The sequence below is a fragment of the Acrocarpospora sp. B8E8 genome (assembly GCF_039871605.1).
Taxonomy (GTDB): domain Bacteria; phylum Actinomycetota; class Actinomycetes; order Streptosporangiales; family Streptosporangiaceae; genus Acrocarpospora; species Acrocarpospora macrocephala.
This window is the reverse complement of the sequence record NZ_JBDPLV010000044.1, coordinates 1-96,491: the sequence shown is the minus strand read 5'-3', so window position 1 is coordinate 96,491 and position 96,491 is coordinate 1. Positions and strand designations below refer to the sequence as shown.

The 96,491-nt window shown below is 66.9% G+C and carries 89 protein-coding genes and 1 tRNA gene; 43 read left to right on the top strand and 47 right to left on the bottom strand.

The genetic code is table 11. The annotated features are described in order from the left end of the window. On the bottom strand, positions 1-1,165 hold a 1,165-nt coding region (locus ABGB08_RS34515; RefSeq protein WP_347599162.1), incomplete at its 3' end, for a histidinol-phosphate transaminase. Positions 1,166-1,331: 166 nt separating this feature from the next. Here ABGB08_RS34515 and ABGB08_RS34510 point away from each other — a divergent pair. The 4 genes from ABGB08_RS34510 (at position 1,332) to ABGB08_RS34495 (ending at position 7,107) form a co-directional block, all read left to right on the top strand. Then, positions 1,332-2,711, top strand: a complete 1,380-nt coding sequence (locus ABGB08_RS34510) for an aldehyde dehydrogenase family protein (RefSeq protein ID WP_347599159.1) — start codon at positions 1,332-1,334, stop codon at positions 2,709-2,711. Positions 2,712-2,798: 87 nt separating this feature from the next. Then, on the top strand, positions 2,799-4,568 hold the full coding sequence (locus ABGB08_RS34505; protein ID WP_347599157.1) for an AMP-binding protein: 1,770 nt from the start codon (positions 2,799-2,801) through the stop codon (positions 4,566-4,568). 365 nt (positions 4,569-4,933) lie between these two features. Then, on the top strand, positions 4,934-5,539 hold the full coding sequence (locus ABGB08_RS34500; protein WP_347599154.1) for a helix-turn-helix domain-containing protein: 606 nt from the start codon (positions 4,934-4,936) through the stop codon (positions 5,537-5,539). After that, entirely contained in the window at positions 5,536-7,107 is a 1,572-nt protein-coding gene (locus ABGB08_RS34495; protein WP_347599151.1) for an MDR family MFS transporter, read from the top strand. Before ABGB08_RS34500 ends, ABGB08_RS34495 begins: the two co-directional genes overlap by 4 nt. Here the strand turns inward: ABGB08_RS34495 and ABGB08_RS34490 are convergent. From ABGB08_RS34490 to ABGB08_RS34415, 16 genes are all read right to left on the bottom strand, one after another. Then, entirely contained in the window at positions 7,104-7,820 is a 717-nt protein-coding gene (locus ABGB08_RS34490) for an FCD domain-containing protein (protein WP_347599148.1), read from the bottom strand. The genes ABGB08_RS34495 and ABGB08_RS34490 overlap by 4 nt on opposite strands. 135 nt (positions 7,821-7,955) lie before the next feature. Further along, on the bottom strand, positions 7,956-9,062 hold the full coding sequence (locus ABGB08_RS34485) for a Gfo/Idh/MocA family oxidoreductase (RefSeq protein WP_347599145.1): 1,107 nt from the start codon (positions 9,060-9,062) through the stop codon (positions 7,956-7,958). 21 nt (positions 9,063-9,083) lie between these two features. After that, positions 9,084-9,899, bottom strand: coding sequence for a carbohydrate ABC transporter permease (locus tag ABGB08_RS34480; protein WP_347599142.1), 816 nt, complete (start codon positions 9,897-9,899; stop codon positions 9,084-9,086). After that, complete coding sequence (locus ABGB08_RS34475; protein ID WP_347599139.1) at positions 9,896-10,840, bottom strand: sugar ABC transporter permease; 945 nt, start codon at positions 10,838-10,840, stop codon at positions 9,896-9,898. The genes ABGB08_RS34480 and ABGB08_RS34475 overlap by 4 nt, the downstream gene beginning before the upstream one ends. Then, complete coding sequence (locus ABGB08_RS34470; protein WP_347599136.1) at positions 10,837-12,129, bottom strand: extracellular solute-binding protein; 1,293 nt, start codon at positions 12,127-12,129, stop codon at positions 10,837-10,839. The genes ABGB08_RS34475 and ABGB08_RS34470 overlap by 4 nt, the downstream gene beginning before the upstream one ends. Before the next feature lie 93 nt (positions 12,130-12,222). Continuing rightward, positions 12,223-13,716 carry an FGGY family carbohydrate kinase gene (locus ABGB08_RS34465; protein ID WP_347599133.1) on the bottom strand — a complete coding sequence of 498 codons (1,494 nt, stop codon included), beginning with the start codon at positions 13,714-13,716 and terminating at the stop codon, positions 12,223-12,225. 14 nt (positions 13,717-13,730) lie between these two features. Further along, positions 13,731-14,798, bottom strand: coding sequence for an alcohol dehydrogenase catalytic domain-containing protein (locus ABGB08_RS34460; RefSeq protein ID WP_347599130.1), 1,068 nt, complete (start codon positions 14,796-14,798; stop codon positions 13,731-13,733). A 99-nt stretch (positions 14,799-14,897) separates the two neighbouring features. Continuing rightward, positions 14,898-15,674: a hypothetical protein gene (locus ABGB08_RS34455; protein WP_347599127.1), complete on the bottom strand. Its 777-nt coding sequence runs from the start codon at positions 15,672-15,674 to the stop codon at positions 14,898-14,900. Positions 15,675-15,703: 29 nt separating this feature from the next. Next, entirely contained in the window at positions 15,704-16,711 is a 1,008-nt protein-coding gene (locus ABGB08_RS34450) for a zinc-binding dehydrogenase (protein ID WP_347599124.1), read from the bottom strand. 149 nt (positions 16,712-16,860) lie between these two features. Next, the gene (locus ABGB08_RS34445) at positions 16,861-17,820 is read right to left on the bottom strand and encodes an acetylxylan esterase (protein ID WP_347599121.1); all 960 of its coding nucleotides are present in this window, start codon (positions 17,818-17,820) and stop codon (positions 16,861-16,863) included. After that, the gene (locus ABGB08_RS34440) at positions 17,820-18,746 is read right to left on the bottom strand and encodes an amidohydrolase family protein (protein WP_347599119.1); all 927 of its coding nucleotides are present in this window, start codon (positions 18,744-18,746) and stop codon (positions 17,820-17,822) included. The genes ABGB08_RS34445 and ABGB08_RS34440 overlap by 1 nt, the downstream gene beginning before the upstream one ends. 18 nt (positions 18,747-18,764) lie before the next feature. Then, on the bottom strand, positions 18,765-19,430 hold the full coding sequence (locus ABGB08_RS34435; protein ID WP_347599116.1) for a type 1 glutamine amidotransferase domain-containing protein: 666 nt from the start codon (positions 19,428-19,430) through the stop codon (positions 18,765-18,767). Between the two features lie 9 nt (positions 19,431-19,439). Further along, complete coding sequence (locus tag ABGB08_RS34430) at positions 19,440-20,480, bottom strand: hypothetical protein (protein ID WP_347599114.1); 1,041 nt, start codon at positions 20,478-20,480, stop codon at positions 19,440-19,442. A 5-nt stretch (positions 20,481-20,485) separates the two neighbouring features. Next, positions 20,486-20,908, bottom strand: a complete 423-nt coding sequence (locus tag ABGB08_RS34425) for a DJ-1/PfpI family protein (RefSeq protein WP_347599112.1) — start codon at positions 20,906-20,908, stop codon at positions 20,486-20,488. Between the two features lie 17 nt (positions 20,909-20,925). Then, positions 20,926-21,354 (bottom strand): heme-binding protein, encoded by a 429-nt coding sequence (locus ABGB08_RS34420; RefSeq protein WP_347599110.1) that lies wholly within the window; start codon positions 21,352-21,354, stop codon positions 20,926-20,928. Between the two features lie 14 nt (positions 21,355-21,368). Beyond that, on the bottom strand, positions 21,369-22,112 hold the full coding sequence (locus ABGB08_RS34415) for an SDR family oxidoreductase (RefSeq protein WP_347599108.1): 744 nt from the start codon (positions 22,110-22,112) through the stop codon (positions 21,369-21,371). Between the two features lie 199 nt (positions 22,113-22,311). On the opposite strand from ABGB08_RS34415, the gene ABGB08_RS34410 reads away from it, so the two are divergent. From ABGB08_RS34410 to ABGB08_RS34400, 3 genes are read left to right on the top strand one after another with little or no spacing between them, the layout of a single operon-like run. Beyond that, positions 22,312-23,463 carry a C45 family peptidase gene (locus ABGB08_RS34410; protein ID WP_347599106.1) on the top strand — a complete coding sequence of 384 codons (1,152 nt, stop codon included), beginning with the start codon at positions 22,312-22,314 and terminating at the stop codon, positions 23,461-23,463. After that, a complete protein-coding gene (locus tag ABGB08_RS34405) occupies positions 23,460-24,134 on the top strand; it encodes a FadR/GntR family transcriptional regulator (protein ID WP_347599103.1) in 675 nt (224 codons plus the stop codon). Before ABGB08_RS34410 ends, ABGB08_RS34405 begins: the two co-directional genes overlap by 4 nt. Before the next feature lie 52 nt (positions 24,135-24,186). After that, positions 24,187-24,669 (top strand): nucleoside deaminase, encoded by a 483-nt coding sequence (locus tag ABGB08_RS34400; RefSeq protein ID WP_347599100.1) that lies wholly within the window; start codon positions 24,187-24,189, stop codon positions 24,667-24,669. Here the strand turns inward: ABGB08_RS34400 and ABGB08_RS34395 are convergent. Further along, entirely contained in the window at positions 24,666-24,875 is a 210-nt protein-coding gene (locus ABGB08_RS34395; RefSeq protein ID WP_347599097.1) for a hypothetical protein, read from the bottom strand. The genes ABGB08_RS34400 and ABGB08_RS34395 overlap by 4 nt on opposite strands. Before the next feature lie 147 nt (positions 24,876-25,022). Here ABGB08_RS34395 and ABGB08_RS34390 point away from each other — a divergent pair, with 147 nt between their 5' ends. From ABGB08_RS34390 to ABGB08_RS34375, 4 genes are all read left to right on the top strand, one after another. Beyond that, positions 25,023-25,553, top strand: a complete 531-nt coding sequence (locus tag ABGB08_RS34390) for a hypothetical protein (RefSeq protein ID WP_347599094.1) — start codon at positions 25,023-25,025, stop codon at positions 25,551-25,553. 11 nt (positions 25,554-25,564) lie between these two features. Beyond that, positions 25,565-25,894: a divalent-cation tolerance protein CutA gene (cutA, locus tag ABGB08_RS34385; RefSeq protein ID WP_347599091.1), complete on the top strand. Its 330-nt coding sequence runs from the start codon at positions 25,565-25,567 to the stop codon at positions 25,892-25,894. 266 nt (positions 25,895-26,160) lie between these two features. Next, positions 26,161-26,679: an RNA polymerase sigma factor gene (locus ABGB08_RS34380; protein ID WP_347599088.1), complete on the top strand. Its 519-nt coding sequence runs from the start codon at positions 26,161-26,163 to the stop codon at positions 26,677-26,679. Further along, positions 26,676-27,776 carry a CU044_5270 family protein gene (locus tag ABGB08_RS34375; RefSeq protein WP_347599085.1) on the top strand — a complete coding sequence of 367 codons (1,101 nt, stop codon included), beginning with the start codon at positions 26,676-26,678 and terminating at the stop codon, positions 27,774-27,776. Before ABGB08_RS34380 ends, ABGB08_RS34375 begins: the two co-directional genes overlap by 4 nt. A gap of 86 nt (positions 27,777-27,862) precedes the next feature. Here ABGB08_RS34375 and ABGB08_RS34370 read toward each other — a convergent pair. The 3 genes from ABGB08_RS34370 to ABGB08_RS34360 form a co-directional block, all read right to left on the bottom strand. After that, positions 27,863-27,937 (bottom strand) — tRNA-Cys (locus ABGB08_RS34370). A 132-nt stretch (positions 27,938-28,069) separates the two neighbouring features. After that, positions 28,070-28,846, bottom strand: a complete 777-nt coding sequence (locus ABGB08_RS34365) for an ABC transporter permease (protein ID WP_347599082.1) — start codon at positions 28,844-28,846, stop codon at positions 28,070-28,072. After that, positions 28,843-29,799 carry an ATP-binding cassette domain-containing protein gene (locus tag ABGB08_RS34360; RefSeq protein ID WP_347599079.1) on the bottom strand — a complete coding sequence of 319 codons (957 nt, stop codon included), beginning with the start codon at positions 29,797-29,799 and terminating at the stop codon, positions 28,843-28,845. Before ABGB08_RS34360 ends, ABGB08_RS34365 begins: the two co-directional genes overlap by 4 nt. Before the next feature lie 895 nt (positions 29,800-30,694). On the opposite strand from ABGB08_RS34360, the gene ABGB08_RS34355 reads away from it, so the two are divergent. Beyond that, a complete protein-coding gene (locus tag ABGB08_RS34355) occupies positions 30,695-30,829 on the top strand; it encodes a hypothetical protein (RefSeq protein ID WP_347599076.1) in 135 nt (44 codons plus the stop codon). On the opposite strand, the gene ABGB08_RS34350 is transcribed toward ABGB08_RS34355, so the two are convergent. Beyond that, positions 30,830-31,681 (bottom strand): DUF4097 family beta strand repeat-containing protein, encoded by an 852-nt coding sequence (locus ABGB08_RS34350; RefSeq protein ID WP_347599073.1) that lies wholly within the window; start codon positions 31,679-31,681, stop codon positions 30,830-30,832. It lies immediately after the preceding gene. Between the two features lie 48 nt (positions 31,682-31,729). Next, a complete protein-coding gene (locus ABGB08_RS34345) occupies positions 31,730-32,230 on the bottom strand; it encodes a hypothetical protein (protein WP_347599070.1) in 501 nt (166 codons plus the stop codon). Between the two features lie 186 nt (positions 32,231-32,416). On the opposite strand from ABGB08_RS34345, the gene ABGB08_RS34340 reads away from it, so the two are divergent. Both ABGB08_RS34340 and ABGB08_RS34335 read left to right on the top strand, forming a co-directional pair. Further along, on the top strand, positions 32,417-33,058 hold the full coding sequence (locus ABGB08_RS34340; protein WP_347599067.1) for a response regulator transcription factor: 642 nt from the start codon (positions 32,417-32,419) through the stop codon (positions 33,056-33,058). A gap of 22 nt (positions 33,059-33,080) precedes the next feature. Further along, the gene (locus ABGB08_RS34335; RefSeq protein ID WP_347599064.1) at positions 33,081-33,554 is read left to right on the top strand and encodes a pyridoxamine 5'-phosphate oxidase family protein; all 474 of its coding nucleotides are present in this window, start codon (positions 33,081-33,083) and stop codon (positions 33,552-33,554) included. A gap of 46 nt (positions 33,555-33,600) precedes the next feature. Here the strand turns inward: ABGB08_RS34335 and ABGB08_RS34330 are convergent, their stop codons facing one another. From ABGB08_RS34330 to ABGB08_RS34320, 3 genes are all read right to left on the bottom strand, one after another. Next, a complete protein-coding gene (locus ABGB08_RS34330; RefSeq protein WP_347599061.1) occupies positions 33,601-35,289 on the bottom strand; it encodes a GAF domain-containing protein in 1,689 nt (562 codons plus the stop codon). Positions 35,290-35,329: 40 nt separating this feature from the next. Next, a complete protein-coding gene (locus tag ABGB08_RS34325; protein WP_347599058.1) occupies positions 35,330-35,746 on the bottom strand; it encodes a universal stress protein in 417 nt (138 codons plus the stop codon). Positions 35,747-35,995: 249 nt separating this feature from the next. Next, entirely contained in the window at positions 35,996-37,420 is a 1,425-nt protein-coding gene (locus ABGB08_RS34320; protein WP_347599055.1) for a PASTA domain-containing protein, read from the bottom strand. Between the two features lie 442 nt (positions 37,421-37,862). Between ABGB08_RS34320 and ABGB08_RS34315 the strand changes: the two genes are divergently transcribed. Further along, positions 37,863-40,592 (top strand): LuxR C-terminal-related transcriptional regulator, encoded by a 2,730-nt coding sequence (locus ABGB08_RS34315; protein WP_347599052.1) that lies wholly within the window; start codon positions 37,863-37,865, stop codon positions 40,590-40,592. A 100-nt stretch (positions 40,593-40,692) separates the two neighbouring features. On the opposite strand, the gene ABGB08_RS34310 is transcribed toward ABGB08_RS34315, so the two are convergent. After that, complete coding sequence (locus ABGB08_RS34310) at positions 40,693-41,037, bottom strand: hypothetical protein (RefSeq protein ID WP_347599050.1); 345 nt, start codon at positions 41,035-41,037, stop codon at positions 40,693-40,695. A gap of 83 nt (positions 41,038-41,120) precedes the next feature. Next, positions 41,121-41,609, bottom strand: coding sequence for a hypothetical protein (locus ABGB08_RS34305; protein WP_347599047.1), 489 nt, complete (start codon positions 41,607-41,609; stop codon positions 41,121-41,123). A 319-nt stretch (positions 41,610-41,928) separates the two neighbouring features. Between ABGB08_RS34305 and ABGB08_RS34300 the strand changes: the two genes are divergently transcribed. Beyond that, positions 41,929-42,198 (top strand): hypothetical protein, encoded by a 270-nt coding sequence (locus ABGB08_RS34300; protein ID WP_347599044.1) that lies wholly within the window; start codon positions 41,929-41,931, stop codon positions 42,196-42,198. A 19-nt stretch (positions 42,199-42,217) separates the two neighbouring features. After that, on the top strand, positions 42,218-42,988 hold the full coding sequence (locus ABGB08_RS34295) for a DUF4386 domain-containing protein (protein WP_347599041.1): 771 nt from the start codon (positions 42,218-42,220) through the stop codon (positions 42,986-42,988). 131 nt (positions 42,989-43,119) lie between these two features. Here ABGB08_RS34295 and ABGB08_RS34290 read toward each other — a convergent pair whose 3' ends face one another. From ABGB08_RS34290 to ABGB08_RS34260, 7 genes are all read right to left on the bottom strand, one after another. Next, positions 43,120-44,376: a hypothetical protein gene (locus ABGB08_RS34290; RefSeq protein WP_347599038.1), complete on the bottom strand. Its 1,257-nt coding sequence runs from the start codon at positions 44,374-44,376 to the stop codon at positions 43,120-43,122. Beyond that, a complete protein-coding gene (locus ABGB08_RS34285) occupies positions 44,370-45,959 on the bottom strand; it encodes a hypothetical protein (RefSeq protein ID WP_347599035.1) in 1,590 nt (529 codons plus the stop codon). The genes ABGB08_RS34290 and ABGB08_RS34285 overlap by 7 nt, the downstream gene beginning before the upstream one ends. Before the next feature lie 57 nt (positions 45,960-46,016). Then, entirely contained in the window at positions 46,017-48,926 is a 2,910-nt protein-coding gene (locus ABGB08_RS34280) for a hypothetical protein (RefSeq protein WP_347599032.1), read from the bottom strand. After that, positions 48,923-49,714 (bottom strand): hypothetical protein, encoded by a 792-nt coding sequence (locus ABGB08_RS34275; protein ID WP_347599029.1) that lies wholly within the window; start codon positions 49,712-49,714, stop codon positions 48,923-48,925. Before ABGB08_RS34275 ends, ABGB08_RS34280 begins: the two co-directional genes overlap by 4 nt. Then, on the bottom strand, positions 49,711-51,648 hold the full coding sequence (locus tag ABGB08_RS34270) for an ATP-binding protein (RefSeq protein ID WP_347599026.1): 1,938 nt from the start codon (positions 51,646-51,648) through the stop codon (positions 49,711-49,713). Before ABGB08_RS34270 ends, ABGB08_RS34275 begins: the two co-directional genes overlap by 4 nt. Positions 51,649-51,704: 56 nt before the next feature. After that, positions 51,705-52,391 (bottom strand): hypothetical protein, encoded by a 687-nt coding sequence (locus tag ABGB08_RS34265; protein ID WP_347599023.1) that lies wholly within the window; start codon positions 52,389-52,391, stop codon positions 51,705-51,707. Between the two features lie 453 nt (positions 52,392-52,844). Then, complete coding sequence (locus tag ABGB08_RS34260) at positions 52,845-53,300, bottom strand: hypothetical protein (RefSeq protein ID WP_347599020.1); 456 nt, start codon at positions 53,298-53,300, stop codon at positions 52,845-52,847. Between the two features lie 133 nt (positions 53,301-53,433). Here ABGB08_RS34260 and ABGB08_RS34255 point away from each other — a divergent pair, with 133 nt between their 5' ends. Continuing rightward, positions 53,434-54,687, top strand: a complete 1,254-nt coding sequence (locus tag ABGB08_RS34255; RefSeq protein WP_347599017.1) for a M48 family metalloprotease — start codon at positions 53,434-53,436, stop codon at positions 54,685-54,687. Here ABGB08_RS34255 and ABGB08_RS34250 read toward each other — a convergent pair. Continuing rightward, a complete protein-coding gene (locus ABGB08_RS34250; RefSeq protein ID WP_347599014.1) occupies positions 54,677-55,009 on the bottom strand; it encodes a hypothetical protein in 333 nt (110 codons plus the stop codon). The genes ABGB08_RS34255 and ABGB08_RS34250 overlap by 11 nt on opposite strands. On the opposite strand from ABGB08_RS34250, the gene ABGB08_RS34245 reads away from it, so the two are divergent. From ABGB08_RS34245 to ABGB08_RS34220, 6 genes are all read left to right on the top strand, one after another. After that, a complete protein-coding gene (locus ABGB08_RS34245; protein WP_347599011.1) occupies positions 54,990-55,907 on the top strand; it encodes a hypothetical protein in 918 nt (305 codons plus the stop codon). The genes ABGB08_RS34250 and ABGB08_RS34245 overlap by 20 nt on opposite strands. Positions 55,908-56,365: 458 nt before the next feature. Next, on the top strand, positions 56,366-57,571 hold the full coding sequence (locus ABGB08_RS34240; RefSeq protein ID WP_347599008.1) for a zinc-dependent alcohol dehydrogenase: 1,206 nt from the start codon (positions 56,366-56,368) through the stop codon (positions 57,569-57,571). Between the two features lie 81 nt (positions 57,572-57,652). Beyond that, positions 57,653-58,711: a Vms1/Ankzf1 family peptidyl-tRNA hydrolase gene (locus ABGB08_RS34235; protein ID WP_347599005.1), complete on the top strand. Its 1,059-nt coding sequence runs from the start codon at positions 57,653-57,655 to the stop codon at positions 58,709-58,711. Positions 58,712-58,876: 165 nt separating this feature from the next. Next, positions 58,877-59,065 carry a hypothetical protein gene (locus ABGB08_RS34230; protein WP_347599002.1) on the top strand — a complete coding sequence of 63 codons (189 nt, stop codon included), beginning with the start codon at positions 58,877-58,879 and terminating at the stop codon, positions 59,063-59,065. Positions 59,066-59,084: 19 nt separating this feature from the next. Continuing rightward, complete coding sequence (locus tag ABGB08_RS34225) at positions 59,085-59,417, top strand: hypothetical protein (protein ID WP_347598999.1); 333 nt, start codon at positions 59,085-59,087, stop codon at positions 59,415-59,417. Between the two features lie 71 nt (positions 59,418-59,488). Continuing rightward, the gene (locus ABGB08_RS34220; RefSeq protein ID WP_347598996.1) at positions 59,489-60,406 is read left to right on the top strand and encodes an SMP-30/gluconolactonase/LRE family protein; all 918 of its coding nucleotides are present in this window, start codon (positions 59,489-59,491) and stop codon (positions 60,404-60,406) included. 2 nt (positions 60,407-60,408) lie between these two features. On the opposite strand, the gene ABGB08_RS34215 is transcribed toward ABGB08_RS34220, so the two are convergent. Then, complete coding sequence (locus ABGB08_RS34215; RefSeq protein WP_347598993.1) at positions 60,409-61,053, bottom strand: TetR/AcrR family transcriptional regulator; 645 nt, start codon at positions 61,051-61,053, stop codon at positions 60,409-60,411. 220 nt (positions 61,054-61,273) lie between these two features. On the opposite strand from ABGB08_RS34215, the gene ABGB08_RS34210 reads away from it, so the two are divergent. From ABGB08_RS34210 to ABGB08_RS34175, 8 genes are all read left to right on the top strand, one after another. Continuing rightward, complete coding sequence (locus ABGB08_RS34210; RefSeq protein ID WP_347598991.1) at positions 61,274-62,890, top strand: ABC transporter substrate-binding protein; 1,617 nt, start codon at positions 61,274-61,276, stop codon at positions 62,888-62,890. After that, positions 62,887-63,840 carry an ABC transporter permease gene (locus ABGB08_RS34205; RefSeq protein ID WP_347598988.1) on the top strand — a complete coding sequence of 318 codons (954 nt, stop codon included), beginning with the start codon at positions 62,887-62,889 and terminating at the stop codon, positions 63,838-63,840. The genes ABGB08_RS34210 and ABGB08_RS34205 overlap by 4 nt, the downstream gene beginning before the upstream one ends. Then, complete coding sequence (locus ABGB08_RS34200; RefSeq protein ID WP_347598986.1) at positions 63,837-64,658, top strand: ABC transporter permease; 822 nt, start codon at positions 63,837-63,839, stop codon at positions 64,656-64,658. The genes ABGB08_RS34205 and ABGB08_RS34200 overlap by 4 nt, the downstream gene beginning before the upstream one ends. Next, entirely contained in the window at positions 64,655-65,599 is a 945-nt protein-coding gene (locus ABGB08_RS34195; protein ID WP_347598983.1) for an ABC transporter ATP-binding protein, read from the top strand. Before ABGB08_RS34200 ends, ABGB08_RS34195 begins: the two co-directional genes overlap by 4 nt. Next, positions 65,596-66,348: an ATP-binding cassette domain-containing protein gene (locus tag ABGB08_RS34190; RefSeq protein WP_347598980.1), complete on the top strand. Its 753-nt coding sequence runs from the start codon at positions 65,596-65,598 to the stop codon at positions 66,346-66,348. Before ABGB08_RS34195 ends, ABGB08_RS34190 begins: the two co-directional genes overlap by 4 nt. Next, positions 66,345-67,334, top strand: coding sequence for a P1 family peptidase (locus ABGB08_RS34185; protein ID WP_347598977.1), 990 nt, complete (start codon positions 66,345-66,347; stop codon positions 67,332-67,334). The genes ABGB08_RS34190 and ABGB08_RS34185 overlap by 4 nt, the downstream gene beginning before the upstream one ends. A 17-nt stretch (positions 67,335-67,351) precedes the next feature. Beyond that, a complete protein-coding gene (locus ABGB08_RS34180; protein WP_347598974.1) occupies positions 67,352-70,378 on the top strand; it encodes an aminotransferase family protein in 3,027 nt (1,008 codons plus the stop codon). 140 nt (positions 70,379-70,518) lie between these two features. After that, on the top strand, positions 70,519-70,641 hold the full coding sequence (locus ABGB08_RS34175; RefSeq protein WP_347598971.1) for a hypothetical protein: 123 nt from the start codon (positions 70,519-70,521) through the stop codon (positions 70,639-70,641). Between the two features lie 175 nt (positions 70,642-70,816). Here the strand turns inward: ABGB08_RS34175 and ABGB08_RS34170 are convergent, their stop codons facing one another. Then, positions 70,817-71,680 carry a class II glutamine amidotransferase gene (locus ABGB08_RS34170; protein ID WP_347598968.1) on the bottom strand — a complete coding sequence of 288 codons (864 nt, stop codon included), beginning with the start codon at positions 71,678-71,680 and terminating at the stop codon, positions 70,817-70,819. Positions 71,681-72,018: 338 nt separating this feature from the next. Here ABGB08_RS34170 and ABGB08_RS34165 point away from each other — a divergent pair, with 338 nt between their 5' ends. Both ABGB08_RS34165 and ABGB08_RS34160 read left to right on the top strand, forming a co-directional pair. Beyond that, entirely contained in the window at positions 72,019-72,291 is a 273-nt protein-coding gene (locus ABGB08_RS34165) for a hypothetical protein (RefSeq protein WP_347598965.1), read from the top strand. Between the two features lie 21 nt (positions 72,292-72,312). Next, on the top strand, positions 72,313-74,397 hold the full coding sequence (locus ABGB08_RS34160; RefSeq protein WP_347598962.1) for a heavy metal translocating P-type ATPase: 2,085 nt from the start codon (positions 72,313-72,315) through the stop codon (positions 74,395-74,397). Here ABGB08_RS34160 and ABGB08_RS34155 read toward each other — a convergent pair. Continuing rightward, a complete protein-coding gene (locus ABGB08_RS34155; RefSeq protein WP_347598959.1) occupies positions 74,394-75,092 on the bottom strand; it encodes a DUF2071 domain-containing protein in 699 nt (232 codons plus the stop codon). The two genes, ABGB08_RS34160 and ABGB08_RS34155, sit on opposite strands and share 4 nt — an antisense overlap. Positions 75,093-75,237: 145 nt before the next feature. On the opposite strand from ABGB08_RS34155, the gene ABGB08_RS34150 reads away from it, so the two are divergent. Beyond that, on the top strand, positions 75,238-76,932 hold the full coding sequence (locus ABGB08_RS34150; protein ID WP_347598956.1) for a DUF4082 domain-containing protein: 1,695 nt from the start codon (positions 75,238-75,240) through the stop codon (positions 76,930-76,932). Here ABGB08_RS34150 and asnB read toward each other — a convergent pair whose 3' ends face one another. The 4 genes from asnB to ABGB08_RS34130 all read right to left on the bottom strand — a co-directional run bounded on the left by asnB (position 76,933) and on the right by ABGB08_RS34130 (position 82,076). Further along, on the bottom strand, positions 76,933-78,780 hold the full coding sequence (asnB, locus tag ABGB08_RS34145; protein WP_347598953.1) for an asparagine synthase (glutamine-hydrolyzing): 1,848 nt from the start codon (positions 78,778-78,780) through the stop codon (positions 76,933-76,935). A gap of 69 nt (positions 78,781-78,849) precedes the next feature. Next, the gene (locus ABGB08_RS34140; protein ID WP_347598950.1) at positions 78,850-79,746 is read right to left on the bottom strand and encodes a carbohydrate ABC transporter permease; all 897 of its coding nucleotides are present in this window, start codon (positions 79,744-79,746) and stop codon (positions 78,850-78,852) included. A 15-nt stretch (positions 79,747-79,761) separates the two neighbouring features. Then, the gene (locus ABGB08_RS34135; protein ID WP_347598947.1) at positions 79,762-80,658 is read right to left on the bottom strand and encodes a sugar ABC transporter permease; all 897 of its coding nucleotides are present in this window, start codon (positions 80,656-80,658) and stop codon (positions 79,762-79,764) included. Beyond that, entirely contained in the window at positions 80,655-82,076 is a 1,422-nt protein-coding gene (locus tag ABGB08_RS34130) for an extracellular solute-binding protein (protein WP_347598944.1), read from the bottom strand. Before ABGB08_RS34130 ends, ABGB08_RS34135 begins: the two co-directional genes overlap by 4 nt. Positions 82,077-82,310: 234 nt before the next feature. On the opposite strand from ABGB08_RS34130, the gene ABGB08_RS34125 reads away from it, so the two are divergent. The 3 genes from ABGB08_RS34125 (at position 82,311) to ABGB08_RS34115 (ending at position 86,009) form a co-directional block, all read left to right on the top strand. Next, positions 82,311-84,788, top strand: coding sequence for a glycoside hydrolase family 3 N-terminal domain-containing protein (locus tag ABGB08_RS34125; RefSeq protein ID WP_347598941.1), 2,478 nt, complete (start codon positions 82,311-82,313; stop codon positions 84,786-84,788). Next, the gene (locus tag ABGB08_RS34120; protein WP_347598938.1) at positions 84,775-85,788 is read left to right on the top strand and encodes a LacI family DNA-binding transcriptional regulator; all 1,014 of its coding nucleotides are present in this window, start codon (positions 84,775-84,777) and stop codon (positions 85,786-85,788) included. Before ABGB08_RS34125 ends, ABGB08_RS34120 begins: the two co-directional genes overlap by 14 nt. Positions 85,789-85,859: 71 nt before the next feature. Further along, positions 85,860-86,009: a hypothetical protein gene (locus ABGB08_RS34115; RefSeq protein WP_347598936.1), complete on the top strand. Its 150-nt coding sequence runs from the start codon at positions 85,860-85,862 to the stop codon at positions 86,007-86,009. Here ABGB08_RS34115 and ABGB08_RS34110 read toward each other — a convergent pair. Further along, the gene (locus ABGB08_RS34110) at positions 86,000-86,971 is read right to left on the bottom strand and encodes a WYL domain-containing protein (protein WP_347598933.1); all 972 of its coding nucleotides are present in this window, start codon (positions 86,969-86,971) and stop codon (positions 86,000-86,002) included. The two genes, ABGB08_RS34115 and ABGB08_RS34110, sit on opposite strands and share 10 nt — an antisense overlap. A gap of 78 nt (positions 86,972-87,049) precedes the next feature. On the opposite strand from ABGB08_RS34110, the gene ABGB08_RS34105 reads away from it, so the two are divergent. From ABGB08_RS34105 to ABGB08_RS34095, 3 genes are all read left to right on the top strand, one after another. Next, entirely contained in the window at positions 87,050-87,793 is a 744-nt protein-coding gene (locus tag ABGB08_RS34105; protein ID WP_347598930.1) for a 3-oxoacyl-ACP reductase family protein, read from the top strand. A 77-nt stretch (positions 87,794-87,870) separates the two neighbouring features. Beyond that, the gene (locus ABGB08_RS34100; protein WP_347598927.1) at positions 87,871-88,323 is read left to right on the top strand and encodes a hypothetical protein; all 453 of its coding nucleotides are present in this window, start codon (positions 87,871-87,873) and stop codon (positions 88,321-88,323) included. A 208-nt stretch (positions 88,324-88,531) separates the two neighbouring features. Continuing rightward, positions 88,532-91,177 carry an exo 1,3/1,4-beta-D-glucan glucohydrolase gene (locus tag ABGB08_RS34095; RefSeq protein WP_347598924.1) on the top strand — a complete coding sequence of 882 codons (2,646 nt, stop codon included), beginning with the start codon at positions 88,532-88,534 and terminating at the stop codon, positions 91,175-91,177. A gap of 161 nt (positions 91,178-91,338) precedes the next feature. Here the strand turns inward: ABGB08_RS34095 and ABGB08_RS34090 are convergent, their stop codons facing one another. Continuing rightward, a complete protein-coding gene (locus ABGB08_RS34090; RefSeq protein WP_347598921.1) occupies positions 91,339-91,977 on the bottom strand; it encodes a hypothetical protein in 639 nt (212 codons plus the stop codon). A 505-nt stretch (positions 91,978-92,482) separates the two neighbouring features. Next, positions 92,483-93,748: a hypothetical protein gene (locus tag ABGB08_RS34085; protein WP_347598918.1), complete on the bottom strand. Its 1,266-nt coding sequence runs from the start codon at positions 93,746-93,748 to the stop codon at positions 92,483-92,485. A 201-nt stretch (positions 93,749-93,949) separates the two neighbouring features. Between ABGB08_RS34085 and ABGB08_RS34080 the strand changes: the two genes are divergently transcribed. Together ABGB08_RS34080 and ABGB08_RS34075 are read left to right on the top strand one after the other, a co-directional pair. After that, positions 93,950-95,089 (top strand): Fic/DOC family N-terminal domain-containing protein, encoded by a 1,140-nt coding sequence (locus tag ABGB08_RS34080; protein ID WP_347598915.1) that lies wholly within the window; start codon positions 93,950-93,952, stop codon positions 95,087-95,089. Positions 95,090-95,284: 195 nt separating this feature from the next. Further along, complete coding sequence (locus ABGB08_RS34075; protein ID WP_347598912.1) at positions 95,285-95,632, top strand: hypothetical protein; 348 nt, start codon at positions 95,285-95,287, stop codon at positions 95,630-95,632. Positions 95,633-95,876: 244 nt separating this feature from the next. Here the strand turns inward: ABGB08_RS34075 and ABGB08_RS34070 are convergent, their stop codons facing one another. Continuing rightward, positions 95,877-96,290 (bottom strand): NUDIX hydrolase, encoded by a 414-nt coding sequence (locus ABGB08_RS34070; RefSeq protein WP_347598909.1) that lies wholly within the window; start codon positions 96,288-96,290, stop codon positions 95,877-95,879. Between the last annotated feature and the right edge of the window lie 201 nt (positions 96,291-96,491).

The following is a 96,491-nucleotide window of genomic DNA, read 5'->3' as shown; positions in this document are numbered from 1 at the left end:
GGAGGTCGGGGGTTTGGGGGGTGGGGAGGAGTTCGGCTTGGGGGTGGGAGGGAGCGCAGAGGTAGGTGTAGAGGCCGATGAGGAGGCGTTGGACGTCGGCGTGGGGGCGGACTACCAGGCGGAGGAATTGGCTAGTGGTGCCTAGTTTGTTGCCGCATTCTCTGACGAAGACGCCGTGTTCGGACATGAGGTAGTCGCGGAGGTCGCGGCCGTCTTTGCCGGGGGGGAGTTTGACCAGGACGAAGTTGCCTTGGGAGGGGAAGACGGTGAGGCCGGTCAGGGAGCGGAGTTGGCGGGTCATGGTTTCGCGGTCGTGGGCGAGCAGGCGGAGGCTGTGCTGGTATTCCTGCATGTGCTCTTTCAGCATGAAGACGATGACTTCGGCGAACGAGTTCAGGTTCCATTTCGGCACGGATTTACGGATTTTTCCGGCTATGGCGGGGTTTGAGATTAGGTAGCCGAAGCGGATGCCGTGCAGGCCGAAGTTCTTGCCCAGGCTTTTGAGGACGATCACGTTGGGGCGGATGGCGGCCTGGTCGGCGACGCTGGCGTAGGGTTCGGCGTCGACGAACTCGATGAAGGATTCGTCCACGATGACCAGGTCGAGGTCGGTGAGGCGGTCGAGCATGCGGATGACCTCGTGCCGGGCCAGGTAGCCGCCGTCGGGGTTGTTGGGGTTGCAGATGACGGCCACCTTCGACCCGCGATCCCGTACGAAACGGATATACGACTCGACGTCCAGCCGGAAGCCCTGAGTCTCCAGGAGTGGGTACATGTCGACGCGTTTGCCGGTTTCCAGGGGCTGGTCGGTCCAGCGGCCGAAGGTGGGGACGGGGATGGCGAGGCTTTCGCGGACCATCAGATGGTCGATCCAGGTGATCAACTCGGTGGAGCCGTTGCCCATGGCGACCGTGGCGGGGTTGAGGCCGAGCGTCGAGCAGAGCTCCTTGGTGATCGTGTCGGAGTCGCTCGGGTAGTACTTGAGCACGTCGACCAGGTTCCGGCTCAAGCCCTCGAACATGTCCTTGGTCGGGAAGTACGGGTTGCACGGGATGCAGAAATCCACCAGATCACGCCGATGGCCGGATGAACCGCGCTTCAGTGCGAAGTACGACGGGCTGTGTGCGCCATTTCGCAACAACGCCAGATCGACGGATCCGCTCAACTTGCTCCACCTCCTCAGGGCGGGCCCCTTGGCCCGTTCCGGTGATGCACTGAGGAGTACGCGCCACGCCGTACCAGAGTTCAACGGGGTACGGAGGCGTTCTTGACCGGTATTCCGATGGTGACTAGGTTCTATTGATTATCAGGAATAGAAGGTCGGGACCTGCGTGACGGAACGTTCGGAAGTGTTCATCGGTGGGCGTTGGGTCACGGGGACGGGTTCACAACTGATCGAGGTGCGCAATCCGGCGACGGGGGCGCGGGTGGGCCGGGCCGCGCTGGCCTCGCTGGCCGACATCGACGACGCGGTGGCGGCGGCGCGGGCCGGGTTCGAGTCCAGGACCTGGGCCGATGCCGCGCCGGGGCAGCGGGCGCGGGTGCTGCGGACCGCCGCCGACCTGCTGGAGAAACGGGCATCGGAGATCGCCCGGCTGATCACCTCCGAGCTTGGTTGCCCGATCGGGTTCAGCGACCGGGTGCACGTGCCCGATGCGATCAGGCATCTGCGGTATTACGCGGATGTGGCGGAGAACTTCCCGTACGACGAGCGGCGCACCGATGGCATTCACACCAGTTTGGTCACGCGGGAGCCGGTCGGGGTGGTGGCGGCGATCACGCCCTGGAACGGGCCACTCAGCATGCCCGCCCTGAAGATCGCCCCCGCCCTCGCGGCGGGCTGTTCGGTTGTGCTGAAGCCGCCGCCGGAGACGCCGCTCACTGCCTACCAGCTGGCCGAAGCGCTGACCGAGGCGGGCCTGCCGGAGGGTGCGCTCAGCGTGCTGCCCGGGAATCGAGGCGCGGGGGCGCATCTGGTCGAACATCCTCAGGTGGACAAGGTCGCCTTTATGGGGAGTGGCGCGGCCGGGCGTGCGGTGATGGCCGCCTGCGCGGACCGGATGGCGCGGCTGACGCTGGAGCTGAGCGGGACGTCGGCGGCGATCATTCTCGATGACGCGGATCTCGATCAGGTGGTTGCCGCGTTGCTGCCGGTGGCTTTGCTGGACAACGGGGCGGCGTGCATCGCGCAGACGCGGCTGCTCGTGCCCCGGGCGCGGGAGAACGCCCTGGTGGAGGCGGTGGCGGAGGCGCTGCGCGGGCAGCGGGCGGGGGATCCGATGGATCCGGCGACCACGGTCGGGCCGATGGTCGGCAGGCGGCAGCGGGACCGGGTGCGGAGCTACATCGAGCAGGGCGCGGACGCGGGGGCGCGGGTGGTGACCGGCGGTTCGCTGCCGGCACTGCCGGGGTGGTTCGTGGCTCCGACGCTGCTGGCCGATGTTCTCGGCGGGTTGGCCCGGGACGAGGTCTTCGGGCCGGTGCTCGTGGTCATCGCGTACGACAGCGAGGAGCAGGCCGTGGCGATCGCGAATGATTCGCGGCGGTCGGCGTCGGTGTGGAGCGCGGACGAGGGGCGCGCGCTGGCGGTCGCCCGGCGGGTTCGGAGCGAGATGGTGAGCGTGAACGGACGGCCGCAGGCCTTCGGCGGTTTCAAGGAAGATTTCGGCATATATCTGGAGAGTAAGTCGATCGCTCTTTCTGGTCGGTGAGTAATCCGTCTGATGAGCGTTGCGCCCACGACTGGGCGGGCAGTTCCGGGATCATCGGAAGCCTGGTCGGAGCGAAAGGGCGAGCTTGTGAGGCACTACCGTGACCTGCGGCCGACCTTCGGTGACCGGGAGGACTGGGCGCTTCCGACCGTTTTGCGATATCAGGCGGCGCATCGGCCGGACGCGGTGTGGCTCGACGTGCCAGAAGAGGGCCGGACCTGGACGTTCGGGCAGATGCTGGCCGCCGCCGAGACGGTGGCGCGCGCCATGCTCGCGGCCGGGGCGGTGCCAGGCGACCGGGTTGTGGTCGTGGCGGGGAACTCTTCCAGGTTCGTACGGACCTGGCTGGGTTGCGGGATGGCCGGACTGGTGGAGGTGCCGGTCAACACCGCATACGAGGAGGAGTTCCTCGCCCACCAGATACGGACGATCCGGGCCAGGTACGCCGTGGTCGACGACATCTACGCCGAACGATTTGTCCGAATAGCCACAGCGTCCACGGACATCGAGAAGTTCTGGGTGATCGATACCGGTAGCCGCGATCATGCCATTGAGGTCCTGTGCAGCGCGGGCTGGGAGGCCGTGCCCTGGGAGGACCTGGAGAACGATTCATCCACGGGGAAGACCCCCGAAGCCAGGGGGAAGATCCGCGAGACTACTGGGGAGATCCCCGAGGCCGTTGGGGAGATTTCCGAGGCCATGGAGAAGATCCCCCAGCCTCCGGGGGAGATCCCCGAGGCCCCGCCATCGAGCCCCTCCGACCTGCCGGTGGTCAACCCGCGTGACCTGGCCTCTGTCCTGTTCACCTCCGGCACAACCGGCCTGTCCAAAGGTGTGGCCATGCCACACGCCCAGATGTACTTCTTCGCTGACCTCTGCGTCTCCCTTACCCGATTGACCCCCCAGGACGCCTGGATGGCGGTCACTCCGTTCTTCTATGGAAACGCCCAGCTGATGGCGGCCTACCCAACCCTGGTAGCTGGCGCCAGATTCGTCCTGCGCAGCGGTTTCAGCGCACCCGACTGGATCGACCAGATCCGGGAAAGTCGCGTCACGGTGACCACCTTCGCCGGCGCGATGATGGACGGCATCTGGCGGCAACCCCCGCGCCCCGACGACGCCGACAACCCCCTGCGCTGCGTCTTCGCCGCAGGCGGCGCCCTGTCGATCCAGGAACCCATGCGCGAGCGGTACGGCATCGAGGCGTTCGTCGACGTCTTCGGCCTGACCGAGATCACGGCCCCGATCATGACGCCGTACGGAGAGGACCGCCCGCCGGGCGCGGTCGGCCTGCAGGCGGACGAATGGTTCGACGTCGCCCTGGTCGACCCCGAAACCGACGAGGAGGTCCCGGTCGGCGTGACCGGCGAGCTGATCGTCCGGCCGAAGGTCCCGTTCATCTGCAGCACCGGCTACTACAACATGCCCGACATCACCGTCGAAGCATGGCGCAACCTCTGGTTCCACACCGGCGACATGTTGCGCCGGGACACGGACGGCTGGTTCTATTTCGTCGACCGGATCAAGGACAAGCTGCGCCGAAGCGGCGAGGACATCAGCTCCTTCCAGGTGGAACTGGCGATCCTGGCGCACCCGGCCGTCGAGGAGTGCTGCGTGATCGCCGTACCCGGCGAAACGGGCGAAGACGAGGTGATGGCCTACCTGATCGTGCGGGAGGAGGTCACCCCCGAAGAAGTCTGGGAATGGTGCGACACCCGCATCCCCGACTTCGCCGTCCCGCGCTATCTCCGATTCGTCGCGGACCTCCCGAAAACACCGTCACAGCGCGTGCAACGCAACACCCTCCGCGCGGCCGGGGTCACCCCCGACACCCAGGACCGCACCTCGTCAGGCTGACATACGCGCCAATGCAGACAAGCCACCCGACCGCGAGGCGCCCCATGATCGAGCGCCGACGTGCGGGACCTGAGGCGGGATCCGCGGGTGGCTGTGCACAGCCCGTCGGTCGTGACCGATCTCCTCGTGCTCTGGGCCGGGACCGCCGCCAGCGCACCCTTGAAGATCGACGCGCCAAAGACCTCAGGCGGATGACCGGCAGTTTCCCGGTCGGTCATGTGCTGGTAGGAGGCAATCGATCCGGGGCGGCACGATCCGAGCGGCTGGCCGGGGAGTGCCGCGAAAATGCCGACAAACCACCCATACCACCACCGCAGATAGATCTTGCACTTGGGCAAACTTGCACTAATGCATAGAGTGCATGCATGCACGCATCATCGCCCGGGCTCAGAGAACGCCACCGGCTCAGGACGATCAAGGAGCTGAACAGGGCAGCAGTCGAGTTGGTGATGGAACACGGCCTTACGGCAGTGACCGTCGAAGCGATCGCCGACCGCGCGGGCGTATCAAGACGCACCTTCTTCAACTACTTCGCCACCAAAGAGGACGCCGTCCTGGGCACCCGCACCCCCACGGTCCCCGAGGACGCCCTGAACCGATTCCTCGACGGCGACGAGGACGACCAGTTCACCCGCACTATTCGCCTGATCGTGGCGATTCTCCGTTCGACGATCGCCGACAGCTCGTCCTACCGGGAGCGCGCGGCCCTGACCCACCGCTTCCCCGAGCTGCGCGAACGGCTGTTGCACCACGTCTCCGCGGCCGAACGCCTGGTCGAAACGATCCTCGACGACAAGCTGTCAGCCTCGGGAGCGGCCGCACGCGAATCCTCACGCGCCCTGCTGATGCTCGCCGGCACCGTCCTGCGATTCGTCTACGCACGCGATCCGGCCAGCGTCGAACCCGATCAAACCGCCGCCATCGAGTCGGCCATCGCCACATTCAAAAAGGTCCTGGAGGACATTTCATGACCCTGTCCGCCCCCACGGAGGCGCCCCCACAACAGAGCCCGACCCGCAGCCTCAAACTGCTGTTCGCCGGCCTGATGGTGACGATGCTGTTAGCGTCACTGAACCAGACCGTCCTGTCGACCGCCCTGCCGACCATCGTCGGCGAACTCCACGGCGTCGACCACATGACCTGGGTCATCACCGCGTACATCCTGGCCTCCACGATCATGATGCCCGTCTACGGAAAGATCAGCGACCTGTTCGGCCGGCGCCCCGTCCTGATCGCGGCGATCCTCGCGTTCGTGGCCGGATCCGTCACCGGCGGCCTGGCGGGCACGATCGAGTGGCTGATCGTGGGCCGCGTCCTCCAGGGACTCGGCGGCGGCGGGCTGATCATCCTCTCCCAGGCGGCCATCGCCGACGTCGTCCCCGCCCGCGATCGCGGCAAGTACATGGGCGTCATGGGCGCCGTCTTCGCCTTCGCGTCCGTGGCCGGGCCACTCCTCGGCGGCTGGTTCACCGAGGGTCCCGGCTGGCGATGGGCGTTCTGGATCAACATTCCGCTCGGAGCGCTGGCCATCGTCGCGGCGATGCTCTTCCTGCGCATCCCCCGGCGTACGGGCGCTGAACGGCCGCGGATCGACTACCTGGGCATGGCGCTGATCGCCGCCGCGACGACCGCGCTGGTGCTGGTCGGCACCTGGGGCGGCTCCCAGTACGACTGGAGTTCCCCCGAAATCATCGGGCTGAGCGTCTTCACGGTCGCCGTGGCCGTCCTGTTCGTGTTCGTGCAGTCCCGGGCGAAAGAACCCGTCATCCCGCTGACCTTGTTCAAGGACCGCAACTTCAACCTGGCGACCATCGCGGCCCTGTTCACCGGCGTGATCATGTTCGGGTCCATCGGATATATGCCCACCTACCTGCAGATGGTGACCGGCGCCAACGCCACGCACGCCGGTCTCCTGATGATCCCGATGATGGGCGGCCTGCTGCTGGCGTCGGTCACCTCAGGCCAGATCGTCTCCCGGACCGGAAAGTACAAGCTGTCCCCGATCATCGGCTCCCTCGTCATGGGCGCCGGCCTCGTCCTGCTGTCGACGCTCAAAGTCAGCACGCCCACCCCGGTCGCCTGTGTCTACCTGGGCGTGCTGGGCATCGGCGTCGGCATGACGATGCAGATCCTGGTCCTGATCGTGCAGAACTCGTTCCCCATCACCCAGGTGGGCACGGCGACGGCGGCCACCAACTACTTCCGGCAGACCGGCGCCACGCTCGGCTCCGCGGTCGTCGGCGCGGTGTTCGCGGCCCGCCTGACCTCGTTCCTCGCCGAGAGGTTACCGGCGAACAGTGGCACCGCGTCCGGTTCGAACTCCTTCACCCCCGCCCTGGTGAACGCGCTTCCCGTCGCGCTCCGGACCCCGATCATCAAGTCCTACAACGAGGCCCTGCTCCCGATCTTCCTGGTCATGGCCCCGCTCGCCATCCTCTCGGTGGCCGTCCTGTGCTTCGTGGTCGAGAAACCGTTGTCGACCACGATCGAGCGGGCTGACTCGCTCGCCGAGGGCCAGCTCATCCACGAGAACGGTTAGCCCCAGACGATGGGGGCGGCCAGGGCTTCGGGGTTCTTGTGTTCGGCCTGGCGGATGTAGTCGTCGATGTGTTCGGCCATCGCGGTGGCCGCGGCTTCGGGGGAGCGGTCGGCCAAGGCCTGGTAGATGCGGGTGTGGGCCTGGTGGACGGCGGAACGCCGTACCTCGATGGCGGAGTTGTCCAGGATCTGGAGCAGGGCGTCGATCAGGTAGTGGAACATGGCGTTGCCGGAGCCGCGGGCGATCAGTTCGTGGAAACGTTCGTTCTCGGCCAGGAAGACGTTCTGGTCGTCCAGGTGATCGCCCATGGTGTCGAGGCTGGACTTGAGCCCGGCGAGCTGCTCCGCGCTCAGCCGCTCGGCGGCCAGGTGTGCGATCATCGGCTCCAGGCTGGAGCGGGCCTCGTTGATCGTGCGGAACGGCGCGTGCTCGAACTGGAGCAGCAGGGTGAGCGTGGTGGCCAGGCTGGTCGCGTCGGGCTGCTGCACGACCGGCCCGCCGCCGGGACCCGGCTTGAGCGAGAGCACCCCCTGGAGTTCCAAGAACCGGAGGGATTCGCGCAGGGTCCCACGACCCACCTCGTACGTGTCGAGCATCACCTTCTCCGGCGGTAACCGGTCACCGACGGTGTTGCCCCGGCGGTTGATGTCCGCGACGATGCGCTGGGCCACCAGCATGGCCGTCTTCTGCGGACGCAATGAGCCCTGTGCCATATCTCAGGACCTCCGGGGGCATCGGCCCGCACGCTCGGTGTGATGATCCGGTAAGAATAGTCTTTCCCACGGGGAACCGGGCCGAGCATGCCGAAGCCGCCGGTAGGCCTCATTGCCCTCCGGCGGCTCCGAGTATCAGAAGCTGGATTCCAGCTCGATCGCCCGTCCACTTCGTGCGGACTCGTGCGCTTTGAGCATGATTTCCAACGCGTGCCTGGCCACATCGGCGCCCATCACCTCGGTCGCCGTACCCGCCACCAGATCGGCGAGATGATCGACCAGCAGCGCCCGCCGCAGCTTGTCCACCCGCTGCTGCGCGGGCTCCAGGTGCGCGAGATCCACATCGATCCACCCGCTCAGCCCGCCCACCGCGTCCAGCAGGAACAGGTCGATGGTCCGCCCGCCGTTCTGGTTGATGTTGTTGGGCAGGTTGAGGGTGCCGGCCCGCCCGAACACCTCCAGCCGGGGCCCCTTCGCGGCGTTCACGTTGAACGTCCCGTCCACCACCGCGAACGTCCCACCCCCGAAGTCGAGCATGATCAGCGTGTTGTCATCGGTGGTGACCGTGATCTCCTTGCCCGCGAAAGGCCCGGAACGCACCACCCGCGTCGGCTCGGTGATGCCCGAGAACGCGCTCACCCGCTTGGCCGGGCCGAGCAGGCCAAGCACCTCCGTGATGCCGTACACGCCGACGTCGAAGAGCGGCCCCGAGCCCTCCTGGTAGAACCAGGTCGGGTCGGTCGGCCAGTTCATCATCGACGCCGGGCCGCCGTGCGAGGCGCGGACCTTCGCGAACGCCACCTTCCCGATGCGGCCTTCGCGGATCAGCCGGGCGGCCTCGATCCTGGTCGGATAGAGCATGTTCGGCGGCGAGCAGACGACCTTCAGCCCGCCCTCCCGCGCCGCCTCGATGATGGCGTCGGCGTCGGCCATCGTCGTGGCCAGCGGCTTCTCCGTCGCGAGATGTTTGCCCGCCCGCAGGATTTGCAGCGACGTGGACCCGTGCGCCGGGATCGGCGTCAGGTTCAGCACCGCGTCAATGTCCGCACCGTCGAGCATCGCCTCCAGCGAGGAGTACGTCTCCGCCGCCCCGAACCGCTTCGCCGCGTCGATCACCCGCTCCTCAACGGGATCGGCCAGCGCCACCAGCTCAACCTTGTCCGCGATGTGGTGCAGGTTGGGCAGCACCCCGTAGTCGACGGTGGCGATCGCGCCCACGCCCAGCACGCCAAGCTTCAACACAATGAATCCTCTCTAGCGGGGTCAGCCCTTGACGGCGCCCGCGACCATGCCCTGCATCAGCCGCTTCTGGACCAGCAGGAAGAACACCACCACCGGAATCGTGAAGATCACGCTCGCCGCCATCACGCCGCCCCAGTCCGAGTAGTAGCTGGAGAAGTACTGCTGCAACGCGACCGGCAGCGTCTCCCGCTCCGACTGCTGCATGTAGGTGGCCGAGAACATCAGCTCATTCCAAGAGGTGATAAATCCGTAGATGGAACTGGCCGCGAGCCCAGGCCAGACCAGCGGGAACACCACGAGCCGGACGGCCTTCAACCGGCTCGCGCCGTCCACCATCGCCGACTCCTCCAGCTCAACCGGGATGTCCAGGTAGAAACTCCGCAGCATGTACGTCGCGAGCCCCACCGTCAGCGCCAGATGGGACAGGATCAGCCCCTGATAGGTCCCCAGCAGATCGGTGTTGCGCAACACCACGAACAGCGGGATCACCAGCACGGTCTGCGGCAACATCTGGATCGACAGGATCACGATCAGCAGGTAACGCCTGAGCGGGATCTTGTACCGCGCCAGCGCGTACCCCGCCAGCAGCGCGATCACCCCGGTGATCAGCGTCGTCGCTCCGGCCACCAGCACCGAGTTGAGGAACTGCCGCGGCACCGGACCATCGAACAAATGCAGATACCGGTCAAAGATCGGCGAAGTAGGCAGGAACTCCGGCGTCTTCGTGAAGATGTCCGCGTCCGGCTTGAGGGACGTGACGACCATCCAGAAGAACGGGAACAGGCTCACCACGACAATGCCCAGCATCGCGCCGTAAAGGAGCACACGTTTCGTCACTTGTCCTCCTTCGACAGCCGCACATAGACCGCCGTGATCCCGGCAAGCAGCACGAAGGTGACCACCGCCATCGCCGCCGCCGCACCCTGATCGAGCACCGTGAACGCCTGCAACCAGGTCAGCAGCGACAACACCTCGGTGCTGTGGCTCGGCCCGCCCGGCGGCGTCGTCATCACCAGGAAGTGGTCGAACGACTGATAGGCGAAGATCGTCGACATCACCCCGAGGATGGTCAGCAGCGGCTTCATCATCGGCAGCCGGATCCGCAGCAGCAGCTGCATGAAGTTCGCCCCGTCCACCCGGGCCGCCTCCAGCACCTCACCGCGCGTCGCCCGCAACCCCGCCAGCATCGAGATCGCGATGAACGGCACCGAATGCCACACCACCGCGATGGTGATCGCCACCAGCGAGCTGACCCCGCTGTTGAACCAGGCGTAACCCTGGAACTGGTCGAAGCCCAGGCTGACCAGCAGCCAGTTGGCGATGCCGTACTGATCGTTGAAGATCCACTTCCAGACGATGCCGGACGCCACCCGGGGCATCGCCCACGGCAGCAGCACGATCACCGTCACGATCCTGGTCAGCCACGACCCCACGTCCAGCACCAGCGCGACCGCCAGGCTGATCAGCAGGGTGCAGCAGACGCAGACCACGGCGAAGATCGTCGTGCGGATCAGCGCGGCCACGAAGTACGGGTCCTCGAACAGCGCGGTGTAGTTGTCCAGGCCGTTGAACGGGCCCGAGATCAGATACTCGCCCTCGTGGAAGGAGAGCCAGATGGTTCGCACGATCGGGTAGCCGACCACCCCGACCACCACCGCGAGCAGCGGGGCGAGCAGCAGGCTGGGCAGGCCGAACCGGTCGAGGCGGAGGGAGCGCCGGGGGGGACGAGCGCGCTGGGGCGCGCCCGCCTCCCGGTTCTCCTGTGCGGTGAGGGTCATTGCTGACCGATCGCCGCGTCAATCTGGCCGGCCAGCTCCTGCATGGCCGCCTCGGCCGTCTTCTGACCATTCATGATCGACTGCATCGCGTTCACGATCGCACCGGTGCCCTCCACCTTGCCCCAGGTGGACACGGCCGGGATCGACCGGGTGTTCGGCGCCTGCTCGGCGTAGGCCTTGAGCAGCGGCGCGGAGAACGAGCCGGTGGTGCGCTCCTTCTCCAGGGCGTCCGTGGTGGCCGGCAGCAGGCCGATCTTGGTGGTGACCGGGACCAGGTTGTCGGTCCGCATCATGAAGTCCACGAAGCTCTTCGCGGTCGCCTTGTTCGTGCAGCCCTTGAAGATGGCCAGGTTGCTGCCCCCGGCGAAGGTGTCGTTGTTGCCGCCGGGGCCGCTGGGCATCGGCGCGGTGGCGAGCTGCGCCTCCATGCCCGGGTTCTGCGCGATGATCGTCTTCAGGTCCCAGCTGCCGCCCACCATCATGCCCACCTGGCCGAGCGCGAACGCCTTGGCCGCGTCGGCGCCCTGCCAGGTCACCGAGCCCTCCGGCGCCAGCTTGTGCTTGGTCAGCAGTTCGGCGTAGAAGGTGAAGGCCGCGATGGCCTCCGGCGAGTTGACCTTCGCGGTCCAGGCGCCGCCGGAGTTGGTGGCGATCTCGCCGCCCCAGTTCCAGATCATCGGCAGCCAGTACCACTGGTTCCCGCCGACGATGCCGAATCCGTTGACGCCCTCGTTGGCCTTCTGCACGGTCGTCGCCGCGGTCAGCACCTCATCCCAGGTCTTCGGCGCCGCGAGCCCCGCCGCGTCGAAGAGGTCCTTGCGGTAGATGAGGGCGCGCACCCCGGTGTCGTACGGCACCGCGTAGGAAACCCCGTCGAGCACGGTCGAGTCGATCATGCTCTGCGTGTAGGTGCCCTGCATCGACGCCGGATCCTGAGCGATCGGCTCCAGCGCCTTGAGACCCGCGAACTCCGGGCTCCAGGTGTTGCCGATCAGCGCCACGCACGGCACCGTGCCGCCCGCGATGCTGGTCAGATAGGTCTTGTGCGCGTCCGCGCCGAGGAAGCGCAGATTGACCTTGGTGCCCGGGTGGGCGGTCTCGTAGTCCTTGGCGAGCTGGATGACCACCGGCTGCTGGGTGGCGCCGATCGGGTCGCCCATCCAGACGTCGATGGCTCCGGTGACCTCGCCACCGGTCGCGGGGGCGGGGGTGTCCTCCCCGCAGGCGGACAGCAATAGCAGGCCCGCCGCGGCGGACGTCGCCGTCAGAATTCTCCATCGGTGTTGCATCTTCACTCCTGGCCTGGCGTTCTCGGTAGCGGTGTATGAGCGCCCCCGCGCGCTTTGCGTTGTGTGGGTTAGGTGCACGGCTTGGCGGCCGGGCTACCGGGGACGTCCACGTCCGGGAACCGGCCGTGACGACTTGTGGGGTTCCAGGTTGTTTCTGGCCATGACTTCGGCCAGCTGGAACTCCTCGTAGAGCGGTTGGTACCTCCGCACCAGATCCGGCTCGGCGGGCACGGTTCTGGTGGTTCGCACCCATCGGTCCATGAGGGCTGCCACGCCCTCGTCGCCGCTGGGGTCGATCGCGGTGGCCGCGATCATGGCCGTACCGAGCAGGCCTGCCTCGGTGGTCTCCGGCACGAGCAAGTCGCGCTGGAGCACGGCGGCCAGGATCCGCAGCCACATCCCGCTCCGGGCTCCGCCGCCGACGGCGACGAGTTCGGCCGGGTCACGGCGGTCGAGCTCGGTCGCGGAGATCGTGCGCAGCCACATGGCCGTGCCTTCCAGCACGGATCTGGCCAGGTCGGCCCGGGTGTGAGCGAGGGTGAGGCCGAGGAGGGCGCCTCGGGCCGACGGGCGGGGGGCGTCGCCGCGTTCGCCCATCAGGTGGGGGAGGAATTTCACGCCGCGCGCGCCTGGGGGGACTTCTTCGGCGGCGGTGGCGAGGGTGGGGGCGTCGTCGCCGATCAGGTCGGCCAGCCAGGTGAGGGCGGAGCCGGTCGCGGTGGTGGCGGCGAAGCAGAGGGGTTCTGTGAGGTTGGCGGCGGTTTGCGGGGAGGCGAATCCGCCGATGGCTCCCGCTGTGCCGAGATAGACACAAGCCCTTTGCGGGAGTACGGCGGCTGCGCCGAGAAGGGTCGCCATCCAGTCGCCGGTCCCGACGGCCACCGGGGTTCCGACGGCCAGACCGGTCAGGGTGGCCGCTTTGGGGGTGATCTCGCCCGCGAGGTCAAGCGGCTCATGAATCGGCGGCAGCTGTTGTACCGAAATTTCGGCATATGCGGCCACGGCGGGGGACCAGGCGTGCGGCTCGCGTGACGCATTCCTGGCGTCGGGCGAAATATGCACATTTGCGGGTGAGGGCTGGTGTGAGCTTGTGCGAGGTGATCTTGGCTCAGTGAAGCCGGTGCCTCCTGCGTCGTAGCGGTCGGTGGCGATTTGTCCGGTCAGGCGGTACCGGAGGAAGTCTTTGACCGGGAGGTACCAGCGGGTTCTGGCGGCGGCTTCCGGGTTCTCCGCCACCCACCAGCGCATTCGTTCGACGCAGGAGCCGTCGGCCAACGGGCGTTGGTCGGGCCAGAGCAGAGCGGGGCCGGTCACCGTGCCGTCCTCGCCGACGGGAACCAGGGTGTGCATGAAGCCGCAGACCGCCACCGCGCCGATCAGTTCGGCGGGGATGGGGCCGTTGAGCACATCGCGTACGCACTCGACCAAGGCCAGCCACCAGCGCTCGGGATCGGCTTCGGCGGCGACGACGTCAGGGTGGTCGATCACGGTCCGGCGGGCGGCTTGTCGCAGCAAATGCCCATCGGTGTCGAAGACGGCGGCCTTGGTCCCGCTGGAACCTTGGTCGACGGTGAGTAGGTATGACAACGGGATCACCTCCGTCAGGGTTGGATGAGGACTTTCATGGCGAGCGAGCGGTCCTTCTCGTCGGCGGCGACGAAGCCCTCGACGATGCGGTCCAGCGGGTAGCGATGCGTGATGAGCGCGTCGGCGGCGACCGTCCGGGAGGCCACGAGATCGAGCGCGGTCGCGTACTCCGAAACGCCCCGGAAGGTCCCGTAGCTGTTGGACCAGTGCAGCGAGACCTCTTTGACGTAGGCCAGATGCGGTTCGAGCCGCGGCGGCTCCGGATAGACGCCCAGCACGCAGACCTGCCCCCCGGGCGTGACCAGCTCCACCGACTGCTGGAGGGTGATCTCCGATATGGCCACCGCGTCCACGACCAGATCGGCGCCACGCCCTTGCGTGAACTCGGCCGTCGCCTTGGCCACGTCCTCGGTCCCGACCAGCGCCACCTCGTCGGCGGCCCCGGCCTTGATCGCCAGGTCGAGCGACTCCCGGCTCATCCCGGTGAGCAGCACTTTCAACCCATGCGACCGCGCGACCTGGCCCATGGTGAGCCCCATCGTGCCCGCGCCCAGAATCACCGCCGTGCTCCCCGGCGGGGTCTCCACCAGGTTGTACGTGTGCACGCCGCACGCGTAACAGTCCAGGATCGCCCCCGCCGCCAGCGAGACATGATCAGGCAGTGGATGCGCACGCTCGGCCGGACACAGGTCATACTCGGCGAAGCCTTCGCTGGTCACATGCGTGTCACCGACGTAACCCCGCCGCTGACACAGATGCGTACGCCCCGCCGCACACGCCGGACAAACCCCGCAATTAATCAGGTGCTTCGGCTCGACCGCCACCCGCTGCCCGACCGAGAGCCCGGTCACTCCGGCCCCGAGCGCAGCCACTTCACCGGCGAGCTCATGCCCGTCCCGTCCGGGCTTGTCCGCACTGTGCTGCCACGGCCCGAGCCCGCGAAAGGCCAGCACGTCGCTCCCGCAGATCCCGGCCGCACCGACCCGGATCAGCACCTCCCCGGGCCCCGGCTCGGGAATCGGCAGGGTTTCGACGCGAATGTCCCTGCTCCCATAGAAGACAGCGGCGTGCTGAGTAGACATCGGCCCTCCTATTAATGAGGAAAAGTCGTGATCTGGACAGCCGCAGCGGTGAGTCGTCTGGTCGGCGGCTATGCGGCTGGCTGTGGGACGGGTTTCTGATTAACCGAGCGGCGGGTTGAGGTGTTTTGCGGCGGACTTGACGCTCGCGCCGCCGTGGACGATCTCCACCAGCGCGGCCACCATGCGATCCGGGCGTTCGGCCTCGACGATGTTGCGCCCGTAGACGACGCCACGCGCTCCGGCCTCGACGGCGTCGGCCGCCATCTGGAGAGCGTGCACCGGGGTGGGCTTCATCGGACCCCCCAGAGCGAGCACCGGGACCAGGCAGCCCTCGACCACGCTGCGGAACTCGTCCACGGTGCCGACATACTGCGCCTTGACGAAGTCGGCGCCGGCCTCGGAGGACAGGCGCGCGCCGTTGGCGACGTTCGTCAGCGTGTGAGCTTCGACGTCCTTGAACGACACCGGGATCGGTTCGGCCATCACCGGCATTCCGTATTTGTCAGCTTCGGCGCAGAGTTCGCGGAGTTCGCCGAGTTTGGTGACCGACGGGTTGCCGGGGAAGACCTTGAGTTCGAGGGCGTCGGCGCCCCAGCGGACGGCTTGGCTCACGCCGTACTGGGCGGAGGGGATCTCGCTGTCCAGGGCCAGGATGAGGCCGGTGCCGCCGAGTTCGGCGGCGGCGGCGCGGGCCAGGCCGATGGTGGCGAGGATGGCGTCCACGCCGCCGTCGACGATGCGCCGGACTGCCGCGCGGCCGTTTTCCAGGCCGGGGGCGACGCCCTTGATCCCGGCGTCCATCGCGGCGATGACGGCCCGGCCGTCGGGGGCGAAGACGTGGTGCATCCGGCGGCGCGGCCAGCTGGTGTGGGTCATGACTTCCTCAGGTGGGGGAGAACGGGGTCTCAGAGCTCGGACACGACTAGGGATTTGAGACCCTTCTGCTGCTTTGTGGTCTCGAAGGCGTCGGCCACCGAGTCGAGCGAGAAGCGGTGGCTGATCAGGGGAGCGACGTCGACCAGGCCGAACTCCAGGAGGCGGAGCGCGGTGGCGAAGTCGTGCGGGATGAAGTCGTGGCTGCCGGTGATGGCGACCTGGTCGTAGTGGGGGACGTCGGGGTTGAGCTCGACGACGCCCTTGGGGTGGGTTCCGGCGAACAGGTTGACGGCGCCGTTGCGGGCGACCAGCTCGAACGCGGCGGAGATCACGGCGGGGGCACCCACGGTGACGATGACCACATCGGCGCCGCGCCCTTCGGTGAGGTTGAGTATGGCTTCCCGGTCGGAGCCCTCGATCGTGTCGTGGGCGCCCAGGCTCCGGGCGGTCTCCAGCCGTTCGGGCTTCAGGTCGGCGACGATCACGCGGGCTCCCCGGGAGCGCGCCACCTGGGTGTGCAGCAGCCCGATCGGTCCCGCTCCGATGACGAGAACGTTGCAGGTCAGCGGCATCGGCAGCTGCCGATGCGCGTTGACCACGCAGGCCAGCGGCTCGCAGAACGAGGCCGCCTCCAGGCTCAGGCCGTCCGGCACCTTCCGCAGCTGGGTCACCGGCAGCACGGTCGCCTCGGCGAACCCGGCGATGGGGAACTTCACCAGGTTCTCGCAGAAGTTGGCCGCGCCCCGGGTGCACTCGTGGCAGCGCCCGCAGACGCCGCGCCAGTCGAGCACCACCCGGTCGCCTTCGGCGAAGCCGCCGGTCGGGCCCTCGCCGAGTTCGCTGATCACGCCGGCGACCTCGTGGCCGGGGGTCCAGGGGGCTCGTTTGGCCGCGCCGGAACCGGTGTAGCTGCGGATGTCGCTGGGGCAGACGCCGGAGGCGTGGATGGCGACGACCGCCTCGCCGGTCCCGGCGCGAGGCTCTGACACATCCTCGATGCGCAGGTCGTTGTGCCCGTAGAGCAGTGCGGCCTTCACTCCAACTCCTTCTCTGCTAATCAGACTGTCTGCTTGTCTGGCAGGTTTGAATTCTGACTTCCGGCCCCAGAGCTGAACAAGGCTCTAGGCTGTATCTTATTTGTCACGTTTTGGTGTATTAAGCAGCTTTAAGCGGGGATTGAGAGTTTTTACCCAAAAAGCTGGCGCAGGACGTGGACCGTACGGAGCTGATCTTGCGGCCCGCCGCCCTCGTGGTTGTTGTACGGCCACTCGGTGATGTCCTTGTCCCCGCCGTACGCGTTGAAGGCCGCGTACACGGTGGAAGGAGGGCAGACCCCGTCCATCAGGGCCACCGAGAACGAACCCCGGCAGGTCGCGCGGGCCGCGAACGCGGTGGCGTCGAAGTAGTCGAGCGTGGCGAAGGCGGTCTCGTGTTTGGTGCGGTGGATGGAGCACCAGCGGACGATCTCGGCGTACGGCTCGCGGTCGGTGATGGCCGTGCCGCGGCGGAAGGCGCTCAGGAACGGGACGTGCGGGATGGCGCCCGCGATGTCGTCCCGGATTCCCGCTGTGACCAGGGACAACGCGCCGCCCTGGCTGCGGCCGGTGACGGCGATACGGGTGCCGTCCACGTCGGGATGGGCCTTGGCGGCGTCGACCGCGCGGATCGCGTCGACATAAAGGCGGCGGTAGTAGTAATCGTGTGGATCAGTGATGCCTCGGGTCATATATCCGGGCACGGCGGGTCCGGTCGCCGAGGGGTCGCCGGTGTCGCCCGCGCGCCAGCTGCTGCCCTGTCCTCGGGTGTCCATCACGAAGTGCCCGTATCCGGCGGAGGCGTACGCCAGGGACTCCAGTGGAATGCCGCGCCCGCTGCCATATCCGAGATATTCGACAACGGTGGGCACGGGTCCGGTGCGATTCCCCGGCAGGAGCAGCCAGCCCTTGATCGGGTCACCGCCATACCCGGCGAATGTCACATCGAAGGCGTCCACGGTCCGCAATTCGCCGTCGTATGGCGTGAATTCCGGGTTAAGGCTGCCGGTCTCCTTCAGCGTCTTCGCCCAGAACTCCTCGAAATCCGATGGTTCCGGATATGGATAGCGATAGGCCCTGAGTTGCTCCAATGGAAGATCGAACTGGGTCATCAGATCACCTCCTTGAACAGGCGCGCGGGATTGTCCACAGCTACGACCTGCATCGATGTCGGGCCGAGCACATCGTTCGCCTCGTCGAAGCAGGCGTGTACGGTGTCCGCGTCCACGAACGGGAAGTCGGAGCCGACCAGCAGGCGTTCGTCGCCGGTCAGGAGGGCGACCGAACCCAGCGCGTACGGCGTGGTGGCCAGCGCGAAGTCGTAGTAGAACGAGCGCATTGTCCGGTAGACGCCGTCGACCTTCGCCAGTTCCGGCAGGGGTTCGGCGATGGCCAGGCGTCCGGCCAGGAACGGCGCCGTGCCCCCGCAGTGCGAGAAGATCCAGCGGATCTGCGGGAACCTGTCCGGAACCCCGTTGAGCATGAGGTTGACGAGGGCGCGCGTGCTGTCGAAGACGTACTCGATCAGGGAAGGGCGCAGGTCGATCTTGGCGGCGGGGTAGTGCACAGGCAGGGTCGGGTGCACGTGCACGACGGAACCCCGCCGGTTGAGCTCGGCCAGCAGCGGGTCGAAGGCCGGATCGCCCAGGTATCGACCGGCGTAGTTCGTCAGCAACCCGATCCCGGCGAACGCCTTGCCGGAACCGACCCGATCCAGCTCCGCCAGCGCGTCCTCGACGGACGGCAGCGGCATCGCGACGAAAGCCAGGAACCGCCCGGGATGGGCGGCGACCGTCGCGGCCAGGTCGTCGTTGGTCTGGCGGCACAACTCCCTGGCCAGGCCGGCGTCGCCGAAGAAGAACCCCGGCGAGCCGGCCGACAGGATCGCCAGGTCGATGCCGACTCGGTCCATCATCGCCAGCGAGGCCCGCGCCGACCATTCGGGCAGCCCGATGCCAGGCTGCGCGCCGATCCCCAGCTCGGCCAGCCGATCACGATATTTCGGAAATATCGCGTGGTGATGGACGTCAACCTTCATGTCTGACCTTAACGTCCGTTAGTTTTCGAGAACCGCGTAGGCGCGGTAGTTGGCCGACCCGGGACCCGCGGCGCGGTTCTTCAGGATCGCGGTCGCGTTGTAGGCGGGGGAGGACGCGGGCGGGTCCGCCGCCGCCGGCAGCGCGCTGGCCTTGGCCGGATCCCGCGCCAGCAACGCGTCCTTGATCGCCGCGCAGAACTCCGGCAGGTCGTTGGGCAGCCGCGACGTGATCAGGTTGCCATCGATCACGACGGGTTCGTCCACATACCGCGCCCCCGCGTTGATCACATCGTCCTTGATGGTGATCACGCAGGTCGCGTCCCGGTCCTTGACGATGCCCGCCGTCGCCAGCAGCCACCCGGCGTGGCAGATCGCCGCGACCAGCAGCCCCTTCGCGTCGGCGTCCCGGACCAGCTTGACCATGTCCGGATTTCTGCGCAAATACTCCGGCGAGAACCCGCCCGGGATGATCACCGCGTCGACCGAGTCCAGATCGACGTCGGCCACCGTCAGATCGGCGCGGGCGGGATAGCCCAGTTTGCTGGCGTACACCTCGTCCACGGAGGGGCCGACCACCCGCACGTCCGCGCCTTCCTCGCGGAACCGGAGCACCGGATACCAGAGCTCCAGCTCCTGGTAGAGATTCTCGACGAGCACGATGACGCGTGCCTCGGTGAGCTGCACTCTCGCTCCTCAGACCTTGATCGAAAGAATGCGGCGCGGGTTGTCGACGAGGATCGCCTGGATCTGCTCGTCGGTGACGCCCTTGCCCTTGAGCCGCGGGATGAAATGGGTGAACAGGTAGCCCAGGTCGACCCGCTCGTTGGCGAGCTGCGGGTCCGACTCGGTCACGTCGGAGCGCGGGTTGTAGAACCAGCGGTCGTAGGAAAGCACGATCTGGCTGCCGAAACCATCCTCAAGCAGCCCGACCAGCGCGTTGGCCATCAGCTCGTCCAGCTCCTCGGCCGTCTCCACCCGCCACGGAATGCCGATGTGGTCGATCTGCACGTTCGCGCCCCGGTTAAGGATCTCGCGCAGCTGGTCGTCGTTGGGCTCCACGAACGCGTGCCCAATGATCACCTTCGCCGGGTCCGCGCCCTCCTCTTCGAGGATGTCGAGCTGCTCGATCCCCGGGTTGGTGACCCGGTAGTCCATCGGGTCGGTGTGCGTGTTCACCGCACATCCGACAATCCGCGACGCCCGCCCGGCCGCCCGGATCACCCGGTCCTCGACCTCGTGAATGCGCCGCCCGTTCGGCCCGATCGGGCTGGGCATCGGCGTCACGCTCTCCTGCCCGGTCGCGATCTTGATAGCCCCCGCCTTGTACGGCGTCTGCTGCCAGGCGAACACCATGCCCTCGGTCAGATCCTTGACGAAGAAGTCGGTCAGCTCCGCCACGGTCTGCCGCCGCCAGTAGTACGGCACGCCCATGCGCTCCGGGAAGAACCCCGTGATCGCGATCACGTTCAGTCCGGTACGGCGCGCCACCTCCGCCATCAACTCCGGATGCCGCCCCACCTCGGGCGGCGTCATGTCGACCAGCGTGCCGTACCCGTGGTCGGCCATGCCCTTGCTGACCTGCCCGGCGATGAACGCGACATTGTTCTCGTAGTCGAGCACGGTGCGGTGGTCGAGCTCGGCGCCCGGGTACCCGTAGAGCAGATGTTCGTGCGTGAGGATGATGCCGGACTTCTCCGGCGAGACATCACCGAGAACGGTCCTGAAGACTTCCATGGGGGCTACTCCTGTGTCAGCGTGCTGCGGATGGTGCCGAAGAAGGGGGCCAGGTCGTCGGTGCCATCGGCCCGGATGATCCGGTCGTTCTGGTCCGGCAGGGCGGTGTCGATCACCTCGGCTCCATTGCCGACCGCGGCGACCAGGCCGCCCGCCGCGTGCACGGCGGAGACCAGCGCGACCTGGTCGGCCGAGGCGAGCGGGCGCTCTCCGGCGGCCACGCCAGGAGCGACGATCAGCGCGATCTGGGCGGGATCCACGGTTTCGGTGTCGGGGATGACCGGGTAGCCGAGGATGCTTTCGGTGGCTTCGCCGACGATGTGCACGGTCGCCCCCTCCTCGCGGCTGCGCAGCACCGGGTACCAGAAGTCGAGCTCCTGGTAGCGCGGATAGGCGAGCACGACGACCTTTCGCTGAGCCAGCGACATGGACTCTCCTTGGATGGTTACTTGGGTGTTAGGGCGGTTAGTCCCGCTTGCGCGCAGGCGAGGTCGACTGAGGGAGCGGCGCCACTGACGCCCAGCGCGCCGACCAGCTGCCCGTCCACCCGGATCGGCAGGCCGCCGGCCAAGATCACGATCCGGCCGGCGAGCGCGGACGTGAGTCCCCAGTCGGCGGCGCCCGGTTTGGTAACTTCGCCCCACGCGTCGGTAGGGGCGTTGAACGCGGCGGCCGTGAAAGCCTTGTCGATCGCCAGCTGCAGGGCGACCGGGCTCGCGCCGTCCATCCGGCTCGCCACGATGATCTGGCCACTGCGATCCACCACGGCGACGCCCATTGTCTTGCCCAGCCGCCGCGCCTCCGCCTCGGCCGCGGCGGCGATCCGCCGGGCCAGGTCGAGGGAGACGGTGGCTTCGGTCAGCAGGTCGGTCATGGCAGGCTCCAGATTCAGGACGCGAGCAGGCCGCCGTCGACGACGACCGCCTGTCCGGTGAGGTAACGGGATCCGGGCGACACCAGAAACTCGATCACCGCGGCCACATCGTCGGGCTCGCCCTGCGCCCCGAGCGGGATCCGGGCTTCCAGCGCCTGCTGGGCGCCGTCACGCCCACCCACCCGCTGCCAGTACGGATCATTGAACGGCGTGTCGATCCACCCGGGACACACACACGTGACGGTCACCCCATCCGGGCCGAGCGCCACCGCGAGCGACCTGGTCAGCGCCACCAGCCCACCCTTCGAGGCGGCGTACGCGAACGACCCGCCGCCACCACGAAACGCGGCCGTGGACCCGGTCAGCACCACCCGGCCATGCGGCGAAGCCGCCAGCGCGGGCGCGGCGGCCTGAGCCATCAGGAACGGAGCGCGCAGGTTGAGGGCCATCGTGCGATCCCACTCGGCCACCGTGAAATCGGCCAGCTCCGTCTCCACCAGTAACCCGGCGCAGAACACGACCGCGTCCAGCCGCCCGTGCGCGGCCAGCGCGTCGGCGACCGCCTGGCCAGGCCCTTCCGGGGTCGACAGATCGCAGTACGACGACGTGCCCAGACCCGGATGCTCCGCTTTGACGACCTCGGCGGCCCCCGCAGCGTCGATGTCGGCCACGTGCACTCCGGCTCCGGCCGCGCGCAGCCGTGTCACGGTCGCGGCTCCGATGCCGCTGGCACCGCCGGCGATCAGCACGGATGTCACAATCACTCCAACCTGTCGGACTGCCTGACATCATGACCCTGCGTCTCGGCCATTTGCAAGGGTGTTCTGCCCGTAAATGTCGCTAGTTGACACTTTCAGAGCGCTCGTCCCAGAATCAACATGTCTGACAGCCAGGCATCCTGGACTCCTGCCTTCATGGCATGTCCACGGTAAGTGACCCAAGGGAGCGGCCTCTTCCATGCACCGCACGAGCGGCATCACGTTCCCTGTCGTCCGCGTCGCTGGCCCTCCCGCCGAGCGGGGCTCGCAGTACGGCACCCTGGCCCGCGACCGAATCCACCGCTCCATCGCGGCCTACGAGCGCGTCTTCCAGCACTACGCGGGCTGGGACTGGGCCACCGTACGGCGGCACGCCGCCCGTTTCACCAAGACCATCGACGACTTCGCCCCGGCCCTGATCGCCGAGATGCGCGGCATCGCCGCCGGCGCGGGCGTCGACCTGGAGGAGATCCTCGCGCTCAACACCCGCAGCGAGATCATGTTCGCCGCCGGGGACACCGGCATCCCGCACGAGTGCACGTCATTCGCCTTACAGCCGCACCGCACGACCACCGGTACGATGATCGTCGCCCAGAACTGGGACTGGCTGCTGCACGCTCAGGAGACCGCGACCGTGCTCGAAGTGACCCGCGACGACGGGCCCTCCTTCGTCACCCTGGTCGAGGCCGGGCTGCTGGCCAAGGTCGGGATGAACGAGGCCGGTCTCGGGCTCTGCACCAACACGCTGGTCAGCGATGGGGACGAGGGGCGGATCGGCGTGCCGTACCACGTGTTGCTGCGGACCGCGCTCGACAGCGAGTCGGCCCGGGACGCGGCCGAGGTCATCGCCTCCGCCGAACGCGCGCTGTCGGCCAACTACCTGCTCGCCGACGACACCGGCTTCGCCGTCGACCTGGAGACCGCGCCGCGTCCCGACGGCGTGCGCCGCCTTTCTCCCGGCAACGGCCAGATCACCCACGCCAACCACTTCCGCGCCACGGATCTGACCGGCGAGGACCTCTACGCCAAGCGCAAGCCGCACACCCTTGACCGGCTGCGCAACATCACCAGCGGCCTCAGCTCCTCGGGCGTGCTGTCCGTCGATGACATGAAGCAGGTCCTCGCCGACCACGTCGACCACCCGTCCAGCGTCTGCCAGCACCCCAACGAGGCACTTCACCCCCGCGAGCGCACCGCTACCATCGCGGGCATCATCATGGATGTCACGGATCGCACCATGCATCTCGCCGCGGGACGCCCCTGCGTGGCACGGTGGGAGACGGTCAAAGGCGCGGTCAGTCACCGCCAGCCCCCCACGCTTGGCACCTTCGAAAGGAACCGTCCGGAATGAAGGTCGTCCCGGTCGAGCACAAGAGCGCGGCCGAACACGTGCGCTCCCAGCTCATCGAGCTCATCGAGTCACGCCACTTCGCCGTCGACGACAGGCTGCCCTCCGAGGCGGACCTGGCTCAGTCCTTCGGCGTCAGCCGCTCGGTGATCCGGGAGGCGCTGCACAGTCTCAACGCGCTCGGCCTCACGAAGTCGTACGCGGGGAAGGGCACGTTCGTCGCCGCCACCCGGGTGCAGTCCCAGCTGCTCATCGGGCGTTACCTGCCCGCGCAGCTGAACGAGGTTCGCCGCCATCTGGAGGTTCCCGCCGCTCGGCTGGCCGCCGAGCGCCGTACCCAGGAGGACATCGACGGTCTGGCCGCCTTGGTTGAGGAGTTCGACAAGAGCGACGATCCCGCCGACCGCATCAAGATCGACGCGCTTTTCCACATCGCCATCGCCTCCGCCACCGGCAATCCTCTCTTCTCCCGCCTGGTGGAGGATCTCCGCGCTGTGCTTCAGGACCAGGCCCTGGCCGTCTCCGTCTCTCCCGGGCGTGCCGCCCAGGCCCGCGCCGAACATCGGGCTATCTTCGAGGCCATCCGCGACGGCGACGCCGAAATGGCCGATCTCGCCATGCGCCGCCACCTCGCCGCCGTCGTGGCGACCTCGACCAGCCTGACGGACGGATAACCTGGTATCTCTTGACGGAACCGAACCACCAGCCTGACGGACGGATAATCCGATGCCTTTCGACGAATCCGAACTCAGGCACCTGCGCCGCTGCGTCGAACTCGCCGCTGAGGCCATCGACGCGGGCGACGAGCCGTTCGGCTCGGTGCTGGCCGCCGGCGATGGAACCGCTCTCGCCGAGGAGCGCAATCGCGACCACACGGGCGGGGATCAGACCCTGCACCCCGAATTCCAGCTCGCACGATGGGCTGCCGCTCATCTCACAGCTGAGGAACGCGCCCTCGCGACCGTCTACACCTCGGGCGAGCACTGCCCGATGTGCTCGGCCGCTCACGCCTGGGTCGGCCTCGGCCGGATCGTGTATGTGGCGTCTTCGGCGCAACTGGTGGAATGGCTGGCCGAGCTCGGCGTCGGTCCTGCTCCGGTCAAGGCGTTGCCGATCCAGCAGGTCGCGCCGGGTATTCGGGTGGAGGGGCCGGTTGCCGAACTCACCGAAGAGATCCACGCCCTGCACCGGCGGTACCACTCTTCCTAGTGCAGTTCGATCCTGTCGTCGGTGATGTGGATCGCGCGGCCGATGGGGGCGGCCAGGATCAGGAGCACGAAGCAGGTCCAGAACAGCGGCCAGTTCGTCATGATCAATGCGATTCCGCCCGTGGTGAAGACGACGACCACCACGGTGACGAAGATCCATGAGATGGGGCGGCCGTGCGGGTCGCCGCGGCGAGGCCCGTTCGTCATGGCTGGTTCCTGCCCGGTGTGAGCTGGGGGTATCGCATGCCGTACCAAAGAATGCTTGGCGGCGGCGGCTTTACCGCCGTATCCCTCGCCTGAGCATTCCAAGTCGGGCGCAGGTCGCCGACAAGCTCGACCTCGGAAACTGGGCACATGACGGAATTCCTGGACGCCCTCCAAGGGGTCACCCCCGCGAAACGCGGCCCCGGCCTCGTGGGGAAGATCATTCTCGTGATCCTTTGGGTGGGCGTCTGCGTCGTGCCCCTCGCGCTGTCGGTGTCCGCGATCGAGCTGGCCACCGGCCGCGTCGGGATCCCTGGAACCCTGACGGTTGTCTCCTGCGAGTCCCTCGGCCAGGGGCGATATGACTGCAAGGGCAGCTTCCTTCCCGATTCCGGCGGCCCTGCCGTCCCCGTCGACGCCTCTCCCGATTCGGACGCGGGCGAGGTGATCCGGGCTCAGCTCACCCCTTCCGGCGACCGCGCGGTTCCCACCGGTGTCACGGGCTTGCTCGCCGCGCTCGCCGTTCCCGCCGTTGGGGTTGGCGGCCTCGGATTCCTGCCGTACGTGGTGCTCTACTGGACGGGCGTACGTCGGGGTAGGCGAACAGCGGTCATCATAGGATCGGTGATCACCGGCGCCGGCCTGCTCCTGGCAGTGGTGGGCGTGGTCGCCGCCTCATGAAGGGCTCGCGGATGGCCGAATACATCGAGGTGCGCGTAACGGCGGGGAGCGCGGAGGAGGCCGACCGGATCTGCGGGGCGGTGGTCGGGGGGCGGTTGGCCGCGTGTGCGCAGGTGGTCGGGCCGATTGTCTCGACGTACTGGTGGGAGGGGCAGGTGCAGCGCTCGGAGGAGTGGCTCTTGCTGCTGAAGACGAGAGCCGAACTCTTCGACGAACTCGCCAGATCGGTACGCGCGGAGCACTCCTACGACACCCCGGAAATCGTCGCGGTCGCCCTCGTGGACGGCATCCCGGATTACCTCACGTGGATCACCGAGGAAACGAGCCCGGTTCAGCGGTAAGGCGGCCGGAAGGTCGGGATCCCTCGCGCCGATCCTCCTCCGGCGGAAGCTTCTTGATCGGTCTCTTGTACCTGGCTGTCAGCGGCTCGCTCGGTGTCCCCAGCGCATACTCGGTGGCTGCCCGGAGTTCCCCCACTCGGCACGCTGAGCGGTTCGGGCCCTTGGGCACCTTCAGGTAGATCTTTTGAGGTTAACGGTAATACTTTGGTTTCTCCCGCCACTTCCCCATGTCAAATGACTATCCGGGACACGGAGGGGTTGGGGCGTTGACGAGCGATCGAGAACGGTTCACCACCATCTACGACGAATGTCGGCAACGCGTGTGGGCCTATGTGGTCAGTCGCGCGGGGCGGCAGGTGGCGGACGAGGTGGTGAGCGAGACGTTCGCCATCGCCTGGCGGAAGTTCGACCAGGTTCCGCAGCACGCGTTGCCGTGGCTGCTCGGCGTGGCCCGCAACGTGCTGCGCGACAACATCCGGGCCGAGATCCGCCGCGAAGGGCTAGCGCGGGAGATGCGCGAATGGGTCTCCGGCGATGTGGCCGACCATGTGGCCGAGCGCCTCGGCGTCCTGAAGGCCATGGCCAGGCTCACGACAGACGACCGCGAAATCCTCATTCTGGTCGCCTGGCAGGGCCTGAGTCCGCGGGACGCCGCCCGGGTGCTCGGCTGCACGGTCACCACCTTCCGAGTCCGTCTGCACCGCGCCCGGAAACGCCTGGAGCAGGAACTCGAACCGATCACCCCCGCGATGTCCCGCGTCCAGCTCACGAAGGAGTGGTCGTGAACCCCCTCGACGAATTGCGCGCCGCGCGTCCCGCCCATCTCGGCGATGTTCCGGTCGACCCGCGGACCCGGCAAACCGAACTGTCGCACGCGTTCGCCCAAGCCCGGTCCGTACCGCGCAGGAACCTCAAGCCCATCTGGGGCCTCGGCCTGGCCGGCGCCGCGGCGGCCGCCACGGCCGTGGCCGTCTTCAGCTCCGGAATCGGGGCCGGTACGGTGCCGCGGGCCCCCTCCACGATCCAGGCCGAAGCGCCACCGGTCGAGATCTCCGCCAAGCAGCTCCTGCTGGTGGCCGCGACCAGCGCCGAGAGCCAGCCCGCCCCGACCGGGAAGTACTGGCACATCAAGACCCAGTCGCGGTCGCTGCTCGGCGTCGAGGGTGGGTACGCCATGGCCAGCGAAAGCCAGGGCGAGACCTGGACCACCGATGGGCGGCAGTGGTCCACGTCGCAGTCTCTCGGCCTCAAGCCCGCCACCGATGCCGACCGGGCCGCGTGGGAGGCGGCGGGTTCGCCGTCGACGATGACGATCGGCGGAGGCAAGCAGATAACGACCGCCGCGGGTAAGCCCTATTCCAGCCGCTACAACAACAAATACATCTACTGGCTGGGCCGCAACGTCACCCTCGCCGACCTGCGCGCCCTGCCGTCCGACGAGGCCGAACTCAAGGCTTCCATCCTCAAGTACTACGAAGGCCACGACACCGAGTCGAACCTTCCCATGTCCGAGGACGCGTGGCTGTTCCGCGTCGCGAGCGGTCTGGTCATCGACGGCCCGGTCAGCCCCCAGGTCCGCGCCGCCGCCTTCCGCATGCTCGCCGCCCTCCCCTCCGTCACCTCCCTCGGCCAGGTCACCGACAGCACCGGCCGTCCTGGTACGGCAATCGCCATCGAAACCGATTCCCAGATCAAGGTCGGCGATCCCAACAAGGGCGTCCTGCAGGAACGCGTGATCATCGACGAGAAGTCCGGACGGGCACTGGCTCGCGAGATCGTCGTGATCAAGCCAGGCGGTTTCCAGGCTGGACTGAAGGCCGGGACCATCGCCAACGCGTACACGATCATCGAGTCCGACTGGACCGACACCCGCACGTCGTAACAGGCCATCGAAGCGTGCCGCGTGGCGCTGTCCACGCGGCACACGTCGTCATGAAGCTGCCGTCACGAGGCTGTCGTGATGAGGCTTGGAGGCCGTGACCGGAATCGAACCGGTGCGCACCGCTTTGCAGGCGGTTCCCTAAGCCACTCGGGCACACGGCCAGGCGGATGGGCGGACGACATCTTGCGCGGTGACCGCTGACCGGCTACCGGGAGCGATCGCGGATGCACGCCATCCGCCACCACGATTCCCGTGCCGGCGGACGACGTCTTGCTCGGTGATCAGCTGATCGGCTACCGGGAGGGGTCGCGGTTATACGCCTTTCGGGCCCACAGATATCCAGCGAGGGCGAGGCCGGCACACCACGCGACCGCGGTACCGGCGCTGTCTGCTGTCGGCGTGCCCATGAGCAGTCCGCGAAGCGTGTCGATGATGGGCGTGAAGGGCTGATACTCCGCGAACCACGCCGCTCCGCTCGCCATCGAGTCCGGCGGAACGAACGCGCTACTGAGGAACGGCAGGAACTGCAGGGGTAACGCGGAGGTGTTGGCTCCGGCGGCGCTGCCGGTCACCAGACCGATGGCGACACCAATCCAGGTGAACGCGAGCGTGAGTAACGCGAGGAGCCCGGCCGCGCCCAGCCACTCCATCGGCCCGGCGGCCGGCCGGAAACCGATCAGCATCGCCACCCCGATGATGAGCGCGAGGCTGACCATCGTCCGGATCATGCTCCCGATGACCTGGCCGGTCAGCACCGACGCGCGCGAGATGGCCATGATCCGGAACCGGGCGATGATGCCTTCCGTCATGTCCGTGGACAGATTGACGGCTGTGGAAGCCGCCCCGCTCCCCACCGCCATCACCAGGATTCCGGGAGCGAGATAGTCGATGTAGGCGGAAGTGGTGAGCGAGGATCCCATCACGCCCCCGAACACATACACGAAGAGCAGCATCATGAATACCGGCGTCATTACCTGACTGATGGCCATCAGCGGGTAGCGCATCATGTGCCGGAAATCGCGTCGCGTCATCGTCACCGAATCGGCCACGGCGTGGGAGAGCGTACTCATCGGGAATTTCCTTCCTTTGCTGGGGCGTGGCGATCGGTGAGCGCGAAGAACACGTCGTCGAGATCGGGGGTGTGGATGGTCAACGCGTCGACCTCGATGGATTGTTCGTCCAACCGGCCGAGCAGGGTTTTCAGCGATCGGATGCCGCCGTCACTGGGAACGTTGAGAGTGAGGGCATCGTCGTCGCGAGAGGATCCGCGCAGGGCCAGGGCGGCCGATTCGAGCCCGATTTCGTCGGCGAATTGCAGGCGGATGTGACCGCCGGGGATACGACGCTTGAGTTCGGTGGCAGTGCCTTGGGCGACGAGTCTCCCGTGATTCAGGAGCGCGATCCGATCGGCGAGCCGGTCGGCCTCCTCCAAGTACTGCGTGGTCAGGAAGATGGTGACCCCGCTGGTCGCGAGATCACGAATGATCTGCCACATCGTGCGGCGGCTGCGCGGATCCAGCCCCGTGGTCGGCTCATCGAGGAAGATCAGCCGCGGCGACCCGACGAGGGTCATCGCCAGATCGAGACGCCGCCGCATTCCCCCCGAGTAAGTCGCGACCGGTTTCTTCGCCGCCTCGACGAGATCGAATTGCTCAAGCAATTCACCCACCCGTCGCTGGCCCTTTCTCCGACCCAAATGATGCAGGTCCGCCATCAGCACCAGGTTCTCTTCCCCGGTAAGCAGATTGTCGACCGCCGAGAACTGCCCCGTGACTCCGATCGCCGCACGCACAGCCCCCGGCTCCCGAGCCAGATCATGCCCCGCGACCCGAACTTCCCCACCATCGGCCCCGATGTAGGTAGTCAGAATCTGAACAGTGGTCGTTTTACCGGCACCATTCGGCCCCAGCAACGAAAAGATCTCGCCTTCCGGAACATACAAATCAACACCATCGAGAACAACCTTGTCCCGGTACGCCTTCCGCAACCCGGTCACCTCGATCGCCATGGACGACTTGCTCATGTTTCACCTTTTCTCTTTCTCTCAACATCTCGTGGGAGTCGTACAACCCATTCAGGCCCAGCCACCTCCCTGCACCACATGCGTGCCGCCCAGACCGCACAGAGCTGTGCGGCTCAGGCAGACCACGTGACTTGGGCAGCTCGCGCCGGCCGGGAGTCTGTGCGGGCCTGGGGCAGGTCGCGAGGTCGAGTAGCTCGCCGCAGGTCAGGGGAGCGTGCGAGTCGGGCAGCTCACGCCACTCGCGCGAGTTGAACATCTATGGCGAGTCGCGCTGCTCACGCAGGGTCGTGCAAGATCAGGCCAGACCGTTCGGGTCAGGCAACTCATGCAGTTCGCACGGGTCGAACACCTCATGCACCGCTTGCAGGTCGCGCAGCTCACGTAGGGCTATGTGGTCGTGGAAATCGTGCGGGTTACCACGCGGGGTTATGCGGGTTGTGCAGGTCGAGACGGGGAGCGCCGGTAAGACGCCTCGGACAGTTTTCGCAGATCGCCGAGATCCGTCAGGTCAAGCACGTCAGGTAGATCACTCCGGATCACGCACGTCGCACACGCCACGCGCCGGGAGGTCGTGCAAGTCAGGCAGCTAAGGACAGGCTTTCGCAGATCGCGCAGATCGCGCAGATCGCGCAGATCGCGCAGATCGCGCAGGTCGCGCAGGTCGCGCAGATCGTCAGTTCAGGCTCCGAGCGGCAGCTTTCGCGCATCGCATAGACCCGTAGGGTCAGGCTCCTAGCGACAGTTTCCCGGGTCGCGCAGACTCGTCGGTCAGGTGCCTCAGCCAGATCGGTATTTGCGCAGGTTGAGCAGTTCGTTGTCGGTGTGCGGATTCGGTAGGTCGCGTTGGTCAGGCAACTCCCGCAGCTTGGGTTGCCCTGTCATTCACGCAGGTCGCGTGGTCAGGCTGGTCGTGGTCGTGGTCGTGGTCGTGGTCGTGGTCGTGGTCGTGGTCGTGGTCGTGGATCGGGCGGGTCGTGTGGTTGGGCAGGTTGTGTGGTTGGGCAGGTTGTGTGGGCAGGTGGTTGTGTGATCAGGCGGGTTGGGTGCGGCTGATTACGATGTCGCCGTAGTTGGTGCGTGCGCTGACCTCGACGGTTTGTGTGGTTTGTTCGGGAGGTTCGCGCAGTTCGAGTGGGACGTGCACGTGGCCGTAGGAGGTGTCCAGGTTGAGCCAGGCGGCGATGCCGGATCGGATGCCTACGTCGATTTGGCCGTAGGCGCTTTCCAGCACGATGGAGCCACGTTCTACCTGGCTGATCCGCGCGCTGCCTGACGAGGTCTTGGCCAGCAGACCTGCGAGGGCGCGTTCGACCGTGATGTCGCCGTGGGCGGTGTTCAGCCTGGCTTCGCCGGTCACCTCGCCCACGGTGATGGCACCGTTCGTGGTCCTGATCGCCGCGGTTCCGTCGATCTGGTGGACGCGGATCCTGCCATTGGCGGTGGTGAGGTCCGTGTGGCCCACGGACTTGCTGACCGTGATGTCACCGCTGGAGGCCTGCGACCGTAAATCGCCGGTCTGGTCGATGTTGATCTCCCCGTATGAGGTGGAGAACTTGCAGGCGCCGAGCCGGCCCCGCGTCTGGATGTCCGCGGTGGCCGTCGCATCGACCCGGGAATCCGTCGGCAGGTCCACCTTCACATCGACCGATCCGCCAGAGCCGAACAACGAGATGGACTTGCTCCTGGGCGCCTTCACCACCAGTTCCCCGTTGGCGAACTCGACCCTGGCCCGCTCGGCGCACTCCACGTCGGCGTCGTCGTTCTCGTTGCTCGGCACCACGTAGACGACCGTGTCAGCCCGATCGCTGGCGTCGATCCGGATCTGCCCCGCGCCGATATCGATGACGACGGAGATGGGTTCTGGGGTGTCAAAGGTCTGCATTGCGAAACCCTCCGATACGCGCGTGCGGTGGCGCGTGACTGCTGGTGGCTACTGGACCCATCCGGTGAAGCGTTGGCCGCGGGTGGACGGGGTGGGGCGGCGCTCGGGTTCGAGGGCGGAGGTGACGGCACGAACTAGCCAGGCGTTGACGGATAGACCGGCGCGGCCAGCCGCCTCCTCTATGCGTGGTTTGAGGTGTTCTGGAACTCGCAGCGAGATGCGTGACGTGCCGCCCTCGTCAGCCTCCGGAGCGGGTGGCGCAGGTGTTGACGGCGCCATCCTCGTGTCACCTTCGTGCAGGCCGGTTGGGGGTGGCGTCACCACGAAGGCCGGATCGCGCCCGCGTAGTCGCACTTCGACCGAGCCGGGCGCGAGGTCGCGGGTGATCTCGTCCGCGGCGAACGAGAGTGCCTCCAGCAGGGCTAGCGTGGCAGCCGACTCCAGCGCGGCGGCAAGACGCTCGCCAAGCACACGAGCATCCTCACCCCCGGCCGCGGCGGCGACCGCGAGTTCCCGGCGAAGGCTCTCCACATACGGTGCAAGTTCCATGACGTCACTATGACACCTTGATGGCGTCACTTCAAGTTCCCGGTGGCGATAAACTGACGTCATGATGGTGCTCGGAGATGATCGTGGGCGTGAGGTCGCTGACCGTGACGATAAGGGCCGGATACGGCCAGGTCGTGGGACCTTGGTCCCTACTCTCGATCTCGACGCTCGCCTAGGTTCGAAAACATGATTCGCGTGTTCCTTGTCGACGATCACGAGGTGGTCCGGCGCGGTGTGGCGGCGCTGCTCGACGCCCAGGACGACGTGGAGATCGTCGGCGAAGCGGGAACGGTCGAATCTGCGATTAGCCGAATCGCCACGATAAGTCCGGACGTAGTGGTGCTGGATGTGCGGCTGCCGGACGGCAACGGCGTCGACGTCTGCCGTGAGGTGCGGTCCAGGGATCCCGGAGTGGCCTGCCTGATGCTGACCTCGTATGCGGATGACGACGCGCTGTTCGACGCGGTCATGGCCGGCGCTTCCGGATACGTGCTCAAGCAGATTCACGGTTCGGACCTGGTCGGTGCGGTGCGCACGGTGGCGGGCGGCAATTCGCTGCTGGACCCGCAGACCACAGCCGCGATGTTGCAGCGCCTGCGCGATCAGGCCTCGCGGCGGGATCCGTTGGCCGCGCTGTCAGAGCAGGAACGGCACATTCTCGAACTGATCGGCGAAGGATTGACCAACAAGCAGATCGGCCAGCGACTCTTCCTGGCCGAGAAGACCGTGAAGAACTACGTGTCCAACCTGCTCGGCAAGCTCAGAATGGAGCGCCGCACCCAAGCCGCGGCCCTGGTGGCCCGGATTAAAGCGGAACGGCCCAAGTAATATGACATCTTCTCCACGCGACGTGACTTCTCTCCGGTATCCCGAACCTTCCCCCGATACCGGCGAACTCCCCGAGACCCGCGAGGCAACCGGTGAGGTGGATTCGGCAGGGCTGCGGGTGCTTTCCCCCGACGAATGTCTGCACTTGCTCACCCGGGTGCCCATCGGCCGCATCGTCTTCACCGACCGGGCGCTCCCGGCCGTGCAGCCCGTCAACTACCTCCTGGTCGACGACGACATCGTCATCCGCACGGCCACCGGCTCCAAACTGGCCGCCGCCACCCGCAACGCCGTGGTCGCCTTCGAAGTCGACGAATTCGACCCCCTCACCCGCACCGGCTGGTCCGTCACCGCCGTCGGCCGATCCCGCGCCGTCACAGAATTCGACGAACTCCAACGCCTCACCGCCCTCCCCCTCACCTCCTGGGCACCAGGCGACCACAACCACTTCATCGTGATCCGCGCCCAGCAACTCACCGGCCGCCAAATCATCTAAACGAACCCCCAGCCCGGCGAAGGTTCGCTCGGTCGTTCGTTTTGCCCTATCTGAAGGGGACCGTCCAGGTGAGTATGGTGCCGCCGTTCTTGGGAGTGGTGGTGGTGAATGAGCCGCCCAGTTGGGTGGCGCGGTCGTGGAGGTTGCGGAGGCCGCTGCGGCGGCCCTTCGGGGGGATGCCGGTGCCGTTGTCTTCGACGGTCAGGGTTACCTGGTTGTTGGGGGTGGTTTCGATGGTGACGTCCGCCCTGGTGGCTTTCGCATGCCGTACCACGTTGGAGAGGGCTTCTTGGAGGACGGCGAGGAGGTGGTCGGCGACGGGGATGGGGATGTCGTTGTCGAGGCGGCCGTTCATGCGGAGGCCGGGCATGAAGCCGAGGCGGGTGCGGGTGTTTTCGACCAGGGCGATGATCCGGGTCCTGAGGGTGGTTTCGTCGCCTGTCCGGGGGGCCTGGAAGGCGAAGATGGTGGAGCGGATCTGGCGGATCGTCTCGTCGAGTTCGTCGATGCCGTGCTGCAGGCGGGTGGCGGCTTCGGGATGATCGACCAGGCGGACGGTGCTCATCAGGGTCATCGCGACGGCGAACAGCCGCTGGATGACGACGTCGTGCAGGTCTTTGGCGATCCGGTCGCGGTCTTCCAGCAGGCCCAGGCGTTCGGCGTCCTGGCGGGCTTCGGCCAGTTCGAGGGCCAGCGCGGCCTGCCCGGCGAAGGCGTGCAACATGCGCACCATCGATGAGGTGAACGGGAACCGTCCCTGGCGTTTGCCCAGCGCGAGCACTCCGCGTACCGACTTGCCGACCCCGAGGGGTACGGCGGCCGCGGGGCCGATCGGTGGTTGGCCACCGATCTGGAGGCCCGCTTCGGCCAGGTCGTTGACCATGTACGGCTCCGCGCTCGTGTACGCGACGCCGGACAGGGACTCGGACAGTGGCACTTCGAAGCCGACAAGCTCCTCGATGCCGTCGGCGACCTTTATCCGCAGCTTGTCATCGCCGACCGGAAACAGGATGGCGGTGAGGTCGGCGCCGGACATTTCCCGAACCCGCCTGGCCACCTGGCGTAGCACGTCGTCCACGTCATCGCCCGACAGCAGGCTGGTGGTGACCTCGGTGGAGGCTTGCAGCCAGATCTCCCTGCGTCGGGTCTCCTCGTACAGCCGGGCGTTCTCGATGGCGACGCCGGCGGCGGTGGCGAGGGCGATGACGACCTCCTGGTCCTCTTCGTCGAACTCGGCGCCGCCACGCTTCTCGGTCAGGTAAAGGTTGCCGAACACCTCATCCCGCACCCGCAGCGGTACGCCGAGAAAGGACCCCATCGGCGGATGCCCGGGCGGAAAGCCGTAGGACTCGGGATGATCGGAGATCCGGGCCAGCCGCAGCGGCTCCGGCTCCTTGATGAGCAGGCCGAGCAGGCCGAGGCCGTGCGGCCAGTGCTCGATGCGGGCGATCTCGTCCTCGCTCAGGCCGACCGGGATGAACTCCACCAGCGTGTTCTCTTCGCCGACCAGCCCCAACGCACCGTAACTGGCGTCGACGAGAGTGGTGGCCGTCTCCACGATGCGGCGCAGCATCAGTTCCAGCTGGAGATCACTGCCCACCAGGACGACGGCCTCAAGCAGAGCATGCACCCGATCACGAGTGGACAGCACGGCGTCCAAGCGATTCTGGAGCTCAGCCAGCAGATCATCCAGGCGCATGCTGGGAAGTAGCGGATGCGACTTGCCCAGCGTCATACGAGCATTGTCCCACTTGGCCCTTTAGGTACGGCCACGGTCAGTCATTGTCCCGACCTTCTTTACGGCAACGGACCACCACGACCGGACAACTCGCCCGGTAAAGGACTCCGCCGCTCACCGAGCCCAGGGCCGCCGAGTTGGCGCTCTTGCCGTGTGCTCCGACGACGAGCAGGTCCGCACTGACCGACGCTTCGACGAGGACATCCACGGGATGTCCCCGCCGGACATCCGCCACTACGGTGATTTCCGGATATTTCGGCCGCCAGACATCAATCCGGCCAGCGGTGAAATCCCGCTTCAGCGCCCCCAGTTCCTCCAGGTCATAGCCGATCCAGGGCGCGCAGGCATGCTCCGGCTCCTGCCAGGCATGTACGGCACGCAACATCTGCTGGCCCAGCCGGGCCTGCTCGAACGCGTACTCCAGCGCGGGTTCGCAACCCGCTGTCTCATCCACCCCAACCACAACACCAACCTTGTGCGTGTCAGGACGTTCCTTGGAATCCGCCGCTCTCCGGGCGGGAGCAAGCTTGATCACGATTTCTCCTATCTACCTCCCATTCCAGTACGTAAATGCCACCCCAACCCAGGGCCATTGGTCCCTTATCGTGGGTCAGTTGGCCGTGCCGGCGACTCCCGTACGCCAGGGGACAGGCAACGGCGGCCCACTTACGGGGGCGTAAGCGGGCCGCCTGCCAGCCTGGGATCACGGACACGGATGGTCCGGCCTGATCGCGACCACGATCGAGACGTTCGATCCGGGCGCGACGCTCGTCCCCGGAGCCGGGGATTGCCTGCTGACCTGCCCGATCTCGTTGCACTGGTCGTCGATGACCGTGCCTTCGGAACCGAGGTTGAGACCCGCCGACGAGATGGCCTGGAGGGCGGAGTCCCGCAGGTCTCCGATGAGGTCGGGCACCTGGATGACCGCCGGCGGATCCGTGGGCGCCGGGGGAGCGCTGTGGATGTCGACGATGGTCGCCACCGTGGCCCTGCCGACCGAGATCAGCTCCACGTCCGCCAAGCCGGGGACGAGGGACGGGTGGGGAACGAATTCGGCGGGGTCGCCGGTGCCGAGAGCGCCGGCCTCGTTGCTTCCCCAGGTCCAGACGCTGCGGTTGTCGAGAAGCGCGGCGGTGGTGCCGCCCGCGCCCGCCTCGATCTGGGTGACGTGGGACAACGGGATCCGGACGGGCGTACGCCGTTCGGCTATGGTCCCGTCCCCGAGCTGCCCGACCATGTTGGAACCCCAGGCCCACACGCTGCGTTCGGGGTGCGCCACCGCGAATCCGGAACGTTCACCGGCCGAAATAGAGGTAACCCCGGTCAAGCCGGGCACCTTTGTCGGGATATATCGCGGCACGTTCCCGCCGAGGCCGAGCTGGCCGTTGGCGTTGTTGCCCCACGTCCAGACCGTGCCGTCCGAGCGTCGCGCCATCGAGTGCACGCCGTGGGCGGAGGCGGCGATCTGGGTGACGCCACTGATGCCGGACAGTTTGACCGGGGTCGGGCGGTTGACGGTGGTGCCGTCACCCAGTTCCGCGTACCCGTTGTGGCCCCAGGCCCAGACCGAGCCGTCGGATGCGAGCGCCAGGCTGTACCGGTAACCGGCCGAGACCTGGATGATGCCCGTCAATCCGGCCACCCGCTGCGGGATCGGGCGCCTGGTTTGCGTGCCGTCGCCCAGCTGGCGGTACTCGTTGTCGCCCCAGGCCCAGACCGTGCCGTCGAGCCCGAGCGCGAGGATGTGCTTGGCGCCGACCGAGAGCTGGCTGATCTCGCTGAGGCCCGGCACCGGCTCGGGGGTGGTGGTGTAGTCGGATTCGTACCGGTCGTCGCCGAAGCGCCGGTTGCCCCAGACGAACACGACGCCGTCTTTGCGCAGTCCGGCGGTGAAGTCGCTCCCGGCGGCGATCTGCCGGAGATGGCCGGGGCGGTGCCCGTTCGAGGGAAGCCTGCCGACCACAACGGGAGTGGGGCGATTATCGGTGGTGCCATCGCCGATCTGGCCGCGGTGGTTGAGGCCCCACGAGGTGAGGAAACCCTTGACCGGCACCGCCGCGACCGCGTTTCCGGCGGTCAGCGCGGACGTCAGCACGATGGCGAAAACCGCCAGACCTAGGCGTTTCATAATGAGCCGCCCCGGTTGGGGCGCCGCGTCCCGTCGGTACGCTGCCCCGGTCGCGGCCGCCTGCCATCCCGGCGACCGCCGGGCCTGGTGCTGGGCCCCCGCCGCCCGGCCTGCCCATCGGCGGGCTCACGCCGCCGATCGGGGTCCTCTCCCAAAGAACAGGTCGGTACGGCTACCGAAGGGGTCATATCTGTCGATGTCATTACTTTCCTTCCGTTCACCTTTCCCTCAAGGCGTTCCGGCCAGTTCCGGATCCAGTGGAACGGAGCGGAACAGGCCGGAACACGCGTCCCTGGCCACCACGCTGACGTGCGCATTTCCCCGAAGCCCTCGATGGAACATGAGGGATGCTCGGACCTCGGGCATGGTGTACGTCTTCGCCCCGCTGGAACCTCCGCGTACCGTGGAGCCACATGTTGACCTTGCCGACCGGGAGGTGGTCATGGCAGGCCCACTGCTTGAGACCAAACTCCACATCCCCAGGCGGCGACGCGGTCTGGTAGCCCGTCCCAGGCTGAGCGAGCGCCTGAACCGTGGGGCGGAGTCGGCGCTGACGCTCGTGTCGGCTCCGGCCGGGTTCGGCAAGACGACGCTGCTGACGGAGTGGCTGGCAGCCGCCTCCGCCGATGGGCGGTCCACGGCGTGGCTCTCGCTCGACCAGCGCGACAACGACCCCGCGCTGTTCTGGACCTACCTTGTCGCCGCGCTGAAGACGGCGGCACCCGGGGTTGGCGCGGATGCGCTCTCGCTCCTGGAGCCGCCGCAGCCGCCGATCGACGCGGTCCTCGCCACGCTGCTCAACGACCTCCACGCCATCTCCGGCGATGTCGTGCTGGTGCTCGACGACTATCACGTCATCGATGCGCGCGACGTCCAGGATGGGATGGTTTTCCTGCTGGAGCACCTGCCTCCGCAGCTACACCTGGTGATCGCCGGTCGCGCCGACCCGGCGGTGCCGCTGGCGCGGTTGCGAGGGCGGGGCGAGCTCGTCGAGATCCGCGCCGCCGATTTGCGCTTCACGCCCGAGGAGGCAGGGGCGTACCTCAACGGGGTGATGGGGCTGGTGCTGACGGCACGGGATGTCGCGGCGCTGGAGGGGCGCACCGAAGGGTGGATCGCCGCGCTCCAGCTGGCGGCGCTCTCGATGCAGGGGCGAGACGACACCGCCGCGTTCATCGACAGCTTTGCCGGGGATGACCGATATATCGTCGACTACCTGGCCGAGGAGGTCCTGCACCGCCAGCCCGAACATGTCCGGCATTTCCTGCTGCGGACCTCCATCCTGGACCGGCTGAGCGGCCCGCTCTGCGATGTCGTCACCGGCCAGGACGGCGGCAAGGCCAAGCTGGCGGCGCTGGAGCGGGGGAACCTGTTCCTGGTCCCCCTTGACGACCGCCGCCGGTGGTATCGCTATCACCAGCTTTTCGCTGACGTTCTGCAGGCACACCTGCTGGACGAGCAGCCCGAGGAGGTTCCTGACCTGCACCGGCGGGCAAGCGTGTGGTACGAGCAGAACGGCGATCCGTCCGAGGCGATCCGCCACGCGCTGGCCGCCGAGGATTTCGGGCGAGCGGCGGACCTGGTCGAGCTGGCGATTCCGGCCATGCGCAGGAACAGGCAGGAGGCCGCGGCGTACAGCTGGCTCCGAGTGCTTCCCGATGAGTTGGTGCGCGTGAGGCCCGTGCTCAGCGTTGGGTTTGCCGGGGTGTTGCTGGCTGTCGGCGAGCTTGAGGGTGTTGAGGGCCGACTGCGGGACGCCGAGCGGTGGATGGACACAACGACGGGTATCGGTAAGGGATCCCCAGCCCCATCGGCGGAGATGGTGGTCGTTGACGACGAGGAGTTTCGCCGCCTGCCGGGGACGATTGAGCTGTACCGTGCCGCACAGGCTCTGGCTCGGGGCGATGTGCTCGGCGCCGTGGGGCACGCTCGGCGGGCGCTCGATCTTGCCCCGGGGGAGGACCACCTCCTCAGGGCTGCGGCAGCGGGGCTCTTGGGGCTCGCGTTCTGGGCGAGCGGGGACCTCGAGCCGGCGCACCGGGCGTATGCCGAATGCATGGCGGGGCTGCGACGGGCCGGGCACGTCTCCGACACCCTCGGGTGCGCGATCGCGCTGGCGGATATACGGCTTGCGCAAGGTCGTCTCGGCGAGGCGATGCGCACCTACGAGCACGCATTGCAGCTCGCACCTGACCAAGGCGGGTCGGTTCTGCGGGGAACGGCGGACATGTGCGTAGGGATGAGCGAGATCCACCGCGAACGCGGCGACCTGCACGCCGCCACTCAGCACTTGCTGCGAGGCCAGGAGCTGGGTGAGCACACCGGGTTGCCGCAGAACCGGTATCGCCGGCGGGTCGCGATGGCTCGGATACGGCAGGCCGAAGGAGATCTGGGCGGCGCATTCGACCTGCTCAACGAGGCGGAACGCCGGTACATGAGTGACCTCTTCCCCAACGTGCGACCGATCCCGGCGATGAGGGCACGGCTGTACGTCGCGCGAGGGGAGTTGGGCGAAGCGCTCGGATGGGCACGTGAGCAAGGTCTATCCGTTCAGGACGACCTCAGCTACCTGCGCGAGTTCGAGCACATCACGCTAGCCAGGGTGCTCTTGGCCCAATACACGACAGAGCGCTCCACCCATGCGGCGACCCAACTCCTGGAGCGCCTGCTCCAAGCGGCGGAAGAGGGAGAGCGGACGGGAAGCGTCATCGAGATCCTCGTGCTGCAGGCGCTTGCCCACCAGACGCGAGGGGGCATCCCCGCCGCGCTCACCTCACTGCGACGCGCGCTGACATTGTCCGAGCCGGAAGGCTACGTCCGCGTCTTCGCGGATGAAGGCCCACCCATGGCCTCCCTGCTGAAGGCGGCCGCCAAACAGGGGATCGCCCCGAACTACGTCCGCCGACTCCTGGCAGCCACCGGCAAGACCGAGGACAGTACGCCCCGCAACCAGGGCTTGATCGAGCCCCTGAGCGAACGCGAACTGGACGTGCTCCGCCTGCTGGGAACCGACCTGAACGGCCCGGACATCGCCCGCCAGCTCATCGTGTCCCTGAACACCGTACGGACTCACACCAAGAACATCTACGCCAAGCTCGGCGTCAACAACCGCCGAGCAGCGGTCCGCCGAGCCGAGGAACTCGACCTGCTATCGCGAACCCGCGACCGCTAACCCCGGCAGCAGGCGAATCGAGATACCGAAGTCACGACGCGGGTCCGGTTACTCAGCGGTGAGTTCCATGAGCTGCTCGGCGGCGGTGGTGTTGCCCCGGTTACTCAGCGGTGAGTTCCATGAGCTGCTCGGCGGCGGTGGTGTTGCCCCGGTTGGCAAGGCGTCGCAGTTCATCCATGTTGCCCTGTTCAGTGGCGAGTTCGATCAACTGGTCGGCGGCGGTAGTGTTGCCGCGGTCGGCTAGGCGTCGGAGTTCGTCGATGTTGCCTTGTTCGGTGGCGAGTTCGATGAGTTGGTCGGTTGCGGTGGTGTTGCCGCGGTCGGCTAGGCGTCGGAGTTCGTCGATGTTGCCCTGTTCGGCGGCGAGTTCGATCAGCTCGTCAAGCGCCCCCTCTTCACCGTGCTTGGCCCGTTCTCGCAGGTCGGATAGATCAGATTCATTCATGACGTATGATCTTTCTACTGGCTTTGGTGGTGGAGCGTTCGGCCTGACGTGGTCGCGCGGGGGTGTCAATTCGCTGCCTGTCTTCAGCGTGGCAGTTTCCCCGATGCCTGAAGCTCATCGCGATGCGCATGCCATTCATCCCGGAGCGCGGGCAGCCTTTCGCTCAGGAAGTCGGCCAGCGCGACCATTTCCGCAAGTGGAGCGCGACGGTCCGGCGGGGCATCAGCCAGCAGCGCCAAGCCCTCGCGAAACAGCGCCGCATGCTCCTTATGGACGGCGGAGTCGAAGTTCTGCGGTTGCTGACTCACTGGATCCAGACTCACCCGGTCCACCCGCTCACCGGCGCCACGGGTTCGCCGCGCCATCCGATAGCTCTCCAGCAGCTTGACCGCGCCAGTGATGGCACTTCGGCTTGCCAGCAACGCCTCACCCAGCTCGTCGATCGTCTGCTGCGGTGGATCGCAGACGAACAGATAGCCGAGCAGGCGGCCGGCCATGGGCGGGAACCCGTACTGACGTGCATAGAAACGGCCGACGTGGTCGGCGAAGATCAGCTGCCCATCATGCGACACCTATCGAAGGTAGCATTTTTGACTGTAATAACACAAATTTGTGTCATCTGGGAATGTGCTGGCCGTCCGCCGACTTGGCTCGGATGCCCGCGACGGTAGAACCGGTCAGGGTCGGAGAAGGGTCAACCGATTTGGAGTTCGGCACGGGAGATCAAGATCTGCCGGGCAGGCCCTAGCCGCGGTGTCGTCTCGCGAGGTCGTGACGTGCTGGCGGTCCCGTGGGATCGGATCACCAGGTTAATCACCACATGTGGTGATGCCTCCTCATCACATCTCCTTCTACCTTGCAGTTCAGGTACGCAACAGCAGAAGGAGCGCGATGAGCGAAATATCGACCGGCCATCAGTACGACCCCGGACGGTACGAAATCCGCCTCAAGGGGCACCTCGATTCGCGATGGGCCGCCTGGTTTGACGGGCTGAGTCTTACCAACGAGAGCGACGGCACCACCGTCATCCATGGGCCGGTAGTCGACCAGGCCGCGTTGTATGGCTTGCTGCGGAAACTGCGCGACGTTGGCCTGCCGCTGATCTCGGTCACTCAGGTCGAATCCGACCAGCCCGATGTGCCCACCACCGAATCTCGATAACTCATAAAAGGAGATCGTCATGGCGATCATCGACCAAACCACAGCAGGGAAAGGAGTCCCGATGGACTCAGTGCGGAAGACCGCGTTCGTCGCGGGAGTGCTCTACTTGATTACCATTGTCGCCGCGATCCCTCCCGCATTCATGCTCTACAGCCCTGTGCTGGACAATCCGGACTACATCGTTGGTCCCGGCCCTGACTCTGGCGTGATCTTCGGTGGCTTCCTGGAGGTGATCGTGGCCCTTGCCTGTATCGGCACCGCGGTCGTGCTGTTTCCCGTGGTCAAACGGCAGAACGAAGCCGCCGCGCTGGGCTTTGTCGCCGCTCGTGTCCTTGAAGCCGGCATCATCTTTTCCGGCATCATCAGCCTCTTCGCAGTCGTGACCCTGCGGCAGGCCGGAGCTACCGGAGCAGATGCGGCCTCACTCATCACCACCGGCAACTCGCTCGTCGCGCTCCACAACTGGACGCTTCTTCTCGGACCCGGCATCATGCCAGCGGTGAATGCATTGTGTCTGGGCTACGTGTTGTACCGGTCCCGGCTCGTGCCACGCATCATTCCCCTGATGGGGCTCATCGGAGCCCCGCTGCTCTTCCTCTCCGCAACCGCGACGATGTTCGGCATCTACTCCCAAATCTCTGTGTGGTCGGGCATCGCGACCATCCCGATATTCCTTTGGGAGGCGTCGCTTGGCGTCTGGCTGGTCGTCAAAGGCTTTAAGCCCTCTCCCATCACGGCGGGAATGGTCGCCGCCGGCTCCCCGCCCGCCAATCGCGGCCTCGCTTTCTAACCGCTGAAAATACGGCCGGGCCCACTACGGACCCGGCCGTTGTCCGCGCAGGCTGATAGCCCCTGGTTAAGCGCCTCGGGCCTCGTTGGAATTCGCCTGCCTTGATTCGGCTGGTCAAACAGGGCGGATCGTCAGTCGCGGACGGTGACGTTGTCGCAGCCGTAGAACGTGAGCCCGGCGGCCCGGCCGACCACGCAGGCCGTTGTGTCGCCGACCGACAGGACGTCGTAGCGGTAGTGGGTGACCGCGTCCTTGTCGGCGTCCACGGTCCGCTCGTCGGGTTCGACCGACTTCTCGACGTGGATCTTCCCGTGCGCCTCGGGCGCCCCGGTCGACGCCAGAAGCTTGGCGGGCGGCCCGAATCGCAGGGTCGACGCGTCGATGCGGGTGGCGTCGAACGCGACCGGGTTGCCGTACTCACCGGCCGTGGTCGTCAGGACGGCGACCGGCACGACGCCGTTGCCGTTCAGGTTGACCTCGTTCTCGGCGCTGCCGGGCTTGATGTTGATCGTCACCGGGATCGCGCAGTCGACGGTCAGCCGCGTGGTCCTGGTGTCGTCGCTCGCGTCGGGGTCGATGACCGTCGCGCGCTTCGGCTTGATCGACGTGGTGAAGTCGATCGTCTTGGCGCCCGCCTGGTCGCAGGTCACGGTGTACTCGCGGGTCAGGGTCTGGGTGGCCCCGGCCGCGAGGCCGGTCTCGACGGTGGTTCCGGCGGAGGCGGTGAGGCCTTCGCCGACGGCCAGGTCCTGCCGGACCACGGCGGTGACCGGCCCGTCGGGGCCTGTGTTGGCGATGACCGAGGCCACCGTCACCGTCACCGGCTTGCCCATGACGGCGAACAGCGGCGCGACCGGGGTCACCGAGGTGACCGCGAGGTCGGCCTCCAGGCAGTCGGGGTCGGCGGGGTTGGCCAGGCAGAACTCCCTCAGCGGCGGCTTGAGGTCGACGGTCAGGACGTCCTGGCCGAGCGCGACGTCGGTGACCGTCATGGTGGAGAGCGCCGGCGAGAACGGCACGATGAAGCTGCCCGAGCCGCCGGTCCGCAGGCCGACGTGGTCACTTCCCTCCTGGTACGTCCAGAGCGGGCTCCACGTGTTGATCCGGTCGATGACCTGGCCGTCCACGTCGGTCAGGCCGAGCTTGAGGATGGGCGGGTCACCGATGTGAGTGTGGGCCCGCGACTTGGAGACCTTGACCCGCTCCACGGTCGCGGAGGTCCGGGAGGTGAACTTCACCCGGGCGACCACGGACTTGGTGGGATCGTCGAAATCGAGCTGCGGGATCGGGATCGCGGAGGGGTCGTTCGGCTCGCCCTCCGCGCGCAGGGGCACCAGGAAGATCAGTGCGGCCGCGGCGGCGATGACCCAGCGGGTTCGTGTCAGCATTTCGCGGCCTCGCAACCTTCGAAGACGTACTTGAAGCGGCGGATGTCGGCCTCGCGGGCTCGGCCGTTGTCGAACATCAGGTCGTCGGGCATGGGTTCGGATGTCCACCAGTCCTGGTCGCCGTACCAGTGCTCCTTCTCCCAGCTGCGGCAGGCGGCGGGGGTGCGCTGGAGCAGCGGGGCGTCGTCCTCGCAGTCGGCGTAGTCCTCGTAGACGTTGGGGTAGACCTCCTGCGCGAACGCCCCGCCCTCGGGGTACTCGTCGGAGAGGCCGAAGGGCTGGTGGGCCGTCTCGTGGGCGGCGATCCGGGGCTTGCCCGGGTCGACGAGCACGGAGAAGATCCGGTCGGAGCGCTGCGCGCAGTCCTGCTGGGCGCCGCGGTGGTGCAGGATCGCGGCCGCCTCGGCCCAGCCGTAGGCGTCGTCCCACAGGACCGGGAGCCCGTGGTCGCAGTCCTTGTCGCCGCTGGCGTCGCTCGCGTAGCCGGTGTTGTCGGGCAGCAGCCAGAAGTTGAACATGTCCTGCCGGGTCAGGTACTCTTTCAGGCCCCAGTACGACCGCTCGATCGTGGCCGCCACGTCGGCGATGAAGCGGGGGTCGGCCGGGCTGTCGTACTCGTCCTTGTCGGCGACGAAGACGATGTCGATGCGGCTGGACCGGGGGCCGGTGTAGCTGATCGGCACCGCGGGCTTGGGGAAGGTGAAGTTCGGGAACGGGTCGCCCACGGCCACTGTGTGCCAGGAGGAGAAGAGATTCACGCCGTTCTTGGCCAGGCGGCAGCCGTACGCGAAGGGGGCCATGTCGGCTCGTGGGGTGAAAGTCTCCGTGAGGGTGCCGACGCTGCGTCTCGACTGGAGCGGGTCTCCGGCCAGGCTGGCGGCGCTGGCCTGGAGGTTGACCCAGATCTCCAAATCGTCGGCGATGATCGTCGGCTGGAGTTCACCGTCGAGGGCGGTGGCGACGATCGTGACGGGCTCGCCCGGCTTCGGCCAGACGGGCGTGTGGGTGCACCGGATGTTCAGGCCGGGCGCGCTCGCTGGTTCCCTGGCGTCGAGTTCGAAGGTCAGCCTGACCCGCTCGTCGGCGGTGCCCGCCTGGACGATCGGCGTGCGGCAGCCCCCGAGGTACGGCTGGTCGGTCTGCCTGGGGTCGTGTACGGAACAGCCGGCGAGGTCGATGTACCCGTCGAAGAACCGGTCGGCGGTGGGGGAGGAGTCGTAGTGCTCGCCGCCGAAGCAGAGGCCGCCGTCCTCGTCGTGGACCTCGATCTTGATCGGGATGTGGCCGGGGGTGGTGAGCGTCGCCACGTCGATGGGCTTGGAGAACTCCCAGTCGGGCGCGATGTCGGGGTTTCCCTCAAGGTCGTCCTGCGACTCGCTGTCCTCGTTGTCGTGGTAGATGCCGTTGATCCAGACACGGTTGTAGAAGTCGGGGTCGCCGCAGTCGCCGCCCGCCAGGAGGGTGATGCGTTTGATCGTGACGGTCACGGTCACGATCGGGTCCGCGGCGGCGGGGGACTGGAGCAGCGTGAGCAGCCCCGCGCCCAGTACCGCGACCAGGAACACTCGTAAAAGGGTGTGCATGTGACGAACGGTAGGCATGTGTGCACGGAACGCGCGTGAGCATACCCCTGCTCAAATTCAGATCCTGCGCCCTTGGTTCCAGGTCCTGCGCTTGCTCGTGATCGGCCGCCGGGGCTTCTTCTTTGGCGTACGGACCGGCGTCGGATCCTCGGGCACGTCGCGCGGTACGTGCTGGCCGGTGGGGCACTGATAGACGAAGTGCCCCGGATTCTCGGCAAGCCGCTCGACCAGTCGCGAGCCCTCTCGCGTCAGCCGGTGAGAACGGTCGACTCCACTGCCGGAAGATTTGATCAGTCGCAGCTGGTGGAGTTCTATGAGCGAGTCGCGCACCTTCATCAGCGGTATACACGGGCACAGAACACCGATCAGCTGGTGGAAGGTCGACGCGTCCGACGCCAGCGCACCGAGGAGAAGCAGGGCGACCGGTGATGGTTTCGGCCCTCTGACAGCGGTAGGGCGCTCGTCGGCTGGAGTGGTGGCGGCTACCTGCTGTGAGGGCGTACGCGCGGAAGGCTTTTCGGACTCGGGGGCGAAAACGGCGAGTTCGCGGCCGTAGCCGATCACTAGCCGGCCTTCGGCGAAGGAGATGGATCTTATGGTGTCGGGCAGGTAGAGCGTGGTGGGCCCCTCGGCGGCCGGGAGTGTCCACAGTTTCACGGCATTGTCGGACACTGCCGCGAGCAGGGGAGCCTCCGAGAAGCGCAGAAGTGACACATCGGCGAAGTCGCCGTTGATCGTTTGCAGGAGGCGGCCGGTGTCGGCGTCCCAAATCCTGATATATCCGTCTGTGTTGGTCGCTGCCAGGAAATGGACGTCAGGCCCGTGGCCATACGCCAATCGGACCATTTCGTGCCCCCTGCCGATCCATCGCCGGATCCGGCCGCTGGTCAGGTCGAGGACGGCGCAGCCGTCGCGGCCGCCCAGGAACAGCAGCGGGCGCGCGCGGACCCGGCCGACGGCGATGGCGCTGACCTCCAGCTCGTCCGCGGCCGGGCAGGCCACCGACCGGCCGGTCGTGATCGCGGTCAGCCGCACGCGTCCGGCGGCGTCCAGGGCCACGGCGACGGGACGGCGGGAAGAACCGCCCGCCTCCAGCGCCACGATCGGGGCCGATCCTTCGTCGCCGCGCCAGATCCGGTGGCCGGTGGCGGTCAGCCGGGCGGTCAGCGTGCCGTCCGCCGCGGCGGTGAGGATCAGCGGGCCCTCGGGTGACGAGGCGGGGCTGAGGGTGGTGATCGGGCCGCCGCCGGTGGCGTACCCGCCGACACCCCATTCGGTCGCGAGGGAGAACAGCCGCAAACGGTCGTCGCCGCAGGCCGTGATGATCACCGATTCGTGGGCCAGCCGCTGGGTGACCACGCTGACGATCGGCTGGGGATGGCTGACCCGCGTGTCCGCGACGCGCAGACCGTCGAGCTCCCACATCCGTACGGTCGCGTCCTCGCCGCAGCTCACCGCCATCGGCGAGCCGTCATGGTCGAGCGCCTGCACCGCGCGGACCGGGCCGGTGTGCGCGGCGTAAACCTGCCGCGCCTGGACATCCCAGACGTTCCAACCGCGCAGCGTGCCGTCCGCCGAGGCCGACAGCAGCATGCGCGCGTCGGTGGACCGCGTCTCCTCGCGCAGCGTCTCCTCCACCGCGGACCGGCTGCTGGCGATGCCCAGGTTGATGGACCCCAGAACGTGGGAGAGCCGCGCGGACAGCCGGGGGGAGTAATGGACAAGGCCGGTGATGGCGGCGTGATGGCCCAACAGGGTCTTGAGCACGGCCCCGGCGGACAGGTTCCACACCCGGATCGCGCCGTCCTCGCCGCCGATCGCGGCGCGCAGATCCAGGTCGTCCTCCAGGACGGCCATCACGGCCATATCGCCCGCGCGCCCGCGTAGCTCAGCGAGGACCTTTCCATCGGAAAGACCCCAGACCAGCCCGGCGCCGTCCGCACCCCCGGCCACCGCGACGGTCCCGCCGTTCCGGAAAACCGAGGCGAGCACGGTCACCGCCGCCTCCCCCACCCGCCGACGCTCGACCAACCGGCCCGTGGCGAGATTCACCACGAGCACCTCGCCCGAGGCACTCCCGATGAGGGCGTTCCTGCCGTCGTGCGTGAGGGTGAGCGGCCCCAGCGGCCCGGGCTCGGCCGCGATCTGACGTTTTCCGGAGCCCCACGACATCCACGCCGTGCCATCCTGGCCGCAGGTCACCACCAGCAGCCCGGCGACGGCCAGCCCGGTGACCGGTCCGTTGTGTGTGGGGAGTGCCTGCCGCAGGTCGCCGTGGCGCAGGTCCCAGTGCCGCACGACCCCCGCCGCGTCGGCGGTGATCGCCATCTCGTGGCGGGTCAGGTACGCGAGAGCGGTCACGGTCCCGGTATGGCCACGCAGCTCACGCATCAGCAGCCCGTCCCGCAGGCTCCACACCCGGACCACCGGGTCGTCGCCACCGGTGATCGCGATTTTCCGCCCGGTCGCGACCATGCGTACCGGCCGTTCATGGCCGGTCAGCGTGGTACGGAGCGCTCGGCTCACGTTGCCGGACGTGGACCACTCGCACTGCCAGGGCAACACCCCGACCGTACGGGGATTGGCGAGCATCCGGCTGAGATTGCTCTCCCGGTAGCGGATGGCGTCCACCGCGAGGATCTGCCGCCGCGCCTCCGGGTGCGCGGTCAGGTGGCGGGGGAGGGACGCACGATAGACGTCGAAGATCCGCGTCAGATCCAGCACACTCTCGTCCGGCTCACGCAGCCCTGCCAGCTTCAGCTCGTAGGCCAGGATCGACCTCGGATCGCCGTACACGAGGAATTCGGGCTGGAGGAGCAGCCGCCCCAGCTGGCCCGCGTCGGCGGCGTGCTCTGCGGCGTGGCGAAGCAGGTACGGCGACGCCAGATCCCAGCGGACCTTGCGGTGGACGGCCGCGGTCCCCAGGAGGCGGCGGTAAACGGCAGCGGCCGCGCGCTCCCTGGTCACGGCTCGAGCAACGCGCGCAGCCGCGCCGTCCGGAGGTAGTTGACGACCTTGTGGAAGTCGAAGGCGTGCACCACGTCGTGGTCGTCGCTGTCCACACCGGCGAACCGCTGGGAGATCCCCTTGCGCGGGATCGCGATCAGGTCGCCAGGGTCGGCGAGGTTGGCCCAGCGGGCGACGCCGGGCGGGCGCTCGCCCCGGCCCGCGACCGGGGGTGGCGTGAGCCGCTCGAAGATCGCCTTGGGCGCGGCCAGCGGCGAGCCGAGCGTGACCCACAGCGGGACCTTCAGGTCGGGTTCGGCATGCAGGGTCTCGTAGGCGACAACCGTGCCGAGTGAGTGGGCGATGAGCACATCGGGCTGGACCTCCCGGAGCGTGGCCGCCAGCCGCTCCCGCACGGCGGTCCCTTCGCGCAGGTAGGCGGCGGCCTCCTTGACGAAGCGCGTCATCAGCCATTCCACCATCCGGGGGCGCAGCAGCCGCGATTCGGCGACCTCGGCGATGTGAGCGCGAACCAGGGCGAAGATCCAGCCCTGGGCGGCCCGCTCGCTCGCCGGGAAGCTCTCCAGGAGCTGCGCCAGCAGCTCACGCTCCTCGTCGGTGAGGTCCTCCAGCTCGTCGTCGCCGCTCTGCCGGAGGGAATCGCGCAGCAGGTCGGCGTAGTAGACCACGGACACGTCCAAGCCTTCGGCGAGCCGCTTGGCCCACAGTGCCGACAGGTGCGCCGCGGCCTGCTCAGCCGTCTCGCCCTGCCGGAAGTTGCCGATGCCGTGGACGCCCACGATTTTCATCTGATGTCTCCGGGTTCGTAGGGGTGGTCCTGGAGGTAGTCGGCGAGGCCCTGGTGAAAGAGCCGGAACAGCTTGCAGCCGTCGTGGTCAACCCCCGTCCAGATGTAGAAACGTCCGGCCTCCAGCAGCGGGCGTACCTCGCTCTCGGTCAGGCCGGGCGCGAACTCCGGCACGACGGCCGCCGCGACGTCGGCGGGGAAACCGTCACCTTTCGCCCAGGCGAGCGTGGCCAGCACAGCCCGCAGCCGCTCTCCGTCGGGACGCAGCCGCAGGTCGAGCTCGAGCACGCCGGGAAGCGTACGCGGCACGCTGCCGCCAAGCCGCTCAGCCGCCGCGGCGTCGCCGGGCACCGGCAGCGACTCCAGCGCCCGGCCGTAGATCCTGGCCACCAGGAAAGCGCCCCAGCCCCGCCGACTTGAAACGTCGTCGGTGAGCGCCGCGGCGACCGCGCGGGCCATCGCCGCGCGGACAGTACGCGACTGGTAGCCGGGGACCTCCTCCAGCCGCTGCCCGAGATGTTGCTCCAGGTCGGCGCGGAGCTCGCCGGGATCGACCTCGTCCAGGTCGATGAGCATGTCCTCGGCCGCGGCCAGCAGTGGCTCGAAGCGGGTGCTGCGCCGGGTGCCGACCAGCAACTTGCACGCGCCCTTGGCCAGCGGCAGCAGCAGCCGATCGACCAGTTCGCCCGGATTGTCGGCCTCGTCGAGGGCGTCGAACACCAGCGGCGGCGGTGTCTCCATCCGCTGGATGTGCGCGACCAGCTCAGCCGGCGTCACGGCCTCATCGCGCACGGCAAGACCGAGCTGCTCAGCCACCGCGGCGGCGATCTCCTCAAGGCCCCGCCCACGCGCGTGGATCGCGACCAGCGCGTCATTGGGCGAGGGCACGCCCTCGGGATGCTGCGCCCGCAGATAGTCCCGGATGTCCGGGGCAGCCTCGATGATCTTCTTGTGCGCCGCGCACACCAGCGAGGCGAGCAGCGCCGACTTGCCGCAGCCCGGCGCGCCGGTGACCACGCACAACCCCGTCGCGTACGGGTCGTCCAGCCAGGGAGCGAGCCGGGACCGCAACGTCCGGCGGCCGACGAAGTGGCCGCGCACGCGGTCGATGAAATGCTCGGCGTCCAGGTCGGCGACGAACGCGCGGGCCGGGGGCACGACCTCCATCAGCCGTTCCCTGCGGGGGTCCGGCCGCCAGTTGGGGTTGGGGAAGAACGGCAGGTCGGGCAGAGGAGAGCCCAGGTCGACCTTCGTGGTCCGCAGCCGCGTGGTCGCGCCGAGCGCGCTCAGCCGTAATCGGATGTCGTTGACGAGCCGGTCCCAGCGCACGTGGCGCAGCGTCTCGTCGGTGTCCAGGCCGTTGTCGGCGACACGTTCGAGGGTCTCGGCGACCGCCTCGCTGAACAGCCCGTCGTACGTGGAGTCGTTCGGGCCCGTGGCGGCGATCACCCAGGCGTGTAACTCGTCCTCGGGCACGTCGATGAGCGCTCCCACGCGTGCGGCCCGTCCCGCCCCGCACAGGTCGACGATGAACAGCATGGGTTCGGGCGCGCCGTGGGCCGTACGAACCCAGGCGACCACGTCGGTCCCCAGGCCGGTCCGCCCGCACGAGGGCACCATGTCAAGCTTGTCCCCCGGCTCCGCGTCCCGGGAACGTCCGCGGTCCGACAGCCTGGTGTGGCCATGCGAGATCACATGGATGATGCGATGCCCGCCGTCCAGCGCCGCGTCGGTGTGCGCGAGCACCGCACCACGATCCGGGTTGGCGACGGCGGTCACCTCGTAGGCCAGTTTCCGGTACGCCTGCTCCAACCGGGGCATACGTTCCTCGACAAAGGGCAGGTCGGCCCAGGCGCGCGCGCCCGTCTCAGGCTCCTCGTCCGCGTCGACGGCCTGGCCGAACCGGCTCACGCCCATCAGCAGCACACGCGACATCCAGCCCTCCGCTCGCCGACCACATCAACCGTAGTCCGCGAGTCAGGGGCAGAACGTTACTGCGTTCCCTCCGGAATCTGGTCGGGGGTGATCGCGCCATCGCCCGGGACGCCCGTCAGATAGGCGTGCTGATGGCCGTTTCCGGCGTCCACGTTGAGCTGGTCGAGCTGGGTCGCGGCGACCGACCACATCATGACGGCGGTGGACCGCTGCCGGGAAACCAGATCGAGCAGGGGCTTGCGCTGGTCTTCAGGAAGCGTTTGCACAAGCGCGTACGTATCGAGCGCGGCCCCCAACGCGTTGACGGCACTACGGAACCCGCCCCGGGCGACATTGGTAGCAGTCATCCCAGAAGGCGATTCAGCATGCTTTTCCGCGACTTTTCGTACGACGTCCTGCCAGCCGCGGACAATCTCCGGCACGGCCGGCTGCGCCGCGGTGGTGGTGTCCCGCGGAACCGCGAGGGCGAGCGCGGCGAGAACCTTGTCCAGTTCCGCCGCCGTCGATTTGGCCAGCGTGGTCAACTCACCGATCTGCTTCACATCCCGATCCGCGTCGGCCTTGCGCAGATCCGCGATGGCGACCTCACTCGCATCCGGAACGGCGACAAGATACCCCACCGCCGCCCCACCCAGCCCCGCCACCACAGCAACGGTAACCACCAGACGACTAACCCGCCCCGCCCCCCGAGCCGCCACCGGCGGCAACGAAACCACAGGCTTCCGACGTGCCTTGGTGGACATCCGCACTCCTCCGCTGTCAGGCTGCGCCCTCGACGCTACTAGTTCCGCCGACCACCGTCCATCTTTTGCACGTCCAAAATCGTAAGGCGGTGAGGGTCGGCCCGATCCCCCGAGGAAAGGCATGCGACCATCGGATCGGCGGTGGCATGTGCTGTGGAAGCACGGGTCGAGAGCCCCAATGCGCGCAGGATAATGTCCAGCGTGCCAGCGTCGCCTATTTCCGTCTCGTAGCCGTTTCCTTAACTGCTGGCTCCTTGAAGGTCAATAGGGTTCGACGACTTCCAGCACCTTCCGTAGTCCCGCGCTCGCAATTGCTCGCACACGCTCAACGGATGGCGGACGCGCTACGCGCTTGGCGGTGGCGCGGAGTCGTCGTACACCCGCCGGCACCCACGATGATTGCAGCGCTTCGTGGCCTTGTCGTTCTGTTGGCAGGCGTACGACGGTTGGCTGTCAGGGGGTTTCCGCTGGTTGTGACGATTCAAGTGGTGGAGTGCCATCCAGCGGAAGGGCGCTCGGGTCGTCGGGGCGTGAGCGAGGTGGGTTGTCCGAGTCGGCGACCGCGTTTGCGATGTGCTCTGTCAGGGCTTTCAGCTCGGTTGCGCTCAGGCCGCGGACTCGCTGGGCCGAGATCTCGAACTCGGTTCCGTCGGCTCGGCGTACCACGACTCGGGTGTCAGCGGTTCGGTGTCTGATCCAGGCGATCAACGCGCTGGCGAAGACCAGTGCCGCAGGGCCCAGCAGGTCCATCACGATGCTCGTGACGGACTGGCTCATGCCGGAGGTCGGTCTCCGTTCGGCGATGAGGTGCACTCTGCCGCGTAGCGTCTCCTGGGCGCCCAGGAACGTGGCCAGTTCCTTCTCCTGCTCGGCCAGCCCTCGACCGCTTATCCGAATGCTGACCCGCAACCTGGGCTCCTTTTCGATATATAGCCACTGATCGACTGATGTTTAGCAATTTAGCGGACGAAGAGCCGTAGCTGCGGCATACTCCGATTTGTTTGCGCGTACCGAGGCTTACCGTCGGCCGTGGGAGGGCATCTTGCAGCTGGAAGAAGAGGAAAGCTCCGCAGCTGATTCCCCGAGGAGTGCGCCCCTGGCGGAAGAGCGTGCCGCTGCCCCGCTGACCGAGCGGCTCACTGTTGGGCGGCCCGCCAACTTTCGAAATGCCTTGACGTGGTTAGAACCGGGCATTTTGCGCAATCTGCGAGGAGTGCTGACAGCCCTTATCGCGGCCTGGCTCTACCTGCCGGCCGCATTGGCGGCGGCGGTCGCGCTGGCGTTCGCGGGCGGCTGGATCGCTTTCTTCTACACGTTCAGCACAGGTGACACCTCGCTGCCGCAGCAGGTTCTGGACATCCCCCTTGTCGGCGACGCCGTACAGAACCTGATGTCGAAGTCCGGTGGTGTGGGGGCGGCTCTCCTGGGTGCGGTCGCCGGTGCAGTGATCGGGTTCGTTCTCGGTATCTACTGGATCTTTCTCGGCCCGTTCCAGAATGGTGTGGTGGACGGAGTCGCCGCCGTTCTCGGCACGATCGTCCTGGGAATCGGCGCCGGGTTACTCTACACCGTTTACCGGGTGGTCTTCGAGAAGCACATCCTCCAGATCACCGGTGCGCGCCGGCCCAGTCGCCGGGAGGCCGCGTTCATCCTGCCCCTGGTGGCCGAGGCGGCGACTCGCCTGAACCTGCCGAATCATCCGCCGGTGCTGATCGACGACGCGCGGGAACCCAACGCATTCGCCTATGCGCGGCACATCGTGGTCAATCAGGGGCTCTTGGAGGAGTTCAACTATGAGCGGGAAACGATCGCGGCGGTCTTCGCGCATGAGTTGATCCACTGGCGAAACGGGGATCCGGTTTCCGCCGCGTTCGTCCAGGGCGTCGCATTTCCGCTCTATCTCGTTCAGGCGGCGGGGGGCTGGCTGCGTGACCAGACCCGGAGCCCGGTGCTGCGTTTCATCGCCTGGACCGTCTTCTGGCCGGTTTTCGTAACAGTCCAGTACCTCGTGGTGCCCATGCAGGCGGCCGACTCCCGGGAGGCCGAATACCGCGCCGACCAAGGCGCCGTGCTCGCCGGATACCGCACTGGCATGCGCTGCGTGCTGACGCGCTTCCGCCGGTCGTTCGAAGGCGGGCGCAATGGTTGGGTCGCGGCGATATGCGCCTCGCATCCGCCGAACGAGCTGCGGCTGGAGCGTCTGGAAGAGCCCGGCCGCGAGTATCCCCTGCCGGATGAGGACGCCTCGGCGCTGCCGTTGCCCGTGCTATTGACCGGCACCTCACTCACCGACTGACAGGATGCTCGATGGCCACGCTCACCGCATGTCCGAAGTGCCGTACGGCCGTACCCGCCGGGCAGCCGGCATGCCTACGCTGCGGGCATTCCGTTGACGAGGTCATCCGCGTCTGCCAGGCCTGCGACAGCCGTAACGGCAGGGGAGCCCGGTTCTGCTCACGTTGCGGCCATTCGCTGGACACGCCGGTCACGCCGCCGGAATCGCCCGCCACTCCGGTCGATCTGACGAAAGTCCTGGTCGAGTACAGGCCGCAGCGGCGGCCGTTGGCGATCGGCTTGGTCGTTCTTCTGGTGATGTCGGTGGCAGTGGTCGTCCTCAAGATCGTCGAGCGCGGATTCTTCCATCCGGAGAACACTGTGACCTCCTTTTTCGAGGCGCTCGGTGACCGTGACGCGGCTTCGGCGCGGGATCTCCTGCTTCCCATCCGGGAGCCCTACAGCCTGGCCCTGCTCCAGAGCGCTGTGCTCAAGTCACGCGGTTACACGCCGCCAGCCGACGTACGCGTTGAGCAGACGGACGCCACCAGGGACCGGGCGAGCGTTCAGGTGAGCTTCGTCCTGAACGGGCAGCGGCGCTGGCTCAGCCTGGATCTCCGCCGTGACGCCCAGGCCACGGTCGGCCTCTTCCACCAATGGCGTATCAGCGATGGTGGCCTTCATCCGATCACCATCGAGTTCGATGAAGTCGACTCCCTCCTGGTGGCCGGCACGCCGATCCCGCCTGCCTCGGACCGGACGATCGCGGAGCTGGCCGCCCCTCCCGGCGGATACACGGTGTCGCTGCCCGACCAGCCGTTGTGGGAGGCCAGCCCTGTCGTGGCGTACGCGGGCATCGACGAGCGAGGATGGTCCCGGACGGTGAGGCTGGAGCCGACAATCAAGGCGGACGCTCGCGCCGAGATCGACCCGCAGGTACGTTCTTATCTGGATAGATGCGCGCAAAGCACAACACTTGTCCCGGAGAAATGCCCTTTCTCCGCATATCCGTACTCCACAGTGCGCAACGTGAAATGGAAGATCGTCAAGTATCCGGAGTACGAGCTGAGCGACTATGCCGGCCAGGTATCCATCTCTACCATCACTGATGGCGAGGCCACGGTCACCGGCGATAGCGTCGGCTACTTTGGCGGGACCGATCCGTTCAGCACCACCGACAGGTTCGCTGTCTCAGGAAATGTAGAACTCGTGGGCGACACCCTTACATTCCAGCCTGCGTAACGTTCTCTCTGTGAATGTGGTTTGGCCGGGCGGGTCAGGGTGGCTAGGGTGCAAGCACGGGGCTCGTCCTGGGCTGGTGTCGTCACCGCATACGCTCGCTGTTCTTCATCTGGAGTCGGAATATCCGATCGCAAGGCCGAAGCCCGGATATCGCGCCACGTTAGGGCATCCACGAGACGCTGGGCTTCTTCCGGATTAGAAGGTTCGCCGGGTGATCTTGACTAGTTGTTGGTGTGGACGAGTGGTTCTTGGGTTGGAGATATTAACTTCACTTCACCGATGGTTTGCGCGTGACGAGGGTCGCGATTTTGTGGCAGGTAGCCTGGCGAGTGTCGGTGCTGTGGAGGTGGGGTTGTCCCTCTGTGGGCCGGTGGAGTGGGGGCGCGTGGGCTCAGGGCGTACACGCGGGAATCCTGGATATGGGGTTAAGCGCAGACATCAGCCAGAGGGGGAGATCCATGAAGGCAGTCGTCTGGCATGACATCGGGAAGATTGCGCTGGAGCAGGTTCCGGATCCGGCGGTGCGGGGGCCGCAGGATGCCGTCGTCAGGATCACTACCAGTGCGATATGTGGCACTGACCTGCATTTTGCCCGGGGGACGGTGCCGGGGATGCGGCCGGGGACCGTCCTCGGGCATGAGGCGGTCGGTGTGGTCGAGGAACTGGGGACGCAGGTGCGGAACTTCAATCCGGGCGATCGGGTCGTGGTGTGTTCCACGATCGCGTGCGGGCACTGCGTGTACTGCCGGGCCGGATATTTCTCGCAATGTGATGTTGCGAATCCGAATGGGCCGAACGCGGGGACGGCGTACTTCGGTGGGCCGGCGGCCACTGGGCCCTTTGATGGGCTGCAGGCCGAGTTCGCGCGGATTCCCTACGCTCACACGACAATGGTGGCGATTCCGCCTGGCGTCACGGACGAGCAGGCGATCCTGATCAGCGACATCTTCCCTACCGGGTGGTTCGGGGCCCGGCTGGCGCAGGTGCGCAACGGGGATGTCGTCGTGGTGCTCGGCGCGGGGCCGGTCGGGCAGTTGGCGGCGCTGTCGGCCCGGATGCAGGGGGCGGGGCGGGTCCTGATCGTGGACGGCAACGCCGATCGGCTGGAGACGGCTCGGCTGCAGAACGCGGAGACGATCGACTTCAACGCGGAGGATCCCGTCGAAGTCGTACGCGAGCTGACCGGCGGGATCGGCGCCGATCGGGTGATCGAAGCGGTGGGGGTCGACGCCGAGAGTCCGAAGGCGGGGCCTGCGGCGGGGGGCGCCGATCGGGCGGCCTTCGAGCGGGAGCGGCGGCAGGTGGCGCCGCGGACCAACGTCGAGGACGGGCACTGGGTGCCGGGGGATGCGCCTAGCCAGGCGCTGCGCTGGGCGGTGGAGATGGCGGCCAAGGCGGGGACCATCGGCATCATCGGGGTGTATCCATCGAACTTCGACAGTTTCCCGCTTGGTGCGGCCATGAACCGGAACCTCACCATTCAGGCGGGTAACTGCCACCACCGGCACTACGTTCCGGGGCTGCTCAGCAAGGTCGCTACCGGGGCCGCCGATCCGACGACCATTCTGACGCAGCAGGAGGAACTGCCTACGGCGATCCACGCCTACGAGGCTTTCGATCGTCGCGAGCCCGGGTGGACCAAGGTTTCCCTAGAGCTCATATAGATGTCCTGAAACTCCATGACATCGGCGGGATCGCTGAGGGGCTCGGCCCCGGGAGCGAACGCCGGAGGTGGTGAGGCCTCGATGAGGCTTGACTTCATCAGATCTCTGTACGAGGAGCGGGGGCCGGTTGCTTCCGTTTATATGCCGACGAATCGGATCACCAAGGCGGTGGCCGTCATGGTCGGGTTGCGGTGGCGGCATATCAGCGAGCGGCTCGCGGAGGCGGGGGCTCCCGATGAGGTCGTCGCGCGGATCGGGGAGTTCGTCGGTGATCCTGCGCCGGGGAGGGCGGTTTTCTGCTCTTCTTCCGGGGTGATGTTCAGTGAACCGCTGTCGGCTGGGCCGGAGTGGGATATCGCTCGGTGGTCCGCGCTTCCGCATGTGATGCCGTTGCTGGCGCAGCGGGGGGAGCGGGTGCCGTACATGCAGGTCATGGTGGATCACACCGGGGCCGATGTGATCGTTCTCAGTGGTGGGGGGCGGCGGGAGCTCGTCGTACAGGCCGAGGATTGGCCGATTCACAAGGCCGCGCAGGGGGGTATGTCGCAGCCCCGGTATGAGCGGGATGTCGAGGAGACCTGGCGGCGTAATGCCGTCGCGACCGCTGAGGTCATCGCGAAGGAGGCGGCTCAGAGTGATGCCGAATTCATCGTTATCGGGGGAGATCCGAAATCCCGGCATATGGTGCTGGATCGGCTGGGGAAGGACGTGGCTCAGCGGGTGGTGGTGGCCGAGAATGGCGGGCGTTCACCGGGCGAGATGCCCAAAAGCTACCTGCGCAAGGTCGACGAGGCTCTCAGGTCCTGGCTCGTTCAGCGCCAGAGCGAACTGGTCGACGCCTACCGGAATGGGCCTGCGGTCAGCGGGTTGCACGAGACGGCTCGTGCGCTTCGGGTGAGCCAGGTCGCCAAGGTACTCGTGGCGGAAAGTCCGTCGTTCCAGGAGATGGTGTGGATCGGCCCCGAGGGACCGCAGTTCTCCCCTGATCGCGAGGAAATGTGTGCTTGGGGCGTGGCGGAGCCGATCAGCGAGCGCGCGGACGCCGCCCTGGCCCGAGCTGTCGCCACCACCGACGCCGAACTCTGGTTCGTCCCCGAACTCGACTCTCCGGAGGGAGTGGGCGCGATCCTGCGGTTCTGATTTCGAATGAGATCGCCGAGGCATCACGAACTCGAAGCGGCACATCGATGCCAAGGCTGAATCCAATCTCCCTCCGGGCATAAGGCGCATACTAGGGCAAACAACTCAAATGGAAGATCGTCGAGAGTCCCGCCAGCCGTACCTCCTTGTGGTGGAAGATGCCGAATGGAGCAGACGAGGCAGTTGGTGGGCGAGATGCTGGTCTGCTGTTTCGTGGTAGTCCTGCTCACGGGTGGCTTCCTGGCATTCTTCTACACGCCTAGCAGCCAGATGGTGCTCTACGACGGCGCCTACGAGCAGCTGCGGGCTGTTCCCATGAGCGCCGCCTACAACTCTCCTGGAGATCAGCTTTGAGGTGCGCGGCGGCCTGCTCATGCGACAGCTGCACCAAAGCTCCACTTACCTGCTCGTCCTGGGGACCGTCGTCTGGGCCCTGCTCGGCCGCTTCCGGTACGCAGTCGCGGTGCTGTGCCTAGGCGTGCTCGGAGGGCTTTCCGGCTATGGGGCCGCCGACGACCTACTGAGCGGGACCGCCCTGGGAAGACTGCCCATTCCCTGGTGGTACGGCCTGCACCTGCTGGTGGCGGTGGCCGTGGGCGCCGTACTGGTGATCTCCTCGCAGCGGGAGGCTGCCCGGCAACCCAGAACATTTCGCCTGGTAGTTCTGAGCCTGGGTCGCACTGTTCTGGCGATCTTCTGGCTCTGACCCGGATCGGAAGCAACCGATACGCTGATTCGCCATCTGCGCCTGGTGAGAGGCCGTGGGTGTGCCTAGGGTTGGCGTCCGAGAACGAGAAGGAGGGTTCCTCGATGGGAGCTTTTGCGGCGGAGTTTGAGGTGCTTGATGAGCGGTTCGCTGGGGTGGGTGGGGATCACTGGGTTGAGCGGATTTATCACGGGTGCCGATGGGCTGAGGGGCCGGCGTACGTGGCGGCGGGGCGGTATCTGGTGTGGAGTGACATTCCGAACGATCGGATGTTGCGGTGGGATGAGATGACGGGGAACGTGGGGCCGTTTCGGGTGCCTGCGGGGTATACGAATGGGCACACGATTGATCGGCAGGGGCGGCTGGTCTCTTGTGAGCATGGGAATCGGAGGGTGACCCGTACCGAGCATGATGGGTCGATCACCGTGGTCGCGGATCGGTGGGAGGGGAAGCGGTTCAACAGTCCCAATGATGTTGTGGTGAAGTCGGATGGCTCGATCTGGTTCACCGATCCGCGGTATGGGATCGACAGCGACTACGAAGGACATCAGGCTGAGAGTGAGATCGGCAACGATCAGGTCTATCGGGTCGATGGGGTGACAGGGCAGGTCACCGTGGTCGCGGATGACTTCGTCAGGCCGAATGGGCTGGCGTTCTCGTTGGATGAATCTCTGCTTTATGTCGTCGACACGCGCCGCAAACATCTGCGGGTCTTTGACGTGGACGGTCAGGTGTTGCGAAACAGCAGGGTGCTCGCGGAGTGTTCGGCGGGCAGCTTCGATGGGATCAGGCTCGACACTAAAGGGCGGATCTGGGCCGCGACGGGCGAAGGTGTGCACTGCTTCGACCCGGATGGGACATTGATCGGCAAGCTCAAGCTTCCCGAGAAGACGTCGAACCTGGTCTTCGGCGGCCTGAAGCGGAACTGGCTGTTCATGACGGCGACCACCTCGGTGTACGCGATCATGACCAACGTGCGCGGGGCATAACGCTATTCACCCGGTCCGGCGAGGACTTCCGGAGCGGCAGCCTGCGGATCGCGGAGGTCGCAGCCGACCGCGCCCATGGCGAAGTCGTAGATGAGCTCCAAGGCTTCGTCCCTGATCATGCTGGCCCCCATGACCACATGGAACCCGTAAATATCCTCCAGACCTACGAAATTTCGGGCGATGGACAGCGCAGGCGAGCTGAGCGTGAAGACGCCGAGCGCCGCCCCCGTAGTGATCACGGATTCGTAGATCGAGATCTGGCTGTCGTTGAGGCTCTTCCACGAGACCTGGTAGATCGGATTGCGCCGAATCAGCCCGGTGAACTCGTTGAGCAGGCACAGCAGCTCATCATCGGGACCGGTCGCGACACCCCGCTCGATCAGCGCCCGCAGCCGCACCACCGGATCATCAATCGTCCGCACGAGCTCCCAGCGCGCCTGCGCGAACCGCGCGATCGCATCCGCCTGCACCTGCCGCAGCAACTCATCGATCGTCGGAAAGTAGTACGTCACCGACCCCGGCGACATGCTCGCCGCCTGGGCGATATCACGGACACCGACTGTCACCAGCCCACGCTTGAGTATGGCCTTGCGCGCGGCCTCCAGCAGGTGCTTCCGCCGGGCGGCTTGATCCTTCTTCCGTGACATGCCGACACCCTACTGCCAATCCACCGTACAGACGAGCGAAGAATTAATTGAACCGTAACAGGCTGATCAGACGGTCTTGTTCAGGGTATTGACATGCACCAATCCATCATTCTTTACTTGCCCGTACGAAGAAAGAAGGTCGCTGGCTACGTCGTCTCGGGGGCGCGCCTTCCAACGCCGACCCATGCACCCAGACCCATGAACAGGGAGTCGATCAGCCATGCGAAGCAGACTGTTGTGCTGCGCTGTCGCCGCGACCTTGCTGGCCACCGGATGCGCGGAGCGGGCCGGGCAACCGGGCCAGGCCGCGGCCACCTCCACGCCGTCGACGCCGGGCTTCCTGGCGGTGGCGGACAACTCCGTGGCCCCGGGCGGCAAGGTCACCCTGCAGGTGGCGATCGACAACGCGGCGGCGGCCGGGCTGGATCCGCAGATGTCCCAGGCGGCGGCCTCGTGGAACCTGATGAGCTTCGTCTACCAGCCGCTCGTCACCGTGGGACCCGACTACACGATCGAGCCGCTGCTCGCCGAGAAGTGGGCGACCCCGGATCCCACCACCTACGTGTTCACCCTCCGCCCGGGCGTCACCTTCTCCAACGGCCGCGCGCTGACCGCCGACGACGTGGTCGGCTCCATGAAACGCCTGCTGGCCAGCCAGTCCGTCTGGGCCGGTCAGCTCGGTCCTGTCGAGTCGGTGGAGAAGACGGGCGACAACGAGGTGACGTTCAAACTGAAGTCGCCGTACACGCCGCTGCTCGGGGCGCTCGCCAACATCAACGCGTCGATCCTGCCGATGAAGGAGATCGACGAGAAGTCGATCGACGTCACCAAGGAGACACTGGGCACCGGGCCTTTCGTGGTGGGTGAGCACCGGCAGGACGTGGCGTGGACGTTCAAGAAGAACCCGGCGTACTGGAACAAAGAGCAGCCGGTGGTGGACACGCTGACCGTGGAGATCGTGCCGCAGGAGGCGACCCGGCTGGCGGCGCTTCGGGATGGTAGCGCGCAGATGTCCGCGTTCGTGAACGCCGATACGGCGAAGCTGCTGGAGGGCGTGCCGAACGTGCGGGTCGCCGGTCAGGCCACCACTGACTACCACTACCTGAACCTGAACTCGCTCGGGAAGACCTTCGCCGACCAGCGCGTACGGCAGGCGGTCAACATCGCCCTCGACCGCAAGCAGATCGCGGAGGTTGCCACCGGCGGGCAGAGCAAGCCGACCGGCGTCACCCCCGAAGGCTTGCCGGACGCCTGCGACCCCGCGAAGGTGCCGTCGGCGACGGCCGGGCTGGAGAAGGCGAAGGCGCTGCTCAAGGAGGCGGGCGCGGAGAACCTCACGTTCACCCTGGCCACGTACACGACGGATCCGGTGCTGGGGCAGATCGCGCAGATCATGCAGCAGAACCTGCAGCGGATCGGCGTCACCATGAAGATCGAGCTGCTCGACGAGGGCACCTGGGCCAACCGGGTGTATGTGGAGAGCCCTCCCAATTTCGAAGCCTCGATGACCTGGTTCGCCGGGTATGTGGATGGCGCGATGGTCTCCCGCTGGTGGAACCCGGACACCTCGCTCTTCAACAAGGCGTTCATGAAGACCGACCCCGAGCTGAACGCCCTCATCGACAAGGCCGCCGCCGATCTGCCGGGTCCGGCCCGGGCTACGACGTTCCAGCAGCTCTGCGATCGCGCCGACGCGAACGCGGAGATGATCCCGCTGGCGACCCGCCCGCAGTACCTGGCCTATCGGTCGGACACGTTGAGCCCGAACATCATGGCGAGCGAGGGCTACGGCAATCCGTATCGGATGATTTCCACCTTCCGTGAGCTGAGCCGATGAGATTGTTCGTGTGGTCGGCCACCCGGCTGTTCAGCGCCGCGCTGACGCTGCTCGGGGTGTCGATCCTCATTTTCGGCGCGATGCGGCTGATGCCCGGCGGTTACGCCACCATCGTGCTCGGACCGCTCGCCTCGCCCGAGCAACGCGCCGAACTCACCGCCAGATTCGGGCTGAACGACCCGGTTCTGGTGCAGTACGCCCACTGGATCCAGACGGCCTTCGGCGGCGATTTCGGCCGATCCCTGGTCAGCAACGATCCGGTGGCCGCCGAGCTCGGCTCCCGGCTGCCGGTGACGCTGCAGCTCACGCTCATGTCCGCCATTCCGGGTGTGCTCATCGGCGCGGCCCTCGGCATCCTCATCGCCGTACGGCGCGGCACCCGCGGCCGCGCCCTGGGCCGGATCGCGAGCGCCCTCGGCGTCAGCCTGCCGGAATACGTGGTCGGCGGCATCGCCGTGTACCTCTTCTCCAGGTACGCCCTGGGACTCACCGTCGGCGGTTACGTGCCGTTCGGCGAGGATCCGGCCACCAATCTGGCCGCGATGGTGCTGCCCGCGAGCGTGCTCGCCGTGTTCGTCGTGTCGGCGACCGCGCGTACGACGAGGGACGCGGTGTTGAACGTGCTGCACGAGCCGTACATCACGACGGCAGTGTCACGTGGCCAGTCGCCGTGGTCGATCGTCCGGCATCACGTGCTGCGGAATGCCGCGATTCCGGTGCTGGTCGTGGCGTCGACCGTCACCGCGTACCTGCTGGGCGGGGCCGTGATCGTCGAGTATCTGTTCAATCTGCCCGGAGTGGGGTCCTACGTGGTGCAGGCCATCACCCGCCGCGACTACGCCGTCGTGCAGGCCGGGGTGCTGTTGGCCGCCGCGCTGTTCATTTTCACGAACATGGTCGTCGACCTGCTCGTGGGCGTGATCGATCCGCGGCTCGGAGTTTCGAAATGAAGCGACTCGACGGGATCGCACGGAGCGGGCTCATATTCCTGCTGGCGCTCGTGGTGCTCGTCGTGGTCGCGCAGTTGACCGGGCTCGGCGGCGACCCCGAGAAGATCGTCGGGCCTCGGCTGGCGCCGCCCGGGCCGGAATGGTGGCTCGGCACCGACAGTCTGGGGCGTTCTACCCTGCCCCGCGTGCTGCAGGGCACCGGGACGTCGCTGCTGCTGTCGGCGGTCGCCGTGCTCGCGACGGCGGTGGTGGCGACCGCGCTCGGCGTGCTGGCCGGATACCGGGGTGGCGCGCTGAACGAGATCGTGATGCGCGTCGTCGACGTCCTGTACTCGTTTCCGGCCATCATCCTGGCGATTCTGGTCGCCGCGCTGGTCAACCCGGGTCTGGACGCGGCCGTGGCCAGCATCGTACTGGTGACGATCCCGCTCATGACACGCGTGGTGCGGGCGGCGGCGCTCACCGTCTCGCACCGCGACTACGTCACCTCCGCGATCATCAGCGGCGCGCGCCTGCCCCGCGTGCTCGGGCGGCACATCCTCCCGAACGTCGCCGGAACGGTCGCCGTCCAGGGCACGTACGCGCTGTCCATCGGCATCCTCGTCGAAGGCGGCCTCAGCTTCCTGGGGCTGGGCGTGCAACCGCCGCAGGCCTCCCTCGGCGTGCTGATCTCGGAAGGAACCGTCTACCTGACCTACGCGCCGTGGCTGCTGCTCGGCCCTGGTGTGGTCCTCGTGCTGGCGATCCTGTCCATCAACGTGCTCGGCGACGGCCTGCGCGACCAGCTCGACCCGCGAACTTCGAGGTCGCTGACATGACACATCTGCTCGACGTGCGGGACCTGGTCGTCGACTACGTGCTGGCCGATCGCCGGGTGCGCGCCCTCGACGGGGCCAGCCTCACCATGGCAGCGGGGGAGAGCGTGGCGCTGGTCGGCGAGAGCGGCTCCGGCAAGTCCACGCTCGGCTCGGCCGCCGGCCGGCTGCTGCCGCCCTCCGCCGACCTGCGGTCCGGCGACATCGCCGTGCTGGGCGAGTCGCTGGCCGGCCTGTCCAACGCCCGGATCAGGCAGGTACGGCGCGAGCGGCTCGGCTTCGTCTTCCAGGACCCGATCGGCGCCCTCGACCCGACCATGCGGATCGGCCGTCAGATGCGGCTGGCGCAAGGCGATCGCGGGAGCATCCGCGACCAGCTCGAACGGGTACGCCTCAACGACCCGGAACGTGTCATGCGGGCGTTCCCGCACCAGCTCTCCGGCGGCATGGCGCAGCGCGTCGGCATCGCCATGGCGCTGTCGGCCCGCCCCCGCCTGCTGATCGCCGACGAACCCACGGCGGCGCTGGACAGCCAGGTCCGCCAAGACGTGCTCGACACCGTGTTCGCGCTGGCAGCCGAGGCTGGAACCGGCATCCTGCTGCTCACCCACGACCTGTCGGCCGTCTCCCGCCGCTGCTCGCGCATGGCCGTCATGTACGGCGGTCGCGTAGTCGAGGACGGTCCGACCGCGGAGGTGCTGAGTTCTCCGCTGCATCCGTACACGGCGGCGCTCGCCCGTTCCGTGCCCGGCAACACCGCGCGCGGCGAGCGGCTGGAATCGATCCCCGGGCGTCCACCGGTGCTGACCGCCGAGTCGGCCGGGTGCGCGTTCGCGGCACGCTGCGCCTTCGCCGAGGACCGCTGCCGCAACGAACGCCCAGTCCCGACGCGGGTCGACGGTCGTACGGTGCTCTGCCACCGCGTGGCGGAAGGGGTGTCATGACACTGCTCGAACTCGACGAGGTGACCGTGCGATTCCGTACCGGTCCGCCATTCCGGCGCCAAACGCACGACGCGATGCGGAATGTCTCCCTGCTGGTACGGCCCGGCGAGACGCTTGGCCTGGTCGGCGAATCCGGCTCGGGCAAGACCACTACCGGCATGACCGCCCTCGGACTGCGCCGCCCGACGACCGGACGAGTGCGGTTCGGCGGCGTGCCGTTTCCCAAGAATCGCCGTCTGCTGGCCGGTCGGCTGCAAGCTGTGCTGCAACATCCGCAGTGGTCGCTGAACCCTCGCATGCGGATCGGGCAGAGCGTCGCCGAACCGTTGGACGTGCTCGGCGGCGCATCCAAGGCCGAAACGGCGGAGCGGGTGCCGCGCCTGCTCGCAGATGTCGGCCTCGACCCCGAGCTCGCCCGGCGCTATCCGCACGAACTGTCCGGCGGGCAGCGGCAGCGCGTCTCGATCGCGCGGGCGCTGATCACCAGGCCGGAGTTCATCGTCTTCGACGAACCCGTCAGCGCGCTCGACGTCTCGGTGCAGGCACAGATCCTCAACCTGGTCCGCGACCTGCAGGCCCAGTTCGGATTCGGCGCGCTGTTCATCTCCCACGACCTCGCGGCCGTGCGGTACGTCGCCGCGCGCATCGCCGTGATGTGCGACGGCGAGATCGTCGAGACCGCCGACACCGAAGTCTTCTACACCCATCCCCAGCACGAATACTCACGCCGGCTACTGGAGGCATTGTGACCACCCGCTCCCACCTCGCGCCCTTCTCCCGGTTCGCACCGGGCGTCATCGGCAACCGGGACCTGCGTCTGGTGCCGCAGGCGAGTCCGGGTGCGCGTACGGTCGCGTTCGACTTTCCGGGTGTCGAGGTGGGGACGGCCGAATATGCGGAAGGGCCGACCGGGTGCACGGTGGTGCATGTTCCGGCCGGGGCTCGTACGTTCACGGACGCGCGGGGCGGCGCGGTCGGAATGAGCGGCGGGTATGACCGGAACCATGCGATCTGCCTGACCGGTGGGTCGGTTTATGGGTTGTCGGCTGTGGCCGGGGTTGGCGCGGAGTTGCTGGAACGGCAGCAGAACTGCACGCGCTGGGATGTGCTGCAGTGCGTGTCGGGCGCGGTCATCTACGACTATTCCGCCAGGGACAACGCCATCACCCCCGATGAGGAGCTGGGCCGGGCCGCGTTGCGCCATGCCCGCACCGACCGGATCGCCGTCGGCCGGGCCGGGGCAGGAGCCAGCGCGACCGTCGGAAAGGTCGACTATGTCCGCGCTGAATTCGCCGGTCAGGGTGCCGCCTTCCGGCAATACGGCCAGATCAGGATGCTCTTCGTGACCGTGCTCAACGCCGTCGGTGTCATCGTCGACCGTGAGGGAAGGGTCGTGCGGGGCAACCTCTGGAGCGAATCCCTCGAACGGCGTCATCCCATGACCGACTACGAGAACGGCATCAACGGGGCTAATCTCGCCCCCGTGCACGGCAACACCACGATCAGCGTGCTGGTCACCAACGTCAAACTGTCGGACTACTCGCTCCGCCAACTCGGGCTTCAGGTGCACAGTTCCATGCACCGGGGCATCCAGCCGTTCCACACCGAAAGCGACGGCGACACCCTGTTCACCCTCACCACCGACGAGGTGGACCTGACCGGGATCAGCACGGCCGGCTTCGGCACACTGGCATCCGACACCGCGTGGGACGCCATCCTGGCCGCCCTCGACTAAACAACAGGAGGCCCGCGATGACTGGACATGATTTCTTTGCGCAGCCGAATTTGGTGCGGCCTGAGGTGGATGTCGATCAGGCCAGGGCTGTGGCCGCGAAGTATTTCGGGGTGGAGGGGGTGGTTGAGGAGCTGGGGAGCAATCAGGATCGTAACTTCCGCATCGACTCGCCTCGGGGGCGGTTCTTGTTGAAGATCGCGAATCCGGTGTTTTCCGATCTGGAGCTTGATGCTCAGGATCAGGCGTTGGTGCGGTTGGCGGAAGCCGTACCGGATATGCGGGTGCCGCGGCCGGAGTTGAGCCGGGATGGGGAGTACATCGCGCGGTTCGGTGAAGGTGGAGCCGTGCTGCGGGCGCGGTTGCTGAGTTTCGTGCCGGGGTTTTCGTTGTTCGATTCGCGGTATCTGGCTCCGGTGGTCGTCGGGCGGTTGGGGGAGATGGCGGGTCGGGTGGTGGCGGGGCTCGCGGATTTCCAGCATCCGGGGCTGGAGCGGGTGAGTCAGTGGGATCTGCGGAACGCGCGGAGGGTTTGCGAGGAGCTGGCCGGGTTCATGGCCGATGCGGGGCGGGCCGAGGTTGTGCGCGGCGCGGTCGAGGCGGCGTGCGATCGGCTTGACGCGCTCTCGCCTGAGTTGCGGGTGCAGGCCATTCACGGGGACGTCACGGATGACAACGTCGTCTGCGAGCGGGAGCGGAATGGGCGTCCCGTCCCGACGGGACTCATCGATTTCGGTGATCTGGGCAGCGGCTGGATCGTGGGTGAACTGGCGACGACCTGCGCCGCCATTCTGCTTCACTCACCCGAGCGTCCGCTCGCGCTGCTGCCCGCCGTCAGGGCGTTTCACCGGATCGTGCCGCTCACCGACGCCGAAATCGCGGCGCTCTGGCCCGCGATCGTCGCCCGCACCGGCGTCCTGGTGGTCAGCGGCGAACACCAGGAGCTCATCGACCCGGACAATGAGTACGCCATTCAACGCATGGACAACGAATGGCAGTCCTTCGAGGCCGCGATGAGCCTCCCGGCCGAGGTCGCACACACCGCATTCCGCGCCGCATTGACCAAGAAATCCCCGAAACGAACGGCATCACGCGGCTCGCTCCTCCTCCCCGGAATCCCCGAATCCGATGCGGCCATCGTTGACCTGACAGCACAGAGCGAGACACTCCGGGATGGAACCTGGCTGAACCCCGACGCCGAAATTCAGCTCGCGCGCCGATCGACCACCACCATTTTCCGGTACGGCGAGGCACGCCTGACCCGCACATCAATACACAGCGACCACGCCCCCGCAAGCGTCTCCCTGGGCGTGGAAATCTTCTGCCCTCCCGGAACTCCAGTGGCGGCTCCCTTCGACGGGGTTCTGCGCTCGGCAGCAGCCGGTTCCGTAGTTCTCGCAGGCGACGACGCCGACCTGCATCTCCAGGGAATCTCGTCGTCCAGAGATCCCGGCGAACGCGTAAAGGCAGGTGACCTGCTGGGGGAGGTGGCCTCGCACTCGGAAGCTCAGACGCGAGGGCCACAAAGGCCTGGTGACCTGCTCGGGGAGCTCGCCCCTCACCGGGAAGCTCAGACGCGAGAGCTACGAAGGGGTGCATTGGCCGGTGACAGCATGGGGAGGCTTTTCGTTCAGCTGTGCACGCTTCGTGATTTGACGCCTCCCGCGTTTGTCACGGCTGAGATGGCAGCTGCGTGGGGGAGCGTCTGTCCCGATCCTTCGCCGCTGATCGGTCTGGATTGTGCGGTGCCCGCTGAGCCGACCAGTGGGGATGTGCTTGAGCTGCGGCGGAAGGCTTTCGCCGAGGTGCAGGAGAACTACTACGAGGATCCGCCCAGGATCGAACGTGGTTGGCGGCAGCACTTGAGCGACCTCGATGGCCGGACTTATCTGGACATGGTGAACAACGTCGCCGCCGTCGGCCATGCGCATCCTCGGTTGAACGCGGCGGTCAGCCGTCAATGGAACCTGCTCAACACGAACTCCCGCTTCAATTACCGGGCCGTCGCCGACTTTTCGAAGCGCCTGGCCGATCTGCTGCCCGACCCGCTCGACACCGTCTTTCTGGTGAACAGCGGCTCCGAAGCGGTGGACCTGGCACTTCGGCTGGCTCAGACGTTCACCCAGCGGCAGGACATCGTCTGTGTGGCAGAGGCGTATCACGGGTGGACGATAGGCTCAGACGCGGTCTCCACCTCGATCGCCGACAATCCCAACGCGCTCACCACGCGGCCCTCATGGGTGCATCCGGTATTCGCGCCGAACATGTTCCGGGGACAATTCCGCGGGCCGGACGCCGGTGCCCGATACGTCGAGAACGCCCTCCAGGTCATCGAGACAGCCGCGGCCTCCGGGCAGCCTCCCGCCGCGTTCATCTGCGAAGCCTTCTATGGAAACGCCGGTGGTGTGCCCCTCCCCGACGGATACCTGCAGGACGTCTACGCGGCTGTCCGTGCGGCGGGCGGCCTGTGTATCGCCGACGAGGTGCAAGTCGGATACGGCCGGCTCGGCCATCACTTCTGGGGCTTCGAACAGCAGCGCGTAACCCCCGACATCGTCACCGTCGCCAAAGCCATGGGCAACGGCCATCCCCTGGGCGCGGTAATTACCCGCCGCGATATCGCGGAAGCGTTCTCCCGAAACGGCTATTTCTTCTCCTCCGCCGGCGGAAGCCCCGTCAGCTGCGCCGTAGGAATGACCGTCCTCGACATCATCGCCGACGAAGCCCTCCAACAGAACGCCGCCACAATCGGCACCCTCCTCCGCACCCGCCTCGAAACCCTCGCCCATGACCACCCCATCATCGGCGCAGTCCACGGAATGGGCCTCTACATGGGCGTAGAACTAGTCCGAGACCAATCCACCCTAGAACCCGCCCCCGACGAAACCGCCGCCATCTGCGACCGCCTCCTGGACCTCGGCGTAATAGTCCAACCCACCGGCGACCACCTCAACGTCCTAAAAATCAAACCCCCCATGTGCCTCACCCCAGAAAGCGCCAACTTCTTCATCGACACCTTGACTCGCACCCTCCACGACGGCTGGTAAAAAGCAATCCACCGGGTTGCTCGGCCGCTATCCGGCGCCGTTCACCACCCGCCCCACTCCTCGCCGCACCGGCGCCAAGCGGGAACTCGGTGGACGCGGCACCGGCGGGCTCCCGTGCTCGCGGTTTCTCCGTTCATCACATGCGATCAGTGCTGCCCTTCCCGCCGTGGCAGGCCTCGGGCGTGACCCTGCTCGGCGGCGCGGCGCACACGATGTCGCCGGGCCGCGGCGAGGGCATCCGGTGTGGCAGGTCCCGGGCGTGACCCTGCTCGGCGACGTGGTGCACACGATGTCGCCGGGCCGCATCCGGCCGACGTGGCCGCCCACACTGACGACGACTGCGAGAGTCACCTACCCGAAGGGGTCGGCGTGCTCGTCGACCGGGGCGGCCCCGACCAGGTGCGGGTCCGCGTGGTCCGGAGCGTGGCGGATGTAGTTCTAGCGGACTCCTGCTTTCTGGGAGGCGGCGGCTTCGGGGCGGAGGTCGGTGAGGGTGAGCATGTGCGTTGGGGGGTCGGGGAGGATCAGGTGGTGGGTGATGGTGAGGTCGGGGGCGGCGTGGATTAGTTCGCCGGGCTTCATCAGGCGCCAGTTCGGGTCCGCGTCCATGGGTTCGCTGGCTATGACGAGGGCGGGGGCCAGGGCGAGGTCGGTGGAGTGGACGCGGATTCGGCCGTGGGTGCCGCAGTGTTGGAGGTCGTGGCTGGTGGGGTGGCGTTTGAGGAAGTAGAGCTCGTGGGTGTCGGGGTAGCGGAGGGCCCACAGGTCGTCGGGGGTGACCAGGATGAGGTTGAGGGCGTAGAGGGGAAGATTGGCGGCGATCCAGCGGACTGCGCTGGTGATGCCCGCTCCGACGTCGCCGCCGTGGGCGCGGGTCTCCCGGGTGATCAGGGCGAAGACGCGTTCGGAGTCGGTGTCGCCTTTCACCAGGTCGAGATCCGGGCCTAGGTGATCGTCGAGCAGGTCCATTCCCTCGACCACGCCGTTGTGCGCGAACAGTCGGCCGTCCTGTTCGAACGGGTGGGTGTTGCGGTCCTCCAGGCCGCCGACGGAGGCGAAACGCACGTGCGCGATGAACGTGGTCGATTCCGCGTCCATCGCCTCCTCGGCGAAACACCGATCCTCGTATGCGGCGATGGGCGCCTTGTAGACCCGCGGAGTGCCATCCGCGGCGAAATACCCGAGACCCGCCCCGTCGGGGTCACGATGGCTCTGCGCCGACAGGCTGTCCGGCGCGCACAGCAGCCAGAAGGTGGCGCTGGTCCGCCGCGGCGCCCCACTCAGTCCGAACAGACGGCACATCCTGATTCCCCTCGACGACTCAATAGACGGCAGATCGCGATTTCCCCGACGGCTCGGTCCGAACAGATGGCAGATCGCCCCGACGACGTTCCTTCTGGGACCTACCCAGATTTCCCGCGTTTTGAATGAACTAGTCTTAATTGAGTCGTGATACGGGCCGTTCCGGCCTGAGTATTGACTGGTATTGCAGCGACATTGATACTCGCTTCACTGTAAGAGAGCGTTCTCACAAGTGGACGAGTGCTATGTCGCCCCGGGATTCTTCGTCGTCCCAGCGCGCGGCCAACCGTGCCCGCGTGGTGCGCGCGTTGCGGGAGCGAGGGGCTCAAGACGGCTCAATGACTGAGATCGACGTCTTCGGTGACGTCACCTGCGAGAGCGTCCTCTGGGACGGCAGCCGCTTCTACTGGGTCGACATCACCAGGCCACGCGTATACGCCAGGGACTGGCCGGACGGCAAATGGGGCGGCCGCTCTCCGGCCGCGTGCTCCTCCTGGACCCGGACGCCCGCGGGCTCCCCACTCCATGTTTCGCCGGTTGACCGCGTTCCTTTCGAGGGAGTGAACCGTGCCAGCCTGCCCGCCGTAGCTGGTGGAGATGGGGTTGTTTGATGCTCGGTCAACGGAGTGGTGATGAACAAGTCGTTGGAAGTGCTCACCACAGAGCTCGTCATCGGGGGAATGACCTGCGCCGCCTGCGCGGCCCAGATCGAGCGCTCGCTGCGAAGTTTCGACGGGGTGACGGTGACGGTCAACTATGCGACCGAGCAGGCGACCGTCACCCATCCGGCCCATCTGGACCCGGCGACCCTGGTGGCGGAGGTCGAGCGCGCGGGCTACACGGCCGAACTGCGCCACGCGACGCGCTGCGAGGAGGAGCCGCTCAGGGGGCTGGAGGAACGCCTGATCATTTCCGCGTCCTGCGCGGCCGGCGTGTTCGCCCCGGCGGTGATCCCGGCGCTGGGAGTGCCCGGCTGGCAGTGGGTCTCGCTGGCGCTCACCCTCCCCATCGTCACGTACGGCGCGTGGCCCTTCCATCGGGCGCGCACTCTCGTGTCACTGGGCATCCTGGCCTCGTTCGGCTGGTCGCTGTGGACCCTCGCGTCCGCGGCGAACGTCTACTTCGGGGTGACCGCCGCAATCACCCTCATCGCCCTCACCGGCGCCTACTTGGAGGCCAGAGCCAAACGCCACACCGGTACGGCCCTGCGCGCCTTATTCGATCTCGGCCCCAAAGACGCCACCCTCCTCCGCAACGGCGAAGTGATCCACGTCCCGGCCGACCGTGTCACCGTGGGAGACGCCTTCCTGGTCCACCCCGGCGAGAAGATCGCCGCCGACGGTGTCGTGATCGAAGGTCACTCCGCCGTCGACGCCAGCCGGCTGACCGGCGAATCCATCCCGATGGAGGTCGGCGCAGGTGACCGGGTGGTCGGGGCGACGGTCAACGCGGGCGGGCGGCTGATGGTGCGCGCGACCCGCGTCGGCCATGACACCCGCCTGGCCCAGATCACCCGCCTGGCCGAAGCCGCCCAGTCCGGCAAGGCCGAAGTCCAGCGCCTGGCCGACCGGGTGTCCGCGGTCGCCGTCCCATTGGTCCTCTCGATCGCCGCCACCACCCTGGTGGCCTGGCTCGCCCTGGGCGCGCCCGCGCCGGACGGGATCGGCGCGGCCATCGCCGTCCTGATCATCGCCTGCCCGGCCGCGCTCGGGCTGGCCACGCCGACGGCGCTTCGGGTCGGCACTGGACGTGGCGCTCAGCTCGGCATCCTGGTCAAAGGCCCGGACACGTTGGAGCGTGCCCGCCGGATCGACACGATCGTGCTGAACAAGACCGGCACGGTGACCGAGGGCCGGATGCGGTTGACCTCCGTGATCGCCGCCGAAGGCGAGTCCCGGGAGGAGATCCTCGCGTTGGCGGGCGCGGTGGAGCGTGCCTCAGAGCATCCCATCGCCCGGGCGATCGACGAGGCCGGCGGTTCGGCCCTGCCGGTCGAGGGGTTCGCCGCGTTGCCCGGGCGCGGTGTCGAGGGCTGGGTGGCCGGGAAGTGGGTGCTGGCCGGACGCCGGGAACTGCTGGTCGAACGGTGGGGCGAGCTGCCGGACTCCCTGGAGAAGGCGCTGGCCGAGGCGGTTGGAACGGTGATCGTCGTCGGGTGGGATGGGCTCGCGCGCGGCGTGCTGGTGATCGCGGATGCGGTGAAACCCATGTCGGCACGAGCCATTCGGGATCTGAAGGCTCTTGGGTTGTCGCCGTTGTTGCTCACCGGAGATCGGGCATCCGTGGCCGCTCGGGTGGCCGCTGAGGTTGGCGTTAATTTTGTGCTGGCCGGGCTGCTGCCCGAAGGGAAAGTTGAGGCGATTCGGGCGTTGCAGCGGCAGGGACGCGTGGTCGCGATGATCGGCGACGGCGTTAACGACGCGGCGGCCCTCGCTCAGGCCGACCTCGGCATCGCGACGAGCACCGACAGGACGATCGAGGCCTCCGACATCACCCTGGTTCGTGGCGATCTACGCGTGGCTTCCGACGCGATCCGCCTTTCACGGCGAATCCTGACGACCATCAAAGGCAACCTCTTCTGGGCATTCGCCTACAACCTGGTGGCTCTCCCGCTGGCCGCGACAGGCCTGATCTCCCCTGTGGTCGCCGCCGCCGCGATGGCCCTGTCGGGCGTCCTCGTGGTCGCCAACAGCCTGCGCTTGCGCCGATTCCGCTAGTGCCACATTCCCACGCGTACGGGGACACCGAGGGAGGCGTGCAGCAAAGGTGGGTTGTCGGGGGCGGGGAGGTTGGCGGCTTGGAGGATGGTTTCGTCCAGGTGGGTGAGGGTCGCTTTGTTGAGAGGCCAGGGCGGATGTTCGACCGTCGCGGCGGCGAGGCGGCCGGAGACCAGGTTGAAGAGGCGGTAGCGGGCGGTCAGGAAGTGGGCCAGCTCGTCGGGGTTGTCGAGGTGGGGGCCGACGTTGACGTCCAGGTTGGCCCGGACGCCGGTGTGGCGGCGATGGCTGCGGTAGGTCCAGTGGGTCGCATTTCTGGTGACGGACATGTCCGACCAGAAGTAGGGAAGTCGGAAACCGGCCCGGCCGCCCAGAACGGCGGGGAGGCGGGCGGCGTCCAGCGAGAAGAACCAGACGCCGGAACGGCCGGACTCGTCGTGGACGTAGGTGCGGACGTTCGTTTCGGGGAAACGGGACAACCAGGGCAGGGGAGGCGTGCCGGACAGCCGTACCCCTTTCATGAGAAACGGGACCAAGCCCACCCAGGCACTGCCGTCGAAGGTTTCCACCGTGAGGCCGGGCGGCAGAAGCGGGGCGACGACGCCGGCAGGATAGCGCCAGTGCACAAAGGTCAGCTCCGACCAGCGCTGGTGCATGACCGGTCTGGACACGGTAGGGGACGGCGGGGCTCGCATAACCTGCTCCTACCCGGGAATGAGTCGGCATATTTGGCGAAAATGATGCGCGTCTGTTACCTCACGCGCCACAATAGCCACCGGAACCCAAGGATCGGTCCATACGAGCACGACATAACCGGCGACTCGCCCGGAGGTCAGACGCATGGCCAGCACGCACTCTCCTCGTGACCTGGAGTCCGAACCACGCCGCCCCTGGCGCTTCATCGTGCCGGGGGTCGTGCTCGCCATAGCGGTGCCGGTCGTCATCCTGGCCACCCGGAGCGAGTCCTCGGTGGTTCCCATCGCGGCCGAGCAGCCCGCCACCACGCGGGAGCTCAAGGAGACCAGCCTCTGGAATCCGGCGGCGCAGATCACCCCGACCCGCTACTCGGACCGGGCCTCCCTCGAACTCGGCACCCGGTTCACGGTGACCAAGGAGGGCCGCGTCGCCGGAGTGCGCTTCTTCAAGGCGGCGGGCGAGCGCGGCAAGCACACGGGCAGCCTGTGGAGCTCCCGGGGCGTACGGCTGGCGCGGGTCACCTTCACCGCCGAGACCCGATCGGGCTGGCAGGAGGCGCGCTTCGCGCAGTCCGTCGTGGTACGGCCAGGACAGACGTACACGATCTCCTACCACAGCGACAACGGCACCTACGCGGCCACCCGCGGCAGCCTCGCCACCGCGGAACCGCTCGCCGCCGCCCAAAGGCGCACCGGCGTCTTCCGGTACGGCAAGAGCCGCTTCCCCGAAAAGTGGAACCCCAAGAACTACACGTACTACGTAGACCCGATCTTCCAGTGGTGGGAAACCACACCAAAGCCGAACCCGGCCCCGCCGACCACCCCCTCGGCCACGCCGACGATCACCGTGACTCCGACGGTCACCGTGACCCCGACGGCGACGACCCCGAGCGTGACCCTCACGCCCGTGCCCATCCCGTCGCCTAGCCCGACGCCGACCCTCACCCCAGTGCCGTCGGCCACCCCAACGCCTTCGCCGTCACCCTCACCTTCGCCCTCGCCGTCACCTTCGCCCACCCCGACGCCGACTCCCAGCAAGGACCCGGACCCCATCCCAGCCGGAAAGTTCCCCAACGCGGCAAACACCGGCGTGACCCCCGGGACCCAGCTCACGGTCGTCAACGGTGACCAGACCTTCTCCACCAACGGCCAGGTCATCACCGGCCGGGAGTTCCGTGGCTTCGTCAAGGTCACCGGCTCCAACATCACCTTCAAGGACTGCGTGTTCCGCGGCGGCTCCACCAACCGCACCATCCCGCTGTTCGACAGCACCCGCGGCAGCAACACCGTGGTCACCGACTCCGAGTTCGTCCCCGCCAACCCCAGCGCGGGCGTCGACGGCGCGTGGACCCGCAACACCCAGATCCTGCGCAGCGAGTTCCGCGGCAGCACCGACGGCATCAAGGCGGGCAGCGGCACCCTCATCCAGGACTCGTTCATCCACGACATGACCTGGTTCGCCTCCGACCCCGACCAGGGCGGCGGCCCCACGCACAACGACGGCGTGCAGTCGATGGCGGGCGAAACCGGCGTGACCCTGCGCCACAACACGATCGACATGTCGACCACGAAGGACGCCAACGCGGCCCTGCAGTCGTCCGCGCCCAACAGCCTCGTGGTGGACAACTTCCTGGACGGCGGCGGCTGCACCCTCAACTTCAGCCACAACGGCCTGAACGGCGCCCTGACCGGCATCAAGGTCAATGGCAACAGGTTCGGCCGCAACTCCTTCTTCAAGTGCCCGATCCTGCTCAGCACGCGCACCACGCTGTCGGAACTCACCGGCAACGTCTTCGACGACACCAATGGCCCGATCCCCCAGCCGGAACGCCACGACTAGCTAGACGTCCAGTTTGACCTGGTAATCCCTGAGCCAGGCGTCGAGCTGGAGCATGCGCTCCAGCGGGGCCCGGTGGCCCAGCGAGCTCGTCTCGTCCAAGGGCTGCCGGAGCCTGGCGCGCATGGCGGCCAGGTCCATGATCCGGCGGCTGGGCAGGTCGTAGGTCCGCATCAGGTCGCGGACGGCCTGGCGCAGGGCCTGCTCGTAGCCGGGGTCCTGGGTGGACGGGTACGGGCTCTTGACTCGTTGCAGGACCGACTCGGGGAGGACATCCGCGCAGGCCGCGCGTAGCAGGCTCTTCTCGCGGCCGTCGAAGGTCTTCATGGCCCAGGGGGCGTTGAAGACGTACTGCACCAGCCGGTGGTCGCAGAAGGGGACGCGGACCTCCAGGCCGACCGCCATGCTCATGCGATCCTTGCGATCCAGGAGCATCAGGACGAACCTGGTCAGGTTCAGGTAGCTGATCTCGCGCATGCGCCGTTCGTGGCCGGTCTCCCCGGGCAGCCGGGGCACCTCGGTGAGCGCTTGGTGGTAGCTGTCGGCCCGGTAGGCGGGAACGTCCAGCGCCTCCCGCAGATCCTCGTCCAGCATGTCCAGGTTGGCGCCGCCGCTGATGTCGCCCAGCGCCAGCCACGGGAACATGTCGGCGTTGACCGCCACCGGGTCGTGGAACCACTGGTAGCCGCCGAACACCTCGTCGGCCGATTCGCCGGACAGGGCGACCGTGGAGTGCCCGCGGATGGCCTTGAACAGCAGGTAGAGCGAGGTGTCCATGTCGCCCATGCCGACGGGCAGGTCGCGCGCGTGCAGCACTCGCGCTCGGACCGCCGGGTCCATCAGCTCACCGGAGTCGAGCACGATGTCGGCATGCTCGGAGCCGACGTGGCGCACCAGATCGTGCACGTACGGCGTGTCAGGGGTCGCGCGCGCGGCGTCGGGCTTGAAGTTCTCGGTGTAGCCGACGAAGTCGACGGAGAACGAGCGGACCGTGCCCATGCCCTGGGCGCGCAGGTCCATGGCGGCGAGCGCGGTGACCGCGCTGGAGTCCAGGCCGCCGGACAGCAGCGTGCACAGGGGAACGTCGCTGATCAGCTGGCGGGTGATGATGTCGTCCAGCAGTCCGCGCACCGTGGCCACGGTGGTCTCGACGTCGTCGGGGTGCTCGTAGGACTCCAACTGCCAGTAGCGGCGCTTGGTGATACCGGAACGGCGCACTGTGACGGTTTGGCCGGGGCGCACTTCGTACATGCCTCGGAAGATCGCGTGTTCCGGTGTCTTGACGAACGCCAGCATCTCGCGCAGCCCGTCCGCGTCGACCACCCGCTCGGCGAGCGGGTTGGCCAGGATCGCCTTGGGCTCCGAGCCGAACAGCACTCCCTGCGCGGTCGGGTAGTAGTAGAGCGGCTTGATGCCCATCCGGTCCCGCACCAGCAGCAGTTCCTCCCGCCTGACATCCCAGACGGCGAAGGCGAACATGCCGTTGAGATGCTCGGCGAGTTCCTGACCCCATTCGAGGTAGGCGCGCAGCACGACCTCGGTGTCGCTGCGCGTCCTGAACCGGTGCCCGCGTGCCTCCAGTTCCCGCCGTAGCTCCAGGAAGTTGTAGACCTCCCCGCTGTAGGTGAGCACGGCCAGTTCCCGCCCGTCCTCCTCGGCGACCATCGGCTGCCGCCCGCCCGCGAGGTCGATGATGGCCAGCCGGCGATGCCCGATCGCCGCGTGCGCCGCCGTCCAGAGCCCTTCGTCGTCCGGCCCTCGGCAGGCCATCGTGTCCACCATCGCCTGAGCGATTTCCCCGGACCTGGTCAGGTCCCGCTCATAGTCCACCCACCCGGTGATTCCGCACATGCTAGTGACAACACCGTGATCAGAAACCGATATGCCCAGGTCAAGCACTCTTTGATGTCAGTAGGGGAATTATCTGCTGAAGCCTGCGGTCAGGCCGCTGAGGAGCTGGCGGCGGCCGACGACGTACAGGATGAGGATCGGGAGGGTGGTGAGGACGACGGAGGCGAGGATGGCGGGGACGTTCACGCTGTACTGGCCCTGGAAGGCCCAGAGTGCGAGCGGCAGGGTGCGCTTGTCGGGGCTCTGGGTGAGGATCAGCGGCAGCAGGAAGCCGTTCCAGATCGTCAGCGCGTTGTAGATCGCCACCGTCACCACGGCGGGCCGGGTGAGCGGGAACGCCAGGCGCCAGAGCGTCGCCCACTCGGTGGCGCCGTCGATCCGCATCGACTCGAACAGTTCCCTGGGCACGTCGCGGATGAAGTTGGACAGGACGAGCACGGACAACGGGATCGCGAAGGCGATCGACGGCAGGATCATCCCCAGGAGGCTGTCGTACAGGTGCAACCTGATGATGATCAGGTAAATCGGGATGATGGTGGCTTGCAGCGGGATGGCCAGGCCCATGAGGAACAGCGAGTTCACGACGCGCAGGACCCGGCTGGAAGCGCTCCGCACGATCGCGTAGGACGCCATGAAGGACATGAGGACCGCGGGGATCACCGCGCCGAGGGTGACGATGAGGCTGTTGATGAAATATTGCGCGAAGTCGGCCTCGATGACCATCTGGTAGTTCCGCAGCGTCGGTTCGGTCGGCGGCGCCAGCGGGTTGGTCACGTAGTAGCTGCTCTGCAGCTTGAAGCTGGTGATGACGATCCAGTAGATGGGGATCACCACCACCGCCAGCCAGAGCCAGCCGGCCACACCGGCCAGCCAGTTCCGGTGGCCGCCGACCGCGCCCTGGTGGGGGCTGGACCGGGGCCGTGCCGCGGCGGTCCGCTCGGGTTCTTTGGTCAGGGTCGTCGCCATGTCTTTTCCTTGATGTCAGGCCCCTTCCATCTGGCTGGCGGCGGGATCCCGCCCGCCGAGCCTGCGCAGCAGCAGCGCCAGCGCCAGGCCCACGAGCACGAGGATGGCGGCGATCGCGCTGGCCGGCCCCATCAGGTTGGCCTGCCAGCCGCGCTTGTACATGTCCAGGGCGAGCACCCGGGTGGCGTCGCCTGGGCCGCCCTCGGTCAGCACGAAGATGAGGTCGAAGAAGGTCAGCGACCCGACGACCATGAGGGTCGAGGAGGTGATGATCGTGTATTTGAGCTGCGGCAGGGTGATGCTGAAGAACCGGCGGACCCGTCCCGCGCCGTCCAGCTCCGCGGCCTCGTACATCGAACGAGGGATCTGCCGTACCCCGGCCTGGTAGATCAGTGAGTGGAACGGGATGAACTGCCAGGACACGACGAAGATCACGATGCCGAAGGCGAGGTGGGCCTCGCCGAGCCAGTCCTGGGCCAGCAGCTCGATGCCCAGCCCGGCGCCGAGCCCGAAGTTCGGGTCGAGCAGCGCCTTGTACGTGATGGCGATGGCCGCCGAGCTGAGCAGCAGCGGCACGAAGTAGAGCACGGCCAGCACGGCCCGGTAGCGCTGCCGACCGGCCAGGAACACCCCGAGCAGCAGGCTGGCCGGGGTCTGGACCGCCCAGGACAGGGCCATCACCAGGAACGTCACCCACAATGCGTGCGGCAGGCCCGGGTCGGTCAGCACCGCGTGCCAGCTGGTGAAGCCCGACAGGCTGATGTCGCCGATCCCGTCCCACGAGGTGAAGCTGAGCGCCAGCACCCCGACCAGCGGGATCACGGCGAAGCCGACGAAGAACACCAGAGCGGGCACGGCCAGCCACGCGAGGGAGCCATGACGACCTCGCGTGGTGGCCGGGGTCACGCTCACTTGCCGATGACCGCGTTCATGTTGGCCGCGAACTCTTCCGGTGTGATCGACAGCTGGAACAGCTGGGAGATGTTGTCCAGCAGGGTCTCCGCCGCGGTCGGGCTGAGCGCCTGGTCCCAGGACTGTCCGAACGCCTTGGCGTTGCTGGCCACGCCGTACACGAACTCCAGCCATGCGGCGTCCTTGGTCGAGGCCAGCGCACTCTCGGAGCCCTTGGCGATCGGCACCGAGCCGGTGTCGATCCACTGCTTGACCTCGTCGGGGGACAGGACCTGGGTGGCGAAGAACTTCTTGGCGATCTCCTTCTGCTCCGGAGTCGCCTTGGAGTAGATCGACAGGTACTGGCCGGGGTTGCCGACGGTGTTGCTGGGGTCGCCCTTGCCGCCCTCGACCGGTGGGAAGTTCATGTAGCCGAGGTGGCCGCCGGAGACGAAGTCGCCACCGTCCAGAGCCATGCTCCCGTAGGTCCAGACGCCGTGCAGCATCATCGCGGCCTTGCCCGTGTAGAGCAGCGCCTGGTCGGCGTTGGAGTCCGCGGTGATCGAGGAGAAGCCCTTGATGAACCCGTCGGCCTTGACCAGGTCCTGCACCTTGGTCAGGGCGTCCAGCGCGGCCGGGTTGGACCAGGCGTCCTTCTGGGCGTCGAACACGGCCCCGAACAGCTCGGGACCGCCGACGCGGTCGAAGAGGAACTCCAGCCACATCATGTTCGTCCAGCGGGACTGCCCGCCGAGCGAGAACGGCGCGATGCCCGCGGCGTTGAACTTGGGCACCAGCTCCATGATGTCGCCCCAGGACTCCGGCGGCTGGACGCCGACCTGGTCGAAGACCTTCTTGTTGTAGAACAGGACGATCGGCTGGACCGCCTCGGCGGGCATCGCGTAGATCTTGCCGTCGATGGTCGCGGCGCCGAACGAGGACGGGAACAGCCGGTCCTTGATGGCGGGGTTCTGGTCGAACCACGGGGTGAGGTCGTCGACCTGGCCGGCCTGCACGTAGGTGCGCAGCGTGCCACCGCCCCAGCCCCAGATGATGGTGGGCGCCTGCCCGGCCCCGAGCGCGGTCTTGATCTTCGTCTTGTACGCGTCGTTCTGGAAGGTCGTCGCGGCGATCTGAGTGTTGGGGTTGGCCTTGTTGAACCTGTCCACGGAGGCGGTGCGGATGCCCTCCTGCGGCTGGGTGCTCAGATACCAGTAAGTGGCCTTGCCGGCGGCGGCGCCGCCCCCGCTCGCGCCGCCGCCGGTGGGGGTGGGGCCCGAACTGCCGCAGGCGGCGAGCGCGGCTCCCACGGGCACGCCCATGGCGAGGCTGAGGAAAGTGCGGCGAGATGGTGTCCTGGGCTCCACGCTGATCTCCGTACTCGAGAGCTGGTTGATCATCGGATGCGGTGGCCTGCCGTCGAGGATCAGCACCCCCATGCCGTACGCCCTTGAGCCGGTCTACCGAAACATTTGCGACATGACCGCGCGGGTTGGAATCTAAGTTTCACGTGTTTGCCTGTCAAGAGGCACTTGGGGCGGCTGTGGAGATTATGTCGAGACATAGGCATTGAACTGGGATTTTAATGCGGATATTGTCTGGCGGGCAGGTCACGCCACTGTCTCGAAATGTTTCGAAAATTCTCGGCAAGTTGATCGTGAGGAGAGCAGCAGATGACCGCTCCAGACCGGGTCACCCGCCGGTGGCAGGACCCGACGCTTCCCGTGGCCGACCGGGTCGACGCGCTCCTCGCGGAGATGACCATCGAGGAGAAGGTCGCCCAGCTCGGCAGCCAGTGGGTGGGCAACGAGAAGCTCGTCGCCCAGGAGCACGACGCCGCCGGGACGATGAACGTCGCGCCGCTGCAGGATGTGCTGGCTGCGGGGACCGTGCCGTTCGAGGAGGCCGTACGGCACGGGATCGGGCAACTGACGCGCGTGTTCGGCAGCGAACCGGTGACGGCTGCGGAGGGGGCCGCCGAGGTGGTACGGCTTCAGCGTGCGGTCACTGAGCATTCCCGGCTGGGAATTCCGGCACTCGTGCACGAAGAATGCCTTACGGGATTTACGACTTATGGTGCGACCGTATATCCGGCCGCCATTGCCTGGGGGGCGACGTTCGATCCCGAACTGGTGGAGCGGATGGCTGCGGCTATCGGGCGGGATATGCGTGCCGTGGGCGTGCATCAGGGGCTGTCGCCGGTGCTTGATGTGGTTCGCGACTATCGATGGGGGAGGGTCGAGGAGACGATCGGGGAGGATCCGTATCTGGTCGCGATGCTGGGTAGCGCGTACGTGCGCGGGCTGGAGGGTGCCGGGGTCATCGCCACGCTCAAGCACTTCGCCGGGTACTCCGCGTCGCGGGCGGCTCGCAATCACGGTCCCGTCTCGATGGGGCGGCGCGAGATGATGGACGTGATCCTGCCGCCGTTCGAGATGGCGATCACGCTGGGTGGGGCGCGTTCGGTGATGAACTCCTACTCCGACGTGGACGGGGTTCCGGCTGCGGCCGACTCCTGGCTGCTGACCGATTTGCTGCGCGGGGAGTGGAGGTTCACCGGGACGGTGGTTTCGGACTATTGGGCCATTCCGTTCCTCGCCACGATGCATCAGGTGGTCGCCGACACCGGGGAGGCGGGGGTGCTGGCGCTCACGGCGGGCATCGATGTCGAGCTCCCCGACACGCAGGGCTTCGGGCCGCACCTGGCCGAGCGGATCGCGCGGGGCGAGCTGCCGGAGTCCTTGGTGGATCGGGCGGCGCGTCGGCTGCTCACCCAGAAGGTGGAACTCGGGCTGCTCGACGAGGCCCGCGAGATGGCCCAGGGGTCGGTCGATCTGGACTCGTCCGCCAACCGCGTGCCCGCCCGCGAGATGGCCGAGGGACCGGTCGACCTGGACTCTCCGGCCGACCGCACGCTGGTTCGCGAGATACCGGTCGACCTGGACTCTCCGGCCAACCGCTCGCTGGCTCGCGAGATGGCCGAGCGGTCGATCGTCCTGCTCGACGCCGGAACCGCGTTGCCCCTGGTTGGGGGCGGCCTGCGGCGGATCGCCGTGGTCGGGCCAGGGGCGGACGATCCGCGCGTTTTCATGGGGTGTTACGCCTTCCCCAACCATGTCCTGCCCCGCCATCCGGGCCTCGGGCTCGGCCTCGACGCGCCCAGCGTGCTTGACGCGCTGCGGGTCGAATTCCCGGACGCCGAGATCGTCCACGAGCGGGGCTGCGAGATCCGGGGCACCGACAGGTCGGGCTTCGCGGCGGCGGTGTCCCGTGTCCGGGCGGCGGATCTGTGCGTCGCCGTCGTGGGGGATCGGGCGGGCATGTTCGGGGAGGGGACCTCCGGGGAGGGCTGCGACGCCGAGGATCTGCGGCTGCCCGGGGTGCAGGAAGAGCTGGTGGCCGAGCTCGCCGCCACCGGGACGCCGGTCGTGGTGGTCGTCGTGTCCGGGCGGCCGTACGCGCTGGGACAGGTGCACGGGAAGGCCGCCGGGCTGGTGCAGGCGTTCATGCCCGGGGTGGAGGGTGGCGGGGCGATTGCCCGTATAATCTCGGGTCGTGTCCAGCCCGGAGGCAAGCTGCCCGTACAGATCCCCCGTTGGCCGGGCGGGCAGCCGGGCACGTACCTGCAGCCGCCCCTGGGAACCGACAGCCAGGGCATCAGCAACCTCGACCCGACGCCGCTGTTCCCGTTCGGCTACGGCGCTTCGTACACCACCTTCGAGGTCGGCGATCTTCGGATCAGTGACGCTGAGATTCCCACCGACGGCGAGTTCACTGTCTCCGTCCGGGTTCGCAACACCGGTGCGCGAGTGGGGGAGGAGGTCGTGCAGCTGTACCTGCACGACGTGCTCGCCCAGGTCACCCGGCCGGTGAGGCAGCTGGTGGGCTTCGTGCGGGTGGCGGTCGATCCTGGCACGAGCCGGGAGGTGCGGTTCCGCGTGCACGCCGACCGGACCTCCTTCACTGGCCGTGACCTGCGGCGCATCGTCGAACCCGGGGACGTCGAGGTGCTCGTCGGCACCTCCGCCGCCGACCTGCCCTGCCAGGGTGCGGTCCGGCTGACCGGTCCGGTGCGGGTCGTCGGGCCTGGTCGGCGGCTGGTGACACCGGTAGACGTCGGCCCGCCGAGGGGAACAGATGCCGAGTCCTAGACGTGCCACGCTGGCCACCGTCGCCGCCTCCGCGGGCGTGTCGGTCGCGACGGTGTCCAAGGTGCTCAACGGGCGTAGCGACGTGGCGCCCGCGACGCGTTCGCTGGTGCAGTCGCTGCTGGTGCAGCACGACTATGTCGCGTCCTCGCCGCGCCGGGGGGAGAGCGCGGGGCGGGACACGGTGGAGGTGCAGCTCGACAAGGCGCTCAACGCGTACTCCACCGAGATCCTTCAGGGGGCGGTGGAGGCGGGAGCGGATGTCGGCGTCGCAGTCGTCGTCAGCGTGCGGCAGCGGGCCGCGCGGCCGGTCGCGTGGGCTCGCGATCTGGCCGGCGCGGGGCGGCGGGCGTTGATCGCGGTGACCAGCGAGTTGACCACCGGGCACCTGAGCGCGCTGTCGCGGGCACGCCTGCCGCTGGTCATGATCGATCCGTTGAACCTGCCGCGGGCGCGGGTGACCAGCATCGGGTCGACGAACTTCTCGGGTGGGCTGGCGGCGACGCAGCATCTGCTCTCGCTCGGGCATCGGCGGATCGCCTATATCGGCGGCCATGCGACGGCGGCCTGCCATCAGGCGCGGATGCATGGATATCGGGCCGCCATGGAGGCCGAGGGCGCTGTCGTGCTTCCGCATTACGTGCAGACAGGGCATTTTCAGTATCACGACGGTGTGGTGGGCGGAGCGACGCTGCTCGACCTGCCGGAACCCCCAACAGCGATCTTCGCGGGCAACGACGCGACCGCCCTCGGCATCATCGAGGCCGCCAGGGCGCGGGGCCTGCGCATCCCCGAGGACCTCAGCATCGTCGGCTTCGACGACACCCAGATCGCCCCGATGGCCTCACCCCCGCTGACCACCATCCGCCAGCCCCTCCGGGAGATGGGCGCGGTCGCCCTGCGCACCGGCCTCCGCCTGGCGGCGGGCGAGAAAATCGACTCCCATCACGTCGAACTCGCCACATCACTGGTCGTCCGGGGATCGACCGCCGTGGCCCGGTAGGACCACTCAGCCGGGTATCTCGGGCACGAGTGGGACTGGGTCACCATCGATCTTCTGGTTCTCATAGGAACATGACGATCGACATTGCCGGGCTGGAACTGCTTCCGGACGGGTTCGTGGCCGGAGTGAACGGGGTTCGCGGGCCGAAGACCTGTGCGACCACGTGCTACCCGAAGACGTGCACGAGAGTCAGCGTGGTCGGACCTACTCGTCACGTGTAGCGCGAGGCGAGTGCCTTCGCCGTGGCCGCCAGCTTCTCGCGGAGGGCGGGAGGGTCGAGGACCTCGCATTCGGCGCCGAGTCTGAGGAGTTCGCCGTGGGCGTGGATGAGAGACTCGATCGGGATGGTCGCGGTGATCCAGCCAAGCTCGTCGGGGGGTGACGCCGTCTCGTTCACCGCGTTGATCACTTGGGCGCTCATGGTTTCGGTGAGCCGTTCGCGTCCGGGGGGCGAGAGCCGTACCACGGCATGGCCTTGGATGAGACGGGTCCGGAAGTCGATCAGGTGGTCTCGCCAGTACGTGGCGAGATCGAAGCCAGGGGGCCTGGTGAACGTCTCGTCTGTCACCTGGAGGTCGAGGATCTGGCTGACGCGGTAGGTGCGCAGCGTTTCCTCGCAGCGGGCGACGAGATACCACTTGCCCGCTTTGAGAACCAGCCCATAAGGCTCCAAGGTGCGCTTGACCTCGGATGGCTCGCGCCAGCGGTGGTAGAGCACGTGGATGATGCGCTTGTCCCAGAGTGCGCCCGCGACGGCTGGAAGGTGGGGGACCTGGTCGCCGTCGTGGTACCAGCCGGGGGCGTCAAGGTGGAAGTGCTCGCGAATGCGGCGGGAGCCTTCGCGCAGGTCCGGTGGGAGCGCGGCCTCGATCTTGAGTTCTGCGGTCGCGGCGAGGGCGCCGAGGCCGAGTTCGGCGGCGGGGCCGGGTAGCCCGGCGAGGAACAGCGCTTGGGCCTCCTGTTCGGTCAGCCCGGTCAGCCGGGTGCGGAAACCGTCGAGCAGCTGGTAGCCGCCCTGGTGCCCGGCCTCGCCGTACAGGGGGATTCCGGCGGTGTGGAGCGAGTCCACGTCGCGGTAGATGGTTCGTACGCTGACCTCGAGCTCGTCGGCGAGCTGCTGCGCGGTCATGCGGCCCCGAGCCTGCAGCAGGAGAAGGACGGACAAAAGCCGAGAGGCTCGCATTCCATCGACAATACGTGTCAGAACGCTGCGTCCGATCGCCGCCAGACGGGCGCACCATTATTGGCCAGGCTTTTCGTCATGAACAACGCACTTGACGGCAAGGTGGCCCTTGTCACCGGTGGTGGTCGCGGCATCGGCGCTGCTGTGGCGCTGCGCTTGGCCCAGGACGGCGCCGATGTGGCACTGACGTTCCAGCAGAATCAGCAGCGCGCCGATGACGTGGTCGAGCAGATCAAGGTGGCGGGACGTCGGGCGATCGCGGTACAGGCGGACAGCGCCGACCCGGCGGCGATGACCGCCGTGGTTGACCGGGTCGCCGGTGAGCTGGGCCGGCTGGACATCCTGGTCAACAACGCCGGCGTGTTCCTGCTCGGACCGCTGGAGCAGCTGAGCCTGGAGGAGTTCGAACAGACCGTCGCGGTCAACATCAGGGCCCCGTTCGTCGCTTCACAGGCCGCAGTCCCTCACATGTCGGCTGGCGGCCGAATCATCAACATCGGCAGCAACGTGGCCGAGCGCGCCGTGTTTCCTGGCTTCGCGCTGTACGCGATGAGCAAGACCGCGCTCATCGGCCTGACCAAGGCGCTCGGTCGCGAACTGGGCCCCAGGGCGATCACCGTGAACCTGGTGAACCCGGGTCCTACGGACACCGAACTGAACCCGGCTGACGGCCCCAACGCCGACACGATCAACGGGTTCACCGCACTCGGCCACTACGCGGCACCGGCCGATGTGGCCGCGACTGTGGCATTCCTCGCCAGCGCCGACGGGAGGTACATCACCGGGGCGACGGTCAACGTCGACGGCGGCTTCACCATCTGATCACCGCGCCAAGTCTGAGGAACTCGACGGTGCTCCACTGACAATACGTGTCAGTGGAGCGCCCATATGGTCCGGTCATGGCAAACAACTTCGATTTCCTGGTCGGCACGTGGGACGTGGCCAACCGCAAGCTGCTCAAGCGCGGCGTCGGTTGCGAGGACTGGGAGGACATCCAGGCCACCACGGTCGTGCGGAGCTTCTTCGGCGGCGCGGGCAACTTCGACGAGATCACCTTCGACGGTTACAGCGGCGCGACCGTGCGGCTCTACGACGCCAAGACCGACCTGTGGTCGTTGCACTGGATCGACAGCAGGGTCGGCATGGACCCCATCCCGTGCGTGGGGCGGTTCGGCGACGACGGCGTGGGCCGGTTCTACGCCGACGACACATGGGAGGGGCGCCCGATCCGGGTGCGGTTCATCTGGTCCGCGATCACGCCGACGTCCTGCCGCTGGGAGCAGGCCTTCTCCTACGACGGCGAGCAGACTTGGGAGACCAACTGGATCATGGACTTCACCAGGACTGGCTGACTTCATGTAGAGCGCTCTCTCGGTTCCACGGCTACTGGCCCTCTGACATGCACTAACACGCGAAATAAGCCACAGCCTTGGGAATCTGGTTTAGGAAACGTCGTTTCCTGTGGTGAGAGAGCGCTCTTGTGAAGTTATTGACTCAGAACCGTAACCCGGTCAGGATTCGGCGTGTCGGCAGCCGTTTGCGACCGAGAACGGACTCTTTATGAACAGACCCCTCACCCGGCCACGCGTGTACGCGATCCTGGCCGGGCTTGCCCTCCTGACCGGAGGGATCGTCCCAAGCGCGAACGCCGACAGCGGCAAACCCGGCAGGCAACCGGAGATCGGGCAGCCCGCCATGGACCACGGCTGCGCCCGGATCGAGAAACGCCTGCCCACGCTCTCCGACTGGCCGAAGGTCAAGAGCCGGATCAACCGCGACTCCGCCGACGAGAAGCGGGTGGCGAAGATCCTCGCCGGGATGACGCTCGCCGAGAAGGTCGGCCAGATGACCCAGCCGGAGATCGGCGCCATCACCCCCGATGAGGTCCGGCAGTACAGCATCGGCTCGGTGCTCAACGGCGGCGGCTCCTGGCCAGGCCGGGACAAACACGCCACCCCGCAGGCGTGGCTCAGCCTCGCCGACGCGTACTGGGAGGCGTCGGTCGGCACCCGGACGAAGATTCCCGTCATCTGGGGCATCGACGCCGTACATGGCAACAACAACGTCTACGGCGCGACGATCTTCCCCCACAACATCGGCCTCGGCGCCGCCCAGGACCCCTGCCTGATCCGCGACATCGGCGAGGCCACCGCCGAGCAGATCCGCGCCACCGGCCAGGACTGGGCGTTCTCGCCAACCCTCGCCGTGGTACGGGACGACCGCTGGGGCCGTACCTACGAAGGCTTCTCCGAGGACCCCCGGATCACCCGCGCGTACGGTTACGAGGCCGTCCGGGGACTCCAGGGCGGCAACTCCCACCGGCTCGGCAGCAAGGGCGTCCTCGCCACCGCCAAGCACTTCATCGGCGACGGCGGCACGCTCAAGGGCGCCGACCAGGGCGTTAACCCCTCCTCCGAAGCCGAGATGATCAACATCCACGGCCAGGGCTACTACGGCGCGCTCGCCGCCGGCGCCCAGACCGTGATGGTCTCCTTCAACAGCTGGACCAACGCCGACCTCGGCATCAACGAGGGCAAACTCCACGGCAGCGACCTCGCCCTGAACCAGATCCTCAAGAAGAAGATGGGCTTCGACGGCGTCGTCGTCTCCGACTGGAACGGCATCGGCCAGGTCGCCGGATGCACCAACGCGAGCTGCGCGCGGGCCGTCAACGCCGGCATCGACGTGTTCATGGTGCCCAACGAGTGGAAGGCGTTCATCGCCAACACCATCGCCCAGGTGGAGTCCGGCGAGATCCCGATGGCGCGCATCGACGACGCGGTCACCCGTATTCTGCGCGTCAAGCTGCGCGCCGGCCTGTTCAGCGCGCCCAAGCCCTCCGCCCGTCCGCTGGCCGGTTCCGCGGACGCCCTCGACGCAAAGCGCCTGGCCCGCGAAGCCGTACGCGAGTCGCAGGTCCTGCTCAAGAACAAGGGCAAGGTGCTGCCGCTCGACTCGCGCGCCAAGGTCCTGGTCGTCGGCAAGAGCGCCGACAGCCTGCAGAACCAGACCGGCGGCTGGTCGCTGACCTGGCAGGGCACGGGGAACACGAACGCCGACTTCCCCAACGGCACGACCATTCTGGGCGGTCTGCGCGAGGTGCTCGGCACCAACGACGTCACTTTCAGCGAGACCGGTGACGGGGTCGATCCGGCGGCGTACGACGCGGTCATCGCGGTGATCGGCGAGACCCCCTACGCCGAAGGCGTCGGCGACCTGTCGCGGCGCACCCTGGAGGCGGCCAAGCTCTACCCCGCCGACCTCGCCGTCCTGGACAAGGTCACCGGCAAGGGCGCTCCGGTGGTCACCGTGTACGTCACGGGCCGTCCCCTGTACGTCAACAAGGAACTCAACCGCTCCGACGCGTTCGTGGTCGCCTGGCTCCCCGGCACCGAGGGCGGCGGCGTCGCCGACCTGCTCGTCGAATCCCGGCATGGTGCCGGCTACCAAGGCAAACTCTCCTACTCCTGGCCGAAGAGCGCCTGCCAGACCCCGCTCAACCCGGGCACGGAGGACTACGACCCGCTCTTCCCGCTCGGGTACGGCTTGCGCAACGGCCAATCCGGAAATGTCGGACAGCTGGACGAGACCTCGCCTGAATTCCCGTGCGGCCAGACCGGCGGCGGAGGCACCGCGACCGAGGATCTGGAGCTCTTCAACCGGACCGACATCGCGCCGTACCGGAGCTTCATCGGATCACCGGAGAACTGGGGCGGCACCGAGATCGGCGTCGACGGCACCGCCGCGCACGCCGAGATCAACGTGGTCCCCTCCGACGTCAACGTCCAGGGCGACGCACTCAAGGCGACCTGGACCGGCGCCGGCCCCGGCCAGATCTACCTCCAGAACCCCGCCGGCGGCACCGACCTGCGCGCCTACCTCAACGCCGACTCCGCCCTGGTCTTCGACACCATCGTCCACGCTCCCCCGGCGGCCCGAACCGTGATCAGCCTGCACTGCGTCTACCCGTGCTTCTCCGAGGTCGTCGCAACGAACCTGTTCACCGGGCTCGCCACACAGGGCACCAAGGCGACCGTCAAGATCCCGATCGCATGTTTCGCGGCGACCGGCCTCGACATGGAGAACGTCAACACGGCGTTCCTGGTGTACACGGAGGCCGCGTTCTCCGCCTCCTTCGCCAACGTCCGCTGGGTCCCCCAAGCCGCCAAGGACCCCGACGCCTTGAAGTGCTCCGACCTGACGTGACAACAAGCCAGGCCGGTCGTGCCCGCCACGACCGGCCTGGCCCGTCCGCGAAAGGTGGGCCTGCGCCACCCCACCTCGGGCGGGAGCAGGTCTCAACTACGCCCAGCCCGAAGTGAACGTACCCGTCACCACAGAAGCGCTGATCATGCTGAGGCGGCCCGTCAGAGTAGGGTCGTCACCGTCGTCCCGTCGTGTCGATCCACAAGCATGATCACCAAATTCAGGCGCTCGCGGGCAAGGGCCGGTAGGCGCTGTACCAAGCCCCGATATTGTGGATGATCAGGAAGGGCGAGTCCGTATCGGGCATAGGGGTCCCGAAGGCGTTGGACGAGTTCACCCAGTGCTCCGATGAAGTAGTTGACCTGCTGCGGGGGACTGGCAGCTTCGCCTTTGGCCTCAAGATACAGATGATCGTCAGCGCGATGGGCCTCGATGTCTATCCCGTGTGCGCGGCCCCAGGCAACGGTAACGCTGTAGCCGAGGCCTTCCAGGTGGGACTTCACGGCCTCCTTCACCATGTCTTCGGTCAGCAGGCGATCACCGCTTGAGTTCTTAGAAGAAGCTGTACCCGGGTCGCTCACGCCCTTCGCCGACGAGTTCGCAGCGATCAGCATGTTTACGATCTTCCCGTCCGGGCCGGTCAGCCGGGTGATCTTCCCTCGTGCTGCCAACTGACGGCAGACCTGGTTGATCGTTTGACGCTGGGAAGCATCGAGACGCCGGGCGAGCGCGTCATCGTTGAGGGGGTGACTGGAGATGCGTAAGGCTTCTACGATGCGTTCCGCCCACGTGCTGCTCACGCCCAGACGATATCCACACTCCTCCTTGGCCACCAGAGTTTGGCATCTTGTTGGACCCGAGAATCCGCGTTCGATCAGGTGACCTGTAAGTCAGGCGGCCAGAGGGAATTTCGCCCCCGACCTGCAGCCGGGTCGCGAGGTCCCAGCGGACGCCGTCCTTGGACTGGGTGCCATCGGGGCGTCATCACCTGTGGTATCACGGTAGGGAAGAGCCACCACATCGGTCCGTCTCCTAATCTTCCGATGGGCAGAGTCATGTGATGTCACGCTCAGTGAGTAGGAGACGAGATCGACATGTAAAGGAAGCCGTCCCCTGCCATCATTGTGAAATGATTTATCCATGTTTCTGCAGGTAGGCGGCTTGCGTGTGACGAACATCAACTTGACTCGAAGGCACCCAGCAACTGATACTGCTTGTGCGTCCTCGGACGCAATACACGCTGTGCCGGACGTAGGGGCCGGTGAATGAGAAAAGCTAAGGGCGGCCTATAGGCCGCCCTTAGCGCTAGCAGAGGCTGCTGGAGATCGCAATCAGATGGCTGCCCAGCCTCTGATCCAACCCAGCAGCAATCCCGACGTATCTTGACCCGACCCTGCCGACCTCACCCCGAGGCAGCCGAATTGGCATGGTGGTCCCATCGGCACGGCGCGCTATCGCTAGCGGGGTGCCAGTAAGAGATGCAATCTCCACAATCGTCGGCATGGTGGGGTCCCCCTCGGTCGGGTACGTAGCGCACGGCTCAAGCCCTCCAACCCAGCGAACAGTGTCGGAGCCCTCCCGCTGCACAAGAACACGCCTGTTCAGGTGCATGTTGTCAATGGTCGCCTCCACCCTGAACAGCTTGTCTCCATCGTTCAGCCGAAGGGTTACTTGGGTAGGACTAACCCTTTCAGCGACCACAGCCTCCCGAAGATTGGAGGCACAACCACCAACACCTGACTTGCTGAGCATGACCAACGGAAATTCCCGGCCACGCTCGCCCAAGTCGACACCAATCGGATAGAGGTCGTGCTTGGTGGCCTTCGCAGGCTTGATTCCTCCGAACTCCTGGATCAGAGCGCTCCCGTAAATGCCGGTACGATGCCTCAGCTTGACGACATCCTGCCCCTTTCGTCGCACGACTCCGGTTACAGACCACCGGTAGGGCTTGCCCCACTGCAGGAACGCGAGGGCTGAAACCTGATCCCGCACATCATGACCCCACGACCCCCGAGCGGCGGTCATGATCCTTATGGCCGCTTCGCCCAGAAGGATCCAGTCGATGTCTCCCCTCCTGTCCACACCCGAGGTGGCCGCTGCGTACACTGGCACGCCGAGCCGCTTAGCAAACGAAAACATCGGCGTCAGGTCTGAGTCCTTGCTGATGAGCACGATCGCTTTGGAGGGGGAAGCTTCATGGCGTGACGCATAGGCCTCATCAGCGATGGCTCGCGCACACAGGACGTCTACCTGCTTCTCCTCCATCTTGTTGTAACTGTCCCGCAGGTATCCCTCAAGGATCTCTCCACCCTCATTGCGAAATCGAGCCGCGAAGTCTTGGTTCAACGTGAGGGCGGCGCTCAGCCTCGAGCTGGACCCCGACGCGCGCGTTCCCACCGCGGCAATGACCTTGCCCACTGCGAAACCATAGAGTTCGAGCGCCTGCCGTACGCCCGAGACCCCCGGGTAGCGCCTCGCACCAAGCACCTCTTCTGCCTGACCCGCTAGGTTGCGAGAATCAATGATCGCAACAGCAGGGATCAGGCCACCCAAAGGAACCACGGCACTCATAGCTCCCACCCAATCCGACCGAACACATCGTCCACTCAGTAGCTTTACTCAACACAGCGTCTCCCAGGCTAGATAGTACCAACCAAATCCCGGGTTTCGTTGTATCTTCGAGGCATGGACACGTCGCGCTTTGAAAGATCAGACTTCGGGACGTGTGCGGCAGGTGACGAGTTGGGATTCTCTTGGTTCCAGCCTGCGCCCATGCCGCAGAGCCTCTCCTTGGAGAACGAGACGATCATGGCGTTGTCCGACGCCGAGGCCGCTCTGGGCCGCTTGAGTGGTGTCGCTCGACGCCTCCGGGAACCCGACCTACTCCTTAGGCCGTACGCCGTGCGTGAGGCCTTGGCGAGTGCCCGGATTGAGGGCACACAAGCCCGACTGACGGATGTGTTCCAAGCAGAGGCAGCCGGAGCCGAACCAGCATACGGCGATCTTCGAGATCTGCATGCTCACCTGAGGGCCGCGGAACACGGCGTCCGCGAGGTCCGAAGTCGCAGGCTCGATCTGGAGCTCTTGCTGCAGCTTCACGCCATGTTGATGCACGGCTCGGCCCGGACGGCATCCGGTGGCCGTCTCCGAGATCAACCGGTATGGATAGGCTCCCCAACAGATCGGCCAGACAACGCGGTTTTCGTGCCGCCCATCGGGCAGGCGATGCACGACTCACTGGCCGACTTCGAGGCGTTCCTCCTTCGTCCTCCACGGCTCCCTACACTGGTTCGCTGCGCTCTACTCCACTACCAGTTCCTGACCGTCCATCCATTGCTAGATGGCAATGGCCGGATCGGCCGGCTACTGGTTCTCCTCTTCCTCATCCAAGAGGAGCGACTCCCTGTACCGCTCCTGTACCTGAGCGCATACTTCGAACGCCATCGCGTGGAGTACTACGACCGGCTGCAAGCCGTTCGCGAGAAGGGGAGGATCCAAGAGTGGCTACAGTTCTTCCTTACTGCGGTGTCGGCTCAAGCCGATGACGCCATGCAACGAGCAGATTCGCTTCTCACGCTACGGGAGCAGTACCGATCAGAACTCGCAGGGAATCGGAGCAGGGCCAGCGAAGCAATAGAACTGGTATTCGATAATCCGATTCTCACCACTCGACTAGTCCGAAGCAGTCTGGGCGTCACCAATCAAGGCGCGCTAAACCTCATCAGGCATCTTGAAGGTCGCGGCTGGCTATCGAAGCTAGAGGTTCGCCAAGGCCGCGGAGGGTCCGTTTTCTGGCTTGCGCCGCAGGTCTACGCAGTCATCAGCGACGAGCCTGCCGAGGGCTACCGGGAGGGAGAAGCATCGGAACTATCAACGCAGTCCACCGAGTCGTTGACAGGAGTTCGGAACTGACAACGAAACTATGAAGCAACAAAGAAGTCTCAAGAGGAGTGACTCCATCGTTGTAAGTTGTGATCCCAAATGTTCCCAATCATCCCATCTGTCCTGATTCTCTGTGGTGGGCGTGATCATTTAGGAGATCGCAGAACTGGCGGCCATCCGCCAGCGCCCAGCTATCACTCCGCCCGCGGGAGAGGAGGAAGCCCCATGAACACCTACTGGTTCACCATCAAGACCACTGGCTTCCCTGAGGAGCAACTCATCAGCATCTCCGACAAGCTTTATGGCCTGCTGGAGGAGAGCGGAGGTGTAGACGCGCTTGTAGCCGGTGATGCGCGTGGAGGTGAGATCGAGTTTTCCCGTGAGGCCGAAGACGCGGTCATCGCGATCGTCTCCGCGATCGAGCAGGTCGAACAAGCCGGTCTGGTAGTAGTGGGAGTGACAGAGGACATCGTGGACGTCGACAGTATTGCCGAACGGTCCGGAGCCGGCGCGGCAGCTGTCTCCCACTGGACGTCCGGTGCCCGGGGGGTGGAGGATTCCCCCGGCCCGTGATCGGGCGTAGGCGTGGAAGCCTGTGGTCCTGGTCTCAGGTGTCGCGGTGGCTTGAAGAGCGGAAGCTGGGCAACGTCAACCATGCGGCCGCGGAAGTCGCCCGTGTAGCGCGATTCTTTGACGCGGTGCTCATCGCTCGACGAGATCGAGACGATGTGATTCCTTCCTATCGGCAAGAGCGAGTCAGAGGCTTGCTTGCCGACTTGATTGCGTGACAAGCAGATCAGAATCGCGATCGCCTCGTCTACCTCGCGGGTTCGTGCGGCCTGGAGAACCAGTCGGCGATCGACCGCTTGTAGCCTTGCGGCATCGGCAGGTCCTTCGCTTCGTGTTCGCTGAACAGGCCTACCTGCTTGTGCTCATGGCTGAGTACGGGCGGCTGATCGGTATCGACCGTGGCGCCATAGGTCACGATCAAGACGTCGGCGCCTTCGCGGATGTGGTACTGCCAGGAGTCCAGGATCGGCCCGATCTGCGCTTCCCAGCCGGCCTCTTCGCGGATTTCACGCACGAGGCAGTCCGGCGGGTCTTCGCCGAGCTCCAGTTGGCCTCCGGGCAGCTCCCATTCGTCGCGTTCATTCCGCAGGAGCAGTACCTGGCCATCACGGACAATTACGCCCTTTACCGATACAGGAAACCTATGTGTGCGATGGCTCATCGGCGGTTACCTCTATCCGTTGATGGCTGTGCCCGGGCATTTGGCTGCTGGGCTGGACTAGCTCGGGTGGTTGCCAGGGCTGAATGCGTTCTCACATCGTGAGACCGAGAGCGATCAGTGGGTGTTCGAAGTTGTCGCGTGCCCATCGGGTTCCATCGGCGATGTTGGTGAAGTTGAGCAGGCGTAACGCGCCAATCGCGT

What these genes read in the sequence shown, in the direction of transcription:
- ABGB08_RS34500 (WP_347599154.1), top strand. Translation starts at nt 4,934, where the DNA reads ATGCACGCATCATCGCCCGGGCTCAGAGAACGCCACCGGCTCAGGACG.
- ABGB08_RS34495 (WP_347599151.1), top strand. Translation starts at nt 5,536, where the DNA reads ATGACCCTGTCCGCCCCCACGGAGGCGCCCCCACAACAGAGCCCGACC.
- ABGB08_RS34490 (WP_347599148.1), bottom strand. Translation starts at nt 7,820, where the DNA reads ATGGCACAGGGCTCATTGCGTCCGCAGAAGACGGCCATGCTGGTGGCC.
- ABGB08_RS34475 (WP_347599139.1), bottom strand. Translation starts at nt 10,840, where the DNA reads ATGACCCTCACCGCACAGGAGAACCGGGAGGCGGGCGCGCCCCAGCGC.
- ABGB08_RS34470 (WP_347599136.1), bottom strand. Translation starts at nt 12,129, where the DNA reads ATGCAACACCGATGGAGAATTCTGACGGCGACGTCCGCCGCGGCGGGC.
- ABGB08_RS34460 (WP_347599130.1), bottom strand. Translation starts at nt 14,798, where the DNA reads ATGTCTACTCAGCACGCCGCTGTCTTCTATGGGAGCAGGGACATTCGC.
- ABGB08_RS34455 (WP_347599127.1), bottom strand. Translation starts at nt 15,674, where the DNA reads ATGACCCACACCAGCTGGCCGCGCCGCCGGATGCACCACGTCTTCGCC.
- ABGB08_RS34445 (WP_347599121.1), bottom strand. Translation starts at nt 17,820, where the DNA reads ATGACCCAGTTCGATCTTCCATTGGAGCAACTCAGGGCCTATCGCTAT.
- ABGB08_RS34440 (WP_347599119.1), bottom strand. Translation starts at nt 18,746, where the DNA reads ATGAAGGTTGACGTCCATCACCACGCGATATTTCCGAAATATCGTGAT.
- ABGB08_RS34430 (WP_347599114.1), bottom strand. Translation starts at nt 20,480, where the DNA reads ATGGAAGTCTTCAGGACCGTTCTCGGTGATGTCTCGCCGGAGAAGTCC.
- ABGB08_RS34425 (WP_347599112.1), bottom strand. Translation starts at nt 20,908, where the DNA reads ATGTCGCTGGCTCAGCGAAAGGTCGTCGTGCTCGCCTATCCGCGCTAC.
- ABGB08_RS34420 (WP_347599110.1), bottom strand. Translation starts at nt 21,354, where the DNA reads ATGACCGACCTGCTGACCGAAGCCACCGTCTCCCTCGACCTGGCCCGG.
- ABGB08_RS34410 (WP_347599106.1), top strand. Translation starts at nt 22,312, where the DNA reads ATGCACCGCACGAGCGGCATCACGTTCCCTGTCGTCCGCGTCGCTGGC.
- ABGB08_RS34405 (WP_347599103.1), top strand. Translation starts at nt 23,460, where the DNA reads ATGAAGGTCGTCCCGGTCGAGCACAAGAGCGCGGCCGAACACGTGCGC.
- ABGB08_RS34400 (WP_347599100.1), top strand. Translation starts at nt 24,187, where the DNA reads ATGCCTTTCGACGAATCCGAACTCAGGCACCTGCGCCGCTGCGTCGAA.
- ABGB08_RS34395 (WP_347599097.1), bottom strand. Translation starts at nt 24,875, where the DNA reads ATGACGAACGGGCCTCGCCGCGGCGACCCGCACGGCCGCCCCATCTCA.
- ABGB08_RS34390 (WP_347599094.1), top strand. Translation starts at nt 25,023, where the DNA reads ATGACGGAATTCCTGGACGCCCTCCAAGGGGTCACCCCCGCGAAACGC.
- cutA (WP_347599091.1), top strand. Translation starts at nt 25,565, where the DNA reads ATGGCCGAATACATCGAGGTGCGCGTAACGGCGGGGAGCGCGGAGGAG.
- ABGB08_RS34365 (WP_347599082.1), bottom strand. Translation starts at nt 28,846, where the DNA reads ATGAGTACGCTCTCCCACGCCGTGGCCGATTCGGTGACGATGACGCGA.
- ABGB08_RS34360 (WP_347599079.1), bottom strand. Translation starts at nt 29,799, where the DNA reads ATGAGCAAGTCGTCCATGGCGATCGAGGTGACCGGGTTGCGGAAGGCG.
- ABGB08_RS34350 (WP_347599073.1), bottom strand. Translation starts at nt 31,681, where the DNA reads ATGCAGACCTTTGACACCCCAGAACCCATCTCCGTCGTCATCGATATC.
- ABGB08_RS34345 (WP_347599070.1), bottom strand. Translation starts at nt 32,230, where the DNA reads ATGGAACTTGCACCGTATGTGGAGAGCCTTCGCCGGGAACTCGCGGTC.
- ABGB08_RS34340 (WP_347599067.1), top strand. Translation starts at nt 32,417, where the DNA reads ATGATTCGCGTGTTCCTTGTCGACGATCACGAGGTGGTCCGGCGCGGT.
- ABGB08_RS34330 (WP_347599061.1), bottom strand. Translation starts at nt 35,289, where the DNA reads ATGACGCTGGGCAAGTCGCATCCGCTACTTCCCAGCATGCGCCTGGAT.
- ABGB08_RS34320 (WP_347599055.1), bottom strand. Translation starts at nt 37,420, where the DNA reads ATGAAACGCCTAGGTCTGGCGGTTTTCGCCATCGTGCTGACGTCCGCG.
- ABGB08_RS34315 (WP_347599052.1), top strand. Translation starts at nt 37,863, where the DNA reads ATGGCAGGCCCACTGCTTGAGACCAAACTCCACATCCCCAGGCGGCGA.
- ABGB08_RS34310 (WP_347599050.1), bottom strand. Translation starts at nt 41,037, where the DNA reads ATGAATGAATCTGATCTATCCGACCTGCGAGAACGGGCCAAGCACGGT.
- ABGB08_RS34300 (WP_347599044.1), top strand. Translation starts at nt 41,929, where the DNA reads ATGAGCGAAATATCGACCGGCCATCAGTACGACCCCGGACGGTACGAA.
- ABGB08_RS34295 (WP_347599041.1), top strand. Translation starts at nt 42,218, where the DNA reads ATGGCGATCATCGACCAAACCACAGCAGGGAAAGGAGTCCCGATGGAC.
- ABGB08_RS34290 (WP_347599038.1), bottom strand. Translation starts at nt 44,376, where the DNA reads ATGCTGACACGAACCCGCTGGGTCATCGCCGCCGCGGCCGCACTGATC.
- ABGB08_RS34285 (WP_347599035.1), bottom strand. Translation starts at nt 45,959, where the DNA reads ATGCACACCCTTTTACGAGTGTTCCTGGTCGCGGTACTGGGCGCGGGG.
- ABGB08_RS34275 (WP_347599029.1), bottom strand. Translation starts at nt 49,714, where the DNA reads ATGAAAATCGTGGGCGTCCACGGCATCGGCAACTTCCGGCAGGGCGAG.
- ABGB08_RS34270 (WP_347599026.1), bottom strand. Translation starts at nt 51,648, where the DNA reads ATGTCGCGTGTGCTGCTGATGGGCGTGAGCCGGTTCGGCCAGGCCGTC.
- ABGB08_RS34265 (WP_347599023.1), bottom strand. Translation starts at nt 52,391, where the DNA reads ATGTCCACCAAGGCACGTCGGAAGCCTGTGGTTTCGTTGCCGCCGGTG.
- ABGB08_RS34240 (WP_347599008.1), top strand. Translation starts at nt 56,366, where the DNA reads ATGAAGGCAGTCGTCTGGCATGACATCGGGAAGATTGCGCTGGAGCAG.
- ABGB08_RS34235 (WP_347599005.1), top strand. Translation starts at nt 57,653, where the DNA reads ATGAGGCTTGACTTCATCAGATCTCTGTACGAGGAGCGGGGGCCGGTT.
- ABGB08_RS34230 (WP_347599002.1), top strand. Translation starts at nt 58,877, where the DNA reads ATGGAGCAGACGAGGCAGTTGGTGGGCGAGATGCTGGTCTGCTGTTTC.
- ABGB08_RS34225 (WP_347598999.1), top strand. Translation starts at nt 59,085, where the DNA reads ATGCGACAGCTGCACCAAAGCTCCACTTACCTGCTCGTCCTGGGGACC.
- ABGB08_RS34215 (WP_347598993.1), bottom strand. Translation starts at nt 61,053, where the DNA reads ATGTCACGGAAGAAGGATCAAGCCGCCCGGCGGAAGCACCTGCTGGAG.
- ABGB08_RS34210 (WP_347598991.1), top strand. Translation starts at nt 61,274, where the DNA reads ATGCGAAGCAGACTGTTGTGCTGCGCTGTCGCCGCGACCTTGCTGGCC.
- ABGB08_RS34205 (WP_347598988.1), top strand. Translation starts at nt 62,887, where the DNA reads ATGAGATTGTTCGTGTGGTCGGCCACCCGGCTGTTCAGCGCCGCGCTG.
- ABGB08_RS34200 (WP_347598986.1), top strand. Translation starts at nt 63,837, where the DNA reads ATGAAGCGACTCGACGGGATCGCACGGAGCGGGCTCATATTCCTGCTG.
- ABGB08_RS34195 (WP_347598983.1), top strand. Translation starts at nt 64,655, where the DNA reads ATGACACATCTGCTCGACGTGCGGGACCTGGTCGTCGACTACGTGCTG.
- ABGB08_RS34190 (WP_347598980.1), top strand. Translation starts at nt 65,596, where the DNA reads ATGACACTGCTCGAACTCGACGAGGTGACCGTGCGATTCCGTACCGGT.
- ABGB08_RS34180 (WP_347598974.1), top strand. Translation starts at nt 67,352, where the DNA reads ATGACTGGACATGATTTCTTTGCGCAGCCGAATTTGGTGCGGCCTGAG.
- ABGB08_RS34175 (WP_347598971.1), top strand. Translation starts at nt 70,519, where the DNA reads ATGCGATCAGTGCTGCCCTTCCCGCCGTGGCAGGCCTCGGGCGTGACC.
- ABGB08_RS34170 (WP_347598968.1), bottom strand. Translation starts at nt 71,680, where the DNA reads ATGTGCCGTCTGTTCGGACTGAGTGGGGCGCCGCGGCGGACCAGCGCC.
- ABGB08_RS34165 (WP_347598965.1), top strand. Translation starts at nt 72,019, where the DNA reads ATGACTGAGATCGACGTCTTCGGTGACGTCACCTGCGAGAGCGTCCTC.
- ABGB08_RS34160 (WP_347598962.1), top strand. Translation starts at nt 72,313, where the DNA reads ATGAACAAGTCGTTGGAAGTGCTCACCACAGAGCTCGTCATCGGGGGA.
- ABGB08_RS34155 (WP_347598959.1), bottom strand. Translation starts at nt 75,092, where the DNA reads ATGCGAGCCCCGCCGTCCCCTACCGTGTCCAGACCGGTCATGCACCAG.
- ABGB08_RS34150 (WP_347598956.1), top strand. Translation starts at nt 75,238, where the DNA reads ATGGCCAGCACGCACTCTCCTCGTGACCTGGAGTCCGAACCACGCCGC.
- asnB (WP_347598953.1), bottom strand. Translation starts at nt 78,780, where the DNA reads ATGTGCGGAATCACCGGGTGGGTGGACTATGAGCGGGACCTGACCAGG.
- ABGB08_RS34140 (WP_347598950.1), bottom strand. Translation starts at nt 79,746, where the DNA reads ATGGCGACGACCCTGACCAAAGAACCCGAGCGGACCGCCGCGGCACGG.
- ABGB08_RS34130 (WP_347598944.1), bottom strand. Translation starts at nt 82,076, where the DNA reads ATGGGGGTGCTGATCCTCGACGGCAGGCCACCGCATCCGATGATCAAC.
- ABGB08_RS34125 (WP_347598941.1), top strand. Translation starts at nt 82,311, where the DNA reads ATGACCGCTCCAGACCGGGTCACCCGCCGGTGGCAGGACCCGACGCTT.
- ABGB08_RS34120 (WP_347598938.1), top strand. Translation starts at nt 84,775, where the DNA reads ATGCCGAGTCCTAGACGTGCCACGCTGGCCACCGTCGCCGCCTCCGCG.
- ABGB08_RS34115 (WP_347598936.1), top strand. Translation starts at nt 85,860, where the DNA reads ATGACGATCGACATTGCCGGGCTGGAACTGCTTCCGGACGGGTTCGTG.
- ABGB08_RS34110 (WP_347598933.1), bottom strand. Translation starts at nt 86,971, where the DNA reads ATGCGAGCCTCTCGGCTTTTGTCCGTCCTTCTCCTGCTGCAGGCTCGG.
- ABGB08_RS34105 (WP_347598930.1), top strand. Translation starts at nt 87,050, where the DNA reads ATGAACAACGCACTTGACGGCAAGGTGGCCCTTGTCACCGGTGGTGGT.
- ABGB08_RS34100 (WP_347598927.1), top strand. Translation starts at nt 87,871, where the DNA reads ATGGCAAACAACTTCGATTTCCTGGTCGGCACGTGGGACGTGGCCAAC.
- ABGB08_RS34095 (WP_347598924.1), top strand. Translation starts at nt 88,532, where the DNA reads ATGAACAGACCCCTCACCCGGCCACGCGTGTACGCGATCCTGGCCGGG.
- ABGB08_RS34085 (WP_347598918.1), bottom strand. Translation starts at nt 93,748, where the DNA reads ATGAGTGCCGTGGTTCCTTTGGGTGGCCTGATCCCTGCTGTTGCGATC.
- ABGB08_RS34080 (WP_347598915.1), top strand. Translation starts at nt 93,950, where the DNA reads ATGCCGCAGAGCCTCTCCTTGGAGAACGAGACGATCATGGCGTTGTCC.
- ABGB08_RS34075 (WP_347598912.1), top strand. Translation starts at nt 95,285, where the DNA reads ATGAACACCTACTGGTTCACCATCAAGACCACTGGCTTCCCTGAGGAG.
- ABGB08_RS34070 (WP_347598909.1), bottom strand. Translation starts at nt 96,290, where the DNA reads ATGAGCCATCGCACACATAGGTTTCCTGTATCGGTAAAGGGCGTAATT.